The sequence below is a fragment of the Tabrizicola sp. genome, from assembly GCF_030373185.1.
Taxonomy (GTDB): Bacteria; Pseudomonadota; Alphaproteobacteria; order Rhodobacterales; family Rhodobacteraceae; genus Tabrizicola.
In genome coordinates this window covers 57672-169854 of the sequence record NZ_JAUCZH010000006.1, presented here as the reverse complement: position 1 = coordinate 169854, position 112183 = coordinate 57672, and the positions used below count along the sequence as shown (strand labels likewise).

Sequence of the window (112183 nt, the reverse complement as noted above, 5' to 3'; positions counted from 1 at the left end):
ACAAGCTTCGACAAGGAACTCGGCTCTGAAGTCGACAAGGGCCAGTTCGGCAACGCCACGATGAACAACACCCTGATCCAGACGGGTCAGATCGAATACACCGTTGCCCTGGCCCAGCGTTTTGCGGCCGAGGTTCCGGACACGATCAACTTTGCCTTCAACAGTGCCGAGCTGTCCGATGAGGCGCGGTCGATCCTTCAAAAGCAGGCGACCTTCATTCGCCAGTTCCCCGAAGTGCGGTTCCGTGTCTTCGGGCATACCGACCTTGTGGGTTCGGCCGGATACAACCAACGGCTTGGCTTGCGCCGCGCACAGGCGGCGGTGGCTTATCTTACCTCGCTTGGCGTCAGCAAGTCGCGGCTGGAAGCTGTCGTTTCCTATGGCAAGACCCGTCCGATCATCCAGACCAGCGCTCCGGAAATGCGCAACCGCCGCACGGTGACCGAGGTTTCGGGCTTCGTGTCGTCGCATCCGCTGGTGCTGAACGGCAAGTACGCCGAGGTGATCTGGCGCGAATACGTCACAAGCGCGACCCGCGCCCACAGCGGCACGGTAGCCGATGGCGGCGAGTGAGGCCTGACTAATTCGACTTCGGAAAGGCCGGGCCATCTGCCCGGCCTCTTCGTTTCCAGTATAGTGATAATCCCAGAATCAGGCATTTTTAGCCCAATTATCGCCACCATTCTTGACCAGTGTCCCCTATGTCGGCGATGGTTGGAGTCTGCACTTCCACAAGGGTTGTCCGTGGCATTGATCTTGCCACATACCCTTGGCAGTTCAGATACTTACGCACCGCACTGAAAGGACGCGACGCGAGATGACGAGCAAAGCAACAGTACAGAGTGACCCCGCGCCAATCTTGGCCTGCACAATCTCACGCGATGTGCAGCGATTCGATCTTCTGATCGACGATATGGAGCAGGAACTGGGCGAAGCCTGGGGCGACCTCAACTTTGAGGATGCGCTGGTGTTTCTCAAGCAGCCGGACAGTTCGGGCATGCAGTTTGTCGCCATTGCCGTGGACAGCGAGGACGAGAGCGAACTGTCGAAGATGAACGACGTGATCAAGGCGGCGAAGGCCAAGAAGATCAAGGTTCTTCTGATCGCCAATCAGGTCAGCCCGTCGGTCCTGCACCAGATGCTGAAACTCGGGGCCGATGATTTTGTCCCCTACCCGCTGCCGGAAGGCGCGCTGCACGAGTCGATCGAGCGGCTGCGCAAGCCAAGCCCGGTCATGCCGGAAGGCTATGACCCGGTTACCGGCATGTTCTCGGCTGTGACGCGCCCCAAAGGCGACCGCAACGGCGTGATCCTGCCAGTGCATGGCATGGCCGGGGGGGTTGGTGCCACGACCTTCGCGGCAAACCTTGGCTGGGAACTGTGCAATATTCCCGACAGCGAGGGAACCCGCGTCTGCATCATCGATCTGGACCTTCAGTTCGGGACGATCGCCACCTATCTTGACCTGCCGCGCAAGGAAGCGGTGCTGGAAGTACTGAGCGACACGGCGGGCCTGGACAGCGACAGCCTGATGAAGTCGATGCTGACCTTCAACGACAAGCTGTACGTCCTGACCGCGCCCGCTGACATGCTGCCGCTGGAAATGCTGACCCCTGAAGATGTGGGTCGGATTCTGGACATGGCGCAGGCAAATTTCGACTTTGTGATTGTTGACATGCCGTCAACAGTTGTGGCCTGGACAGAGGCAGTCCTGACCCGCGCCCATGTCTATTTTGCCCTTCTGGAGCTTGATCTGCGGTCTGCCCAGAACATCCTGCGCTTCATCCGCGCTCTCAAGGCCGAGGCTTTGCCGCATGACAAGGTGCGCTATGTCCTGAACCGGGCGCCCAAGTTCACCGATCTTTCGGCCAAGGCGCGCGTCAAGCGGATGGCGGAAAGCCTTGATATCCAGATCGAGGTTCAATTGCCCGATGGCGGCGAACAGGTGACGCAGGCCAATGACCACGGCCTGCCGATTTCCGAGAACGCCGCAAAGAATCCGCTTCGCAAGGAACTGCAAAAGCTTGCCAAGTCACTGTATGATTTGAATAAATCTGTCGAAGTCGCCAAGTCGTGACGAAGTAGGGGGCTGATCCGTGTTTACTCGTTTCAACAAGACCACGCCGACCGGACGCGCCGGTGCCGCTGTAGCCGCAGATCCGGCCTTGGTGGAAAAGCCGGGCCTTACGGCACGGATGGCTGCCCCGATCTCGCAAAAGACCGCCGCCGAGGCCATGGCGGCGGACCGCGACAAGAAGCGCAAGGAACGCCTGACCGAACTCAAGGTCGAGATCCATAAACGGCTGCTGGAAGACCTGAACCTGTCCGCGCTGGAATCAGCCACCGAACAGAACCTGCGTCAGGAAATCTCGTCGCTTGCCTCGGAAGCGCTGGACGAGATGTCGGTCGCCCTGAACAAGGAAGACCGCCTTGCACTGACGCAAGAGCTTTATGACGAGGTGATGGGCCTTGGCCCGCTGGAGCCGCTGCTCAAGGATGACACGATCAACGATATCCTCGTAAACGGCCCGCGCCGCATCTTTGTGGAACGCGCCGGCAAGCTGGAACTTTCCGACGTGACCTTCCGCGATGAACGCCACCTGTTGCGGATCATCGACAAGATCGTGTCCGCCGTGGGCCGCCGGGTCGATGAATCGAACCCCTATTGCGACGCCCGCTTGCAGGATGGCAGCCGTTTCAACTGCATGATCCCGCCGATCGCGGTGGACGGGTCGCTGGTTTCCATCCGGAAATTCAAGAAAGACAAGCTGCGGATCGACGATCTGGTCAAGTTCGGCGCCTTCACCGATGAAATGGCGGCCTATCTGCAAGCGGCAGTGTCCTGCCGTCTGAACATCATCGTTTCGGGCGGCACGGGTTCGGGCAAGACGACAACGCTCAACGCGCTGTCCTCTTTCATCGACAACCATGAGCGTGTGCTGACGATCGAGGATACGGCGGAACTTCAGCTTCAGCAGGTCCACGTCGGCCGGATGGAGAGCCGCCCGGCCAACGTCGAGGGCAAGGGTGCCGTCACCCAGCGCGACTGCCTGCGGAACGCGCTTCGTATGCGGCCTGACCGCATCATCGTGGGGGAAACCCGGGGTGAAGAAGTGATCGACATGCTTCAGGCGATGAACACCGGCCACGACGGCTCGATGACCACGATCCACGCCAACAACCCGCGGGACGCCATCAGCCGTCTGGAAAACATGGTCGCCATGGCCGGGATCGAGATGCCGCTGAAGGCGGTACGCAGCCAGATCGCCTCGGCCGTCAACCTTCTGGTGCAGGCCAGCCGCCTTCAGGACGGCACCCGCCGCATGACTTCGATCACCGAGATCACCGGCATGGAAGGCGAGGTCATCTCGATGCAGGAAGTCTTCCGCTTTGAACGCCTTGGGATCGAGCCTTCGGGCCGGATCATCGGCCGCTTCAACGCCACCGGTATCCGGTCTTCCTTCTCGGACCGGTTCCGCCAGTGGGGCTATGATCTGCCGGCCTCGATCTACGAACCGACCATCTGAGGCACGCACATGCAGATCAGCGCAGCACCCCTTATCTATTTCCTGATATTCGTTGCCGTCGTGGTGATCGTCGAAGGGATTTACCTGACGGTTTTCGGCAAGTCGATCAGCCTGAACAATCGGCTCAGCCGTCGTCTGACGCTGCTGGAAAAGAACGCCAACCGCGAACAGGTTCTGGAACAACTTCGCAAGGAGATGAACCAGCACCTGAATTCGAAGAACATCCCGCTGTATTCGGTCTTCGCGAAAAAGGCCCAGCGCGCGAATATCGCCTTTTCTCCACAGGCGCTGATCGGGATCATGGGGCTGGTTTCGGTTCTGGCCTTCCTGATGTTGACCGTCATGACCAGTGCAGAGGTTGGCATCCGCTTGATCCTGTCTGTCGCCATGGGGATCGGTGGGGTCTACTACTGGGTCAACCGCAAGGCCAAGAAGCGCATGTCGCTTCTGGAAGAACAACTGCCCGATTCCATCGAGTTGATGGTCCGCAGCCTGCGGGTAGGCCACCCGTTCTCGACCGCGATCGGGATTGTGGCCAAGGAAATTCCCGATCCACTGGGATCGGAGTTCGGTGTCATCGCTGACGAGGCTGCCTATGGCCGCGATGTGACAGAGTCGCTCAAGGCCTTTGCCGAACGGATGGACAGTCAGGATTTGCGGTTCCTTGCGGTTGCTGTGTCGATCCAGCAGCAGTCTGGCGGCAACCTGGCCGAAATTCTGGACGGCCTGTCCAAGGTTATCCGCGCGCGCTTCAAGCTGTTCCGCCGCGTCGCCGCCATCACCGCCGAGGCGAAATGGTCCGGCATGTTCCTGTCCGGCTTTCCGATTGCCGCGCTGATCATGATCAACGTGATCAAGCCGGACTATTATGACGGTGTCAGGGATACGCCTGCCTTCATCCCGGCGGCGCTGTTTGTCATCGTGTTCCTGATCATCAACATCATCTTCATGAAGGTGATGACCAACATCAAGGTTTGAACGGCCATGAACCCGCTTTCCGAACTGAACACCATGCTGACCGATGCGCTTGGCCCTCTTGGCCCGCTGATCGCGGTTGGCATGCTGGGGCTGCTGCTGATCCTGCTTGCCCTTCCGATCGTCATGAAGCGCCAGCGCGACCGTTTTCGCGAGTTGAAGGACACGTCCCAGCCTGCCGCCAACACCAATGACAAGAAGCGTGCGCTGCGCCGGAACGAACGGATGGACAAGCTTGAACGCTTTGCCCAGTTCCTTGAACCGCAAAAGAAGGACGAACTCTCTGCCGCGAAGCTGAAGATGCTTCGGGCGGGCTATACGTCGAAAAACGCCGTTCGCATGTTCCACGCGATGCAGTTTCTGCTTGGCATCGCTTTCCTGATCCTTGGTCTGATCTATGCCCTGATCAAGTCGGTCACCGGCGACCTGACCACCAATTCCATGCTGGTCTATTCGCTGCTGCCCTGTGCCATCGGCTACTACATTCCGCGCTACTGGGTCGACAAACGCCTTGAACAGCGCCAGACCGAAATCATCCAGGGCTTCCCTGACGCGCTTGACCTGATGCTGGTCTGCGTCGAGGCCGGCCAGTCGCTTGACCAGTCGCTGATCCGTGTCGGCAAGGAAAGCCGGGCTGGCTATCCGGCGCTGGCGGACGAATTCGACATGGTTGCCCAAGAGGTGAAGGCCGGCAAGGAACGGACAACGGTTCTGAAGGACATGGCGGAACGGGTTGGCGTCCCGGATGTGGCCTCGTTTGTGACCACGCTGGTGCAGTCGGCGACGTTCGGCACATCGGTTGCGGATGCCTTGCGTGTCTATTCCGCCGACATGCGCGACAAACGGGTCATGCGGGCCGAAGAAAAGGCAAACATGTTGCCTACAAAACTGACCCTTGGCACTATGCTGTTCACAGTTCCGCCACTTCTGGTCATTCTGATCGGTCCCTCTGTCTATGGCATCGCAACGATGCTGGGCAACATGCGGCCCGGGGGGTGATGGCGGCAGACAAGGGTTGACGTGCGTCTACATGGTCTTTCACTTTTGCTGCTTGTTGCACTTGGCGCCTGCACTCCGTCCGGCGGTGTATCGCGGAACGTCCCATATGGCGTAGACGCGCGCGGCGATGCGGTGGACGGGCTGATTGTCGGCCACCGGCTGATGGAAGCTGGCGAATACGAGCTGGCGCTGAAAGCCTATTACCGCGCGGCCGCGACCAACGGGGTGAACGTGGACACGCTTTCTGCGATCGGATCGGCAAATCTGGCGCTCGGCCGGATTGGTCAGGCTGAAAAGATCCTGCGTCGCGCGATTGAAGAAGACCCGACATTCGTGCCAGCCATCAACAATCTTGGTGTTGCGCTGATGGAAAGCGGCCAGTTGGGCGAAGCACGCGCCGTATTTCAGCAGGCTTTCGCCCAGGATAGTGGCCAAACAGACTCGATCCGCGAAAATCTGAAGCTCGCTATCGCCTCAACCGAGGCGGGCGTATATGATCCGATGGAAGAAAAAGGTGAGTTCCGCCTCGTGCGGCGTGAAAAGGGCAAATACGTCCTTCTTACGCAGCTTTGAGGGAAGGGCTCCGAGCAGTAGAAGATTGAGCAGTCGAAGATCGAGAAGTCGAAAATCGGGCAGTCTGGAAAAAAAGGACGCGAATATGCGCCACCCTGTTCTTGTTGCACTGTGCCTTGGAAGCACGGTCTTTCTGTCAGCCTGTCAGCAGAACTCTGACGAGCAGGTTCAGCGGGCTTTGAAAGACATCAACGTCATCGACGAATCAAACCTCAATGAGGTGATGCTGACCGTTGCGGACCCAAATGAGGCGGTCGCCTATTTCGCGAAGGCGTCACAACAGAACCCTGACCGCATCGACCTGATGCGGGGACTTGGCAAATCCCTGAGCCGCGCCCAGAAGCCGACCGAGGCCGCGCAAATCTGGCGCCGTGTGATCGAACACCCCGAAGCCACGTCGGAAGACAGGGTGATGCTGGCCGATACGCTGATCCGGTCGAACCAGTGGGCCGAGGCAAAGGCGGAACTGAACCAGATTCCCCCGACGCATGAATCTTTCGACCGCTACCGGCTTGAAGCGATGATCGCCGACTCGGACAAGAACTGGAAAAAGGCCGACAGCTTCTACGAGATCGCCGTCGGACTGACCACAAAACCAGCCGGGGTGCTGAACAACTGGGGCTTTTCCAAGCTGACCCGTGGCGAACACGCCGGGGCCGAGAAGCTGTTCGCCGAGGCACTGACCTACGATCCAGGCCTGTTCACGGCGAAAAACAACCTGGTTCTTGCCCGTGCCGCCCAGCGCAAATATGACCTGCCCGTGGTGCGGATGACACAGACCGAACGCGCCGAGTTGTTGTATTCCATGGCGCTGGCGGCGATCAAGCAAGGCGATGTGACGGTGGGCAAGGGTCTGTTGCAGCAAGCCATCGACACCCATCCGCAGTTTTTCGAAGCTGCCACCCGCAGCCTTGAAGCCATCGATGCGAATGTGACGCTGTGATGATCACCCCGACCGGCGCCCTGATTCTTATCGTTCCCGTCCTTCCCATCGCTGTCTGGGCCGCAGTCAGCGACATGAAGCGGATGAAGATCCCGAACAATGCCGTGCTGGCGCTGGCTGCCGTGTGGCCGCTTCTTGGCTGGCTGGCGGTGGCCACATGGGCCGCTTGGCTCTGGGGCTTTGCCTTGATGGCAATCGTTCTGGTTGCGGGCTACCTGTTGTATACTACCGGCACTTTCGGCGCGGGTGACGCGAAATATGCCGCTGCCATGGCGCCGATCTTTGTTGGCACAAACATTGGCCCGATCCTGCTGTTGATTGCTGCCTGCCTGATCGGCGCACTGATCACGCACCGGGTCATGCGGGCGATTCCGGCGATCCGGCGCATGACGCCGGACTGGCAAAGCTGGACCGAACGGCGTTATTTCCCGTTGGGATTTGCATTGTCGGGGATTGTGGTCTTCTATCTTGTTGCCGCCATCTGGCCGCAAGTCTGACACAAGTCGCATTTAAGCTCTAAATCAACGCAGTCTGCTGCCATTGTCCACGGAGCTGGTTGAATGAACGCTGAATCCCCGGTGTCGAACGTTACGCCACCACCCTCGCCCCGGTCGCTTGCCGACACGGGTCTTTCGACCATCATGATGCGGGACATCCTGCTGAAGTCCATGTTCCGGACCAATCAGGATCAGGTGTCTGTCCTGTCGAAGGTGGTCTGTCTGCCGGTGCCACTGGTCCAGGAACTTGTGGACCTTGCCCGGACGCAGAAACTGGTGACCGCGACCGGCACGATGCACGCCACCGCTGGCAACGAAATGGGCTATGAGCTGACGGATGCCGGCAAGGCGCGCGCGCTGGATGCGCTGTCGCAGTCGGAATATTACGGCGCGATGCCGGTGCCGCTGGACCAGTATTCGGTGCAGATCAAGCGCCAGTCGGTGCGCGACATCCGGCTGAACAAGGAACAGCTGATGTCCGGCATGGGCCATCTGATCCTGCCGCCCGACTTGATTGACAACCTTGGGCCTGCCGTCACCTCGGGCCGGTCGATCCTGCTTTACGGTCCGCCCGGCAACGGTAAATCCTCGATCAGCCACGGCATCCGCGCCGCTTTGGGCGACAAGGTCTATGTGCCACGGGCAATTGAATATTCAGGCCAGATCATCTCGGTCTATGACCCGATCGTGCATAGCGCCGCCGAGGCGAATGTCGATGACCCGAACTCGTTGCGCCGCACGTCGAACAAGTTCGACAACCGCTATGTCTATTGTGAGCGCCCCTCGGTGATCACCGGCGGTGAACTGTCGCTTGAGATGCTCGACCTGACCTACAACCCCACGGCCCGCACCTATCAGGCGCCGCTGCAACTGAAGGCCACCGGCGGCATCTTCATCATCGACGACCTTGGCCGTCAGGCCGAACCGCCGCAGAAGATCGTCAACCGCTGGATTGTGCCGCTGGAAGAAAGCCGCGATATCCTTGCGCTGCAATCGGGCGAAAAATTCACCGTGCCGTTTGACACGCTGGTGATCTTTTCCACCAACTTCCACCCGAACCAGATCTTCGATGGCGCGGCGTTGCGTCGTATCTTCTTCAAGATCAAGATCGACGGACCAAACCAGGAAAACTTCCTGAAGATCTTCGCCATGGTCGCCCGGAAGAAGAAGATGCCTCTGGACGAAACCGCCCTGATGCATCTGATGAAGGTCAAGTTCCCGACGATCGAGAATGTCTATGCGAACTACATGCCGGTCTTCCTGATCGACCAGATGATCTCGGTGTGCGATTTCGAGAACATCCCCTATCAGATGACACCAGAGCTGATCGACCGGGCCTGGAGCAACATGTTCGTACGTCAGGAAGAAATCGCCCACTGACGGGCCGGTCTGGCCAATCGCTGCGGAACAATCCGGCGAGGGACAACAGGGCGTCAGCTGAAAAGCGTGACGCCCTTTTCCGTGACAATCGCATCAAGTCGCTGATCTGTCGCATCGATCGGCACCTGAGCAACCTCTTGCGCCGAAAAGGCAAAGCCCACCGCCAGCACCGGCCCCGAGGCGCGCAAACCTTCCAGTGTGCGGTCATAAAAGCCTCCGCCATAGCCCAGCCGGTAGCCGCGCGCGTCAAACGCCAGAAGCGGCACGATCAGCACCTCCGGTTCCACCCAGACGCCTTCCTCCGGGATCAGCGCCTTGAACGCGCCTTCCACCATCTTTGCGCCGGGGGACCATTCGCGAAACCGCAGGGGTTGCGCCTTGCCGATGATCACAGGCACGCCCACCGGCCCCTGATGCGCGGCCATGGCGGGCAAGGGATCAATCTCGGTCCGCATCGGCATGTAGCCCGCAAGCACCCGCCCCCCCTGCCCCGCCAGGTAATCCGCGAGAATCTCTGCCGCCTGGCCCTGCCCCGCCGCAAAGGCGGCCTTGCGCGCGGCAAAGGCAGCCTCTCGTGCCATAGATTTGATATCGTTCATAAAAGCACCATCGCTGCCAGGCTCAGGAACACGAAGAACCCGACCACATCCGTCACCGTCGTGACAAATGTCCCCGAGGCGAGCGCCGGGTCCACTCCTGCCCGCTCCATCATCACCGGCACCAGGATGCCCGCCATTCCGGCCACCACCAGATTGACCACCATCGCCGCCGCGATCACCATTCCCAACGTCGGATCACCAAACCAGATCCAACTGACCAACCCCATTACCACCGCGAAGAACACCCCGTTCAACAGCCCTACAGCCGTCTCACGCCAGATCACCCGACCGACGTTGGCCCCGGTCAGATCACGAGTAGCCAAGGCCCTGACCGCAACGGTCAGCGACTGCGTCGCCGCATTACCGCCCATCGAGGCGACAATTGGCATCAGCACCGCAAGCGCTACCAGCCGGGCAATCGCATCCTCGAACTGTGCGATCACCATACTCGCCAGAATCGCCGTCAGCAGGTTCACGAACAGCCATGGCAACCGCTGCCGCGTCGTCTCGAGTACCCGGTCGGAAATCGAACTTTCGTCGCCCACACCGGCCAGACGCAGCATGTCCTCCTGGTGTTCCTCATCCAGCACGTTCATCGCGTCATCGATGGTGATCACGCCGACCAGGCGACCGCCCGCATCGACAACAGGGCAGGAAATCAGGTGGTACTGGTTGAACACATAGGCCACATCGGCCTCGGGCTCTGCCGCCTCGATGGTGCGGAAACTGTCCTCGGTGATGTCGCGCAAGGCCACGTCCCGGCGCGACGACAGCAAGCGACCCAGAGTGACATAGCCCTGAGGCTCCATCCGCGGATCAACCAGGATCACATGGTAGAACTGGTCCGGCAGATGGTCCGCAGCGCGCAGGAAATCGATCGCCTCACCCACGGTCCAGTGCTCTGGTGCGACCACCGTTTCGCGCTGCATCAAGCGGCCCGCGGAATATTCCGGGTATGCCATCGCCTGTTCCACGGCAAGGCGGTCCGCATCTTCCAGCGCGTTCAGGATCAGGCCCTGCTGCGGCGGGTCCAGGTCTTCAAGGATGTCGACCACATCGTCGGATTCAAGATCGCGCACCGCATGGGCCAAAACCTCGGGCGGCAGGCTTTCGATCACCTCTTCGCGGATCGCGTCCGAGATTTCAGACAGGATGTCCCCGTCGATCTCATGCGACCAAAGCGCCAGCAGCGCGCGCCGATCCGCCCCGCCGATCTGCTCCAAGAGGTCGGCGATGTCGGCGGCGTGCAGCGGTTCCAACAGCGCGTCGAGGCCTGAACGGTCCTCGGTCGAGACGGCGCGCAGCACCGCGTCAATACGGTCCTGATCCAGCGTTTCGTCTTCCGGGTCCGCCAGATGTTCCGCCATTCCGCCTCCAAACCGATTGCCGCGACCTTAGCGAAAGCTGTTTCAAGGAAACAGGGGCCAGAGGCAAATTTACCCCTGCCCCTAAAGGTCGTAGGTTACAGCGGCAAGAACAGGGACATGGTGATGGCCGATCTTCTTCTGGGGCAGGTGATCCGTTTTCAGGGTGACCCGTTTGCAAGCGACGATGCTGCGCAAACGATGGAACATGGCGCGGTGCTGGTGGATCAGGGGCGCATCGCCGCCTTGGGCGAGGCAGCGGATCTGCGCGCCCGCTTTCCCATGGCAACGGTGCATGACTATGGTCGGCGGCTGATCTCGGCGGGCTTCATCGATGCCCATGTGCATTACCCGCAGACCGCCATCATCGCCTCTTGGGGCAAGCGGCTTATCGATTGGCTGAACACCTACACCTTCCCAGAGGAAATGCGCTTTGCCGACCGCGCCTATGCCGATGACATCGCGGCGCGCTATCTTGATCTGGTTTTGGCGCGTGGCACGACCACGGTTTGCAGCTATGCCACGATCCACCCCGAAAGCGTGGACGCGATCTTTGCGGCGGCACAGACCCGGGGGATGCGGGTCTTTGCCGGAAAGACCTGCATGGACCGCAACGCCCCCGAAGGCCTGCGCGATACCGCGCAATCGGCCTATGACGACAGCAAGCGCCTTCTGGAACAGTGGCATGGGGTGGACCGACTGTCTTATGTGATCACACCCCGGTTTTCGCCAACCTCAACCCCCGAACAGCTTGCCGCCCTTGGCGCGCTTTGGCGTGAATACCCGAACTGTCTGATGCAGACCCATCTTTCCGAACAGCCGGACGAGATCGCCTGGGTCCGGGAACTTTTCCCCCAGTCGCGCGACTATCTGGATACCTATGAGGCGCAAGGGCTGTTGCGGGAAGGGGCTGTCTACGGCCACGCCATCCACCTGACCGACCGCGAACGGGCTCGGTTGGTGGAAGCCGGGGCAAGCCTTGTCCATTGCCCGACCTCGAACACCTTCATCGGCTCGGGCCTGTTCGACATGGGCCTTGCGCGGCAGTTGCGGGTGGGCCTTGCAACCGATACCGGGGGTGGATCCTCGTTTTCGATGCTGCGGACGATGGCTGCGGCTTATGAGGTGGCGCAATTGCGCGGCCAGTCGCTGCATCCGTCTCAGCTTTGGTGGCTGGCAACGCAGGGCTCTGCCCGGGCGCTGCGGTGCGAAGGTCGGATCGGCAATATCGCCGTGGGGATGGAGGCTGATCTGGTGGTGATCGACCTGGCCTCGACCCCTGCCATTGCACAGGCCGCGGCGCGGGCGAATGACCTGTGGCAGGCCATGTTCCCGACGATCATGATGGGCGATGACCGCGCGGTGTCAGCGGTCTGGCTGGGCGGCAAGCGCCATGAGCCCGAAACCTCCGGAGGCGGTACCTGACAGGATGATTCCTGGGCTGACCCCGCGCGCCTACTCCGCCAGTTCCCAGCCGTCAGGATAGAAATCGTGCTTCAGCGCGATGGATGTGGCGATGCGTTCGTAGTGCCAGATATCCTCGGCCGTCACCGGGATCGGCCCGATCGACGCGATCAGCGTCTCGCCGTCCTTGGCGCGCCGGGTGTTGAACCCCTCCAGCCGCAAGGCGCGTTCCAGCGCTGGCCAGCTTGCATCCAGTTCTTCGATGAAGAAGGCATAGTCGATCACCGCCGTCTTCGGCAGGCTGACGCCCTTCGACTGGCGGAAGGTGTCAAAGGTTTCGCGTCGCTGGGCTTCGAAGTTATGGTCCATCGGGGTCTCCTTGCCAGCCTTCTAACGCAAGGCCCGCGCGCCCGCTAGATCCGGGTGCGGCGGGCGGGAATTGCTTGCGTCTAGCGGGCCAGGGCCTGTGCGAGCCGGTTCTGCCGTTCGATCACGCGCGGCAGGTCCAGCGTTACCATCTGGCCGTCGCGCACCACCGGGCGCCCTTCGACGATCAGGTGTCGCACCCGGGTCGGACCGCACAGCACAAGTGCGGCGACCGGATCCCAACTGCCGGCCGCCTCGATCCCCGAGACATCCCAGATTGCCAGATCCGCGCGCTTGCCGGGTTCGAGCGACCCCAGATCATCACGCCCAAGCACCCGCGCGCCGCCAAGCGTCGCAATCTCCAGCGCTTCACGGGCGGACATGGCATCAGCTCCGTTGGACACCCGCTGCAAAAGCATGGCCATCCGCGCCTCACCAATCAGGTTTCCGGCATCATTGGAGGCCGATCCATCAACGCCAAGCCCCACCTTGACCCCTGCGTTACGCATGGCTCGGACCGGGGCAATGCCGGACCCGAGTCTACAATTCGAACATGGGCAATGGGCTACCCCCGTCAGACTGCGGGAGAAAAGTTCAATTTCAGAACTATCCAGCTTCACGCAATGTGCGTGCCAGACATCCGGGCCGGTCCAGCCAAGATCTTCGGCATATTGCCCCGGACGGCAGCCAAACTGGGCGAGGGAATAGGCGATATCCTCATCGTTCTCGGCCAGATGGGTGTGCAGCATCACGCCCTTGTCACGCGCCAGAAGGGCCGCGTCGCGCATCAGATCCCGGCTGACCGAAAAGGGCGAACAGGGGGCAAGGCCCACCCGAACCATCGCACCGGGCCCGGAGTCGTGGAACCGGTCAACCACGCGGATCATGTCGTCAAGAATGGCCGGTTCACGTTCCACCAACGCGTCGGGCGGCAGACCACCGGCACTTTCGCCAATGCTCATCGCACCACGGGTGGGGTGAAAGCGCAGGCCGACTTCCTGCGCGGCCGCAATGGTATCATCCAGCCGTGCGCCGTTGGGATAGAGGTAGAGATGGTCCGAGGTCAGCGTGCAGCCCGACAGCGCCAGTTCGGCCAGACCGACCTGCGCAGAGGTAAACATCTCATCAGGTCCAAAGCGCGACCAGATCGGGTAAAGCGTCTTCAGCCAGCCAAAAAGCAGAGCATCCTGCCCACCGGGTACGGCGCGGGTCAGGGTCTGGTACAGGTGGTGGTGGGTGTTCACGAGCCCGGGCGTCACCACGCAGCCCGTGGCATCAATCACTTCGGCCTTTGCTTCTGGCAGGCCGTGGCCCAATGCAAGAATCACCCCGTCGCGCAGGAAGATATCGGCCCCGGCAAGTTCTGCCCTTCCGGGGTTCATTGTGACCACGGCGGCGGCATTTCGGATCAGAATGTCAGACATGGTGCAGCCTTTGCGCACCCTTCGGTTTCATGGGGAAACCACTGCAATCCGTCAGAAGGGAGAAGGACACGGACAGCCGACCGCAGTCTATGCCTGCCCTTGCCCCACTGGCAAGAGGTGGGCGCGGGGTGGGAGACGCAAACCCGAAGTCCAGGCGTTTGAAGTGGGGAGTCTGCCCAGACCTCCCCGCAGGGTGTTTCCGAAAAGAGCGAACGAGACCGATAGTGGGGCTCAGCCGTTCAGAAGAGCCACCACTTCGGCATGCAATTCCTTGCTGGCGGCGGCGAGGATCCGGCCACCGTCATGGGCCGGGCGGCCCTGCCAGTCGGTCACGATGCCACCCGCGGCCTCGATCACCGCGATCGGGGCCTGGACGTCATAGGCCTGCAAGCCCGCCTCGATCACAAGGTCGATCTGACCGGCGGCGATCAACGCGTAGGCGTAGCAGTCGGTGCCATAGCGCACCAGCCTTGCCTTCGGCGCGACGCGGCGGAAGGCAGCGGATTCGTCGGGGGTGCCAACCTCGGGGAAGGTGGAGAAAAGGATCGACTGTGACAAAGGGCGCGGGCTGCGGACCGACAGGGTGCTTTCGCCCATCGGGCCATGCATCCGGGCATGGCCAAGCCCACCTTCGAACCGCTCGCCGATGTAGGGCTGGTCAATGATGCCGTAAAGCGGGCCTTCGGCATCGCGCACCGAAATCAGGACACCCCAGGTCGGCGTGCCAGACATGTATCCACGCGTGCCATCAATGGGGTCCAGCACCCAGGTCAGGCCTGACGTCCCTTCTTTGGGGCCGAATTCCTCGCCGAGGATCGCGTCATTCGGGCGGCGGCGCGCAAGGACAGCACGCATGCGTTCTTCCGACAGCCTGTCGGCTGCCGTCACGGGGTCAAAACGGTGGCTTTCCTTGGTATCAGCGGCCAGATCGCGGCTACGGAAGAACGACAGCGTTGCCACCCGCGCCACATCGGCCAGTTCATGCGCGGTGGCGACCAGTTCGGTCGCCAAGGCGTTGGAAACCCGCATGGCCATCCCTTCCCCGCAATCGCAGGCAAAGGCAGCCTGCCCTGCGGGCGCTAAAGGCTCGCAGGGCGAAGGTCAAGATCAGGCGGCTTCCGACAGAACCCGGGCCAGATCGAACAGGCGGCGGCGCTGCGCTTCGGGGATGGCATAGTAGGACCGGACGAGTTCCAGAGCCTCTTTGTCTGCCATCATGTCGCCCTGAGCCTGCGCCGCAGCGGCCTGACCGTCAGCAAGACCCTCAAAGAAGAACGAGACCGACACGCCCAGCGCATCCGCGACGTCCCAAAGACGCGAAGCGCTGACCCGGTTCATCCCGGTCTCATATTTCTGGATCTGCTGGAATTTGATACCCACCTTGTCGGCGAGCTGCTGCTGCGTCATGCCCACCATCCAGCGGCGATGGCGGATACGCTTGCCGACGTGTGCGTCTACGGGATGCTTCATTCTTCACTCCAACTACAGTATTCAGTCCCCTCATGGATATCCAAGCAAGTTTCGTGCCAGAACTGGAAAGTTCAGAAGTTATCCCGAGAAAAATCAACCTCGGGTCAAAACCTGTCCTTTTCGACAGGGTCAATTATACAGGTGAATAAGACACGGCGGGGTTGTTCGAGCCGACACCCTTTGCGAACCTTCCCCTTGCTGCGCTCGCCTTTTGCGCGAGTTCCATATTGCATTGCAAAATGCAAAAATAGCAAAAAATCTTCGCAAAGTGAAAAGATACAGTCCGGCAAATGGCGATAGACTGTGCAGCAAACCGAAAACAATATACGCAATGCACAAGCGGAAGGCAGGGCAAAATCATGCGCGCATGGCAAATCAATACCGTTGGAGGCCAGCCAGAGCTTGGCGTCCTGAATGACCCGATTCCCGCAGAAGGCGAGGCACTTGTGCGCGTCATGGCGGCGGGGCTGAACTTCGCCGACCTGCTGATGATCGAAGGGAAATATCAGGTCCGCCCCAAGCTGCCTTTCGTGCCGGGCATGGAATTCTCCGGCGTGATCGAGGCGCTGGGGCCGCATACGACCGGCCCCCGACCCGGCACGCGTGTGCTTGGGGTCTGCGGTGCCGGGGCGCTGGCCGAAAGGCTGTGCCTGCGGGCGGACCGGCTGTCACCTCTGCCTGACGCCATGGGCTTTGACGAAGCGGCGGGATTTCCGATTGCCTATGGCACCTCGCATCTGGCGCTGAGCTACAAGGCGCGCTTGCAGCCGGGAGAGACGCTGTTCGTTACCGGGGCAGCGGGTGGCGTCGGGTTGACGGCGGTGGAGATCGGCAAGCGGCTGGGGGCGACTGTCATCGCCTCGGCGCGGGGGGCGGACCGGCTGCGTGTGGCGCAGGCGGCGGGGGCGGATCATCTGATCGACAGCGAGGCCCCCGGACTGAAGGACGCGCTGCGATCGCTGGGTGGTGTCGATGTGGTTTATGATGCCGTAGGCGGCCCGGCCTTCGACGAAGCCTTGCGCGCGTGCAAGCCGGATGGCCGGCTCCTTGCGATCGGGTTTGCGTCGGGTCAGGTGCCGCAGGTTCCTGCAAACGTCCTTCTGGTGAAGAACCTGACTGTGTCGGGCTTCTGGTATGGCGGATATGAGACACACGCCCCTGCCCTTGTGGCAGCAAGCATGGCCGAATTGCTGCGTTGGCGGGCCGAAGGCGGGCTGCGGCCCCATATCGGCCAGACCTTGCCGTTCGAGGCCTTCCCCGAAGGACTCGACCTGCTGCGCTCTCGCCGCGCGACTGGCAAGGTGGTGATCCGGGTGGATCAGCAGCAGTAGGCGCAGCGCAACTCGGCCATCAGCATATCCATGGCCTCATCCTTCCGGCGGTCGGCGCGGTAGAGCGCCAGCTTCATCTCGCCCAGGGGCGGCAGTTGGTTTTCGGTGGCAATGACGCAGGTGCCATCGGGAATGCTGCCTGCCATCCGGGCGGTCACGGCAAGATCGGCGGCTACGGTTGCCTCGACAGCCTGCTCGCTTTCGCCACCGGTGGCCAGTTGCCACGGAATATTCGCCGCATCCAGCAAGGCCTGTGCGCGCGGGCGAAAGATGCAGGTATCCTTGAAGCCCAGCCGCAAGGGCCGCCGTTGCCAGGCGTTGCCATCCACCGCGCCAACCCAGACCAAAGGCCGAAGGCCCAGCACCTCGGCCCCAGGATCGGGGGTTTCCTCGGTCGTCAGAATCACATCAAAGCCGCCACGCTCGAACTCCTGTTTCATCAGCACGGTGAAGGAGGAGACCAAATTGATCCGCAGGCAGGGCCAGGCCTGCGCCATCCGCTTGAGAATTCCGGGGATCGCGGGGTAGACCACATCATGCGGCACCCCCAGACGGATCTCGCCTTCGCAAGCGGTAGCGGCAAAGCGCGAAAGCGCCTCATCGTTGAGCGCCAGCATCCGGCGGCCGTAGGAAAGAAGCTGTTCGCCTTCGGGTGACAGCGCCAGCTTGCGCGCGGCGCGCAGGAAAAGCTGCATCCCGAGCGAATCTTCCAGCCGCTTGATCTGCATCGAGACCGCCGACTGCGTCAGGTTCAGATAGCCCGCAGCCCGGGTGACCCCGCCGACATCGGCAACGGTGACGAAAGATCGCAAGGCGGCAAGGTCGAGATTACGAGGCATATCACAGATCCTGATGTTTGGCGTCACAATCATTCGTTTTCATCATGAAGCAAGATCGGGCAAAAGATCAAGCATCGTGATGCAAAAATTGAACAGCATCACATCCAGCAATGAAACGGAGGCCGCCATGTCCGCCAAAGCTCTTTCAATCCCGCTGATCCGCCTTCTGAGTCCCCGTCCCGTAGCGGGCTTGTGGCGCCTGATCGCACTGTCACGGTCGCGTCGGCATCTTGCCCGGCTGGACGACCATCTTTTGCGCGACATCGGGCTGAGCCGGGCCGAAGCAGAAGCCGAGGTGGCCCGCCCAGTCTGGGATGCCCCCCCGCACTGGCACCGCGACAATGTCTGAGGAAAACACTTCGCATTTCAGGCCATGAACGCTTGAAATCGCAGCCCATAATGCCGATATTCCACCCACGAGGTCGCGCCGGTTCCCCCGGCGTTGCCCTTAGGGACAACATCGGAGGCTTCTATGGCTCAATATGAAACGATCCGCAGCGTAGGCGTCGGCGCCCGCGCGCAGATCGACGAAGGGCTTCGCGCCCATATGAACAAGGTCTACGGGCTGATGTCCGTAGCAATGCTGGTAACGGCCGGTGTGGCATGGTCTGTCGGTACGTCCGACGCGCTGATGTCGATCTTCCGTGACCCGATGACGATGCGCCCGAATATCCTGGGCTGGGTGGTGATGTTTGCCCCGCTGGCGATGGTTTTCGCCTTTGGTGCGATGATCAACAAGCTGTCGGCGGCTGGCGCGCAGCTGTTCTTCTATGCCTTCGCGGCGGTGATGGGCCTGTCGCTGGCCTGGATCTTCAAGGTCTTTACCGGCGTATCCATCGCCCAGACCTTCCTGATCACGGCCATCGCCTTTGCGGGCCTGTCGCTTTACGGCTATGTCACCAAGCGTGACCTGTCGGGGATGGGAACCTTCCTGATGATGGGCCTGATCGGCCTGATCGTCGCGATGATCGTGAACATCTTCCTCGGCTCGGGAATGCTGGCTTTCGCGATCTCTGTCATCGGTCTGCTGATCTTCGCCGGTCTGACGGCCTATGACACGCAGAAGATCAAGAACGACTACATCCAGCATGCGCAGGCGATGGATCAGGAATGGCTTGGCAAGGCTGCCATCATGGGCGCGCTGAACCTCTACCTCGACTTCATCAACATGTTCATGTTCCTGCTGCAATTCATGGGCAACCGCGAATAATCGCACCTGCCCAAAGCACCAGACGCAACCCGGCCAGAGCCTCTCTGGCCGGGTTTTTTCGTCGCAGAAGCGTGATCGGGAATGGTCCCGGTGCGGCTGTCGCCAGACGCAGTCTGCGCTATGCTGCGGTAAAGCCTGCAATGGGGGTTATCATGCCTGTCATCCTTTCCCGCCGGACGCTGATCGCCAGCGCCGCCGCCATGCTGGCCCTTCCGGCGCGCGCCGAGGTGCCTGCGATACATGTCGTCAAAGACCCCGACTGCGGGTGCTGCGGGGCCTGGGTGGCACATCTGACCGCCGAAGGTTTTGCCGCCACGATCGAGGAACGTGATATCGAAAGCCTTGCCGCCTACAAGTTGGAGATGGGGGTGCCGGCCAACCTTGCCTCGTGCCACACAGCCACCATCGCGGGCTATGTGATCGAGGGCCATGTCCCCGCCGCCGACATCCTCCGCCCGCTGGCAGAGCAACCGGATGCGATTGGCCTTTCGGTGCCGGGCATGCCCTACGGCTCCCCCGGCATGGGTCCAGAGGCCGAGCGTGAGGCGTATGACGTGGTGCTTTTGCACCGCGATGGCGGCAGTTCGGTCTTCACCAGCTACGCCGCAGCCACCTGACCGGGCCAGCCATGCGCCAGCGGCATCCGGCATGTTCGGATACCGTCAAGGCACCAGTCTGCACAAACAAACAAAACCGCGCCCGAATGGGGCGCGGTTTTTCAGTCTGACACAGGCGGCAGATCTTACTTGATCTTGCCTTCCTTGTATTCGACATGCTCCCGCTTGACGGGATCATACTTCTTGACGACCATCTTTTCGGTCATCGTGCGGGCGTTCTTCTTGGTGACGTAGAAGTGGCCGGTCCCCGCAGTGGAGTTCAGGCGGATCTTGATAGTGGCCGGCTTCGCCATGGTCGTTTCTCCTGCATCGGCAAACCCAAAGGTTCCCGGTGAAATCCTTGAAGCCCGCCTTTTATCGGCCTGCCCGGCAGAGTCAACCGCAAATGCGCGATATCATTTCCACATCTGGCCGCGCAACTCCCAAGGGGTGACCTTGCCATCGCCATCGGTATCGGCAGCGTCATACTGTGCCTTTTCCGCAGCCAGGAATTCGATCATCGTGACCTTGCCGTCCCCATCTGCATCCATTGCCGCAAATCGCGCGGCGTGCCGTTCCTGCATGGCGGCGGACCGTGCCGGGTTCATCCGGCGCATCATGTCCATCCGGCCACCGCCGATTTCCTCGGCTACAAGAACGCCATCTTGATCTGCATCCATGGCTACGAACATGACTTCGGCATGTGCGGCGGCTTCCTCGGCAGAAATCACGCCATCCTGATCAGCGTCCATCGCGGGCATGCCCATACCCATGCTGCCCATACCCATCCCCATTCCAGGGGGCATCATGCCTTGCCCCCAACCCGGGAAACCCCATCCAGGACCGGTTCCGGGACCACCCCCCCAGCCGGGACCGCCGCCATAGCCGGGTGCCATCATGCCCGGACCGCCTGACCACCAGCCATTGCCGGGACCATTGCCCCAGCCGTCCCACCACCCGCCTCCGGGCTGGCCCTGAGCGAAGGCGGTTGATCCCATCGCGGTCGTGATGAGGGAAATCATCAGCAATTTTCTCATGGTCACGACTCCTGTGAACAGACGAGCGGCCGCAGGTGAGCCGATCATGGCTGCATCATGATTGCGCGCGGATCTTGCGACATTGACCGGCGTCAATCGCAGGCGGCGGCGCCGGGGGGCGGCGCGGGGGCGACGGTGAATGACGCCGCAAAGTTCGTGAGAGGCCAAGGATGCGCGGAGGGCCTGTAAGCCGGATTTTGTCCAGGGCTTGCGCCCCTGGATGACCATTCCTCTGCCAACCGTGTTGCCACGGCGGTCAAGCTGCCAACCCGGGCCTCTCGGGCGTTGGCGTCCCTGCGGCGGTATCCCAAGCCTTGCGGCCCGGGACCAGCCCCGCGCGAGGCCCCTATTTGGCATTGCTCCGGGTGGGGCTTGCCGTGCCGGTCCTGTTGCCAGTCCCGCGGTGGGCTCTTACCCCACCGTTTCACCTTTACCCTTGCGAACAAGGGAAGTCTCTTCTCTGTGGCGCTTTCCCTGGGGTTGCCCCCGCCGGGGATTACCCGGCACCCTTGTCAACTGGAGTCCGGACTTTCCTCGGACGTTGCCGCCCGCGGCCATCCAGCCCTCCGCGCCGCGCCGGATTATGCCTGTGGCGTGATCACGTCAACTGGAAAGCGGCGGGCAAGGTCGGAGGCAAGAGCGCGGTCGGTTGCGTCAAGCGGGCCAGTGGCCCAAGGGCGGAAGCGCAGACGGAAGGCGGCAAGCAGCGTTTCCATCGGCAGATCGGGGTAGCCGAAGGCCACCAGATCGGCGGCAAGGTCACCCGGTTCCGCCGGTTCGGGCCAGACCGACAGCCCAGCCAAGGCAAGGCGGCGCCAGTCAAAGCGCGGGCCAGGATCGGCCTTGCGGTCAGGGGCCATGTCGCTGTGACCGATCACCGCGTGCGGCGGCAGCGACCAGCGCGACAGAATACCCCGCAACAGGGCTTCCAACGCCGCCATCTGTCGCGCGGAAAATGGCTGCGCCCCCGGGTTGGCAAGTTCGATCCCGATAGAGCGGGAGTTCACATCCCCCCGGCCACCCCAGACGCCCGCCCCCGCGTGCCAGGCGCGGAACTCTTCGGCAACCAGTGACAAGACCGTGCCATCGCAATCGATCAGATAATGTGCCGACACCTCGGCAACAGGATCACAAAGGCGCTCCAGCGCCTCGGCGCAGCTAGCCATTGCGGTGTAGTGCAGGACCACAAGTTCAGGCCGCTGCCCGCCCCGCCGTTCGCCGAAATTCGGGGACGGGTGCGTCAGCGTCACTGCAAGGCGGTGCGGAACGGACGCGGATCCCATGAACAGGCAAAGCCGTCGCCATCGGGGTCAACGCCCATCCGGTCACGTTCCGGCCCGCCCTTGGCAAGGAAATCCTGCTGCGCCTGATCCGGCGAGGCATATTTTCCGCAGGCGGCGTTCGGGTCACGGATCGACAAGCCGCCGCGTTTGTAAAGCTGCACGCCTGGCGCATGTTTGGTGGCCAGCGCGAACTCCACGATGTTCGGGCCGGTATCTCCGGGGCGCTGTGGCAGGTCTTTCGGCTGCACGATCACGTATTCGGCCCGGTTTTGCGCGATCCGCTGAGCATCGCTTTCAATCGATTCCCGCGAGGCCACGGCGTTGAAATCCTGCTCGTCCGAAATGCCTGCACTTCCCGCAACTTCCCCGGATTCTTCGCGGATACCGGCAGGTGCGCCGCCACGCGGGCGGCTAGAGCTGTCAGCCTGCGGCGGCAAAGGTGCAGGCTGGGCGAGCGGCGGCTGGGCAAGCGAAGGCTGGGCCGAGGCAAGCGGGCTTGCAACCGGGACTACACCTTCGGCGCGGTCAATCGCGGCAGCGGCAGCCGCAGGATCGAAGCTTGCCGAGGGCGGCGATATCACCACCGGGCCGCCCGTCACGGCTGGCGCGGGGCGCGCGCCGCGGATGTAGCTGTTATAGTCCTGAAATCCGACACCTGCGCCGCCGGTATCCTGGGCGGCTGGCGTGCAGGCGACCAAGGCAAGTGCAGCAAGAGCCGCACAACTGGCGGAGCCGAAGGAAAAACGGGTCATTGCTGCCTCAACAGGATTGTTTTCCGCCCATTACCACCATTTTTCGGCTTTGGCCACAAACCCCGCGCGACTCTCCAAAACATGCGCGTGATTGAGCAAAGAGGCCTCTTCCCATGGCCGCCCGATCAGTTGCAGACCCAGCGGCAGACCCTGTGCATCCAGCCCCACCGGGACCGCAATTCCGGGCAGGCCGGCAAGATTGACCGTCACGGTGAACACGTCATTCAGATACATCTGGATCGGGTCCGCCTCGGACATTTCGCCCAGACCAAAGGCGGCTGACGGCGTGGCGGGCGTGAGAATCGCGTCCACGCCATCGGCAAACACCGTTTCAAAGTCGCGCTTGATCAGGGCGCGGACCTTGCGGGCGCGGTTGTAATAGGCGTCATAGAAACCCGCGCTGAGGACATAGGTGCCAACCATGATCCGGCGCTGGACTTCGGGCCCGAAGCCTTCGGCGCGGGTCTTTTCATACATCTCGGTGATGCCATCGCCCGCGGACAGCTTCGCCCGATGCCCGTAGCGCACCCCGTCATAGCGGGCGAGGTTTGACGACGCCTCGGCCGGGGCGATGACGTAATAGGCTGGCAGAGCGTATCTGGTATGCGGCAGGCTGATGTCGCGGACCTCGGCGCCGGCGTCCTTCAGCATCTCGATGCCTTTTTGCCAAAGCGCCTCAATCTCGGCAGGCATGCCGTCCATGCGGTATTCGCGCGGGATGCCGATCACCTGCCCCCGGATATCGCCGGTCAGCGCGGCTTCGAAATCCGGCACCGGAATATCGGCGCTGGTGGAATCCTTCGCATCATGCCCGGACATCGCCTGAAGCATGATCGCCGCATCGCGGACCGTCTTGGTCATCGGTCCGGCCTGATCCAGCGACGAGGCAAAGGCGACCACGCCCCAGCGGCTGACCCGGCCATAGGTCGGCTTGATGCCCACAATCCCGGTAAAGGCCGCAGGCTGGCGGATCGATCCGCCGGTATCGGTGCCAGTCGCCGCAAGGCACAGGTCCGCCGCAACAGCCGAGGCCGACCCCCCGGAAGACCCGCCGGGCGTCAACTGGACGTTTGACCCCTGCCGCCGCCAAGGGTTCACCGCATTGCCGTAGCATGAGGTTTCGTTCGACGAGCCCATGGCAAACTCATCCATGTTCAACTTGCCCAGCATCACCGCACCCGCATCGAACAGCTTGGAGGTGACGGTCGATTCATACTCGGGCTTGAAGCCTTTCAGGATGTTCGACGCGGCCTGCGACGGCACGCTCCTGGTGCAGAACAGATCCTTGATCCCCAGGGGAATCCCGCACATCGCCGGGGCGTTGCCCGAGCCGATCCGCGCATCAGCCGCCCGCGCCTGTTCCAGCGCTAGTTCCGGGGTCTTGTGAACAAAGGCGTTCAACGCATCGCCCGCGTCAATCGCCGTCAGGCAGGACATGGTCAGATCGACGGCCGAAATCTCGCCCTTGCGCAAGGCGTCTCGGGCTGCGGCGATGGTCCACTGGTTCGCACTCATTCCACCACCTTCGGCACTGCAAAGAAGCCTTCCCGCGCATCGGGAGCGTTCTTCAGGATCTGCGCCTGGATATCGCCATCCGTCACCACATCCGCGCGCCGCTTCAGCCGCATCGGTGTGACCGACGTCATCGGTTCGACGCCGGATACGTCAACCTCGTTCAGCTGTTCCATGAAACCAAGGATGCCGGACAGCTTTCCGGCCAGCGCCGGAAGATCGGCTTCCTCGACCCGTATCCGGGCCAGCTTTGCCACCTTTCGGGCGGTGTCGATGTCAATGGCCATGGCGCTCTCCTTCGCGGGATCGAACAGCCGTTTAGCGCCCCTCCCGTTACTCCGCAAGCGCGGGGGGGCGGTCGCTTGGGCGATCTGTGGAGCGATCTGCGGAGAGTCGGGCAAGGGCCGACAGAAGAAGCGCAGCCGAAGTGGCGTTGATCAGGTGCCAGATCCCATGCGTGCCGAAGGGCCAGACGCCGCAAAGCGCAGGATCGAGAAACCGGAACGGCAGACCCGCCGCAAGCACGGCCGCAGACAGCGCGATACGGCTGGCGGTTGCGGGATCGCGCGCACGCAGCGCCAGCGCCGCGCCGAAGAGAACCAGCATCAGGATGAAGAACATATCCGCCGCCACCCCGAAAGCCTGCCGCAGCGCGCCGCTTTGGGACACCTGAAACACCAAGGCAACGGCGCAGAAGGCCCCGACACCGGCGGCCAAGGCTCCGACACCGACAAGGCGGCGCAATATCAGCACGCCAAGCAGAACAAGATAGATCAGGTTCGCCGCGATATCGGCCCAGACAGTCAATACCACCGAGAAGCCGTGCTGAGACGCCGACGCAATGCCCACCAGCGCCAAAGCGGCCGCCGCACGACGATCATCCCCCTCTGGCCCGCGGACGAATGCAAAGATCCCAACACCAAGAAAGGCAAGCCCTGTCAATGTGTTGAACGGCTCCGCCCCAAACCCGGGAGCAAGCCTTTCACAATAGCCATCAACCGCTTGCATCCATTGCATGGTGAAGTGTTACCTCCTTCCGCTACAGTATCGCGGTCAACGAAGGAGAACATCCATGAAAATCATCTGGCTTGGCCATTCCGGCTTTCGCATCGAAATCGAGAACGCCGTCCTGCTGGTGGACCCCTGGCTGACCGGAAACCCCCTGTTCCCCGCCGCGCGCGAGGATGAGGCAGTTTCCGGCGCAACCCATATCCTTCTGACCCACGCGCATGGCGACCATGCCGCTGACGCCGCTCGACTGGCCAGGAAACTGGGGATCAAGGTGCATTGCATCCATGAACTTGCCACATGGATCGCTGCCGAGGGCCTGGCTGAAACAGTGGGCTTCGGCAAGGGCGGCACGCTGACCCTGAGCGGCGCGAAAGTGACAATGGTCAACGCCGCCCATTCCGCCAGTATCGACTTTGCCGGCAAGGGCCTCATGCCGGGCGGCTCGGCTGCGGGGTTCATGATCGCGGGCGAGGGCCACACGATCTATGTTTCAGGCGATACCGACATAATGGCCGACATGGGCTGGATGGCCGAATACCACCAGCCCGATATCGGTATCCTGTCCTGCGGCGGGCATTACACCATGGACATGGACCGCGCCGCCTGGGCCGCGCGGAAATGGTTCAACTTCCGCTGGGTGATCCCCTGCCACTACAAGACCTTCCCGATCCTTGCGCAGGACGCCTCGGCGCTGCGGGCCGGATTGCCGCCGGGGGTGGAAGTGATCGAGCATGACGTGCTGGACCCGATCCTGATCTAGCGGCGCTCGGCGAAGAAGGCCTTCAGCATTGCCTCGGCTTCGGTTGCGGCAATGCCGTCATAAACCTGCGGCACATGGTGGCATTGCGGGTGGCTGAAGACCCGCGCGCCCACCGAGACCCCGCCCGACTTCGGATCGGCCGCGCCGTAGTAAAGCCGGTCGATCCGTGCTGCGCTGATGGCGGCGGCGCACATCGGGCAAGGCTCCAGCGTGACGTAAAGGTCATGGCCCGTCAGCCGTTCCGACCCTGCCGCCGCACAGGCCGCGCGGATCGCCAGCATCTCGGCATGGGCCGTGGGGTCAGCCAGTTCCCGCGTCCGGTTGCCAGCCCGCGCCACCACCTGACCGCCGCGCACGATGACCGCCCCGACCGGCACTTCGCCGCGCAAGGCCGCGTCCCGCGCCTCGTCCAGGGCGGCCTGCATGAAAGACCGGAACCCTTCGCGTTGCTCTTTCATCTGTCCTCAAATATCCTCGGGGGTCCGGGGGTGGAAAACCCCCGGGGCTGGCCACCCCGTGCCGAAGGATGAAGTCCATGGCCGGAAAAGAAAAGCCCAAAGCCCCCCGAAAGCCCCCCGCCGGGCCTGAGAAGACGACCGAGGGCGAACGCATCGCCAAGGTGCTGTCGCGCGCCGGCATCGCCTCGCGGCGCGAGGCGGAACGGCTGATCGAGCTTGGTGAGGTCAGTGTGAACGGCAAGGTCATCACCTCGCCCGCGCTGAACGTGACGGCGGCCGACAAGATCACCGTGCGCGGCGAACCCGTGGGCGCGCCTGAACCCGCCCGCCTCTGGCTTTACTACAAGCCCGAAGGTCTGGTCACCTCGGCCTCGGACGAAAAGGGCCGCGACACGGTCTTTGACCACCTGCCCGAGGACATGCCCCGCGTGATGTCGGTGGGCCGGCTTGACCTCAACTCGGAAGGGCTCTTGCTGCTGACCAATGACGGCGCGTTGAAACGGCGGCTGGAACTGCCGTCAACCGGCTGGCTGCGCAAGTATCGGGTGCGGGTGAAGGGCAACCCGACCGAGCCCGAGATCGAACCCCTGCGCAAGGGCATCACCATCGACGGCGAACGCTTCCAGCCGATGGAGGTCAAGATCGACCGCCACCAAGGCGCGAATGCCTGGCTGACCGTGGGCCTGCGCGAGGGCCGCAACCGCGAGATCCGCCGGGCGATGGACCATATCGGCGTGACGGTGAACCGATTGATTCGCGTGTCCTATGGCCCCTTCCGGCTGAATGAACTTGAGCCGGGCCAGGTCGAGGAGGTGCGGCCCAAGGTCTTGCGCGAACAGTTGGGGATGACGGGCGAGACCGAGGTCGAGACGCCGCGTCCGACAAGATCCGGCCCGCGCGGCGACGCGCGCCCGGGCGCCAAACTTGCCCCCAGGCAAACCGGCTCCAAGCCGGCCGCCCAGAAGCCCGCCGCCCAGAAGCCTGCCCCCAGGAAGGCCGGCAAGCCTGAAGCCGATGCCACGGCACGGCCGCCCAAGCGCCCGCTGAAGCCCGGTGCCGGACTGAAAACCCTGTCGGACAGCTGGCAGAAGGCAACGGCGCGCCCGAAACGCGACGCGGCAGATCCTTCCCGTCCCTCGACAACACCGCGCGGCGGTGCGGGCAGGTCCCGCCCCCCTGCCCCGCGCAAGGGCTGAGCCGCCTTCCGCGAAAGGGGAAGTTTGCCGCCTATTCCCCCTCCTCGCCGCTGGCATGGATGGGGGGCATCGGCTAAGGTTGGCGTCGTGAATGGTTGCAAGGGGGCGGGAATGTCGGGAACCGGACTGCGGACCCTGTCGTTTGTGCTGCTGGTGGCACTTGTTGCATATGTGGCCTGGTCCGGGGGAACGTGATGGCCGAACGGTTTGGCGGCAAATACTCTCCGACGGGCAACCGCCCGGCAGAGACGCCCGCAGCCGTCGCCCCGCCGCGTCCGGCGGGGTTGTGGCGGTGCAACGTGCTGTTCCTGTCGGCCTTCCTGTTCCTGTTTCCCGCCTTTGGCGACGGCCCACGTGACATGCTCCTGGGTTTTGCCGCCGGGGGGCTTCTGGTGCTGTCTTCCTGGGCAACGCGCGAGGGGTTGAAGGCCGAAGCCGCCTATGACGCCCGCAAGCTGGCCCGCCGCCCGGCCTTTCCGCGCAAGATCGCCGGGGCAGTCCTGACCGGTGCTTCGCTGGCCGTGGGGGGCGTGATAGCCGATCTCGGGCTGGTCTATCCCGCGCTTTTCGCACTGGTCGGGGCGGCTCTGCATTTGATGTCCTTCGGGCTTGATCCTCTGGCGGACAAGGGGATGGCGGGGGTCGATGCCTTCCAGACCGGGCGTGTTGCCAAGGCGGTGGAGGAAGGCGAAGCCCATCTGACCGCGATGAAGGATGCAATCCTGCGCGCTGGCGACCGCAAGCTGGAGGCCCGGGTGGACCGCTTTGCCAATGCCGCGCGCACCCTGTTTCGCACGATCGAGGGCGATCCGGGCGATCTGACCGCCGCGCGCAAGTATATGTCCGTCTACCTGATGGGCGCGCGTGACGCGACGATGAAGTTCGCCGACCATTACGCCCAAAGCCGCGACGCCGCCGCACGAACCGACTATGAGGCGCTGCTGACCGATCTGGAAACCACCTTTGCCAGAAAGACCACCGCCTTCCTGTCAAACAACCGCAGCGATCTGGATGTCGAAATTGCCGTGCTGCGTGACCGTCTCAAGCTTGATCATTGACGTTTTCCAAAGGGGATTGCCCATGTCCACGACCGTCCAAGCCGAAGCCGAAGCCTTCCTGACCGAAGTCGAGAAGGTGACCGCCGTGATCCTGCCCGAACCCATGGCCGAGATCGTGCCGCTGGACGCAGCCCCCGCCCCGCAGGCCGAAGCGATCCGCCAGCGGATGTCCGAGGTGGACCTGTCGAATACCCAGTCGATCATCGCCTTCGGGTCGGCCGCGCAGGCGGAATTGCAGGTGATCAGTCAGGCCATGTTGCAGGACGTGAAGAACAAGGATGTGGGGCCGGCAGGCGACAGCTTGCGCAAGATCGTCACCACGATCCGTGGCTTCGCGGTCGATGAACTTGACCTGCGCCGCGAGGCAAGCTGGTGGGAAAAACTTCTCGGCCGGGCCGCGCCCTTCGCCGAATTCGTGGCGCAATATGAAGACGTTCAGGGCCAGATCGACAAGATCACCTCCGAGCTTCTGTCGCATGAACACACCCTGCTCAAGGACATCAAAAGCCTTGATATCCTTTATGAAAAGACGCTCGACTTCTACAATGAGCTTGGCCTTTACATCGCTGCGGGCGAGGCGAAGCTGGCCGATGTGGACGCGACCGTGATCCCCGCCAAGGAAGCCGAAGTCGCCGCCGCGCCCGAAGCCGATCAGGTGATCCGGGCGCAGGAATTGCGCGACATCCGCGCTGCCCGCGATGATCTGGAACGCCGGGTGCATGATCTGAAACTGACCCGGCAGGTCACGATGCAGTCGCTTCCGTCGATCCGGCTGGTACAGGAAAATGACAAGTCGCTGGTGACCAAGATCAACTCCACCCTCGTCAACACGGTGCCGCTGTGGGAAACGCAATTGGCGCAGGCGGTCACCATCCAGCGCTCGAAGGAGGCGGCCGATGCGGTGCGTGACGCGAATGATCTGACGAACGAACTTCTGAAGGCCAATGCCGAGAACCTGCAACAGGCCAACCGGGTGGTGCGCGAGGAAATGGAGCGCGGCGTCTTCGACATCGATACGGTGAAGAACGCCAACGCGACGCTGATCGCCTCGATCAACGAAAGCCTTGCGATTGCCGACGAAGGCAAGGCCCGCCGGGCGGCGGCCGAGGTGGAACTGGTCAAGATGGAGGCAGAGTTGCGCGATACGCTTGCCTCGGCCCGCGCGCGCCAAACCAATCCCGCTTGAAGACCAGCGGACCAGAAAACAAGGACGCAGCAGACCGGCATGGCCCGACACAGGACACTCAGGACGTTTCTGGCAGGAATCGCCTGCCTTGCCTTGACGGCCTGCACGATTCCGGGCGGCCCACCCGCGGGACCGGCAATCCCCACGGCCCCCGCCCCAGCGGTGCCGACTGAAAAAAGCGCCACGGCGGCTGCCTATTACGCTCAGGTGCAGAAGGCCCTGCTGGCCCAAGGCCTTTTACGGACCGACAGTGGGGCCAATATCCCCTTCACCGACCGGATGCTGGCCGACAGCTTCCTGCGCATTGCGCTGTTTGATGAATACCGCCGGAGCAGCAGCGGCTTTGTCCGCGAGGAAACCGAAAGCCGCCTGCGCCGCTGGGAAGTCTCGGTCCGCGTCGGCCTGCGATTTGGGGCCAGCGTGCCGCCAGACCGTCAGACCACGGACCGGGCGCGGGTGGCAAGCTATCTTGCCCGGTTGTCGCAAGTGACCGGTCACCCGATCGCCATCGACGAAACGGCGCCGAACTTCCTGATCCACATCGTATCCGAAGACGAACGTGAAGCTCTTGGTCCGAAGGTCCGGGCCGCAATTCCCAGCCTTGGGCCAAACGATGTGGCCGGTATCACCAACATGCCGCGCAGCACCTATTGCCTTGTCTACGCCTTGTCCGAAGGCAACTCGGGTGCCTATACCCGTGCCTTCGCTGTCATCCGTGCCGAACACCCCGATCTTTTACGCCTGTCCTGCATGCATGAGGAAATCGCCCAGGCGCTGGGTCTGCCGAATGACAGCCCGCGCGCGCGCCCCTCGATCTTCAACGACGATGAGGAATTTGCCCTGCTGACCGACAAGGACGAGCTGATGCTGCGCATGCTTTACAGCCGCGAGCTGCGCCCCGGGATGACCCTGTCGGAAGCGCGGCCCATCGTCTATTCCCTTGCGCGTCGCCTGATGGGCGGCGACAGTTGATTGCAGCCCCACGGAGGTAGCCATGGTCTTCGATTTCCTCAAAGGCGAATTCATCGACGTCATCAGCTGGCTGGATGATACCCGCGACACGATGGTCTGGCGCTTTGACCGGCATGGCCAGGCGATCAAGATGGGGGCCAAGCTGACCGTGCGGGAAGGTCAGGCGGCGGTCTTCATCCATGAGGGCCAGCTGGCTGACGTCTTCGGCCCCGGTCTTTACATGCTTGAGACCAACAACATGCCGATCATGACCACGCTTCAGCACTGGGATCACGGCTTCCAGTCGCCGTTCAAGTCAGAGGTCTATTTCGTCAACACTACCCGGTTCAACGACCAGAAATGGGGCACCAAGAACCCGATCATGGCGCGGGATCCGGAATTTGGCCCGGTACGGCTGCGGGCGTTCGGCACCTATTCGATGCGGGTCAGCGATCCGGGCAAGTTCATTCAGGAAGTCGTGGGCACCGATGGTGAGTTCACCGCCGACGAGATCAGCTTCCAGATCCGCAACGTGATCGTCCAGCAGGTCAGTCAGGTGCTGGCAAAGTCGGGAATCCCGGTCCTCGACATGGCCGCGAACACTGCCGATCTGGGCAAGATCATTGCCAACGCCATCACACCGCAAGTGGCGGAATACGGACTGTTGATCCCGGAATTCTACATTGAAAACATCAGCCTGCCCGAAGAGGTGGAAAAGGCGATGGACAAGCGCACCTCGATCGGGGTGGCGGGCGACCTTCAGAAATACATGCAGTACAACGCGGCCGAAGCGATGGGCCAGCCGGGCTCCGCAATGGGCGCGGCCATGGGGGCCGGGATGGGCGCCGGCATGGGAATGGGCATGGCGCAGAACATGGGGCCGTGGGGGGCCAGCCCGGCCGCACCTCCGCCGCCGCCGGCCCCGCCGCCCGTGCCTGCCGCGAAGCTCTGGCATCTGGCCGAGAACGGCGCGACCTCTGGACCCTTCGCCGAGGCGGATCTGGCCGGCCTTGCCGCCGCCGGACGGCTGTCGCGCGCTTCGATGGTCTGGACCCCGGGGCAGGACGGCTGGAAAATGGCGGCCGAGACCGACCTTGTCCGCCTGCTTGACAGCCTGCCCCCGCCACCGCCGAAACCCTGACACCCGTCATGGCCGCACAGGAACACCGCTGGCCCTGCGCGCAATGCGGGGCGCAACTGCGCTATGCGCCGGGCCAGACCAGCCTGACCTGCGACCATTGCGGCCATGTCCAGGCCATCCCGCGCGAGACCCCGTCATCGCGCGCCAAGGCCTTGCAAGAGCTTGATCTGGTGCGCGGATTGCGCGACCAGCTTCCGGTTTCGGACATGGAGGAAAGCCGCACCACCTCATGCCCCGGTTGCGGCGCGACGGTCGAGATCACCGGCGCCACCCATGCCACCGAATGTCCGTTCTGCGCGACGCCCGTGGTGCTGGACACCGGCACCCGGCGCCACATCAAGCCGCAGGCGCTGGTGCCTTTCGCGCTGACCGAAGCCGAGGCACGCAAGGCGATGATCGCCTGGATGGGAAGCCTGTGGTTCGCGCCCGGCACCCTTTTGGAATATGCCCGCAAGGGGCGGGCGATGAACGGGATCTATGTGCCGTTCTGGACCTTCGACGCCGATACCGCCAGCCGCTATTCCGGCGAGCGGGGCGAGTATTACTATGAGACCCGCACCGTGACTGTCCGGGTCAACGGCAAGACGGAACAGCGTCAGGAACAGGTCCGGCACACGCGCTGGTACCCGGCCTCGGGTCGGGTGGCGCGGGTGTTTGACGATGTGCTGGTCATGGCATCGACCAGCCTGCCCGCCCGGCTGGGCAATGAGCTGACCCCGTGGGATCTGGGCGCCCTTGTTCCCTACAGCCCTGATTTTCTTGCCGGTTTTCAGGCGGAAGGCTATACCGTGCCGCTGTCTGACGGCCATGCCACGGCCCGCGACCGGATGGCCGATGTGATCCGCAGCGACGTGCGCCGCAGCATCGGGGGCGATGAACAGCGCATCCATTCCGTCGACACGCGCTGGTCGGATGAAACCTTCAAGCACATCCTGTTGCCGGTCTGGATGGCCGCCTACAAGTATAACGGCAAGAGTTACCGCTTTCTGGTTAACGGCCAGACCGGAGAGGTGCAGGGCGAACGTCCGTGGTCGGTCTGGAAGATCGCCTTTGCGGTGATTGTCGTTGCAGCACTTGCACTTGCAGCCGTCTATCTGGCCGACCCGGATGCACTTGGCCTGCCGCCACCCGACTGGCTGGACGGGCGCTAATCGCCCTTGCGGTTCAAAAGCAGAGCCCAGGCGGCGTAGGCTCCGGCGGCAAGGAACAGCACCCCCCACATCGGCGAGCCGATCCAGAAAAGCTCGGCCAGCCCCCAGCCGGTGGGCAGCAGCACCGTCACCCAGCGCACCCAGGGTCTTGCAAAGAACGGGTCGTCCGGATCAAGAAGTTTCATCCCAGCTTCCCCAATTCTGTGGCATGATGGATCATGGCAGGGAGGACGACATGCCAAAGATTGTCAAGGATTTCCAAGGACAAACCGTCATCACCACCTTCGAGACCACGCCGGCGATGGCCTTTGATCTGATCGAAGCGCTGGAAGTGGCCTACCGCGACTGCATCCGGCTGCAACCGGGATTCATTGCGGCCGGGCTGCACATGAATGACGCCCGAACGCGGGTCTGCAACTATTCCCAGTGGCGCGCGCGCGAAGATTATCAGGCAATGCTGCGGACGCCCGAAATGCGGGAAAGAAACCGCAAGATCAACGAGCTGTGCAAAGGGTTCGAGCCGGTGATGTATGAGGTGACGGGGGTGTTTTGAACACCCTTGCGGCAGTCTTTTAACTTCAACGGGTTAGGCGGATTCCAAGGGCCTTCTTTCTATCTTGCCCGCGTCTTCCTTCCGTCTCTACGCACGGGGAGATCGTGGTAAGTTAATCATCTGGGGCGAATCGGGCGCGTTTTGCATGAGAGGACTTTGCAGATCTTCCTGCGTCACGATAGCTTGCGCGCATGTTGAAGACACTCTTCTCTGGACAGGGCGCCGAAGCCCTTGCCTGGATCGCCGTGATGACGGCGGCGCTGGTCGCCGTCTTTTTGCTGCTTCGCATCCTGCGACCTCAAACAAGGGGATCCGACGAGACCTGGATCCTGGTTGACGGGTCCAATGTCATGCACTGGCAAGACAATATGGCGCGGCTTCAACCAGTCCGTGAGACTGTCGCGTTTCTGAAGTCGCTTGGTTATGTACCCGGCGTTGTTTTCGATGCCAATGCGGGCTGGAAACTGGAAGGCCGCTATCTGCATGACGGCGATTTCGCGAGACGATTGGATCTGGGGACACGGCAAGTAATGGTCGTGCCCAAGGGGACACAAGCCGATCCCTTTCTGCTTACGACGGCGCGAGAGTTTGGCGCGCGGATCGTGACCAATGACCGTTTCCGCGACTGGGCCGAGGCACATCCCGAAGTGAAGGAACCGGGGTTCCTGATCCGTGGCGGCTATCGCAACACTGGCGAGTTCTGGCTGGCCGAGGTTGCGCCATTAGCTACCGCCAGGGCGGCCAGCTAGCGTCCCCGCCCCCTGCTTCGCTTCCCACCCCTCTGCCCCGCCCGTCCCGCCGTGGACCGGCCAGCCATCTTCACCGCCTCTTCAACCGCCTCCTCGATCACCTCTTGCCGGGCGAAGGGGTCGTCGGCCACCGCAAGCTCCACCGCTTCCAGCCGCTTCACCTCATCGCGCAGGCGGGCGGCTTCCTCGAATTCGAGGTTTTCGGCGGCCTTGCGCATGGCCAGCCGCAGCGCGTCCAGATGCGCGGCGAGGTTCGAGCCGACCATGGGCTTGTCAATCTTCGTCGTGATCCGTGCCTGATCGGTGTCACCTTCCCAGAGGCCAAAGAGAACATCCTCGACGTTCTTCTTGACGGTCTCCGGGGTGATGCCATGTTTCAGGTTGTAGGCAACCTGCTTTTCGCGGCGCCGGTTGGTTTCCCCGATGGCGCGTTCCATGCTGCCGGTCATCCGGTCGGCATACATGATCACCCTGCCTTCCGAGTTGCGGGCGGCGCGACCGATGGTCTGGATAAGGCTGGTTTCAGACCGCAGGAAGCCTTCCTTGTCAGCGTCCAGGATCGCCACAAGACCACATTCGGGAATATCCAGACCTTCGCGCAGAAGGTTGATGCCGACCAGCACGTCAAATGCCCCCAGCCGCAAATCCCGCAGGATTTCAATGCGTTCGATCGTGTCGATGTCGCTGTGCATGTAGCGCACGCGGATGCCCTGTTCGTGCAGGTAATCAGTCAGATCCTCGGCCATGCGCTTGGTCAGGACCGTGGCAAGGGTGCGCAGGCCACGGGCGGCGACCTTGCGGATCTCGTCCAGGAGGTCGTCGACCTGCATTTCCACCGGCCGGATTTCGACCTGCGGGTCGATCAGGCCGGTGGGGCGGATGACCTGTTCAGTGAAGACGCCGCCGGTCTGTTCCATCTCCCAAGCCGCGGGGGTGGCGGAGACGAAGACGGATTGCGGGCGCATCGCGTCCCATTCTTCAAACTTCAGGGGCCGGTTGTCCATGCAGCTGGGCAGGCGGAACCCGTGTTCAGCCAGCGTCAGCTTGCGGCGGAAGTCACCCTTGAACATGCCGCCGATCTGGGGGACCGAGACATGGGATTCGTCGGCGAAGACGATGGCGTTATCGGGGATGAATTCGAACAGCGTCGGCGGCGGTTCGCCCGGCGCGCGGCCTGTCAGATAGCGCGAGTAGTTTTCAATCCCGGCGCAGGCGCCGGTGGCTTCAAGCATTTCAAGATCAAAGTTGGTGCGCTGTTCAAGGCGTTGGGCTTCCAGCAGTTTCCCTTCGCCGGTGAGCTGTTTCAGGCGGTGGAAAAGCTCTTCCTTGATGCCCTTGGTCGCCTGCGCCAGCGTGGGGCGCGGGGTGACGTAGTGGCTGTTGGCGTAAAGCCGGATCTGCTTGAAATTGTCGGTCTTGGCACCGGTCAGAGGGTCGAATTCGGTGATCGATTCCAGTTCCTCGCCAAAGAAGGAAAAGCGCCACGCGCGGTCTTCAAGGTGGGCGGGCCAGACCTCCAGGCTGTCGCCCCGCACCCGGAAGGCACCCCGCTGGAACGAGGCCTCCAGCCGTTTGTATTGCTGGGCGACCAGTTCAGCGATCACCCGGCGCTGGTCATACATCTGGCCGACCACAAGGTCTTGCGTCATGGCCGAATAGGTTTCCACCGACCCGATGCCGTAGATGCAGGAGACCGAGGCCACGATGATCACGTCGTCACGTTCCAGAAGCGCCCGGGTGGCCGAGTGGCGCATCCGGTCGATCTGTTCGTTGATCTGGGATTCCTTCTCGATATAGGTATCGGTCCGCGCCACATAGGCCTCGGGCTGGTAGTAGTCATAGTAGCTGACGAAGTATTCCACTGCGTTATCAGGGAAGAAGCCCTTGAATTCCCCATACAATTGCGCGGCAAGCGTCTTGTTCGGTGCAAGGATGATGGCCGGGCGCTGGGTCTGTTCGATCACCTTGGCCATGGTGAAGGTCTTGCCGGTTCCGGTCGCGCCCAAAAGCACCTGATTGCGTTCGCCTGCCAACACCCCCGCCGTCAGTTCGGCAATCGCGGTCGGCTGGTCGCCTGCGGGCTGAAACGGGGTTGAAAGGGTGAAGCGGCGCCCGCCCTCCAGCTTGGGCCGGGTCAGCACGTCGGGGCGTTCAGCGATGGCGTTGGAATTGTTGTGCGGCATGGCGCGGACTGCTTCCAGACTGGGGAAAGGCTTGGGCGTCGCGGCGGGCGACTCGCGGCCTGCTAGATTTGATCCGTTTTTGTTCCAATTCAAGCGCAGATCCTTCGGATGGCACGCCAAGGGGGGTGAAACCGTTGCCGACAGGCGGTGAAGCGGCTAAGGCTCGCGCCCAAGAGGTGCAAGATGGCTGACAAGATCGACACGCGGGCCGTGGGGCTGGATGTGGGGCTGGCGTTCATCCGCTGGCTGACCGGGGCGGAAAACCTGCATTACGGGCTTTGGACCGGGCTTGAGGTGACGGCAGGCAACCTGAGGACGGCGCAGGATGCCTATACGGTCAAGCTGTTCGGCTACCTGCCGGAAGGGCCACTGCGGATACTGGACATCGGTGGCGGCGCGGGCGAGACGGCGAAGAAACTCCTCGCGCTGGGCCACAAGGTCGAGATCGTGGTACCATCGGCGTTTCTGGCGGCGCGCTGCCGGGAAAATGCGCCGGGTGCGGTGGTTCATGAATGCACCTTTGAAGACTTTGCCGGAGCCGGGCCGTTTGATCTGTGTCTGTTTTCCGAAAGTTTTCAGTATATTCCCTTTGCCGAAAGCCTGCCGAAATGCGCCCGCCTGCTGGCCCCCGGGGGGCAGGTGCTGATTGCCGACTGCTTTCGCAGCGCCGCTTACCGCAGCCGGTCTGCCCACGGACCCCAGCCGGGGGGCGGACACCCGCTGGCAGCGTTCCGTGCCGCGCTGGCGGAGTCTGACTTCACGGTCGCGGCCGAGGAAGAGATTACCGACGCCGTGGCCCCCTCGATCGATCTGGAGCAGGGTTTGTTCAACGTGATCGGTCACGGCCTGACCCGGGTCAGTGACGCGATCCATGAAAGCAAACCTGCGGCCCATTGGGCCTTGTCAAAGCTGGTGGCGCTGTTCCTGTCGCGCAAGCGCCGGCGCAACCTGATGCAGCGCCTGACAGAAACCACGCGCTCGGCCGAAGTGTTCCGGAAGTTCAACCACTACTTGATCTTGCGGCTGGTGCAGAAGGGCTGACGATGGCGAACCGGGTTGCGGAAGACAGCCGCAGATTTCATTCTTGGGTGTTTTTTAATCTCTTCATTCATCTTATGGTTGCATTTTGCTGGCGCTTCGGGCAGCTTGGTCGGGCAAGCAGCAACTGAAGCTGTCGGCTGGTCTTACCCCACCCCACCCACACCCCAAGATCAGCCGACAGTCTTTTGCGACTGAAGGTCGTGCTTGCGCTTTACCGAAACCTTATCGATAACGTCCCAAACGCCGGGAGTTTTGCGATGCGTGCTCGTATCTATCAGCCAGCCAGAACCGCCATGCAGTCGGGGACCGCCAAGACCCAGCAATGGGTGCTGGAATTTGCACCGGCCTCTGAACGCGAGGTTGACCCGCTGATGGGCTGGACGTCTTCCTCGGACACTCAGGCGCAGGTTCGCTTGCGCTTTGACAGCCGGGAGGCGGCGCTGGCCTACGCGGCGGAAAAGGGCATCGAGGCGGACGTGCAAGACCCGAAACCGCGCCGTGCGATTATCCGGCCACGCGGTTATGGCGAAAACTTCGCAACCGACCGCAGGGGTGTCTGGACCCACTGACATGGCGTTCCTGATCACCGAAGAACACCCGTTGACCCCCGACCTGGAGCTTTTGTTCCAGCGCCACACGGCAGACATGCACGCCGACACCCCGCCGGAATCGATTCACATGATGGACAAGGGCGCGTTGGCGGCCCCCGGTATCCGGTTCTTCGTGCTGCGCGAAGACGGTGCGGCCCTGGCGATGGGGGCGTTCAAGCGGATTGACGCGGGTCACGCCGAAATCAAGTCGATGCATGTGCTGGTCGAGGCACGGGGGCGCGGGCTTTCCAAGGCGATGCTGGACCATCTGCTGGCCGAGGCCCGGGCGGACGGGTTTGCAAGGCTGAGCCTGGAGACCGGCGTGCAGCCCACCTTTGTCGCCGCCCGCGCCCTGTATGCGCGGGCCGGCTTCGTGGACTGCCCGCCGTTCGAGGGGTATTGGGACGACCCGAATTCGGTCTTCATGACAAAGATACTTGCCTGACCTTTGGCCTTGCCGCAAAAGAGGCATCGCGCGGGCCCGTAGCTCAACTGGATAGAGCAAGGACCTTCTAAGTCCGAGGTTGAGGGTTCGATTCCTTCCGGGCCCGCCACTTTCCCGAAAGTGCCGCCGTCCTCATGGGCATCGAGCCCATTCGGACGGCGTTGCCACGGCCAGCCTTGCCGTCAGGTCTTCGCTGACGGCGCGCCGCCTTCGAAGCGGTTGCCGTGGCGATAGTCGCAAGGTGCCTCTTGCATCTGAAGGTGCAACCCGGTGCCGGTGAAGGGATGCGCGCGGGCGAGGTCTTCATCAAACTCGATGCCAAGGCCGGGGGCGTCGGGCGGGATGATGTAGCCGTCTTCCCATTTGATCGAGTTCTTGATCAGCTTCAGGTGGAAGGCACCGCCGGTTTCGATCGTCTCAGCGATCAGAAGGTTCGGGATCGAGGCGGCGAAGTGAACGTTGGCCGCCCATTCGACGGGACCGGCGTAAAGATGCGGGGCCATCTGGGCGTTGAAGATCTCGGCCATGGCCGCGATCTTCTTGGCCTCCCAGATGCCGCCCACCCGGCCCAGCGCCGGTTGCAGGATCTTGACGCCGCCGGCGCGGAGAAGGGTGCCGAATTCGGCCTTGGTCGTCATGCGTTCGCCAGTGGCGAGGGGGACGCGGACGGATTTGGCGACCTCGGCAAACTCCAGGAAGTTGTCTGGCGGGATCGGTTCTTCGTACCAGAGCGGGTTGTAGGGTTCCAACTCGCGGCCCATGCGGATGGCGCCGGGGGTGGAGAACTGGCCATGGGTGCCGAAGAGAAGGTCGACCCGGTCGCCCACCGCTTCGCGGATCGCCTTGCAGAAGGCGACGCTGCGGGTGATGTCGGACATGGCGGGTTCGTGGCCGCCGCGAATGGTATAGGGGCCGGCGGGGTCAAACTTCACCGCGGTGAAGCCCGCGTTCATGAAGCGGACGGCTGCGGCGGCGGCAGCGTCGGGATCAACCCAGAATTCGGCCGATTCCTGTCCCGGCGCCGGGTAGAGGTAAGTGTAGCTGCGGATCCGCTCGTTGATCTTGCCGCCCAGAAGCGCCCAGACCGGGCGGTTGCGGGCCTTGCCGAGGATGTCCCAGCACGCAATCTCCAGCCCGGAAAATGCGCCCATCACGGTGGGATCAGGCCGCTGGGTGAAGCCGGAGGAGTAGGCGCGGCGGAACATCAGTTCGATGTTTTCGGGGTTTTCGCCGAGCATGTGGCGTTCGAACACGTCTTCGATGACAGCCTGCATGGCCTTGGGGCCAACGGTGGAGGCGTAGCATTCGCCGTAGCCGACGATCCCGGTATCGGTGGTCAGCTTGGGGAAGATCCAGTAGCGGCCGCCCCAACCCGGAAAGGGCGGCGCGACGATGAAGATTTCGAGGTGCTTCAGTTTCATGGCGTGGTCTTTCCGGCTGTCGGTGCGGCGGGGGTTTCACACCCCCGCACCCCCGTGGGATATTTGCGCAGAGAGGAAGTTAGGGACAAAATGGGCGGCATGCATCCCTCATTGCGACCGAACTGGTCGCAGTCGGTGTCCGAGGACATGAAGGGCAATGCAGGCAAGCATCAGGGTTGCAGCAAGAAGGAAGGGCGCGCCGGGGGCGAAGACAGGCGCGGTCGGGCCGGTGAAGGTGGCGAAGGTCGTGGTCATGATCAAGGGCGCGGTGATCATGGCGATGGCGTTCAAGCTGGCGAAGACGCCTTGCAGCTCGCCCTGGGCATTGGCGGGCGTCGCACGGGAGGCGATGGCCTGCAAGGCAGGCGTGACAACGCCGCCAAGGGCCGTGACCGGGGTCAGCATCAGCGCCAGAACGGGGGAGACGACGAGGCCGAGGCCGACAAGGGTGACCACGTTGACCCACATCCCGTAATGCGCGGCGCGGTGCTCGCCAAAGCGGCGGATCAGGGGGCCGACCAGCATTGCCTGACCAACGGCGAAGGAGACCCCGTAGATCGCAAGCGAGACGCCAACCATCGTGCTGTCCCAGCCAAAGCGGGCCTGACCGAAATAGGCCCAGACGGTTGGGTAGACGTTCATCGCGATACCGAGGATGAGGTAGGTGGCAAGGATCAGGCGCAGGCCCGGCAGGCGGTCAAGCGCACGCAGCGCCCCAAGGGGGTTGGCGCGGGCAAGGGCGAAAGGGCGGCGGGTGGCGTCGGTCACGGTTTCGGGCAGGACGAAATAGCCAAACGCCATGTTTGCCAGCGCAAGCGCCCCGGCCGCGTAGAAGGGTGCGCGGGAATCGATTGCTCCCAATAGCCCGCCGATCAGCGGGCCAAGGACGAAGCCGACCCCAAAGCCCGCTCCGATGAGCCCGAAGCGCCGGCCGCGTTCGTTTGGGGGTGTGAAGTCGGCGATATAGGCCCCCGCCGTGGCAAAGGTTGCCGCCGTGATCCCCGCGACCAGGCGTGCGGCAAGGAGAAGCCAGATCGAACCGGCCAGCGCCATGACCAGATAATCCGCCGCCATCACGGCCAGCGACAAAAGCAGCACCGGCCTGCGACCAAAGCGGTCGGACAGCGCGCCGATGACCGGGCCGAACAGAAACTGCATGACCGCAAAGGCGGCGGCGAGGACGCCACCCCAGAGCGCGGCCTCGGAAAGGGGGCGGCCTGTCACCTCTTGGATCAGATCGGGCATGACCGGAAAGATCAGGCCGATGCCGATGGCATCCAGCGTGACAGTCGTCAGGATGAAGGTGAGGGCAAGGCGGCTGTTTGCCGGGCCGATGTTCGAAACTGTCAACCTTTGGCCTCATGTGGTGATCCATGGCGGATCTTGTGCAGAATTTCTGCAAGTCGGGCCGCAAGCTGATCTGGCATCGACAGGAAGGGCGAGTGGCTCGCCTCAAGGGATGTCATCGCTTCTGGCGGCAGGGCCTGGGCCATCCGGGCCTGATACTCGGGCGGGATGGCGCGGTCCTGCTGGCAGACGATGTAGTGCCGCGGGAGGGACTGCGCGGCCTTGGGCCAAAGCGGGGTTTCCTGCGGGGTCACCGGTTGCGGGCAAAGCTGGGCGGTGGCGGCGGCAGCGACCTCGGGCAGGCAGTCGTGGTAGAAGACTGCCGCGGCAAGTGCCGGATCGACGGTAAAGCTGATCCGGTCCTGCCCCATGCGGATCGCGGGAAGCAGGGGTTGCGACGGCCCGGCGCGGCGCATGTCGGCAAGGCTTTGGCCGGAGGCGGGCAGATAGGCGCAAAGGTAGATCAGGCCGGCAAAGCGGCTGGGGGCTGCCTCGGCTGCGGCGGTGATGGCGTAGCCGCCGGCAGAATGGCCGACAAGGACGGTGCCGGGGCTGGCGGCGGCAAGGATCGCGCGGGCGTAGTCGCCCAGCGTGGTGGGGCTGCCGTCACGGCCGGGCAGGTCGATCGCGGTGGCGCTGACGCCAAGCCGGGAGAGCGCGGGGATCACCGCGTCCCAGCACCAGGCCCCGTGGCAGGATCCGTGGATGAGGAGAAGGTCAGACATGGGTGTTCTCAATCATGGGCTATCCGGGTCAGGAAGGCGCAGAGGGCATCCGCGAAGGGCCGGGGATGTGTCAGCATGGCCAGATGGCTGGCACCGGGCAGAAGGTGGAAATCCGACCCGGCAACCAGATCTGCGGTTTCGCGCTGCATGTCGGGCGGGGTCTTGCGGTCATCGCCGCCCGCAAGGATCAGGGTCGGCAAGGTCAGCATGGCGGTGGTCTGGTAAAAATCGGTATTGGCGACAGCTGCGGCGAGGCCCAGCCAACCCTCGGTCCGGGTGCGGGCCAGCATCTGTTGCACCTGACTGGCGGCGGGCAGGCTGCGCCAGCGGGGGCCAAGGAGGGTTGCAGCCTCGGCGTCAAGGTCCGCACCTTGGGCAGTCAGCGCGGCGATGCGGCGTTGCCAGAGGTCGGGGTTGCCGAAACGCGTGGCCGATCCGGTCAGCACCATCGCGCGGACCAGATCAAGGCGCTTGACCGCCAGGCCCTGGGCGACAAGACCGCCTTCGCCTGCGCCAAGGATCACGGCGTCTTTCAGGGCGAAATGCTGCATCAGCCGTTCAGTGTCGCGGATCAGCGCGCCCATGCTGTAAGGCGGGGCCGGGGTGTCAGACTGGCCGTGGCCGCGCAGGTCAAGGCGCAAGAGGCGGTGGCGGGAAAGCCGGGGCAGGATCGCGTCCCACAAGTGCAGGTCAAGGCCAAGGCCGTGGATCAACACCACCGGCGGGGCGGTTGCAGGCCCGCTCAGCTCGGCGTTCAGGCGCAGATCGTCCAGCCAGACCAGCATCAGGCGCACCGGGAAAGGGCGGTGGCAAAGGTGGCGGGGTCGACGTTGCCACCTGTTGCAACGGCGATCACGGTGTCGGGCAGATCGGGTGCGAAAAGGGCGGCGGCCAGGGCCACCGCTCCGCCGGGTTCCAGCACGATCCGCAGATGGGTGAAGGCCAGCGCCATGGCTTGCAATGCCTGATCGTCGGTGACGACAAGGCCGGGGCCGGCAAGGCGTTGCAGGATGGGAAAGGTCAACTCGCCGGGCGTGGGCGTCAGGATTGCATCGCAGACAGACCCGGTGGCGGCAGGGTTCTTCAGGCGGGTTCCGGCGGCAAGGGAACGGGCCATGTCGTCAAATCCTGCGGGTTCGGCGGTATGGACGGTCAAGCCGGGGGCATAGGCCTTTAGCGCCAGTGCGATGCCGGATGCAAGCCCGCCGCCGCCGCAGCAGACAAGAACCGGGGCATCGGTCACCCCTGCCACGTTCGCCTGCGCGGCAAGTTCAAGGCCGACGGTCCCCTGCCCCGCGATGACCTGCGGGTCGTCATAGGGCCTGATCAGCGTCAGGCCCCGGGCTTCGGCAAGGGTGGCACCGATGGCGTCGCGGTTTTCGGTCTCGCGGTCGTAAAGCACCACCTCGGCCCCATAGGCCCGGGTATTGGCAACCTTTACCGCTGGCGCATCCGACGGCATCAGGATCACGCAGGGCGATCCGTGGCGAGCGGCGGCCAGGGCCACGCCTTGCGCGTGGTTGCCAGAGGAATAGGCGATCACGCCGCGCGCCCTTGCCTGCGGGTCAAGCGCAGACACGGCAGACCAGCCGCCCCGCGCCTTGAAGCTGCCGGTCAGTTGCAGACACTCGGCCTTCACCAGCACCCGGCGCCCGGCCACCCGGTCCAAGAGCGGCGCGTGCAGCAAGGGCGTTTGCCGGACGTGGCCGGACAGGCGTTGGGCTGCGGCGGTGATACTGGCGATGTCGGTCATTGCAGCGCCTTCAGGAAGCTGTGGATCAGCGCCACGGCTTCGGGTTCGTCAAGAAACGGGATGTGGGCGCGGTCCGGCACTTCGGCAAACGCCATGTCAGGACGGCGGACGCGCATCTTCGCGGTGGTCTCTGGCGTCAGCAGGTCCGAGTTCGCCCCCCGGATCAGCGCCAATGGCAGTCCAGCCAGCGCGTCGAAAAGGGGCCACAGGTCCACCGGGGGGCCTTCGAAGGCGGCAAGGAACGCCTCGCGCAGGGCGGGGTCATAGCGGGTGCGCAGGCCGTCAGGGGTTTCGACGGCCAGCTTGCGCGCTTCGTCCAGCCAGCGGGAGGCGGGAACATTGGCAAAGCCGGGGGTTCTGGCCAGCCGTTCGGCAAAGCCTTCGTAGGTTTTGCCCGCAGGATTGCGCCCGACATAATCGAAGATACGCTCCAGACCCTCGCGCCCGATTTCCGGGCCAACATCGTTCAGGCACAGGCCCAGCACCCTTCCCCGCGCTACAGCCCCCAGCACCATCCCGATCAGCCCCCCGCGTGAGGTGCCAAGGATGGCGGCCTGTTCCACCCCCAGATGGTCAAGCAACGCCAGCACGTCCTTGGCTTCCTGTTCGATGGTATAGGTCGCGGCCCCGGTCCAGTCACTTGCCCCCCTGCCCCGGTAGTCCATGCGGATCAGGCGCAGGGGCGGCAGGTGCGGGACCAGATAATCAAAGTCGGCCATGCTGCGGGTCAGGCCGGCCAGACACAGAAGCGGCAGGCCTGTGCCTTGGTCACGATAGGCGATGCGGCAGCCGTCAGGGGCGGTGAAGTGCTGGGCGTCGGCTGGCAGACTGTCAGGTGGCAGGGCGTCGGGCATGGCAAAGCTTCCTTTGCCCGCACCGTGGCATGCGGCAGGGGCGCAGGAAAGGGGGCAGCGCGGCACTTTGCCCGACGGGCGCGGTCAGGCGGTGCTTGTGGCCCTCGCCCCGCCGCACTAAACCTGACCGCGCAGGCGAAGGGGACGGGGCGCATGGCCGATACGACCACGATGGCTGAAGAACGGCCAAAGTCGAAACAGGTTGGCGCGCTGCGCGGGCTGGCACCTTTCATGCGGCCCTACATCGGGCTGGTGATCCTTGCGCTGATGGCGCTGGTCCTGACCGCCTCGGTCAGCCTGATCCTGCCCTTGGCGGTGCGCCGGGTGGTGGATGGCTTCAACACCGGCGATGCGGCACTTCTGGACCAGTATTTTGCCGCCGCCCTGATCATTGCGGCGCTGCTCGCGCTGGGGACGGGGCTGCGCTATTACCTTGTCACCCGGCTGGGCGAACGGGTGGTGGCCGATATCCGCCGTGCGTTGTTTGACCGGGTTCTGGGCATGTCGCCCGCCTTTTTCGAGCGGATCATGACCGGCGAAGTCCTGAGCCGGATCACCACCGACACCACGCTGATCCTGTCGGTCATCGGGTCTTCGGTGTCGATCGCGCTGCGCAATCTGCTGATGCTGGTGGGCGGGCTGATCCTTTTGTTCCTGACCTCGACCAAACTGACCGGGCTGGTCCTCTTGATCGTGCCGGCCATCGTGGTGCCGATCATTGTGCTGGGGCGACGGTTGCGGCGGCTGTCGCGGGAAAATCAGGACTGGATCGCCTCGTCCTCCGGGTCCGCCTCGGAAGCGCTGAGTTCGGTTCAGACGGTGCAGGCCTTTACCCATGAACGTGCCACGCAGGCGGCCTTTGCCGATGTGACGGAAAAGAGTTTCGTCTCTGCCAAGACCCGGATCAGGACGCGGGCGGTGATGACGGTGATCGTGATCTTCCTGACCTTTGCCGGGATCGTCGGCGTTCTGTGGGTCGGCGCGCGGGATGTGCGGGCCGAGGTGATGACGGTGGGCGAGCTGATCCAGTTCGTGATCTACGCGGTGATGGTCGCGGGCGCGGTGGGGGCGCTTTCGGAAATCTGGGGCGAATTGCAGCGCGCTGCGGGGGCGACCGAGCGGCTGGTGGAATTGCTGCACACGGAAGACGCCGTGCAAGACCCAGCCCGCCCGGTGGCCCTGCCCCGGCCCGTGCGCGGCGAGATCGCGTTTGAAGGCGTGACCTTCCGCTACCCGGCACGGCCGGAAACCAGTGCGCTGAACGGTGTGTCACTGAACGTGGCCCCGGGCGAGACGGTAGCGCTGGTCGGGCCTTCTGGGGCGGGCAAGACCACGATCCTGCAACTCTTGATGCGGTTCTATGACCCGCAATCGGGCCGGATCACGCTGGACGGGATCAATCTTGCCAGCATGGCGCGCAGCGATTTTCGCGCCGCGATTGCCATGGTGCCGCAAGACCCGGTGATCTTTGCCGCTTCAGCGCGGGAAAACATCCGCTTTGGCAGGCCCGACGCCACGGACGCCGAGGTCGAGGCGGCCGCGCGGGCGGCGGCGGCGCATGATTTCCTGACGGCGCTGCCACAGGGCTACGACAGCTATCTGGGCGAACGCGGGGTCATGCTGTCGGGCGGGCAGAAACAGCGGGTCGCGATTGCCCGCGCCATTCTGCGCGACGCGCCGATCCTTTTGCTGGACGAGGCAACCAGCGCCCTTGACGCCGAAAGCGAACAGGCGGTGCAGGCGGCGGTGGAACGGTTGTCACAAGGGCGCACGACGCTGGTGGTGGCGCACCGTCTGGCCACGGTGAAGCGCGCCGACCGGATTGTCGTCTTCGATCAGGGCCAGATCGCGGCCATCGGCACGCATGAGGCGCTGGTGGCCGAAGGTGGGCTTTACGCCCGGCTGGCGCGGTTGCAGTTCACCGATGGGGCCATCTGACCCGGCACTGACGTTGCGTTCCCGTTTGCGACGGTCCGGACAAACCGACTTCACAAACGCCGAACCACCCTCCATCCTGCCCTGAAGTCTGCGGCCACAGCAGGCACCATAGGGGAGGATCGGATGTACAAGTTCGCGACACTTGCGGATATCAAGGCCATCGAGTCAAAGGCGGCGTGGGCCGATCGTGGCGAAGCCCGGTCGATGCACGAATACCTGAGCCGCGCGAAAGCGGCGCATGGCGGCCGCCCGGCGATCAGCTATCAGATCCTGTCCGGCCCGACGTCAAAGTCGGTCACGCTGACATGGGCCGAACTTCATGCCGAAGTGACGCGGACTGCCAACTTGTTCCGGTCGCTTGGCATTGGGCAAAAGGACGTGGTGGCCTTCATCATGCCCAACGCGCCTGAAACGGCGATCACGCTGCTGGGCGGCACGGTGGCCGGAATCGTGAACCCGATCAACCCGCTGCTGGAGGCCGAACAGATCAGCGCCATCCTGCGCGAGACGAAGGCAAAGGTCGTGGTCACGCTGAAGGCCTTCCCCAAGACCGACCTGCCCCAGAAAGTCAGCGAAGCGGTGCAGTTTGCCCCCGACGTGAGGACCGTGCTGGAGGTGGACCTTGTGCCGTATCTCTCGGGCTTGAAGAAGGTCATCGTGCCGTGGATCCGGCCGAAGAACCCGGTGCAGCACACCGCCAACGTCAAGGATTTCCGGGCCGAGATCGCGCGGATGCCCGCCGACAGGCTGGCTTTCGAAGATGTACTGGATGACCGGGTGACGGCCTATTTCCACACCGGCGGCACCACCGGCATGCCCAAGGTCGCGCAGCACAAGTTTTCCGGCATGGCCTACAATGGCTGGCTTGGCGCGAGCCTTCTGTTCAAGCCGACCGATGTGGTGATCTGCCCCTTGCCGCTGTTTCACGTCTTTGCCTGCTATCCGATCCTGATGTCGATGATCGGATCGGGCGCGCATGTCGTCTTTCCCACCCCGCAGGGCTATCGGGGCGAAGGGGTGTTCGACAACTTCTGGAAGCTGATCGAACGCTGGAAGGTGACCTACATGATCACCGTCCCCACCGCGCTGGCGGCCCTGATGCAGCGACCGGTCAATGCCGATATCTCCAGCCTGAAGAACGCTTTTTCCGGGTCATCCCCCTTGCCGATAGAGCTTTACAACCGGTTCAAGAGGGAAACCGGGATCGACATCGTCGAAGGTTACGGGCTGACCGAGGCCACCTGTCTTGTGTCGATCAACCCCCCCGAAGGGATCAAGAAGATCGGGTCGGTCGGACTGCCCTTCCCCTATACCCATGTCCGTATCCTGACCAGTCAGGGGGCCATCGGGTTTCGCGAATGCGCGGTGGATGAGGTGGGCGAAATCTGCATTTCCAACCCCGGGGTTTACGAGGGCTCGACCTATACCGAGGCCGACAAGAACCGCGAACTCTTCGCCGAGGGCCGTTTTCTGCGCACCGGTGACCTTGGGCGCATTGATGCGGACGGGTATCTTTACATCACCGGACGCGCCAAGGATCTGATCATCCGCGGCGGCCACAACATTGACCCCGCGATCATCGAAGAAGCGCTGATGGGGCATGAAGCGGTGGCCTTTGTCGGGGCCATCGGCCAACCCGATGCCCATGCGGGCGAGTTGCCGATCGCCTATGTCGAACTGGTGAAAGGCTCGGCCACCTCGGTTGATGATCTGATGGCCTATGCCAACCAGCATATCCACGAACGCGCCGCCCTGCCGAAGTATATCGAGGTGCTGCCGGAACTGCCGAAAACCGCGGTGGGCAAGGTTTTCAAGCCCGATCTGCGGCGCATGGCAATCACCCGAACCTATGATGCCGCGCTGGCCGAGGCAGGGGTTCCGGCCCGGGTCACCGCTGTCATCGAAGACAAGAAACGCGGCCTTGTCGCCCGGCTGGAAAAGGCCGCCCCGGTAGATGATGCGGCGGTCGCCAGCATTCTGGGCCAGTTCAACACGCCTTGGGAATGGGCGGCATGACCGGGACTTTGGCGCGGATTTCTGGCAGCTGACAGGAAGTTTCATTTGCCTGAATCGCCTGCCGGGGCGAAAACCGTCTGAGAGAAGGTTATTCGGGACAGTGAATATGATCCGGCAGATTGGGATGGTGGCTGCTCTGGTGGTGGCGTCGGCCGGACTGGCGGCGGCGCAAGAGTCGGAGCGGTTGTTTGCCTACAAGCATTGGGAAGTGGAGATTGTCGGCTGGGATGACGGTTCCGTCGGCTGCGTCGCCCAGGTTTCCTCCCCGGGCGAAAGCTTCTCGATCTGGACCTTTCCGGATGGAGCGGTGCAGTTGCAGTTCTATTCGACGGCCTGGGAGTTCGGCGAGGGCGATACTGCCGACCTTGAAGTGCAGATCGACCGCCGCGCACCATGGAACCTGAACAACGCCGAGCTTTACCGCAACTCCGTGCTGTTCAACCTGCCAGACGACAAGGCCGGGGTCGATTTCATCGTCGAGGTTGCGCGGGGGAACCGGCTTTATCTGCGGTCGGTGGATGGGTCTGACGTCCAGAATTATTCGCTTGCGGGGTCGCGCGCATCCATCGACGCGCTGATCGAATGTGGCAATGTGATTGGCCGGATGAACCCTGGCAATCCGTTCAAATGACCGGTCAAAGCTGATCGGTGTCCATCCAGATGGTCACCGGCCCATCATTCGTCAGGCTGACCGCCATATCCGCGCCGAAGCGACCGGTGGCGACCGGCATGCCTTCGGCGGCAAGGCATTGGCTGAAGTGCAGATACAGCCTTTCGCCCAGATCGGGGGCCGCGGCGGTGGAAAATCCGGGGCGGTTGCCGCGCAGATCAGCCGCAAGGGTGAACTGGCTGACGACCAATGCGCCGCCACCAATGTCACGCACCGAAAGGTTCATCTTGCCCTGATCGTCCTTGAAAATCCGCAGCTTGGCGATCTTTGCTGCCAGCTTTGCAGCCGTCACCTCGGTATCGCCCGCCATGGCGCAGACAAGGATCAGGAAGCCCTTCCCGGTCTCGCCGATCAGTTCATCGTCAACGCGCACTTCGGCGCGGGTGACACGCTGAAGGACGGCTCTCACAATTCGTCGGCCCAAGGCGGATTGGCGCCGGCGCGGCTTACGGTCACCGCCGCAGCCCGGGTGCCAAGGCTGAGTGCTGCATCCAGCGTGGCGTCAGACAGCGCCGCGACCCCGGCCTTGGTCAGCGCACCGGCGTCATGCAGGGCGGCAAGCACGCCCGCGTTGAAGGTATCGCCAGCGCCAACGGTATCGGCCACGGTGACAGGGGTTGCGGCGACGAAACGATCCTGGGTTGCCATGACCGCCCGCGCACCGGCCGCCCCTTCCGTGATGAACACAACCTTTGGCCCCTTGGCCAGAATGCCGCGCGCCAGGGTGGTCAGGTCACCCGGACCTTCCAGCCAGCGCAGGTCTTCATCCGACAGCTTCACGATATCGGCCCGCGCGATCATCCGTTCGATCCGGGCGCGATATTCGGGCTCTTTCCCGGCGATGAAACCGGGGCGGATGTTGGGGTCGATCATCGTGACCCGCGCAGCAGATTCCCGGGCCTGAAGTGCTTCATAGGTGCTGGCGGCAGGGTCGTTCACCAGACTGATGCCACCGAAGAACAGGGTGTCGATGCTGGCCGGAAGCTCGGGCAGATCGGCGGTGGACAGCATCCGCCCCGCCGTCCCCTCATCATAAAAGGCATAGGTGGCCTGACCGTTCACCAATTTGACAAAAGCCACTGTGGTCGGCCGGTCGGAACGGGCAAGGTAGCGGGTATCCACCTTGGACGCGGTCAGGGTGTCGGCCAGAATTTCCCCCAGCATGTCGTCGGAAACACCTGAGAAAAAGGCAGACGGCGCGCCGAGCCGACCCAAAGCGATGGCTGTGTTGAACACCGCCCCGCCCGCATAGGGGGCAAAGCAGGCCTCACCCTCGGTCGAGGTGCGCGGCAGCATGTCGATCAGCGCTTCGCCACAACTGAGAATCATCGGTTCCTCCCCCGGATGCCTGTGCGAGCATAGCGCATTTGCCCATGTTAGCGCAAACAGTTGGGCGCTTCAGCCTGCAGCGAACCCTGCCAGATTGGCGCGCACCCGGTCCAGCGGGGTTTTGCCGCTGGTGTCGGGCTTGAACGTCTGGCCGGTGATCGCGTCAAAAGCCTGAATATAGACCTGCGCGGTCTTCTCGATCATATCTTGCGGGATTTCGGGGATGGGATCCTTGTATGGATCACACCGCGCCACGACCCAGGACCGGATCACGTCCTTGTCAAAACTGGGCGGCCGGGAGCCATCACGCAAGGCCGCCTCATAGCCATCGGCAATCCAGTAGCGGCTGGAATCCGGGGTGTGAATCTCATCGGCCAGCAGGATGGTGCCATCTGCATCGGTGCCGAATTCGTATTTCGTATCAACAAGGATCAAACCGCGTTCGGCTGCCATCTTCTGGCCCCGGGCAAAGAGAGCAAGGGCCTTTTGACTGACCTCATCCCATTGCGACTTCGTTAACAGGCCGGTTTGCACGATCTCGTCGGCGGTCAGGGGTTCATCATGGCCGCCGTCGAAAGCCTTGGATGTGGGCGTGATGATTGGCGCTGGCAGGGCCTGATTGTCGCGCAACCCGTCGGGCAGGTGGTGGCCATACATCTGGCGCGCGCCGGTCTTGTATTGGGTCAGGATCGAGGTCGAGGTGGTGCCAGCAAGGTAGCCGCGCACCACGATTTCAACCGGAAGGATCGTGACGCGCTTGCAATGCACGACATTCGGGTCGGGGTAGCCAAGGACATGATTGGCGGCGATATCGCCTGTGTTGTCAAACCAGTAGCGGGCAAGCTGGGTCAGCACTTGCCCCTTCCAAGGGATCACCGCAAGGATCTGGTCAAAGGCTGAAATCCGGTCGGACGAGATCAGAAGCCTGGTGCCGTCGGGCAGGTCATAACAGTCGCGCACCTTGCCGAAATAGGGGTTCGGGAGTTCAGGAATCCGGGCCTCGGGCAGGCTGCGGGTAAGGTCGATCTTCGGCATGGGCTGGCCCCCCGTTTCGGTGCCTGCTTCTTGGCCTTCCGGCGGTCCGAGTCAAGCCGGGCAGTCAAGTGAACCGCGCATTTCGCCGCTGTCGCCCGTTAACGTTGTCTCCCGCAGCTTGCAGCCCGTGACGCGGGGGATCAGTTCGATCATCGTGGCGCGGATGTCCTGATGTTCCCCCCGGCGGGCGTAGCCAAGGCGGATCACCTCCACCCGCTCACCCTTCTGGAAAACCGTGTAATCGCGGCCACTTATGGTGACATCGGTGCGGGTCGCCCCCATGAACTCCGGCGCTGGGGAAGCGCCACAGGCGGCGAGGAGGAGGAGGGGGATGAGGGTTTTCATGACGTGAGGGTGGCAGAGGTTGGTTAACGGGGGGTTAAGCGTCTGGCAGGCGTGTTCCTTCCGTCTTCTTTCCGTCCCTACGCACGGGGAGATCAGTTTGCGTCAACGACTGGGGCCGGACGAAGACCCGACGATGCGCTGAAAGGGCATATGCACGCCCGGCTGATCAGGGGTGATCCGGGGGCCGAAACGATTGCACATTACCCACGGCGGGAAAGGGGGGGCTTCGGTGAGGGTGTGTAGGGTAGGTGAAACCCACCGTTGAGCGGGTGGGGCGCAGGGTGAGGTGGGTTGGTGTCTACCCTACGCTGGCGAAGCTTGTTTGGAGTCAATCCACCTCATCAAAGCGAACAAGGCTCCTTACGATTTCGAAGGAATTCAATATTTCCTCTTGAAATGATGTCCGCTCAGTTTTATCTGAAAGATGAAACCCGTAAGCGACAAAATCGCTTGCGGATTGAATTAAGTCACCCTTTCTTGAAAAATATGTTCCGGCAATTCTCTTGTGTCCGGAGATAAGGGGCTCTTCCTCAATTTGATCAGGGCTTAAGATATCAAGCTGAGTGTGAGCTTGCAAAGAAACGTTCAAGTCATAACATAGTTCAATGTACTCGCTTCCTGAGAAGCCTTGCTCAAGAAAATAGAGAATCTCTTCCTCGGAACCATGCCAAGTTCTAAGTACCACAGTGCGTAGCGCAGCGCCCCGTGCTTGAATTTTCGGGTCAAACCTAGCACTGATCCATTTATGTTTTGTGAATATTTGGCGGTTCCAAGAATAACCAGCCCGCCCAATGCTCTCAGCAAAATCACCGATACTACTATAGACGGCAAGAAAAAGCTTGAGGCGCTTCTCTCTGCTCAAATCTTCCGGAAGTTTTGTCGCGTGCAGGACCGGAAAGGGGGTCGCATCGTTCGAGTTTCGCTCAAAAACATCACGGAGGCGGAACAAAAGATTCTTTCGATACTCAAGCGCGCGGTCGGGGCGAAAAATGCACGCCGCAACTGAAGAACGCTTCAGATCAGTACTTTCCGTTTCATCAAGGTATACCAGTTTCATGCCTGAAGAAGACCTACGATTTGATTGCCTTCAGTCAGAACATTCACCCATCCATCTTCAGCGCCGCAATGAACGCCTCCTGCGGGATCTCCACTTTCCCGAACTGGCGCATCTTCTTTTTACCGGCCTTCTGCTTTTCCAAAAGCTTCTTCTTCCGCGTCGCGTCGCCGCCGTAGCATTTGGCGGTCACGTCCTTGCGCATGGCCGACAGGGTTTCACGGGCGATCACGCGGCCGCCGATGGCTGCCTGAATCGGGATCTTGAACATGTGGCGCGGGATCAGATCCTTGAGCTTTTCAACCATGGAACGGCCCCGCGCCTCGGCGCGGTCGCGATGGACCATCATCGACAGCGCATCCACGGGTTCGTCGTTCACCAGAATCGACATCTTGACCAGATGGTCTTCGCGGTATTCGGAAATCTGGTAATCGAAGCTGGCATAGCCCTTGGTCACCGATTTCAGCCGGTCGTAGAAGTCGAACACCACTTCGGCGAGCGGCAGGTCATATTCCACCATCGCGCGTTGGCCGGCGTAGGTAAGGTTTGACTGGATGCCGCGGCGGTCCTGGCAAAGTTTCAGGATGTCGCCGAGGTATTCGTCGGGGACCATGATGGTCGCCTTGATCCGCGGTTCCTCGATGTGGTCGATATAGGTCAGGTCAGGCATGTCGGCGGGGTTGTGCAGATCGCGCACTTCGCCGTCCTTCATGTATAGCTTGAAGACCACGGACGGCGCGGTGGTGATCAGGTCAAGGTTGTATTCGCGTTCCAGACGGTCGCGGATGACCTCAAGGTGCAGAAGGCCAAGGAAGCCCATGCGGAAGCCAAAGCCCAAGGCCGCGCTGGTTTCCATCTCGTAGGTGAAGCTTGCGTCGTTCAGCGCCAGTTTCTCGATCGCGTCGCGGAGGGTTTCGAAATCATTCGCGTCGACTGGGAAAAGGCCGCAGAACACCACCGGAACCGAGGGTTTGAAGCCCGGCAGCGCGGTTTCGCAAGGTTTGCGTTCATGGGTGATGGTGTCGCCGACCTTCGTGTCGCGGACCTGCTTGATGCTTGCGGTGAAGACGCCGATTTCGCCGGGGCCAAGTTCGTCAATGTCGACCATCTGCGGCTTCAGGACGGCGAGTTTGTCAATGCCGTAGACGGCACCGGTCTGCATCATCTTGATGCGCTCACCCTTCTTCACCACGCCGTCGATGATGCGGATCATCACGACAACGCCGAGGTAGGCGTCATACCAGCTGTCGACCAGCATGGCCTTGAGGGGCGCGTTGCGGTCACCCTTCGGGGCGGGAAGGCGGGTGACGATCGCCTCAAGCACGTCGGGGATGCCAAGGCCGGTTTTCGCGGAAATCGGGATGGCGTTCGAGGCGTCGATGCCGATCACGTCTTCGATGTTGGCCTTCACCCGGTCAGGTTCGGCGGCGGGCAGGTCGATCTTGTTCAGAACCGGCACGATGTCATGGCCCGCGTCGATGGCCTGATAGACGTTGGCCAGCGTCTGCGCCTCGACCCCCTGGCTTGCGTCAACCACCAGAAGCGAGCCTTCGACGGCCCGCATGGACCGCGAGACCTCATAGGCAAAGTCGACGTGGCCGGGGGTGTCGATCAGGTTCAGGATGTAGGTCTTGCCATCCTTGGCGGGATATTCGATCCGCACCGTGTTGGCCTTGATCGTGATGCCACGTTCCCGCTCGATATCCATCGAGTCCAGCATCTGCGCCTTCATGTCGCGCGCAGCTACCGTGCCGGTCAACTGAATGAGCCGGTCAGCAAGGGTGGATTTGCCGTGGTCGATGTGAGCCACGATGGAGAAATTGCGGATGAGATCAAGATCGGTCATGGCGCGCATATAGCCTGTCGGAAGGGTGCCGGAAAGGGCCTTGGCGAAGGCGGAACGCAGGGCGTTTTCAAGGCGGTCGATCTGTCGGAATACCTGTGGGATTGCGACTTTGCCCACTGTGGAAAAAAAGGAAAGGTAGGCCGGGCCACGAGGGGGGGCCATGGGTTGCGGGGTCGCACAGCTCACGTTTCCGCGAGCTTCGGGCATGGGCTTGCGCCGCGAAGATCCAGCCTACCGTATCTGGTGGTTCGCGCCACTTGAGGCAGCAAAATCCGCGATTTGCGGGGCTTTGTTGGCAAACCCCTGCTCAGGCTTGAAAAAATCGCTTGGAATTGGCATGATCCCTGGCAGAAAAATGATCGGCGCGGGGTGTTGCCCTTGGCTTCCCCCGGCCCGGCAATGAGGCAGATGATGATGAAACCTATCGCACTGGCGGCGGCTTTGGCCGTTCTTCTTCCCGCATCCCTTGCCACCGCAGGACCGATCCAGCGTGCCTGCATGGCCTCGGACCGGGCGGCGGGCAACAGGGCGCTGTGCGGCTGCATCCAGCAGGCGGCAGATGCGACGCTGACCGGTTCCGACCAGCGCCGCGCGGCGAAGTTCTTCAAGGATCCTGAGGCCGCGCATGCGACATGGGTGTCTCAGAGCAAGTCCGATGATGCCTTCTGGGATCGTTACAAGAGCTTTGGCGCCACGGCCGAGGCGTATTGCGCAGGTTGAAGCCCGTTTCGGCGAACGCTTCCGATCGCGGATCAGCGAACAGTTGCCGCCTGTAACCCGACTTGCGCGGATGACACGCCGTCCGAGGCCTTCTGGTCCCCAGCGCTGTCCTCCGCGCACCGATCAGCACCACGGACAAGCGAAAAGGCCCCGCCTTCCTTGCGAAGGCGAGGCCTTTTTCGGTGGACCGCGAAAGATCAGGCGGCGGCCTGAGCCTTGGCGATTTCTTTCTTGATCTTCAGGGCTGCCGTCGACAGCTCATCATCCTTCGCCTTGGCGAGGAAAGCGTCAAGGCCGCCACGATGGTCGACCGAGCGCAGCGCTGCGGCCGAAACGCGCAGCTTGAACGACTGGCCCAGCACGTCCGAGATCAGCGTGACGTCATTCAGGTTCGGAAGGAACCGGCGACGGGATTTGTTGTTGGCATGGCTGACCGTATTGCCCGACATCGGGCCTTTGCCGGAGAGTTCGCAGACGCGCGACATTGCGGTGTTCCTTCGATTCGTCAAAAACGGAAAGGCGGGGAATCCCCGACCTTCGAATGAGATTGGGGGCGTTTAAGGTGAAAGCAGGAAGAGGTCAAGCAGGAAGGGACAGCCTTGGCGCGGCTTTCGGGCTAATCGCCCGCGCCATCGCCAAGCGCCTCGGCCCGGCTCAGGGCGGCTTCGGCCTCGGCAAGCCTGCCCCGGTTGAGGCAAGCCTCGGCGCGGTGGTGCCAATAGTGCAGCGAGCGCGCGCGGAGGCGACGGTGCAGCCCGATCACATCCCCGGCCCGCAGTGGCGCGTTCTGGCCCAACACCTGAAGCTGGCGGAACCCGCCGGCATCGCGCAGGGCCGCCGTGGCCGGATGGCCGCCAAAGGCGCAGCGGGCGAGGGCCATGCCTGGCAAGACGGTGGCGATCCGTTCGGCATTCAGCCGGTCCAGCCTGCGGGACGGATCAAACAGCACGACCCCGTTGAGATCGGGCTTGGCAAAGGTGGCAAGGTCGCCCAGCACGGCATCGAAGCGCCGGGCTTCGGGATAGCGGCGTTCTTCGGGAATGATGCGGCTGTCCAGTGTGAACTGGGGCGAGATGACCAGCGCCTGATCAAGCGCCAGTGCCGCCGAAAAGCGCAGCGCGGCGTAGCCACCCATCGAATAACCCACGGCCCGGGCGGTATCGAACCGCAGGCGCAGCGCGGCAAGGGCCGATTCAAGTGCGGCTGTTTCGGCGTTGAGATACCAGTCGTTCCAGCGCGTCTGGATGTGCAGATGCGCAAGGCCAGCCGCCAAGGCCCGTTGACCCGGCCCCTGATCCGAAAACTGCCCCGGGTCGGCAACCCGTTGGCGAAAGGTGACATAAAGCGTCTTGGCCGCGCTGTTTGGCAGCCAAAGCCGGGCATCCAGCAGATCACCCTCGAACACCGGTTCTGCGACAGGAACCGGGGTCAAGCCTGCCGCCCGAGAAGGTGCAGCATCTCGGCCGCGGCGACATCGGCGGTGATCTCGCCCTTGGCCACCCGGTCGCCGTAGCCTGCCATCAGGCCCTTCTGCGGTTCGCGGTTCAGGGCCGCCAGCAGGCCCTGCCGCACCTCTTCTTCGAACCAGTGGCGGGCTTGCGTCGCGCGGATGCGGGTCCAGTGGCTGTTGGCCTTGCGCCAGTTGGCAAGCGTCTGCATCTCTTGCCAAGCCTGTGCCAACCCCTCATCCGCCCCCCCCTTGTCGGCCAGCGCCGAGACGGCAAGCGCCTTGGGAAAACCCGGCGGATCCTGCGGGCGGCGGCGCAGAAGTTGCAGCGCGCCCGCATAGTCCGCCATGGTCCGCAGCGCCGCAGGCTTCAGATCACCATCGGCCTTGTTCACAAGGATCAGGTCGGCCATCTCCATGATGCCGCGTTTCACACCTTGCAATTCATCCCCGCCAGCGGGCGCAAGGAGGAGGAGGAACAGGTCGGAAAGCTCGGCCACCACGGTTTCGGATTGGCCCACCCCCACGGTTTCGATCAGCACCACGTCAAAACCTGCCGCTTCGCACAGGGCCACCGCCTCACGCGTGCGGCGGGCGACGCCGCCAAGCTGGGTCTGGCTCGGCGAGGGGCGTATGAAGGCACGGGGATCGCGCGACAGGCGTTCCATCCGGGTCTTGTCGCCAAGGATCGACCCGCCGGACCGGGCCGAAGACGGATCCACCGCAAGAACCGCAACCTTCAGGCCCTGCCCGGTCAGCATCAGGCCGAAGGTTTCAATGAAGGTGGATTTGCCGACGCCGGGGGTGCCGGACAGCCCGATGCGCAAGGCCTCTGGCCCGGGGCGCAGGGTTGCCAGCAGGGCAAGCGCCTCGGCCCGGTGGTCGGGGCGTGCGCTTTCGACCAGCGTGATGGCGCGAGCCAGCGCGCGGCGGTCGCCATGGCGGATCAGTCGAGCGCGGTCTGCGATGTCCATCGGGCCTCCCTTGCCGCCTTTCTGCCGGATGCGGGCGAGCTTGGCGAGAGGCCCCGAATTTTTTGATGCCATTTTGTGAAGGCGCAGGTGCGGGGCCGGGGTCTGGCCTTGCCGCCGCGGCCGGGCCATAAGCAGGGGATGGACGCGCTGCCCGTCACCTCTGTTCTGCCTGCGCTTGGCGCTGCACTGGCCGCGCGCGGAGTGGCGGTGTTGCAGGCCCCCCCCGGCGCAGGCAAGACGACGCTTGTGCCTTTGGACCTGCTGGAGCGCGGGGTGGCGGCGGGGCGTATCCTGATGCTTGAACCCCGACGTCTTGCCGCCCGCGCTGCCGCCGAACGCATGGCCGAGACCTTGGGCGAACAGGTCGGCCAGAGGGTCGGCTACCGGATCAGGGGCGAAGCGAAGGTCTCTGCTGCCACCCGGATCGAGGTGGTGACCGAAGGCATCCTGACGCGGATGATCCAGTCGGACGCGGAACTGTCCGGCGTGGGGCTGGTGATCTTTGACGAATTTCACGAACGCAGCCTGAATGCCGATCTGGGGCTTGCGCTTTGCCTTGAGGTGCGGGGCGCGCTTCGGCCGGACCTGCACCTTCTGGTCATGTCGGCCACGCTGGATGCAGCCCCCGTGGCGGCCTTGATGGGGGATGCACCGGTCATCACCTCGGAAGGGCAGGCTTTTCCGGTGGAAACCCGCTGGCTGCCCCGCCCCCCCGGCGCAAGACTGCGGCTGGAGGCTGTGGTGGCAGGCGCGGTTCGGCAGGCGGTGGCGGAAACCGAGGGCGGCATTCTGGTCTTCCTGCCGGGCGAAGGCGAGATCCGGCGGGTCGAGGCGATGTTGCGCGATCTGCCGGGCTCTGTGCTGCGCCCCTTGTTCGGCGCGATGGATTTTGCCGCCCAGCGCGCGGCCTTGGCCCCGGTGGCGGGGCGTAAGGTGGTGCTGGCGACATCCATCGCGGAAACTTCGCTGACCTTGCCGGATATCCGGGTGGTGATCGATGCGGGCCGCGCGCGGCGGGCGCGGTTTGACGCGAATTCGGGCATGTCACGGCTGGTGACGGAACGGGTGACCAAGGCCGAGGCCGATCAGCGCCGGGGCCGGGCCGGGCGGGTGGCCAAAGGGATATGCTACCGGCTTTGGACCAAGGGCGAGGAAGGCGGGCTGGCCCCCTTCCCCCCCGCCGAGATCGAGGTGGCCGATCTTGCCGGGCTGGCGCTGGAACTGGCGCTTTGGGGCGGGGCTGACCTGCCCTTCCTGACGCCGCCGCCGCCCGGCCCGATGGCCGAAGCCCGGGCCTTGCTGCACGGGCTTGGGGCGCTGAACGACAATGGCCACATCACCCCCCATGGCCGCAGGCTGGCCGCCCTGCCGCTGCATCCGCGCCTTGGGCATATGCTGGCGGTGGCCGGGCCAGAGGCGGCTACGCTGGCAGCCCTTCTGGCCGAGCGCGACCCGTTGCGCGGCGCGCCGCCGGACCTTGCACGCCGAATGGAGGCGGTAAAGCGCCCGCCTCCCGAGGCGCATCGCCCGACCATCGAGCGGATCAAGGATGAGGCGCGGCGCCTTGCGGCCTTGATCGGAACCGGGAGAGCCGAGACAGGCAGCGGCCTTTCGCTGGCCGAAATGGCGGCGCTGGCCTATCCCGACCGGATCGGGTTGCGGCGGAAGGGCGAGGCTCCGCGCTGGGTCTTGTCGGGCGGCAAGGGGGCGGCAATGGCGGCGGGGCTGCCCTTGTCTGGCGCGCGGCTGATCGTGGCGACGGACCTTGACGGCGACACGCGCGAGGCCACGGTGCGGCAGGCGGTGGCGATCTCCGAGGTCGAACTGCGCGGGCTTTACGCCGACCGCATCGGCTGGGAGGAAGTGTGCAGCTGGTCGCGGCGTGATGGCAAGGTGCTGGCGCGGCGGCAGGAACGCTTTGGCGCACTGGTGCTGGACGACCGGGCATGGGACGCTCCGCCCGAAGCGGTGGCCCGCGCCGCCCTGGAGGGGATCCGCCAGCTTGGCCTGCCATGGACCCCGGCCGCCCGCCGCCTGCGCGCCCGCGTCCGGCTGGGACGCGGTGACGGCTGGCCGGAGGTCGAGGATGCCGATCTGCTGGCAACCGCCGAAGACTGGCTTTTGCCCTATCTGGCGGGTCTCAAGACCGAGGCCGATCTGCGGAGCTTCGATCTGGTTCCGGCGCTGCAAGGCCTTCTGGGCTGGGACCGGCTTTCAGAACTCGACCGGCTGGTGCCAGCCAGTTTCGAAACCCCGCTGGGCCGCAAGATCGCCATTGATTATGACGGCGAGGTGCCGGCAATCGAGGTGCGACTGCAAGAGATGTTCGGGGTCACGGTGCATCCGGTCGTGGGTGCGGCGCGGATGCCGCTGCGGATCACCCTTTTGTCACCCGCCCGCGCGCCGGTTCAGGTGACAACCGACCTGCCCCGGTTCTGGGCCACGTCCTACGCTGATGTCAGGAAAGACATGCGCGGCGCCTATCCGCGCCACCCATGGCCCGAAGACCCGACCGAAGCCGAACCCACCCTGCGGGCTAAGCCGCGCGGGACATGAGGGGGGCGCAAGAGTTTTCGAAAACTTTTGCAGGTTCCTGCGAAGGAATCTGAGCCCCGCGATCCGATCTTTCAATCCTGCAACAGCAGTTGACCTCCACCCCCCTTTCGCCCGCCCCGCAGCGGGCATATGACGGCGCTAACATATCAGGGGCAGACCATGCGGGACGACAGGCAGGCGCGGCGGGCGCGGTGGGCGGTGGCGGCCATGTTCATGGCGAACGGCTTTGTCATGGGGGCATGGGCGCCGCAGATCCCGCTTCTGATGCCGCGCCATCAGGTGACGGAATCCGTCCTTGGCCTCTTGATCCTTGTGCTGGGGCTTGGCGCTGTCACCGCGATGCTGTTCGCCGGGCGGCTGATCAGCCTTTATGGCGGCCGCAAGGTGCTTTCGGTCTTTTCGTTAGCGCTGATCCCGGTACTGCCGATGGTGGTCTTTTCGCCGAACCTTTGGGTGCTGGCGGTGTTCATGGCGGTCTTTGGCGCAATGGCTGGCTGCATGGACGTGGCGATGAATGCCCAGGCGGTCGAGATCGAGCGCCGGCTTGACCGGGCGATCATGTCGTCGTCGCACGGGTTCTGGAGCCTTGGCGGCTTTATCGGCGGGTCGGCGGGCAGCTTTGTCATCGCCTATTGGGGGTCCGAGGTGCAATCGCTGGCCACGGCGGCGGTGGTTGCTGTGCTGGTGACCGCAGCAATGCCGTTCCTGTTGCCGGGCGAACCTGCGGCACGGCCCGTGGCGGCAGTTGGCGCGGAGGGCAGCGGGGCCAAGGGACCGCGCCTTTTTCCACGTGATTTCCATGTCTGGCTTTTGGGGTTCCTTGCGTTGTTTGCCATGGTGCCAGAGGGGGCCGTGCTGGATTGGGCGGCGATCTATCTGCAAAAGGAACTCGGGTCGGATGTCTTTGTCTCGGGCCTTGGCTTTGCGTTCTTTGCCGGGGCGATGGCGGTCATGCGCTTTGCCGGCGACAGCGTGCGCAACCGGTTTGGCGCGGTTCGGACTTTGCGGTTTTCAGGTCTGCTTGGGGCTGCCGGCATGATGGGGGGCGCTTTGGCGCCCTATGACTGGGTGGCGATTGCCAGCTTCTTTGTCGCCGGACTTGGGGTGGCGAATATGGTGCCGATCCTGTTTTCGGCGGCGGGCAATCACCCGCGCCTGCCGTCGGCGGTGGCGATCTCGATTGTCACCATGGTGGGCTATTGCGGGATTCTGGTCGCCCCGTCCTCGATCGGGTTTCTGGCCGAAGCGGTGGGCTTCCGGCCGACCTATGCCGGGCTTTCGGTGCTGTTGGTGATCGTGTCGCTGCTGGCGACCCGTGCGGCCGACGCCGACGAGTTGCGCCGCCTGCCTCGCAGCGAGGCCTTGCCGGCCTGACCAACGGCCAGCAAGGCAGAGGGCCGGGCGGGCGGGAGGCTTATGCCCGCCTCATGGTGCGCCCATGTAATCGCGCTTGCCAAGGTCCACGCCGCTGTGGCGCAGGATGTCGTAGGCGGTGGTCACGTGGAAGAAGAACTGCGGCAGCGCGTAGAACGACAGGAATTCCTCACCTGAGAGGGTCAGGTCATGACCCCCGGCCTTGAAGGTGATCTGGCGATCCGGCGCATGGGCGAAATCTTCGGGCTGGAAACTGGCCATGTAGCCGCGAGCCGCGGCGATGCGGTCTTGCAGTTCGGCAAAGGTGGTCTCGGTGTCGGGAAAGCCCTTCGGATCCTGTCCTGCCAGCCGCGCGCTGCCACGGGCGGCGAAGTCGCAGGCCAGTTGCACCTGTTTCACCAGTGGGAACATGTCGGGAAACAGGCGGGCGGCCAGAATGACCTCGGGCTTGATCTTCCTTGCTTCGCAATGTGCCTCGGCGCGGGCCAGAATGGTGGCGAGGGCGGACAGGAAGCGGTCGAAGACGGCGACGGAACGGCGGTGCATGATGGCTCTCCTTATTGCGGCAACGGTGGCGCTGCACCGGGGATGGAGTCAAGCACAGCCAAGCAGGAGGTTCGGGCGACCCCCTTTGCCCGGTCCATTTGTGGCCCCACCATTGCCCCGTTCACTGGCCGAGGCACCAACGCATGATCGCCTTTTGCGCGTGCAGACGGTTTTCAGCCTCATCGAAGATCACCGAATGCGGGCCGTCCATGACCGCCGAGGTCGCCTCGTCATTGCGGTGGGCGGGCAGGCAATGCATGAACAATGCATCAGGCTTGGCGCGGGTCATCAACTGTTCGTTCACCTGATAGGGACGCAACTGATTGTGGCGGCGTTCCTTGGCGGATTCGGGGTCATGCATCGACACCCAGGTGTCGGTGACCACCAGATCAGCGCCTTCGACCGCAGTGAACGGGTCACGCTGAATGGTAACCTTTGACCCCTTTTCGCGGGCGAAATGGATGAACTTTTCTTCCGGGTCCAGTGTTTCTGGCCCCGTAAAGGTGAAATCGAAGCCAAATTGACCGGCAGCGTGCAGGAAGCTGGCCGCCACGTTGTTGCCGTCGCCGCACCAGACCACCTTCTTGCCCGCGATCGGGCCGCGATGTTCTTCATAGGTCATGATGTCCGCCATGATCTGGCAGGGATGGGTGCGGTTGGTCAGGCCGTTGATCACCGGCACCGTGGCGTGTTCGGCCATCTCCAGCAGCGTCGCCTCTTCAAAGGTGCGGATCATGATCAGATCGACATAGCGCGACAGGACGCGCGCGGTGTCGGCGATGGTCTCGCCATGGCCAAGCTGCATTTCCTTGCCGGACAGGACCATCGTTTCGCCGCCCATCTGCCGGACGCCGACATCAAAGCTGACACGGGTGCGGGTCGATGGCTTTTCGAAGATCAACGCGACCATATGGCCTTTCAGCGGCTGGTCATCATCGGGCGAGCCCTTGGGGCGGCCGTTGCGGGCGGTCTTCATCGCCTGAGCCGAGTCGATCATCGCGCGAAGGGCGGCGGGGTCGGTTTTGTGGATATCGAGAAAATGGTTCATCTGGTTTCGCTTCTTGCACCGGTCGAACCGGGGGTTTCACACCCCCGGACCCCCGTGGAGTATTTGAAAAAAGAGCAGGCCCGGGGTCAGGCGGCAGAGGCTCTGAGCGCGGTGGCGGCCTGATCAAGGCGGCCAAGGGCTTCGGCGATGTCTTCGTCGGAAATGTTCAGCGCCGGCAAAAGGCGCAGGACATTGTCAGCGGCGGCGACGGTCAGGATGCCGGCGGCATAGCCGACCTTCACCAGATCCGCCGGGGCAGGTTTGCATTTCAGGCCCAGCATCAGGCCCTCGCCGCGCACGCTGTCAAACACGTCGGCGTGGCGGGCGACAAGGCTTTCAAGGCCCTGGCGGAACAAGGCTCCCTTGCGGGCAACCTCGGCCAGGAAGGCGGGGTCGGAGACGATTTCGGTCACTTTTGCGCCCACCGCGCAGCCAAGCGGGTTGCCGCCGTAGGTGGATCCGTGGCTGCCCGCCGTCATACCGGACGCGGCGCGTTCAGTGGCCAGGATCGCGCCCAACGGAAAGCCGCCGCCGATGCCTTTTGCGACCATCATGATGTCGGGCGAGACGCCCGCCCATTCATGCGCGAAGAGACGGCCGGTCCGGCCCATGCCACATTGCACCTCATCGAAGATGAGCAGGGTGCCGGTGCTGTCGCACAGATCGCGCAGGCCTTTCAGGCATTGGTCCGGCACCACCCGGATGCCGCCTTCACCTTGAATCGGTTCGATCATCACGGCGCAGGTCCGGGTCGTGATCGCTGCGCGGATCGCGTCATGATCGGCCCATTTGAGGTGTCTGAAGCCGGGCATGAGCGGGCCGAAGCCCTTGACCATCTTTTCAGATCCCGCCGCCGCGATGGCGCCGGTAGAGCGGCCATGGAACGCGCCTTCGAAGGTGATGATCTCTGTCCGTTCCGGCTGACCAGCCTCATAATGGAACTTGCGGGCCATCTTGATCGCAAGCTCGGCCGTTTCAGTGCCGGAGTTGGTGAAGAAGACCGTATCGGCGAAGGTGCGGTCGACCAGCATGTCGGCAAGCCGCTGTTGTTCGGGGATCGTGTAGACGTTCGACACATGCCACAGCTTCGCCGCCTGTTCGGTCAGCGCCTGCACCAAAGCGGGATGGGCATGGCCAAGCGCGTTCACCGCGATGCCCGAACCAAGGTCAAGATATCGCTGCCCATCCTCTGCCAGAAGCCAGCTGCCTTCGCCTTTGACAAAGGAAAGCGGTGCGCGATTGTAGGTTGGCAGAACGGATGGGATCATGATCGGTCCTCGGGTGAAGGCCCGTTGGTGCCAAAGGCAGGGGGCCAAGTCAACGATGCGGAGGGGGACAGGACAGGGAAATGCAGGCCAAACGGCCCCGGAGGCCTTAGCGGCGTCGGATCGGGGCAGCGGAAAGGGCGACGTGGATTTGCATGGGGCCGTCATGACTGGGGCGGGCGCAATTGGCAAGCCCCTTTCCCGGGACTTTGCGATGCCGGGTAGGTGACGAGGGTATCAGCCCGGCCCGATGGGCGGCGCTGACCGGACGTGCCATGCCGAAAATCGCCGATGGTCCGGCGTCACCGGCAAACATTGCTCGATCCCGGTTGACGTCGCGTTGACATTTTTCTGAAATTCGTTCTGTGCTTCAAGCTGGGTTCCGCACCCGAACCGGAACAGTTGGCAAAGACGTGAAGCGACGGTGTTCCCGGTCCTCGCTGCCCGCGACGGAGGCAAGGATGGCGACCTACAGACTTGGCTTCCTTGGCTTTGGCCAGATCAGCGTGCAGGCGTTGTCGGGGCAGACCGGCACCCTGACGTCCGCGGATGCAGTCATGGGACTTGGGCCGGCTGGCACGCGGCTGCGAATGAAAAAAGCCCCGGCCGATCTGACCAGCCTTGTCATCGAGGAAGAGGACACCGCAGAAACTGGCGTGCTGTCCGGTGAGCCGCGCAGGACCGTGGGCACGGGCAGCCGGTTTGGAACCCCCGGAGAACGGGTCGATCTGGCATGGCGGGCGACGCTCAGGACCAACACGGTTCCCGCCAGCGAGGCCGAGGTGCTTGGGCTGCGGGTCGGGGGTCATGTTGTCGGGCTGGTCACAAGCGCGGCGCTGGACCCGGGAGTGCAGTATAGCGTTTTGCGCTCTGCTCCGCTGGACCGCACGGTGCCATTGCGCCGATTTGCCGCCATTGAAATGGCAAGACAGGACACGGCAACGCCAGACCAACGCCCTTGGGAGCCGATCTTCTGTCTGACGTTCGGGACCATGATCGACACCCCGGACGGGCCAAGACTGGTCGAGCAGCTGGCACCCGGTGATCTGGTCAGCACGCTGGACAACGGATCCCAGCCGCTGCGCTGGATCGGGGACCGGCATGTCGCACCCGCCGAGTTGAACAAGCATGAGGCCCTGCGCCCCATCGAGATATCCGCCGGTATGATCGGCAACCACCGTCCGTTGATCGTCGCGCCGCGGCACCGGATCCTGTTGAACGACTGGCGCGCCCAAGTCTATTTCGGTGAGGACAATGTTCTGGTTCCGGCGCGCGCACTGGTCAACAGCAGCACAATCCGGCAAATCCAGCCGGAACACGGGGTGACCTATGTGCATCTGCTGTTTGACCGGCATGAAGTGATTGTCTCGGAAGGGGCGCTGTCGGAGAGTTTTCATCCCGGAGGCGGCGGTCTGGGCAAGCTGGATCCCAAGCATCGTGAAGAGATCGCGTCCCTGTTCCCCGGCGGGGCGCTGGAGCGCCGGCGATCGGCCTTTCCGATTGTGCGGATGGCAGAGGCCCGGGCCTTGCAACTTCCGGGCTGACAACCGGGCGCGAACCGGGGCGGAAACAGCCCGCGGATGCTGTCCTTGTCGGAGCGGCTGACGGGGTCTTGCGGGGATGATGCCGCACACCCTTGCGGCCCCCAGCCCTGCCCGGATACAATGGGGTGTAATCAAGACAGGCGGAGAGCAAGATGTCCTGGACGGACGAGCGGGTCGAGACGCTCAAGCGCATGTGGGGCGAGGGCCAGTCGGCCAGCCAGATCGCCAAGGAACTGGGCGGGGTGACGCGCAATGCCGTGATCGGCAAGGTGCATCGACTGGGCCTGTCGAACCGCGTCGGCGGCAAGGAGGAAGAAGAGGAGGCCACCGCGGCACCTGCCCCGGTCGCCGCAGCACGGCCCGAGCCAGCGCCCCGGCCGGAACCTGCCGCTCCGCGCGCCGAGCCGCCGCGCCCGGCGGCACCAGCCGCCGCCCCGGTGTCGAACGTGACGCCGCTGCCGGTGCGCAAGGCGATCATCCCCGCGGGCCAGCCGCTGCCTCCGCAACCCAGCCTGAACGAGATCAGCCCCGAAGCCCTTGCCAGTGTCCGCGAAGTGGAAAAGCGTGCCAAGCGGCTGACGCTTATGGAACTGACCGAACGCACCTGCAAATGGCCGATCGGCGACCCGGCGACGGATGACTTCTGGTTCTGCGGTCTGCCCAGCCTTCCCGGCAAGCCCTATTGCGAAGCCCATGTGGGCGTGGCCTTCCAGCCGATGAGCGCCCGACGCGACCGTCGTCGTTAAGTCTGATTGGGATAAGAACAGGGTGCGCGGTCGACATCGGCCGCGCATTTTGCGTTGTTTGCGCTCAGTTTCGCCATATTTCCGGTGATTGTAGCATTTCAGGCAACGTAGCCTTGAAGCAACACGGAGCGGGTGGAGTGTCAGTTTCAATGGAAAGCATGGGTGTGGCGCGCGGACGGGTGCTGATTGCGGTCCTGTTCACGGTCACGATCTTTACCAGCGCTCTGCTCCTGTTCTTTGTGCAGCCGCTTTACACCCGAATGATCCTGCCACAGATCGGCGGGGCCGCGGCGGTCTGGACCACCGCGATGCTGTTTTTCCAGACCGTGTTGATTGGCGGCTATCTTTATGCCCATCTGCTCACCCGGCGCCTTTCTGTCGGGATGCAGATTTCGGTTCATATCGGACTGTTGCTGCTTGCGCTGACGGCGCTGCCGCTGGCGGTGCCGGACACCTGGCGCTATGACGCGAGCGCGCCGGTCGTGACCCAGACCCTGTGGCTTTACGCGCTGGGGGTCGGCCTGCCCTTTGCGGTGCTGTCGGCCAACGCGCCGCTGATCCAGTCATGGTATCGGACAAGTGGCGGCCCCAGCGCCAACGATCCCTATTTCCTTTATGCCGCAAGCAACCTTGGGTCACTGATCGCGCTCTTGGCCTTTCCCTTGATCGCCGAGCCCTTGTTCGGGGTCGCGGCCATCTCGATCGGCTGGTCGGTGGGGTTTGTCGTGCTGGGACCGATGCTGTTGCTGTCGGGGCTGGCCGCGCGGGGGGGAGCAGTCGAAGCGACAGCACCCCAGGCGCAGGTGTCCGGTGCGCCGGGCGTGGCGGTGCAGACCTTGCGTCCGATCACCCTTGGCTGGTGGGCGTTGCTGGCGTTTCTGCCGTCCTCTCTGATGCTAAGTGTGACGTCCAAGATCAGCACCGATCTTGGGTCGTTCCCGCTGGTCTGGGTGGTGCCTCTGGCCCTGTATCTGTTGACATTCGTGCTGGTCTTTTCGGCCCGCTCGCCTTTGACGGCTGGCCGGTTGCGGGCGATCGCACCGGCAGCATTGGCGGTCTTGATCTTCTATTGCCTGAAGCCGTCCGCCTCGCTTGCCGGATTTGCCGCGCTGCTTCTGGCGTTTCTGGTGATCAGCCTTCTGGCCCACAGGCTGCTGTTCGATGCCCGGCCCGATGCCCGCCACCTGACCGTGTTCTACCTGACCATGTCGGTCGGCGGGGCGATCGGGGGGGTTTTCAATTCGATCATCGCCCCGCTTGCCTTTGACCGGCTGACCGAGCTTCCACTGACCGTTGCCGTGATTGCACTTCTGCTGCTGACGCCGTCAGCTCGGAATGTGCCGCGCCACATCGCGCTTGGGCTGGTGATGGCCTTCGTGGCGGTCTTGCCGATGCTGCTGCCGGTTCCCGACCTTGCATTCGACTCCGCGACGATCAAGGTCGGGCTGACAGTCGGGCTTCTTACAGCATTCATCGTCTTTCTTGGCCGTCTGCGGCTGGCAGCCGTTACTGCCGTCGTGGCGGTGCTGGGCCTTTGGTCCACAACAGAGCGTGGCGATCTTCTGTTGCAGGACCGCAGCTTTTTCGGGGCGCATCTGGTGGTGGACCGCTCCGATTTCCGGGCCTACTCCAACGGTACAACCTTGCACGGCGCGCAGTTCCGCAACGAGGCGGGCGAACGGCCGACGCCGCTGCTTTACTATCATCCGAACGGGCCGATGGCGCAGATCGTTAACGGCACCCCCGGCAGCCGTGCGCAATCGGTGGGGATCGTCGGGCTGGGGATCGGCGCGCTGGCCTGCTATGCGCGCCCGGGACAGGATTGGCATTTCTACGAGATCGACCAGAAGGTCGTGGACATCGCGCAGGATCCTGACCTGTTCACCTTCATGTCGGACTGCGGCAAGGCGGCCAGCCTGCATCTTGGCGATGCACGGATCGTGCTCCAGGGCCAGACCGACCTGTCCTATGATATCCTTGTCATCGACGCCTACAGTTCGGACGCGATTCCGGTGCATCTCGCCACGGTCGAAGCCATCCAGCTTTACATCGCCCGCCTGAATGCGGACGGGCTTTTGGTCTTCCACATCTCGAACCGCTACTACGACCTGTCGCAACCTCTGGCCGCAGCGGCCAAGGCGCTTGGCCTTGTGGGCCGGGTTCAGGAGCGCGCGGGCGACGCGGTGACAGAGGCCGTCGGCGACATTCCGTCAACGGTGGTCGTGCTTGCATCGTCGAGCGCTGCCCTTGGCGACCTTGCCACCGATCCGCGCTGGCAGCCTTTGCCCGAACCGCGGATATCGCTTTGGACGGACGACCACGCCAACCTGTTGTCGGCCCTGCGCTGACCCGTGGGCGGGTCAATCCCCGCCCAGAATGTCTTCGAGGAGCTTCCGCGCCTCCTCCTCCAGCACCTGTTCGGCCCCGCGCCGGGCAGCATCGCCAAGGGTTTCGTCTTCGCCGGCAACCACCCCAAGCTCATCGCGCAGCCGGGCTTCAAGTTCGGCCTTGGCTGCGGCTTCGGCGGCCTTTGCCGCCTCGCGGGCGCGTTCTTCCACGGCCTTCGCTTCCAGTTCCATCTTTTCGCGGGCGATGCCTTCCAGATCAAGCCGGAAACGCGGTTCGGCCCATGGCCCGGTGATCAGCAGCGGCACCATGACCCCCCCGGTGCCATCCTCGGCCGACAGCGCGGTCGGGCGCAGGCGGTAGTCGAGGGTGCGGTTGCCAAGACCGACCTCACCCTCACCCGAGGCTGTCAGATAGGGGGCAACCAGCTTCAGATCGCGGTTTGACAGGGTACCGTCCGCGATGGTGAAGGTTCCGGCAAGACCGTCAAAGATGGTCTTCTGCCCCTCGCCCACAAAGCCGGGATCAAGGGTACGCAGCATTCCGGCGATATCGAGCCCGCGGAGTTCACCCTGCCCAAGTTCCAGCGCCCCTTCACCCCGCAATCCCTGCATGATCGCCGCGACCGAATTGCCGACGCCAAGGAATTGAAGTTCCAGATTGCCGGTCGAGACCAGACGGTCATAGCCCGCAAGGTCTGCCAAGAGCGATTGCATGTCGATGCCGGTAAAGCTCAGCTTGCCGCCAACCGACAGCCCACCCCGACCATTTACGACAAACTCGCCGCCGATCTGGCCGCCATAGCCCGCCATCTGGCGAATTTGCGTAACTGCACGGGCGCGGTCCAGCGTGAACAGGGCGCGCGTCTCGCCCAGTTTCAGGACGCCAAGATCAAGCGAGGGCGCGGCCAGTTCGATCTCGGCATCAACGGACCCAAGGGCTGAAACGTCGATCATCCCGTCGGGCCAGCCATCGGCCTGCATGCCGCCAGCCGCGCCGCCGCCCATATCGCCCTGCGGGCCGGTGCCAACCCGGATCGGCCCCGCCGTCAATTGCCCAAGGATCTTGGGACGCGCATCCCCGGGGCGCAGGTTCAGATCACCGGTCAGCCGGTTGCCATCAGCCTCGATCACCACGCCGCGCAAGATGGCGGCACCGTCGCCGTCAAGCGTCACCTGCCCTGACAGCGCCAAGCTGTCCTTGCCGAACCCGGCCGCCGGCTGGTCCAGCCCAGCGCCCAAGAGCGCGCCGAGCGCGGGCAGATCGGACAGGTCCGCCGCAAGCGTGCCTTCGGCGACCAATGGCGCAAAGCCGCCGCGACCGTCAAAGGCAAGCTTGCTTCCCCCGGTGGTCAGGTTGGCGGTCAGCGGCACCACCCGTCCGGCGGCGAAAGCAGAGTAGACACCGCCGGTCAGATCAAGCGTCACCAGGCTGCCACCGCTGCGGCCTGTAGCGGCAAGGGTGAACATGCCAGAGTAATCGGGGATCGACAGGCGTGCATCCACCGCCTCCAGCGCGATGACCCGGTCGGATTGGCGGTCATTGAAGCGGATGCTGCCATTGGTGATCTGGCCCGCGTCCAGCGTAAAGGCACTGGCGGCGGCAGGCACCGACCCCGTCGTAACCGATCCCGTCTCATCGGGCAGCAAGATCCAGTTTTCCCGCCCGTCTCCCGCGCGTTCAAGGTCGATCTGCGGCTGGTCTGCGGTCAGGCCAAGGATCTTGACCTCCCCCCCCAGAAGCGCGCCAAGGTTGATGTCGACGGTCAGGCTTTCGGCCCTGAACAGCGGCGCTTCGCTGGTGGCCCAATCGGCGTTGGCAATGCTGACCGGCCCGGTTGTCACCCCAAGGCTGGGCCAAAGACGCGGCCGCACATCTCCCTGAAGCGCAAGGGCGCGCCCGGTCATGCTTTCGAACTTTTCCGACACGGCTGCGGCCACACGGTCCGCCGGCACCATCGCCAGCAAACCAAGGCCCAGCAGAACAACCACTGCCAACCCGACCCCGAAACGGATGATCCAGCGCATGCAATCCTCCGGCAAATCATGGCGTTCGACCGAGTCTATGCCCCGGCCCCCTGCTTGCCAAGCAAGCCCGCCCCCTCCGGCATCAAATGGCCGAGAGGGGCTGGGTCTTCCCAGCAACCCGGAGGCCCTGTATAGGGCGGGAATGTCAGAAAATCCGCCGATCCTTCGCCCCGACCTTGCCCGCGCCCTTGTCCCTGACACGCGTCGGGCCAAATCCGACGGGTCGTTCCAGCCGACCATCGGCATGGTGTCGCTTGGCTGCCCGAAGGCCTTGGTCGACAGCGAACGCATCCTGACCCGGCTGCGGGCCGAAGGCTATGCAATCAGCCCAGACTACAAGGGCGCCGATGCGGTGATCGTGAACACCTGCGGTTTTCTGGACAGCGCCAAGGCCGAAAGCCTTGAGGCGATCGGCGAGGCGCTGGTCGAAAACGGTCGGGTGATCGTGACCGGCTGCCTTGGGGCGGAACCCGAATACATCACCGGCGCGCATCCAAAGGTGCTGGCCGTGACCGGACCGCATCAGTATGAGGCCGTGCTGGACGCGGTCCACGCTGCGGTGCCGCCCGCGCCCGACCCGTTCATCGACCTTCTGCCCGCGACGGGCGTTTCCCTGACCCCGCGCCACTACAGCTATCTGAAGATTTCCGAAGGCTGCAACCACGCCTGCAAGTTCTGCATCATCCCTGACATGCGCGGCAAGCTGGTCAGCCGCCCCGCCCATGCCGTGTTGCGTGAGGCGGAAAAGCTGGTCGAGGCCGGGGTGAAGGAACTGCTGGTGATCAGCCAGGATACCTCGGCCTATGGGGTGGACCGCAAGCACGACCTTTCCCCCTGGAAGGGCGGCGAGGTGCGCGCCCATCTCACCGACCTTGCGCGCGAGATGGGCAAGCTGGGGGCCTGGGTGCGGCTGCATTACGTCTACCCCTACCCGCATGTCCGTCAGTTGATCCCGCTGATGGCCGAGGGGTTGGTGCTGCCCTATCTCGACATCCCGTTCCAGCACGCCCACCCGGATGTTCTGCGACGTATGGCCCGCCCGGCGGCGGCGGCCAGGACGCTGGACGAAATCGCCGCATGGCGCGCGATTGCCCCGGATCTGACGCTGCGGTCGACCTTCATTGTCGGCTACCCCGGCGAGACCGAGGCGGAGTTTCAGACCCTGCTTGACTGGCTGGACGAGGCTCAGCTGGATCGGGTCGGCTGCTTCCAATACGAAAACGTCGCCGGGGCGCGGTCGAACGTGCTGCCAGACCATGTGGCGCCCGAGGTCAAGCAGGACCGCTTTGATCGCTTTATGGAAAAGGCCCAAGCGATTTCCGAAGCAAAACTGGCCGCAAAGGTTGGAAAAGTGCTGGAGGTGATCGTCGATGAGGTTGACGATGAAGGCGCCACCTGCCGCACCAAGGCCGATGCGCCGGAAATCGACGGCAACCTGTTCATCGACGAAGGCTTTGACGGGCTGGCGCCGGGGGATATCGTCAAGGTTACGGTGGACGAGGCGGGGGAATATGATCTCTGGGGCCGGTTGGCCTGACAACTTGGTCCGTCCAACCCTGCGGCAGCCTGCCCCCTGATCTGGTCCGTCCGGCGCACTATGTTCGGCAAATGGCCGAAGAAACCCGCGTTCTTTACAATGAAACCTGCCCGGTCTGCCGGTTCGAAATCGACGCCTACCGGCGGCGCGCGCTGGCGGATGGCTTGCCGATCCGGTTTGACACGCTGGACAGTGCAGCCGAATGGGGCCTGACCAACGATCAGGCGGCGCGGCAACTGCATGTCTGGCAGGATGGGCGCGTGCTTTCGGGGCTGGCGGCGTTTCGTGCGCTTTGGTTGGCGATGCCGCGCTGGCGTTGGCTTGCCAGCCTGACCGGCCTGCCGATCTTGCGACCGCTGAGCGAATGGGTCTATGCCCGAATTCTGGCGCCTTTGCTTTACCGCGCGCATTTGCGGCGCATGCATCGTCCCTGAGTTCATGCCCCATCAAGGGTAAGGCGCCGCATATGGCTGAAGGGGGGCTGTCGCCCCCCTTGCCTGACAGTGGGCCAAACCTTGACCCGTTGCCCTTTTCGCCCGGAAATCAGGCCCGCCGAGCCAGATTCACCAGCCAAAGGACTGCACCAAGCAGAATTGCGGCCTCAAGGATCGGGAAGACCGGGCCGATGGTTTCGGGCGCGACTTTTCCGGCCATCATCAACCAAAGGCCCACAAGCAGAAGGAATGCGCCAACCTGATGCAGCCAGAAGTGCAAGCGTGGAAGGAGCCCCTCATCCAGACCCGGGATCAGACGGTAGCCGATGCCGAAAAGCGTCATGAGCGTGAAACCCAGAAGGTTGATGTGAGCATGAACAGGCGCAAGCGTGTGGTCGCCGCTTGCCCCCATGTAGGCACCAAAGCTGATCCCGACGATCAGGTAGGCCGCACCGGTAGTCAGGAAATTCCGTGATAGATTCATTTCAGTGTCCCCCGGTAGTTGCAGGCTGGTTCGCCTAAGAATTAGGCTACCACAATTCCCGCTGCCCGAAAATAATCCATTCAGTCATTCAGATCTGGTCTTTCGGAGCCAAGACTCGTCGGAGCCAAGACTCGGGGGCAAGATCAGGATTGCGCTGGCGCCCCTCTGCGCAATGCCGCCAGCGCCGCACGGGTGCAGGTCACGACATGGGCAAAACGGTCACCGCCCAGATGCACGCCGCCATACCAGCGGGTCACCACGACGATGTGGTCGGTCAGGCCCTCACGCTCCAGCATCTTCAGGATCACGGCCCCGGCGCCAGCCTCGCCGTCATCGCCCTTCAGCGGGCCGCCGTCGGACAGAACCGCCGCCCAGCTATGATGCGTCGCCTTGGCAAACTTGCGCCGGGTGCGGAGGGTCTTGAGAAATTCGTCGATCTCCGCACGGGTCCGCACTGGCCCGGTGGCGGCGGCATAGCGGGAACCCCGATCGCGCAGCAGGTCTTCAAGGATGATCATGCGGAAAGTTTCGCACAGCCCGGGCAGTTGCGCAGCCCCTGACTGGACGGAAATATCTGGAAAAAAGGCGCCCGACCGGGGAAATGGTCAGGCGCCCTAGTCAGACGCGATGCCAGGGGGAAGGAACCGGGACACCGCGCAGGGAAAAACTCAAGCGACCAGCGCTTCGATACCCACCTTGTTCGGGCAGAACTCCGGCATTGTCCGCGCCGGACCTGACCGCATCAGCCATGCCTCGCAATCCGCCTTGCGCCGACAGGCGGCGCAACGAATGATGAGGTCTTCCAACTCTTCGCGCTGAAGCCAGCCCTCGACCACGGCGCGTGGCAGGTTGACCCCGCTGATCCGCGCCATGCCACGGGTCAGCCACCAGGCTTTTGGTGCTTCTGGATATCCGATCATTGCCAGACCCTCTTGGCTATCATCAGCCCATGTTGAGCCTTGGCGAATATCCTTGCCTTGACGCAGATCAACCGCCCTGCAGCCGTCGCACTGTCGCGGCCACCTGCGCCTTGCGCTGCGCGTTTGGCGGGTGGCTGCCAAGGAAGCGGTCGCCGGGGTCGGGCAGGCGGTCAAAGAAACCCGCGCCAAGGATCGGATCATACCCCGCGATCAGCGCGATCTCGGCCCCCAGGGCATCGGCTTCCAGTTCGAACTCACGCGAGTAGCTGCGCGCCGCGACCTGGGCGCCAAGGTTCTGGGCGGCGCGGATCTGGTCGGGGGACAGCCCGTTGGCCTCGGCGATCACTCCGGCCAGAACGGCACCGGTCATCGCCTGATCCTGCCGCCGGGGGATATGGCCCGCGATGTGGTGCGCTGCCTCGTGGCCAAGCACGAAGGCCAGTTCATCCGCGTTGCGGGCGTCGCGAATCAGCGCAAGGGTAAAGCCGACCACCGGTCGGCCTTGACCGTCAATCGTCTGGAAGGCGTTCGGCGGCTGACCGGGGCGGTCATCGACCACGATCCGGAAATCGCAGTTCCTCGCGATTCCACGGGTGCGGCACGTCTGTTCAGCCACCGGTTCCACGGTGGCGACGACCTGAAGAAAGGTCAGGGCGGCAGCCCGGGCCGTCTGGGCCACCGATGACGGGGCGGGGGGCGCTGGGGCCGGAGGGGCCGAAATCGGGGCCACGCAACCGCCAAGCGACAGGATCAGGGCGGCCAACAGGGCAAAGCGCATGGGAATCCTCGGACCCGGGGCGTCAAGGGTAGCAAATCCCGGGGCCGGGGAAAGGGTGGTTCACGCAGGTGTCATGGCTTTGATCAAGATTGCCTTGCCGTTGCCATCCGGTGTCATGGCAGCTAGGATTTCCACATGTTCACCATCGAGCACGAATTCGACGCCACCGTGATCACCCTTGTCGACGAGGGGGAGGATCTGCCCTTGGTCGAAGACGTGGTGATCACCGCTTTCGAAGATTGCGTGACGATAGATCAGGTCGACCCCCGCAGCGAAGAAGTGCTGCGGATCACCCTGTCCCTGGGCCAGTTGCGTGATCTGGCGGCGGCGCTTAACCTGCCCGAAGGCAGCTATCGGCTGGAACGCAACCCGGACTGATCGGGCGGCCCCTCTCCCCTTCTGGCCATTCGCACCGAAGCTGCCTAATCTGCCCGCAAGGGGAGAGCGCATTCATGACAACCGCCTTTTATTCCGACGAACGCTGCTTTTGGCATGGCGGCGGCAATTATGCCTTCACCCTGCCGGTCGGCGGGCTTGTGCAACCGATGCCAGCCGGTCTGCCGGAAAACCCGGAAACCAAGCGGCGGCTGCGCAATCTGATCGAAGTGACGGGCCTGTCGCGCCACCTTGCGATGCGCGGGGCCGAAGCTGCGACCGACGCGGAACTTGCCCGCGTCCACCCCGAAAGCTACCTGGCCAGTTTCAAGGCCATGTCGGATGCCGGGGGCGGTGAATTGGGCCTGCGCACCCCTTTTGGCCGGGGTGGCTATGAAATTGCGGCCCTGTCCGCAGGACTCGCCACAGCGGCGCTGCGGGCGGTGCTGACGGGCGACGTGCAGAACGCCTACGCCCTGTCGCGCCCACCCGGCCACCATTGCCTGCCGGATTTCCCGAACGGCTTTTGTCTTTTGAACAACATCGGCGTGGCAGTTCGTGCGGCTCAGGCCGAGGGGCTTGTGCGCCGGGTGGCCGTGATCGACTGGGACGTCCACCACGGCAACGGGACCGAGGCGGTATTCTGGGAAGACCCCGAGGTTCTGACCATCAGCCTGCATCAGGACCGCAACTACCCGATGGACACCGGCGGGCTTGACGCCATGGGTGGCGGCGCGGGTCTTGCTGCGAACCTCAACCTGCCCCTGCCGCCCGGCACCGGCCATGCGGGCTATCTTTACGCAATGGACCGCGTTGTGCTGCCCGCGTTGGAGCGGTTCCGCCCCGAGGTGATCATCGTCGCCTGCGGCTTTGATGCCGCAGCGGTGGACCCGCTGGGCCGGATGCTGGCAACCGCGGAAACATTCCGGGCGCTGACCGCCCGGGTGATGGATGCTGCCGACCGGCTTTGCGACGGGCGGCTGGTTTTGGTGCATGAGGGCGGCTATTCCGAAGTTTATGTGCCGTTTTGCGGCCATGCCGTGCTGGAACAGCTTTCTGCCGCGCCAGTCAGCGCCCCGGATCCCTTGGCCGATACGCTGGCGAAACGTCAGCCGGATGCGCGGTTTGATGCGTTTGTCGCTGGCTGGATTGACGATGCGGCGGGCAGGCTTGGGCTGTGACGCCGGGCGCTGGAAACCCGACAGCCGCCCGGCTAGGGTAGCGGCGCAACATGCCGGAGTGACCGATGCCCGCCCGCAACCAAGCCGCGCTTGATTTCCTTTTGTCCCGCCGATCCCGCCCGGCAAAGCTGTTCACTCATCCGGTGCCGGACCGCGACCAGTTGGCCGAGATCCTGACCGCAGCCCTGCGCGTGCCGGATCATGGCAAGCTGGAACCGTGGCGGCTGGTCGTGGCGCAAGGCGATGCCTTTGCCCGGCTGGCCGATCTGGCCGAGGCGCGGGCGCATGCGCTGGGGGGTGACGCCGAAAAGGTGGCCAAGGGACGCGGGCAATATGATGCGGGCAAGCTGGCCGTCGTGGTGATCTCGTCTCCGAAACCCGCGCCCAAAGTGCCAGAGGTCGAACAGCGCCTGTCCGCGGGTGCGCTGTGCCTTGGCATCGTGAACGCGGCCGAGGCGGCGGGCTGGGGTGCCTGCTGGCTGACCGGCTGGCCCGCGCATGACCCAGAATTCGCCGCTCAGGCCTTTGGCTGCGGCCCCGGTGAGACGGTGGCGGGCATTGTCCATATCGCCACCCCGCCCGCCGATGCCCCCGACCGCCCGCGCCCCGACCATCTGCGCCTGACCACATGGCTTGACGCATGATCTTCACCGCCTTCCTGCGGGCGCTGGCGCAACTGGGCGACCGCCGCTTTCGCCGCGTGGTAGGGGTTGGCGTTCTATTGGCGCTGGCGCTTTTGGTTGCGGTTTATGCGCTGTTTCTGCAAGCGGTCTGGTGGATCACGCCCGACAGCGTAGACGTGCCGTTTGTCGGCGTGGTCACGGGGCTGGAAACGCTGCTGGGCTGGGCCTCGCTTTTCCTCATGCTGGGGCTGTCGGTATTCCTGATGGTTCCCGTGGCGTCCGCCTTTACCGGCTTCTTCCTTGAAGACGTGGCCGAGGCGGTCGAGACGCGGCACTACCCCCACCTGCCCCCGGCCCGCGCCCTGCCGATGGTCGAGGCGCTGCGCCAGTCGGTCAATTTCATCGGGGTGGTGGTGGTGGTGAATGTGGTGGCGCTGTTTCTGTATCCAATGGTCGGACCGGCGACGCCACTGGTGTTCTGGTCGGTGAACGGGTTCCTGCTGGGGCGTGAATATTTCACCCTGGTCGCCCTGCGCCGCCTGCCTTTGCCCGAGGTGAAGGCAATGCGCAGCCGCAACCGCTGGAGGCTTTGGCTGGCGGGGACGCTGATGGCGGCGCCATTGTCGCTGCCGATCATCAACCTTGTTGTCCCGGTGCTGGGGGTGGCGACCTTCACCCACCTGTTCCACCGGCTTGCCGCCTCTGGCCGCTGAAAACCGGGCGATCAGTTCCGTGGTCCGACCCGCGATTTCGCCTTATGGCCCCATCCTGCCGAACCAGTCCAGATCCCGCAGCGTGATCCAGCCTGACAGGATCACGCCGCAGATCACTGCCCAGATCGGCGTTGCGATCAGGGTGGTCAGCTTGGCTTTCCTGCCCACGATCTCATCGGCCGGGGCGCCGGGCGGGGTGCCGGGCTCCACATGGCCGGTGTCGGATTGTGACCGGGTGCGGACCTGAAGCACGACGAAGAAGGTCATGAACCAGGTCACGGCATACATCACGAAGGCTGCGGTGATTGTCATGCCTGTTCAAGCTCCACCAGACAGCCGTTGAAGTCCTTGGGGTGCAGGAACAGGACCGGCTTGCCATGCGCGCCGATCTTCGGCTCACCCGACCCCAGAACCCGTGCGCCGGTGGCTTTCAGATGGTCGCGCGCGGCAAGGATGTCATCGACCTCATAGCAGATGTGGTGGATGCCGCCCGAAGGGTTCTTTTCCAGAAAGCCAAGGATGGGGGAGTTTTCGCCCAAGGGATGCAAGAGTTCGATCTTGGTATTGGGCAGTTCGATGAAGATCACCGTGACGCCATGGTCCGGTTCGGGCTGCGGTGCGCCGACCTTGGCACCAAGGGCGCCCCGGTATTGCGCGGCGGCGGCCTCAAGGTCTGGCACGGCGATGGCGACATGGTTCAAACGGCCGATCATCGGTTGGGCTCCCTGCTGGCTGTGCTGGCAGGTTTATGGGCGCGCGGCGCGGGCGGCGCAAGCGTCAGGCGGTCGCAGCCGGGTTTGGCAGCCGGGTTTACCGCCTGTTTACCTAGCGTGGTGCAGGCTGACCGCAGGCAATCAGGGAGATGACGATGCCCTTTCCCCCCAACTCTCCGCTGGTGACAGCGGGCCAATCGACGCCAGACGTTCTGCCCTTTCGCGGGATCACCCTGCTTGTGGTCGAAGACAGTCGCTTTACCTGTGATGCGCTGCGTCTGATCTGCCAGCGCGCGGGCGGGCGGTTACGCCGGGCGGAAACCATCACTTCGGCCCGGGCGCATCTGGCCTGCTATCGGCCGGATGTGGTGATCGTTGACCTTGGTCTGCCCGATGGCCGGGGTGAGACGCTGATTGCCGAGGTGGCCGCAAGGGGCCTGCCGGTTCTGGCCATAAGCGGTGATCCCGATGGCCGCGCCCCGGCCTTTGCGGCGGGTGCGGCGGGGTTCATCGACAAGCCACTTGGCAGCATTGCCGACTTTCACCAATTGATTCTTGGGCTTTTGGGAACGCAGACGGCGGAACCCCTGCCCGAAACAGTGCCTGCCGCCGACCCGCTGGCCTTGCGGGATGATCTTCTGCGCGCGGCGGCACTTGTGGCCGCGCGCGGGGCCGACATTGCCTATGCAGCGGGCTTCGTACGCAGCCTTGCCCGCGCGGCAGGGGATCAGGGGCTGGAACGGACCGCCTTGCAGGCAATGACCGGGACCGGGCGGCAAGCGCTTGGCCTGATGCTGGCCGACCGCCTTGCCGCATTGGGTGAGATGGCGTGACCGGCCCGCTGGATTCACCCGTCAGATGGCGACCGGCAAGGCCGAAAAAAACAACCGGGACGGTGAGTGTCTGTCCTGTGTGGCGCAAGGGGCCTTACCGGCTGACGTGCGATGCCTCGGGAAAGCCTGCGGAGGGCTTTCCATCAAGGGCCGGTGCATCCATCGCCACCCGAAAGCCGATGTGACCGGTGCTGCTGTCGGGCGTGTTCTGGGTGCGCGAGTGAACGAAGTATCGCTCACAGTAAGACGCATGGCACAGGTGCGACCCGCCCCGCATGACCTTCCGGTCACCGGTTTCCGGGCCGGTAGGGTTGGCAAGGGGCGGCAGCCTTGGCGCAGGCAAGGGGCCGAACCAGTCTGCCACCCATTCCCAGACATTGCCGGTCATGTTGAACAGCCCATATCCGTTGGGCGGAAAGCTGCGCGCGGGGGCGGCACCGGCATGGCCATCCTCGGCCGTGTTCCGATGCGGGAAATCCCCCTGCCAGACGTTGTGGCGGTGTTCGCCCCCCGGCACCAGCGCGTTGCCCCACGGAAATTTCATCCCCTTCAGCCCGCCTCGGGCGGCATGTTCCCATTCCGCTTCGCCGGGCAGTCGGGTGCCGGTGAACCGGGCGAAAGCGGCGGCGTCATGCCATGATACATGCACAACCGGGTGATCCATTCGCCCCTCGATGGTGCTGCCGGATCCTTCGGGATGCGCCCAGTCCGCACCAAACACCTGCCGCCACCACGGCGTATGGGGCGCATGTCTGGGATGTGCCGCAGGGTCGGCCAAAAATACTGCAAAGACGAAGGACCAGCCTTCCCGCTCGGCCGTTGTCTTGTAGCCGCTCTCCGTCACAAAACGCGCAAAAAGACGATTGGTGACGGTTGTCTCGGACAGCTCGAACCGGTCCAGCCGGACCCTGCGGCGCGGACTGTCAAGATCGACGGCATATCGCGACCTTGCCGCCCCCATTTCCAGAAACCCGCCCGGGATCTGGCGCATCCCGGCCATGACCTCGGACCGGAGCGTTTCCGAGGCCGCAGCGTGTGGCAGGGAAACGGCCCCCTGGCCCTTGGCACCCGGCGTTGCCGGCAGGCAGCCGCAGCCGCCCGCGCCAGCCTCCGGGTGCGGATCAGTCTTCCGGATCATCGCCATCCGCCGCTGTCAGCGGCACCAGATTTTCCGGCGCGGTGATGTCAAAGCCATCCCCAGCAGCAACCGCGGCCAGCCGGTCGCGAAGCCCGGCAAAGGCCGGATGCGCGGTGCCAAGATCGCGCAGTTGCCAGAAGTCCTCCTCGACGTCGAACAATTGCCAGCTGTCGTCCGCATAGCGGATGATCCGGTAGCGCCCGCGCCGCATCGAGACATTCTTGCCGTAATAGGACGCAACCTCCCGCTCCGGGTCGCGTAGCCCCGTCATCATCGGCCGGAGCGACCGGCCGTGCCGGCGTTCGGAGCCGGCGAGCCCCGCGAAATCAAGCACGGTCGGCCCAAGATCAACCAGCGCCACCGGATCGGCGACCACGCGGCCCACCGGATCGGCGGGGTCGAAGATCACGAAAGGCACCCGCAACGACTGTTCCCACATCGTCGTCTTGCGATAGAGATTGCGGTTGCCAAGGTGGAAGCCGTGGTCCGCAACCAGGATGATCACGGTATTGCCCGCATGAGGCGAGGCCGCCAGCACATCAAGCACCCTGCCAAGGTGATGATCGCCGTGGCTGTAGGCGGAAAAGTAGTTCCGCACCGTCTTTTGCCAGAAATCCTCGGACCTGAGTTCAGTGCGCTCGGGATGGTGGACGGTCGAAAAGGCATTGTCGGTGAGATAGCCGGTCCAGTCGGGCGGCTTTCGCAGGTTCTGCGCGTCATACATCTCCTTGAAGCGCGCCGGGGTGATGTGCGGCACATGCGGGCTGAAAAAACCGACCTCGCGATAAAAGGGCTGGGGACCGGAGTAGCTTTCCAGAAAGGCTATGGCCGAGTCCGCCACCTGATGATCATAGTATTGGGCATCATCCGGCCCGTCCGGTGTGCCAAGGCCCTTGCGGAAGCCGCCATAGGCCCGTGCGCGCCGGCGCAACTCTTCCGGCAAGCCCATGTCATCCGAAAAGAGCTTGCGCCCGTCCGAGTAAAGCGCCGCATGGGGCGCGCGGGGCAGGGGCTTGTAGCGGTGATGCACCTTACCGCCGGACGAACAGAAATAGCCCGCCTCTTTCAGGTGGTGGCTCCACACCGCCTCGGGCGTGACCCTTTCGAAGACGAAGGTACTGTTGTCCACGATGCCCAGCTCGTTCGGCATCATCGTCGTCATCATGCTGGCGCGCGACGGCCCGCAGATCGGGGCTTGGGCATAGGCCGCGTGAAAGGCGGTCGAGACCGCGCAAAGCCGGTCAATGTTGGGCGTCTGCAACGGTTCGTTGAAGACGGTCTTGTAGGGCCAGGGCGCGACGGCATCGTCGAAGCTGACCAGAAGAATGTTCTTTCTTTCCATCGCCCTGTCTTCCGGTTCCGGCCGGTTGCACCGGTGCTTCAGGCTAGCGGCAGCGGCCGGCAATGACCACGGGCAATTTCTGCTCCGTCACGCGATGGCCTCTCGCAGCATGGGGTCATCCACGGCACGCACCAGCCGCGTCAGATCGGAAAGCCGTTCGCGTTGCCGCCCCGCAGGATCAAAGTTCCCCGGCGACAGCCAGACGGCATAGGCCTCTTGCAGGGCCGGCCATTCACGGTCGATCACCGAAAACCACGCCGAGTCGCGATTGCGGCCCTTGACCACCAGATGATTGCGGAAGATGCCCTCAAAGCTGAACCCCAGCCGCTGTGCCGCCCGGCGCGACGGCAGATTGAGCGCGTTGCACTTCCATTCATAGCGCCGGTATCCGGCATCGAAGGCCCAGCGCATCATCAGGAACATCGCCTCGGACGCGGCAATCCCGCGCTGCATGGCGGGCGAGATGCAGATATGCCCCACCTCGATCGACCCCGCGTCGGGCGCGATCCGCAGATAGCTGGCTATCCCGCCGCACTTGCCGCTGGCCATGTCCCGCAGCACGAAAAAGCGCGGGTCTTGGCCCGTCTCCCGTTCGCGCGCCCAGCGGTGATAGGCCGAAGCCGAGGCGAAGGGGCCATAGGGCATGTAGTCCCAAAGCGCGTCATGGCCCTGAAAGGCTGCATGCAGGTCAAAGGCATGGGCCTCGGCCTCCAGCGGCTCCAGCCGGACATGCCGGCCCATCATGGCCTTCTGATCGGGGCGCGGCGGGGGCGTCCAGTCGGGAACCGGGTCTCCAAGTCTGGCGTCGGTCATCGGCCTTTCCCTCTTGCCCAATGCGGTGAAGCTAGGCTGCCTTGGGTGCCGCCCGCAAGCCCGTCAGAAATGGAAGTCTTCGGGATAGCTGTGGAAACCGTCAAAATCCGCCTTGCCAAGAACTACCCCAGCCGCACGAAGAGCGGCGTAACCCATTGTCAGATGGAAGAAAAAGTTCGGCAGGCCGTAAAGGAACAGGAAATCCATCCCGGTCTGCTCCAGTTCGGCAAAGCCCGCGCGGTGGCGGATGATCCGGCTTTCCGCCCCGTCGAAATCTGCTGGGGCCATTGCCCCCAGCATCGCCCGGGCCACGGCAAGCCGGGGGCCAAGCGCCTGGGGCAGGTCCGGCACCTCGCGGCCCGCAAGCGGGCAGGTGATGCGCAAGGCAAAACCCGCCGCCGTGGCAAACTGCTGGCCCGCCGGAAAAGTATCGGCCAGCTGCGCGGTCAAGGCCTCCGGCCCCGCCTTCTCCACCATCCCGGACACGCGTCCGAGGTAGTGGCGAAAGACGGGGACCGAGGCGTGATACATCAGGCGTCCTTCGGCACGACGCGCAACCGCAATTCGCGCAGTTGTTCGTTCGTGGGATCGGACGGCGCATTCATCAGCATGTCCTCGGCGCGCTGGTTCATCGGGAACATGATGACCTCGCGGATGTTCGGCTCATCTGCCAGAAGCATCACGATCCGGTCGATCCCCGCCGCACAGCCTCCGTGGGGCGGCGCGCCATACTTGAACGCCTTCACCATCCCGCCAAAGCGCTTGTCGACCTCGGAGTTCGGATAGCCGGCCAATTCGAAGGCCTTGTACATGATCTCCGGCTTGTGGTTCCGGATGCCGCCCGAGATCAGCTCATACCCGTTGCAGGCCAGGTCATACTGGTAGGCATAGACGTTGAGCGGGTCACCGTTCAACGCCTCAAGGCCCCCCTGCGGCATCGAGAAGGGGTTGTGGCTGAAGTCGATCTTCCCGTCGTCGGTTTTTTCGTACATCGGGAAATCGACGATCCAGGCGAACTTGAAGCAGTCCTTCTCGGTCAGCCCCAATTCCTCGCCGATCACGTTGCGCGCCCGCCCCGCGATGGCCTCGAACGTCTCGGGCTTGCCGCCAAGGAAGAAGGCTGCATCGCCCTTTTCAAGGCCAAGCTGCACCCGGATCGCCTCGGTCCGCTCCGGCCCGATGTTCTTGGCCAACGGGCCTGCGGCTTCCATGCCCGACCCATCCTCGGCCTCGCGCCAGAAGATATAGCCCATCCCCGGTAGCCCCTGCTGTTGCGCAAAAGCATTCATCCGGTCACAGAACTTGCGCCCCACGGGTTCGCCCGACGGACCTTTGGGCGCGGGAATGGCGCGGACCTCGTTGCCGTCCTGCTCCAGCAGTTTGGCGAAGATTGCGAAGCCACTGCCCCGGAAATGATCAGACACGTCCTGCATCCGGATCGGGTTGCGCAGGTCGGGCTTGTCAGAGCCGTACCATTTCAGCGCATCACGATAGGCGATGCGGGTCCAGTCGGAATAGACCTTCTTGCCCGGCGCGAATTCCTCGAAAATCCCCTGCACCACCGGCTGGACGGCAGCAAAGACATTGTCCTGCTCGACGAAACTCATTTCGATATCAAGCTGGTAGAAGTCTGTGGGCGACCGGTCGGCACGCGGGTCTTCATCGCGGAAACAGGGGGCAATCTGGAAATAGCGGTCGAACCCCGCCACCATGATCAGCTGCTTGAACTGCTGCGGCGCCTGCGGCAGGGCATAGAACTTGCCGGGGTGCAGTCGCGACGGCACCAGAAAATCCCGCGCGCCTTCGGGGCTGGAGGCGGTGATGATCGGCGTCTGGAACTCGGTGAAACCCTGATCCCACATGCGCTGGCGCATCGACCGCACCACGTTTGACCGCAGCATCATGTTACGGTGCAATTTCTCGCGGCGCAGGTCGAGGAAGCGGTAGGTCAGGCGGGTTTCCTCGGGATAATCCACCTCGCCGAACACGGGCATCGGCAATTCATCCGCCGCGCCCAGCACCGTCAGGCCGGTGGCATAAACCTCGATCGCGCCGGTCGGGAGCTTGGGGTTCACAAGGCTTGCATCCCGCGCCTTCACCCGGCCATCGATCCGCACCACCCATTCGGCGCGCACCTTCTCGATCTCGGCAAAGGCGGCGCTGTCGCCATCGGCAATCACCTGCGTGATCCCGTAATGGTCGCGCAGGTCAATGAACAGCACGCCGCCATGGTCGCGCACCCGGTGGACCCAGCCCGACAGCCGCACCTCCTGGCCCACATGGGCTGTGTTCAGGTCTGCGCAAGTATGGCTGCGGTAGGCGTGCATTTCAGTTCCCCTTCCGAGGGCTTTTCAGATGATCGCGCCGATACACCTTGCCCCGGCCCCCAAGTCAAGCCCGCCCCACATTCATCTGTCTCTAAATATCCCCGCCGGAGGCTTCCGCGGCCGGCAGGGGAAGCCTCCGGCGGGGATATTTCAAAGACAGATGAAATCCGCCGGGATCAGCCCCCGCAGCGCATTGCCGACCCATAGCCGCATTCTGGGCAGGTCTTCGGCCAGCAGCACCTCCTCGGGGCAACCCATCTCGGCCCGCAACACCCCCGGCAAGAGACCCGAGGCAAGGGGCGGCGTCCGCATCCCCTGCCCCCGGTCGAAGAAAACGGTGGTGATGCTGCCATCGCAGACCTCGCCGCGCTCGTTGAGGAAGACCACCTCGTCAAGGCCTTCCGGCAGCGTGGCGCGCGCCCGGTCATATGCCTCGCGCCGGGTGGATTTGACGCGCAGCCACGGGTCGCAGGAGGACAGACGCGCCTCGGCCAACCCGACGCGCCACACCGGCTTGACCGGGGGCAGCGGCGCCACCTCCCAAGCCACCGCGCCAGCGCCGTCCAGTGTCAGGCGCAATCTTGCCGGATGGTCCGGGGTCGGGGGGGCAACTTTGGGGCAGGTCCAGCCAAGAAGGGCCGCGCTTTGCCGCAGCCGCGCCAGATGCAGCGACCAACGCGGCGCGGCGCGGCCATCCCAGAGCAGAGTCTCGATCAGCTTCAGGCCCGGCTCACGGCCGCATTCACGAAGCGCGCTTTCCACAACGCCTCCTCCCATTCCCCAGCGGCGGTAGAACCATGCGTCAGGCCTCCGCCCACGTTCATCACGATATCCGCGCCCGTGACTGAAAGCGTGCGGATCGCCACGTTGAAATCTGCGGTTCCGTCGGGGGCCATCCAGCCCACCGCGCCGCAATAGACCCCGCGCGCCATCGGTTCCACCGCGCGGATGATTTCCATCGCGCGAATTTTCGGCGCGCCGGTGACGGACCCGCAGGGAAAGAGTGCTGCCATCAGGGCGGGCAGGCTTGGCGCTTGGTCCAGCACACCTTCAACGGTTGAGGTCATCTGGTGGACGGTCGAATATTTCTCCATCGCGAACAGGGCTGGCACCTTCACGCTGCCAACCTTCGCGATTCGGCTGATGTCATTGCGCAGCAGGTCCACGATCATCAGGTTTTCCGCCCTGTCCTTGACCGATGCCTGTAACCCGGCCGCAATCGCCACATCCCGCTCCGGGTCCGGGTCGCGCGGGGCGGTGCCTTTCATCGGGCGGGCCACGATCCTGCCGCCAGCTTCCAGCCGGAAGAACAGTTCGGGCGAGCGCGATACCACCACCGGCCCGGTGCCGAAATCGACAAAGGCCCCATGCCCGACAACGCCGGTCCGCCGAAAGGCCCCATAAAGGCCCAGAGCAGTGCCGCTGGCCAGCCGCGCGGACATTGGAAAGGTCAGGTTCACCTGATAGCAGTCACCAGCTGCGATCCAGTCGAAGACCTTCCTTGCCGCGTTGCCATAGGCCCTGCGACCGACCAGAGGTTCGGGCGCGGTCATCGTGGTCGCGCGCGCTTCTCTGGCCGCTTGTGCAAGGATTGGCCCAGCGGGGAGCGGCCCGTCAAAGACGCCCAGCGCCAGAAGCGGCCCCGGCCGTTTGCGCGGCATCAGATGCCCCAGTTTCGGTTCCAGCGCATAGCCCGCCTCATAGGCGATGTAGCCGGCAATCCAGGCCCCCTTCCCCCGAGCTGCTTCGGCCCTTTCAAGGGCGGGGCGCAAGTCGCCGGGCCGCCACGCGGCAATCACCGCGCGGGGTGCGGCGAACAGCGCCGGTTCGCCGGCCGGACCATGTTCCAGAAGGATCACCGCAAGCCCCCGTTGCCCCTGTGGCCCAGATAGGCCGATCCCGCCGACCACGCCAGTGCATTTCCGGCCCTGCCATCGCCCGCTTGCGACACGCGCCCGCTGCACTCGCGCCAGATCGCCGCGCCAGATTTTCGCGCCTCGAAACCCCGGCGGTTTGGCCCTTGCGCCCCCCCGGCTTCTGACTATAACCCGCACAATTTTGCGCGATAGATGGGGACCGACCATGCCGAAGCGGACAGATATCCACTCGATCATGATCATCGGCGCGGGGCCTATCGTCATCGGTCAGGCCTGCGAGTTTGACTATTCCGGCGCCCAGGCCTGCAAGGCTTTGCGTGAGGAAGGCTACCGCGTCATCCTGGTGAACTCCAACCCAGCGACGATCATGACTGATCCAGGCCTTGCGGATGCAACCTACATCGAGCCGATCACCCCCGAAGTTGTCGCCAAGATCATCGAAAAAGAACGCCCTGACGCGATCCTGCCCACGATGGGCGGGCAGACCGGCCTGAACACCGCGCTGGCGCTGGCTGACCTTGGTGTGTTGGATAAGTTCAAGGTTGAACTGATCGGGGCCAAGCGTGAAGCCATCGAAATGGCAGAAGATCGCAAGTTGTTCCGCGAAGCGATGGATCGGATCGGTCTGGAAAACCCCAAGGCCACCATCATCGCCGCGCCGAAACTGCCCTCGGGGAAGTATGACATCGCCGCCGGCGTGGCCGAGGCGATTGCCGCCATTCAATATGTCGGCCTGCCCGCCATCATCCGCCCGGCCTTCACGCTTGGCGGCACCGGGGGCGGCGTTGCCTACAATCGCGATGACTATGAGGCCATCGTCAAGAGCGGCCTTGAGGCTTCGCCCGTGGCGCAGGTGCTGGTGGACGAGTCCCTCCTCGGCTGGAAGGAATACGAGATGGAGGTGGTGCGCGACAAAGCGGATAACGCCATCATTGTCTGCTCGATTGAAAACGTCGACCCAATGGGAGTGCATACCGGCGACAGCATTACCGTCGCCCCGGCGCTCACCCTGACCGACAAGGAATACCAGATCATGCGCAACGGCAGCATCGCCGTCCTGCGCGAGATCGGGGTCGAAACCGGCGGCTCCAACGTGCAATGGGCGATCAACCCGGCAGATGGCCGCATGGTGGTGATCGAGATGAACCCCCGCGTGTCGCGGTCATCCGCGTTGGCGTCCAAGGCCACCGGTTTCCCGATTGCGAAAATCGCCGCGAAACTGGCCGTCGGCTATACGCTGGACGAGTTGGACAACGACATCACCAAGGTCACGCCCGCTTCGTTTGAGCCGTCCATTGACTATGTGGTAACGAAGATCCCGCGGTTCGCCTTCGAGAAATTCCCGGGGTCGGAACCGAACCTGACCACCGCGATGAAATCGGTGGGCGAGGCGATGGCCATTGGCCGCACCATCCACGAATCTCTACAGAAGGCGCTCGCCAGCCTTGAAACCGGTCTCACCGGGTTTGACGAGATTGCCATCCCCGGGGTCGCAAGTTCGGGTGCGGCGGACAAGGCGGCTGTCTCCAAGGCCCTCAGCCAGGCTACGCCAGACCGCCTGCGTGTCATCGCCCAAGCCATGCGGCACGGGCTGACCAACGACGAGATCAACCAGATCACCGCCTTCGATCCGTGGTTTCTTGACCGCATCCGCGAGATCATCGACACCGAGGCCCGCATTCGCAAGGATGGCCTGCCGGTCAATGCTGATGAGCTTCGCGCGCTGAAGATCATGGGCTTTACCGACGCCCGCCTTGCCAAACTCACCGGACGCGACGAAGCCCAGGTCCGCCGCGCCCGCCAGCGTCTTGGAGTCACCGCCGTTTTCAAGCGCATCGACACCTGCGCGGCAGAGTTCGAGGCCCAGACCCCCTACATGTATTCCACCTACGAGATGCCCGCGATGGGCGACGTGGAATGTGAATCCCGCCCCTCTGCGGCGAAGAAGGTCGTCATCCTTGGCGGAGGCCCCAACCGGATCGGCCAGGGGATCGAGTTCGACTATTGCTGCTGTCACGCCTGTTATGCGCTGACTGCGGCGGGCTTCGAGACCATCATGGTCAACTGCAACCCTGAGACCGTCTCCACCGACTATGACACTTCCGATCGCCTCTACTTCGAACCGCTGACCTTGGAACACGTCCTTGAAATCCTGCGGGTGGAACAGGAAAACGGCACGCTGCACGGCGTCATCGTGCAGTTTGGCGGCCAGACGCCGCTGAAACTCGCCAACGCGCTCCACGACGAAGGCATCCCGATCCTTGGCACCACACCCGACGCAATCGACCTTGCCGAAGACCGTGAGCGGTTTCAGGGCCTTCTGCACAAGCTTGGCCTGAAGCAGCCGGTGAACGGCACCGCCCGCAGCCGGGATGAGGCTTTCAAGGTCGCAGAAGATGTCGGCTATCCGCTGGTCATCCGTCCCTCCTTCGTCCTGGGCGGCCGCGCGATGGAGATCATCCGCGACGACGCCCAGCTTGAACGCTACATTCGCACCGCCGTGCAGGTGTCGGGTGACAGTCCGGTCCTGCTTGACAGCTACCTCTCTGGTGCGATCGAGGTTGACGTCGATGCACTCAGCGACGGAAAGAACGTGCATGTCGCTGGAATCATGGAACATATCGAAGAGGCCGGCGTTCACTCCGGCGATTCGGCTTGTTGCCTGCCGCCCCATTCGCTTTCCCCCGGGACCATCGAGGAACTGAAACGCCAGACTGTCCAGATGGCTGTCGCCCTCAACGTCGTGGGCCTGATGAACGTGCAATTCGCGATCAAGGACGGGGTGATCTTCGTGCTGGAGGTCAACCCCCGCGCCAGCCGCACCGTTCCCTTCGTCGCCAAGGCCACGGACTCTGCCATCGCCAGCATCGCCGCCCGCCTGATGGCCGGCGAACCCCTGTCCAACTTCCCGATGCGCGCGCCCTACCCCGCCGGTGTTGGCCCGGATACCGACCTGCCGTTGGCTGACCCCCATACCCTTGCCGATCCGATCACCCCATGGTTCAGCGTCAAGGAGGCGGTGCTGCCCTTCGCCCGCTTCCCCGGCGTCGACCCGGTGCTTGGCCCGGAAATGCGCTCCACCGGCGAAGTCATGGGCTGGGACCGCACCTTTGCGCTGGCCTTCCTGAAAGCGCAGATGGGAGCCGGCACGATCCTGCCAGAAACCGGCCGGGTGTTCCTGTCGGTCAAGGACATGGACAAGACCGAGGCGCTGGCCGCCGCCGCCCGTGACCTTGTGGCGATGGGCTTCGTGATCGTCGCCACCAAAGGCACCGCCGCCTGGCTTGCCGCGCAGAGTGTGCAGGCCGAAGCGGTGGCAAAGGTCTATGAGGGCCGCCCGAACATCGTCGATCGGCTGAAGAACAACGATATCGCGCTGGTGATGAACACGACCGAGGGGACGCAAGCAGTAAGCGACAGCCGCGACATCCGCCGTGTGGCCCTGATGGACAAGATCCCGTATTTCACCACGGCGGCGGCAAGTATCGCCGCAGTTGCGGCGATGAAGGCCCGGGGCGAGGGGTATGGGGTGCGGACGTTGCAGGGGTAAGCCAGGGCGCGTCCCCAGTCATTCCGCAATCCTCATTCCATATTCTTTCCAGCGACATAAAGCTGCCCAACAACCGACGTGGTTGCCGACAATTCAGAGTTGTGTAACCTGAATGGAAGAGAGCCAAATTGAAACTGCCAATTGTGTTGCTGCCCATATTTCTGCTGGGCTGCGTCGAGCCGATGGTTTCGGACTTCAACGGATCCAGCGTGAAAGTTGTCGAAGACTTCGGAGGTAGAAAGCCCACACCCGCAACGGTCGCAGAAGCACAGCGCATTTGCGGCAAGGTCGGAAAAACCTCGGAATACGCATCGACACGCGGTCTTCCGAATTATCAGACAGAATACCTTTTCCTCTGCCTGTAATCAAAACTGCATCGGCGGTGCGCAGGTACTATGCACCGTCGGTCAGGCGCGAATCCACAGTCTGTTGCCTTCCGTACGAAGCCCTCTACCGCGCCATCTCTTCCGTCCAGCCCCGCGTCTTGCCGGGGTTCATCAGCCCATGCGGGTCAGCCTCCATCTTGAAGTCGATCTGGGCGGTGTCGATCGCCTTCATCCCCCCATCCTCGATCGTGATCGCGTGGGGGTCGTAGATCGCACAGCCCTCGGCCTCGAGTTCGGCGATGATCTGATACATCCGGTCTCTTGACGTCCAGCGCACGATCGGCAGGGCGAAGAAATGCACCTGACCGCCCATGCGGGCGGTTTCGTGGTGCCAGTAGATTTCCTCGCCATAGCGGTCAAGCTGGCGCTGGCAGAAGGCCGGGTCGAGGGGGGGCGCGTAGGCGACTTGCAGGTAGGTCCAGACACCGGGTTCCACCTTCAGCGCCTGTAGCGTGGTGTGGTTCCAGCCACATTCCCAGACCGGGGGCAGGTTAGCCGCGTCCATCTCGGCGTCGGTCTTCACCAGCACCACCTTGCCACCGTGGGCTTCGGTCAGCGCCTGAAATGCCGCAAGGCTGCCGGGGGCGACCATGGCAAAGATGGCGTCCTTGTCGGGGGGGGAGATGCCGTCGAACTTCTTGTAAAACCGGGAAAAACGGCGTTCACAGATGGTGACGAGAAAGCTTTCGATGCCGGCCTCCTCGGCCTCGACCGCCACTTTCAGCGCGGTGTCATAGCCGTCAAACAGTGCCACGACCTGCCGATAATCAACCGTAGGGGTCAGGCCGTAATCCAGCGCGGTGATGATGCCGTTGGTGCCGTAGGCGTGCTGGACCTTGAGGATATCCTGCCCGTGAAGCTCGATCACGCGGGGTGTCTCCTCAACCGTCACAAGGCGGATGTAGGTGATGTTCGTGCCGTCGCGCAGCATGCCGTTCTTCAGCGACCCGATCCCGCCGGACCCGCCCGACACGAACCCCGCCATCGTTGCCAGCCGCTTGGTGGAGGGAAACATCGACAGCATCTGCCCGGTTTCGGCCACGGCTTGTTCAACACGTTCGATCCGCGCGCCAGCTTCGCAGACCACGCGGCCGGGGGTGATTTCCAGCACGCGGTCCAGCTTGGTCATCTCCATCACCACGCCGCCTTCCATTGGGACGCATTGGCCGTAGTTGCCGGTGCCACCGCCGCGCAGGGTCAGGGGGATGCGCAGGCGGGCGCAGGCAGAGGCGACGGAGATCACCTCGGCCTCGCTGCGGGGTTGCACGACGATCTGGCCGGACATGGCATCAAGCTGTTCCTTCAGGATCGGCGAATACCAGTAGTAGTCGCGCGATTTGGCGAGGACGTATTTCGGATCATCATTGACCGGAACCTCACCGATCATGGCGCGGAAGGCGGTGAGTGTTTCCATCGAAACGGTCATCTGATCACCTGTTTCAGGGTTGGGGTACGCCGCCACGGATCACCATGCGCGGCACGCCGGGTCGGGCAAGCGCGGCAAGGACATCGGGCGCGGGCAGGACAAGGAAATCGGCCACCTCTCCCACCGCGACGGGCCGGTCGGCAAGACCAAGCGCACGGGCGGGGGTGGTGGTGATCGCGTCCACCCAACTGCCGGGGGCAAGGTGGGCGGAAAGGGCGGCAAGGCGGAGCGATTCCAGCGGGTCATGGACCCCCATCGGGTAGAAGGGATCGCGCACATTGTCGGTGCCGAACAGGACCGGGACGCCCGCCGCCCGCAGTTCCTGCGCCGGGGCAAGGCCGCGCAGCCGGGGGGTGCGGCCGGGGGCCATGTCTTGCAGGTAAAGGTTTGTCGTCGGCATCACCGTCAGCGCCACTCCGGCCCGGGCCATCGCGTCGATGGCGCGAGCGGCGTCGGGACGGATGGAAAGCGAGCAGGCGTGACCGCACAGCACCCGGTCACCCATGCCGCGGCGGGTGGCTTCCGCGATGATCAGGTCAAGGCCGGTGGCTTCAACCTCCAGCCCCTCATCGACGTGGAAATCGAGCATCAAGCCATGTTTTTCGGCAAGGTCGAAGACAAAGGGGATCCGGTTGGCAAGGTCCGGGTGGCGGTAGATGAACGCCCCCAGCACCTGCCCATCGCGCGCCACGCGGGCCGCGATGGCGGGGCCAAGGTCAGGGTCTCCCACCACGTCGATGGCCGACAGAGAGGCGCGGATCAGCGGCATGCGGGATGCCCAGTCCTGCGCCACCACTGATGCCACGTCCCATGCCAGCGGTGCGGCCGGGCCGTCCCAGTCGATATGGCTTCGAATGGCGCGGCAGCCTGCCTGCCAGGCTTCCTGCATTCCCGCCTCGATCCGCGACCGAAGGTCTTCCGCTGTCCAGTTCGCCTTGTCGCGCGCCATCGCGTCGATAGCGCCGAAAAGGCCGGGCGCCTCGGGGCGGCATCGGGAAATGGTGCCAGCCTTGTCAAGGTGGACATGGGGTTCCACGGGCAGGGGCAAGATGGTCCGTGAGGCCGGGCCGGGGCTTGGGTCGATGGCGGCGATCTTGCCGCCGGACAGGGTCATGCGGACCGGCTGGCCGTCAAGGTTGACATCTTCAAGGATCATCGCGCGTCGGGGTCCGGCTGGTGGTCAAGGTGATCAAGGGTCATCCGGTCCACCTCTTCCAACAGGGTCACGATCTGCTGGGCGGCGTGTTCGATGACCTGTCGGCCCTTGTCCACGGTGGCAAGGGAGGCATTGCCACAGGCACCGGCGGGGTGCATGTCCTGCGCCGCCCAAGCAAGCTTTCCCGCGGGCGTCAGGCCAAGGAGGCGGTTGTGCTGGGCCAGATCGGCGACCAGCGGGCGGAAATGGCGGGCATGGTCCATCTGCACCAGATCAGGGTGCAAAGCGCGCATGACAGAGGTTTCCATGTCGCCCGCATGGATACCGAAGCGTTCCTCGTCTGGCGTGAACAGACCCGGCGGCATCCCCATGGCAAACCAGTTCGCGCCCACGACCAGCATCTTGTGACGCAGCCGCAGATCGCGCGCGACGATGTCCATCGGGGCAATCTGGCCGCCGTGGGAGTTGAGGATCACCAGCTTGCGCACCCCCGCACGGGCGACGCTGTCGCCAATGTCGGACCACATCGCCATCAAGGTCGCGGCGGAAAAGGTCAGCGTGCCGGGATAGGCGCTGTGTTCATCGGATTTGCCGACAGGCAGGGTTGGCAGGATCAGCGCGGGCAGATCGGCCGGGATCAGCGGCACGGTCGCGGCGATGATCCCGTCAAGGATCGCCTGATCAACCGACAAGGGCAGGTGCGGCCCGTGCTGTTCCACCGCGCCAACCGGCAGAACGGCGATCAGCCGGTCGCGCGGCAGGGCTGCGAAATCTAGCGCGGTATACTGCGCCCAGAAGCGGTGCTGCATCGGCTTTCCCCCAAGTTCAGCCGAAGGTTGGCGCGGGCGGGGGGGAAGTCAAACGCTTTGGCCGGAAAACCGACGTCAGGATGGATGGCCTGCCGGTTTTGCGGGCAATCGTCAGGCATCCGTCCCCGCACCAGCCCCATTGCCACGCTCGGCACCATCGGCTTTGGCAAGGGCGTGGAAGGCATCATACTGTGACTTGAATACCTTGCCGCTGAGATGTTGCAGGAAGTGGGTCTGCTGCAAGCGGTCCATCACCGGGCCTTTCACCTCGGACAGGTGCAGGCGGATGTTGCGCGCGGCCAGTTCGTTGTGCAGCGCCTCCAGCGTTTCCAGCGCCGAATAGTCGATGGAGTTGACGGCCGAACACATCAGGATCACCTCTCGCAGGTCGGGGGACCGGGAGATGCGGTCAAGGATCATCGTCTCAAGGAAACGGGCGTTGGCGAAGTAAAGGCTTTCATCGATCCGCAGTGTCAGGACATGGGGATAGGTCTGCACCGCATGGCGGTGGATATTGCGGAAGTGTTCGGACCCCGGAACAAGACCAACTTCGGCCACATGCGGCTGGGCGGTGTTGAGAAGGTGGAGAAGGACCGAAAGTGCCACACCAACAGAAACCCCGGTCTCGATCCCAAGGCCAAGGGTGACAAGGATCGTGACAGCAACGGCGGCGAAGTCGCGGCGTGAATAGGCCCATGTGCGGCGCAGGATGCCAAGGTCCACAAGGCCAAGGACGGCGACGATGATGGTGGCGGCAAGCGTGGCTTGCGGCAGAAAATACAGAAGCGGCGTCAGTGCGATGGCGGCAAAGGCAAGGCCCACGGCGGTAAAGGCCCCTGCTGCCGGGGTTTCAGCCCCTGCGTCGGCGTTGACGACTGACCGCGCAAAACCCCCGGTGACCGGCAGACCGCCGGTAAAGGCTGCACCCATATTGGCGGCGCCAAGGCCCAACAGTTCCTGATCCGGGTCGATCCGCTGGCGCTTGCGCGCGGCAAGGGTCTGGGCAACCGACACGCTTTCGACAAAACCGATGATCGAGATCAGCGCAGCCGGGATCAAAAGCGCGGACACCAGCGACAAGGACAGGTCCGGCACGGTGAAGGGCGGCAGGCCTTGCGGCACTTCGCCCACGATACGCACGCCCTTGTCGGCCAGCCCCAGCCCCCAGACCAGCGCGGTGGTGGCGGCGACGGCAAAGACCGGGCCGGCCTTGGTCAGAATGTCGGCGGCGCGCTTGGGGGTGCCAAGCGCCAGAAGCGTAGGCTTCATGCCCTTGCGCACCCAGAACAGAAAGACCACGGCCCCTGCCCCGATGGCCAGCGTGGCAAGATTGGTGTCCGCGACATGCAACCAAAGCCCATGCAGGATTTCCGGCAAGGTTTCCCCCCCGCCCTGCACGCCCATGATGTGACGCACCTGCCCCGCAGCGATCAGGATGCCAGAGGCAGTGATGAACCCGGCAATCACCGGATGGCTGAGGAAATTTGCAAGAAACCCCAGCTTCAGCACCCCCATGGCAAACAGCATGCCACCAGACAAAAGCGCCAGCGTCAGTGCCGCCATCGCATAGCCCGCCGTTCCCGCCTCGGCCACCTGCCCCACGGCGGCGGCGGTCATCAGGGACACCACGGCCACCGGACCCACGGCCAGCACGCGGCTGGTGCCGAAGATCGCGTAAAGCACGATCGGCAGGATCGAGGCATAGATCCCCGCCTCGGGTGGCAAGCCCGCCAGAAGCGCATAGGCCAGGGACTGCGGCACCAACATGATGGTGACGATCAGCGCGGCCATCAGGTCGGCGCCAAGGGTGGCACGATTGTAGCGGCGGCCCCAGTCAAGCACCGGAAGCCGCTTCAGAAGCGGGGACATGGTCAAGCCTTGTATTCTACAGGATGCCTTTCGCTTCCTTGCGGTCAGTCATCGCTGACAGAACGTTGCGACAAGCGACCGCAAGAAAGCGTCAAGCCGTGGACTCAAAGACCGTTGACCGGCACCTTGAGGAAACGTTTGCCGGACTCGTCAGGTTCGGGAAGCGAGCCTGCGCGCATGTTTACCTGCAACGACGGGATGATGAGTTTCGGCATGTCGAGTTGCGCGTCGCGTTCGGTGCGGAACTTGATGAACTCGTCACGGGTCTTGCCGCTACCCACATGGATGTTGTGGGCTTTTTCTTCAGCCACAGTGGTTTCCCATTTGATGTCGCGGCCGTTCGGGCCGTAGTCGTGGCACATGAACAGGCGCATTTCGTCGGGCAGCGCCAGCACCTTCTGGATGCTGTCATAAAGCTGCCCGGCCTCCCCGCCCGGGAAATCGGCCCGGGCTGACCCGCCATCGGGCATGAACAGCGTATCGCCCACGAAGGCCGCGTCGCCCATCACATGGGTCATGCAGGCGGGCGTATGGCCGGGGGTGTGCATTGCCACACAGTCCATCGTGCCGACGGTATAGGTGTCACCGTCATCAAACAGCCGGTCGAACTGAGAACCGTCGCGCTGAAACTCGGTGCCTTCATTGAAGATCTTGCCGAAGGTGTCCTGCACAACGGTGATGTTGCGCCCGATCCCGATCTTGCCGCCCAACTCGCGCTGGATATAGGGCGCAGCGGACAGATGGTCGGCGTGGACATGGGTTTCGATCAGCCATTCCAGCTTCAGCCCATGCTCTTTCACATAGGTGATCATCGCATCGGCGTGGTCATAAGTGATCCGCCCGGCGGCATAGTCGATGTCCATCACGCTGTCGACGATGGCGCAGGCGTCAGAACCCGGATCCTTCACCACATAGCTGATGGTGTTGGTGGCGGGGTCGAAGAAGCCCTTCACTTCGGGCTTGATGGACAAGTTGGTCTTGATGGTCATGACAACCTCCTCAAGTGGCAGGTTTCGGGCGGGGAGGCAGGCTTCGGGCCTGGACCACACGCGCGATCAGCAGGCCGCCGATCAAGGCGGCCACGAACAGGAACGGCTCGATCCGGCCGGTGCCAAGCGCGGGCAGCGCACCGCCCGGGCAGAACCCGGCAATCCCCCAGCCGATGCCGAAGACGCCAGAGCCAAGCACAAGGCGGCGGTCGATCACCCGCGTATCGGGAAGCTGGAACCGGTTCTCCAGCACCGGGGCCGGGCGGCCAAAGACCAGCCGGTAGCCCGGAATGGTCACGGCAAGCGCGCCGCCCATCACGAAGGCAAGGCTTGGATCCCAGGTTCCATCCCAGATCTGGGCAAGATCGAAGAAGTTTAGCACCTTGGCGGGGTTCATCATGCCAGAGATGGCAATTCCGACGCCAAAGATCAGGCCGATGACAAGTGCAGACAGAATGCGCATCTCAGGCCCCCAACAGATGACGGGTGACAAATACGGTGGCAAAGGACGTGATCATGAAGCTGATCGTCGCCACGATGGACCGGCGCGAAAAGCGGGCATTGCCGCAAACACCATGCCCCGACGTGCAGCCGCCGCCGTAGCTGACGCCCACGCCCACAATCAGCCCGCCAAGAACCACCGCCAGATTGGAGATCGGAACCTCCATCGCGGGTGCGGTGCCGGTGGCCCACAGCAGGGCCAGTGGTCCCATCGCCATGCCGACCAGAAGCGCCGCCTTCAGGCGCCAGTCGGCCATGTCGTTCAAACGCATAAGCCCACCCAGGATGCCCGTAGCCCCCAGGATGCGCCCATGAAATGCCATCAACAGCACTGCGGCAATGCCGATCAGCGCGCCTCCCCCCAGCGATTGCAGGGGTGTGAATTCAGTTATCATTCCGTCCTCAGGTCTTGCAGGTCTTGATTCCAAAGATGCTGTAGGCCGGGCAATTGCCCATCGCCGCCGTGGCCAACATCACTACACCGACAGCCGCCGCCACCCAGAAAGTCCAGCCGGCGAACCAGCCCAGAAGGAAGGCCCCGGCAAGCAGCACCACGCCCACAAGCGCACGCAGGCCCCGGTCGATCGTTCCCATATTCTTGGTCATGTCGTTCTCCTTTCGAGAATCATCGCTGTCGCGACCTTGCCACAAGTGGCGCGGGTTCCTCGGTGACTAGGTCACAGAGCGCGCCAGACGCTCCAATCCGCCCCGATCAAGGATGCGGATCACGCCGCGCGCCTGTTCAACCCATCCCCGGCGCTGGAATTCACCCAGCGTGCGCGAGATCACCTCTCGCGCGGTGCCAAGTTCCACCGCCAGAACCTGATGCGTCGCCTGCACCACACCATCCTGTGCCAGATCCAACAAACGGGCCGCCAGTCTTACATCGACCCGCTGGAATACGATATCATCAATCAGGCTGAAAAGATCCGCAATCCGGCGTGAATAGGCGCGGAAAATGAAGCTGCGGAAGATATCGGACCGGCCAGCCAGTTCGTCAAACAACTTGCGCGGGATCACGACCGCCTCGACCTCGGTCTCGGTCAGGCCCTCGGCGGAATAGTCTTCGTCGGCCAGCATGCAGGCGGTTGTCAGCACGCAGCTTTCGCCCGCGTTCACCCGGTAGAGAAACACCTCGCGCCCGGTTTCGGACCGTTGCTGCACCCGCACCGTGCCGGACAGCAGCAAAAGCAGGTTGTCGGCATGCTGCCCCGGCTCGAACACCCGCGCCCCGGCGGGCAATTGCACGACCTTGCTGCCAGCGACAAGCCTTTGCGCCACCTCGGCAGGCAAGGACTTCAGCCCCGCAAAACGGTCGATCCAATCCATATCCGCACCCCCGGACCGCCAGCAACCTCGGCACGCCCATCATGACGGTTTGTCGCCCCGCCTGCCAGCCCCGGCGATGCCGCAGCGCAGGCACACCCGGCGGCGGCGCTGCCTTTGGGGCAATTCCGCAGTTGCCAGCCCTTACGATCCTTGCTGCTGGCTTAGCTGCGGGAGGATGTCAGCCGATCCATCACCTCGGCGACCGGCAATATCTCCAGGCCTGCGGCCATCGCGCGCTCGATCACCGCTTCCAGGCGGGACGGGGGGCAGCTGAAGGCATGGCCCGTGTTGTCCACCCCATGTGCCAGCAGGATCGCCCAAGCTCCGTCGCGCGCGGCAGCCGCTATGCCTGCACCGATATCTGTCTCGGCGGCAAAGATGTTGTCGATCGGCAAGATGCGGAGCTGTCCTGCATCCGCGCCGTTGCTGTTCAGCCCGGGCATCACGCTGCGCGAAGCCAGAAAGCGCCGGTTGCACAGCCATTTTGCGGCAACAGAAATCTCGCCGTAGGGATAGGCAAAGCTGCGCGCCATGAAGTCCTGACCGACGGCCTGCTTCAGGAAGGCATCGTTCAGCGCGATTTCCCTGCGCATCTGGTTCGGGCTCAGGGTCAGTGTGCTGACATGGTGAAAAAGGTGCGACCCGATCTCGTGTCCGGCGGCGATGATGTCGGCGATATCGTCTTGTCGATACTGCTCTCGGTTCTCGAAGACCTTTCCGCAAAGATCGCCGCTCAGATAGTAGGAGGCCCGAAGTCCGTGCCGGCTCAGGATGGGTCCGCCTTCTGTCCAGGCCGACAGGGGGATATCATCGAAGCTGAGGCTCAGAAAACCGCGCCCGGGCGGCACCGGAACCCGGCGAAATGCCATCCGTGTGGCGGCCGCAAAGGACAGACGGCCGGCAAGGGAAGACCTACGCATTGCAGCACCCATGGTCAGACCGGCCGGGAACACCGGCAGCCCCCTGAAGGGTCGCGCAAGGTTGCCCCGGCCGTCCGGCCCGGAGCCTTGGCTCAGGATCGGTAGAGTTCAAGGATCTTCCCCCCAAGCAGTTGCGAACACACGCCGGCATGCAGCGATGCCCGCATTAGCGCCCGGGTCCGGCGGGCTGGCCAAGGCACCGAAAGACCGGCCCACCCGGTCAGCACTGTCACCTTGGCCGCGGCCTTCGCGAACAGGATTGCCCGCCCGAGGCCTTGGTCGGGGGCATTGATCCGACCATGCGTCTGCCCGGCCCGGAAGTTCCGGCGCAGAAGAAACGAAAGCCGTTCCCGCTCTGGCGGCACGTCCTCATGGGCGATGGCTGCGGGCGCATAGCCGATGGCACCGCCGCTGCGCACCAGACCACGAAAATAGGCATCGTCCTCGCCACCTGTCCGCCCATAGGCAAGGTCAAAACGGCGGTCGCGCAAGTGCGGGCTGTTCAGGCGCAGGATGACATTGCCAGTGTAGCCGGTAAGGATCCGGCCGTCAGGCTGAACGACCGGCACGACATCATGAAAGTTCGCATTGCGCATCCAGCCGGGTGCATCCGGCCCATAGTTGGCGATCACCGGCCCCAGCACCGCATCCGCACCCGAGGTGGTGATCTGCTCCAGAAGCGCCCTTGCCCAGTCGGGAGAAGCCACTTCATCATCATCGATCATGGCAAGGAAATCAGCGCCAAGTTCCACTGCCTTTTCCAGCAGCGCATTTCGCGCGATCGAGATGTTGCGCGCAGGCGCATGCACATAATGCAACGGCATCGTATGGGCATCCCGGGCCGTTTCCGCCAGCGGCAAGGCCGACGGCTGATCATCGTTGTCGGCAATGATTGTGCAGCAGTTGCCCTGAAGAGCGAGCGTCTGCGCGGCGAGGCTATTCAGCGTACGGGCGAGTATCGGCCGCCGGAAGGTGCAGGCCCCGAATGCTACCAGCGGCACCCCGGATGTCGAGCCATGAATGACCGTATCACGCATGACCACCCCCCCGGGATCTGGCTTCATGGGGCAGGCCCAGCCGGCCAATATCTGCCTGCCGAGCAAGATGATAAGCGCATTTCGGCTCATTTGCGCCATAATTGCAGGGCAAATTCAAGGAAAGACTTGCCCACCCGTTAACCGGATGGTCAGGTTCTTGACTGAAACTGATCCTGGTGACGGACCCGGGATGGCCGGACAAGATCGAGAGTGGGCAATGAAGCTGACTTCCTTTGTTACTGGAATGCTTGGATCGGCAGGCCTGTGCGGCGTGGCTACCCTGGCGATTGGCGGGACCTGGATGCAGGCGCTGGTGATGGGTGTCGTTACCCTTGTGGTTGCACAGGTTCTCTACATCGCGTTGCTGCTGGTTCTGGCGCGGACGCCGGGTGAAGGGCAGCGGACCACCTGGCCGGAAGCCGGCGCTCAGGCCCTTCTTGTCAGCCAACCCGATCTTGGCAAAAGCGCGGTGAAGCGGTCCTCTGGCCGGGAAGGCTGACCAGCGCCCCCCAAACCCTGCAGAGGCCATGTCGAACCTTGAAGGGTCAGACATGGCGTTGCGCCTCAGATCTATCGGGGGATTGCAGCGGTGATTGTGAGGGTTGCTTGTCACAGTTCGCAGCCGGGTCAACGAAGCGGGCATTCTTGCGCTGTTGCCCGAAATTTTCGATCATCCTGCGCACAAAGCGGATATAGGCACCCGGCCCCTTCCTGGTGATCTTGCGCAGAACTGCCGCCGGGTTCGGCTTTACCATCGACCGGGTATCCATGCACACGACATGCTTGCCAGACATCCTTGCGATGACCTCTGCCTCCCAGGCGTTGCTTTCGATGAACAACCCGGCCTCCGCTGTCCGATAGAAAGCCCCCTTGAAGCTTCCGCCACCGCCGCTCGCCTTGCGTTCGGCATTTGAACTGGCCGGATGCATCACAAGGTGGTCATAGCTGACATTGTGGCGCTGCAACCATGCCTCGGTCGCGGCTCGGTGGCGTTCAAGCCGACCGGTTACCAGCCAGCCAACGCGCGTGGTTGGCAGGAACAGCGGTTCAACGGTTTCCAGGAATCGTGCATATTTGCTGCCTTCGTCGTCTTCTTCTTCCGTGCAGTCGCGGCAGAGGACGCCGTCGATATCTACACACCATGTTCCGATGGCACCGTGATGCATGACGTTCCAGGCAAAGAAATGCCGAAGCGTTGGCACCTTCCGGCTATAATAGTCCACCAAGGGCGCGCCCACCGGCGTTGCGTAGACCACCGCAAAGGAAATCCGGTGCGGCAAGGCACGCCGGCCCAATTCCGTGCGGATTTCCCGCAATTGCGCGCCGGTTCCCACGCTGTCGTCAACGATCAGCACGTTCAATGGGGCATCGTCGGCATCACTGGTCCGGCTGCGGACCTTGCGATGACCCGAGGCCATGAAACGCCCCTCGTAAAGGCCTTGCAGGTCGGTGATCGGCAAGTTGAGGTGCAGCGCAATCATGCTGGCCGGCACCAGACCACTGCGTGGGATGGCCACGATCAAATCCAGATCCCGCGGCAAGCGTGGCAAGAGCCGGACTACATCTGCCTCCATGTCGCCAAAACTGTTGAATTCCAAGGCACGCCTCCTGTTATGCGTGATGAAAACTCAGACGCGCCGCCGCGCGCCACCATGCCGCTGAAGCTGCGGCAGTTCGCGGGATGCCCGCAGCCCGTAAACCAGAGATGCCAGCACCATAAGCGTCAATGCATTGAATTCGAAAAAGACCGGCACCTCGACCATGGACAGAACCAGCACGAAGGCAACAGCCATGAAGCAGAACAGCGCCGGCGCCCCACCGGCGTGCATCACCCAACGCGTGCAAAGCAGGAATGCCGGCAACAACAGCATCAGGTGCAGGAACACGCCGATCAGGCCGATGTCCACCGCGTTGGACAGATAGAGATTGTGGAAGTTGAAGCCGGATTTCGAGGCAATGTAGAAATCGGCCCAGAGTTGTTCGGCCAATGAGTTTCCTTCCACCCAGAAGGCCCGATAGCCGGTGCCAAGCAGCGGCGCATGGCCAATTTCGCCGATGGCGGCGGCCCACAGATCTGTCCGTCCTGTCAGTGACGGATCCTTGCCGGTCACCTCCACCACAAACTGAAGGATCGCATCGCCGAAATAAAGCGCCACCAGCAACATGGCCAACGCCGCGCCGCAAAACTTAAGCAGCCCGGCAGTCCTGCGGGCTGGCGGAAGCGAATGCGTACGAAGCATCACCAGTGCCGCAGCCAGCACGAAGACAGAAGCAATGACAGCACCCGCCGATTCAGCCATCATGATCTGCGGCAATCCCAGAAGCGCACCGAACAGCCCGGCAAGACGCCACAGAAGGGGCTGAATCCGATCGGCAAGCAGGGCGAAAGAACAAAGAACCAGCGCGACCATGGTGAATGCGTAGTAGTTCTTGCTTTCGAAGATGCCGATCCAGATCCCATCCTCCCGGACATTGCCGATCAGGAGGCTTGCCAGGCCAGCAACCAGAAGCGCCAGGAAGAGCACCCGCAAGAAGACAAGCGGCGACAGGCGGCTTGCCAGCGTCACCGCGATGACGAAGGTTATTACAAGCTGGGTGCCATGCCGAAGGGAAAGGTCGGGATGGTCGGACCACAGCATGCTCAGGGCGCACCACAAGGGCAGCAGGTACAGCCACCAGTAATCGCGCAACTCATCCCGGGACCGATCCGGCCGCCGAGCCAAGAGCACCAGCCCGGCGATCAGAAAGACCAGCACACCGTTCCGCCCCAGATAAGAGGCAAAGACCAGTGACGTCAGAATCAGCACGCTCAGCACCGTGTTCGGGCATACGGTAATGCCACCTGCCGCGCCGGCAAAGCCTTTCCGATGAAGGACCGCCCCGCTCAAGTCAGTTTCCCGCAAGCCTGCAAAGCACCGAGCCGTCAAACCGGCAGGCTTCGCCAAGACCTGTGAACGCGACCCAGTCGATTTCCATCTGCTTTGGCTGGTCAGGATGTACGAATGGACCCATCCAGTCGTTCAGGGTCTCGGTCCCCCAGATGCTCAGATAGATCTTTTGCGGCCGTTCCGGCAGGATCGCGTCCTCGACAGTGTGGATCAGCTCGCCATCGACATACCAGCTCAGCCGCCCGGGTTCCCAGACAAAGGAATAGGTGTGGAATTCCTCGTTGGCCGGACGCGGCATGGGGTGGACGGCCCCATGATGCGGCTTGCCGTCCACATATGTGTTGACTGTCACCTCTCGAGGATTGGCCGTGAGGATTTCGAAGTCGATCTCGTCGTGGCGTTCGTCGTGGACAGGTCCGATGTAGGTGAAGAAGGCCGCGTTGAGACCGCTGCCATCGTTGGTCTTGATCCGCGCCTCATAGGTGCCGTAGCCAAAGCGCTGTTGCGACTGGATTTCACCGCAGCGGTAAACATGCGTCGGTGTCGGATCCTCCAGAAAGCGTAGCGCAAGCTGTCCCGGCATGTGCTGTACGGCGGTGCTTGACCATTGGCAATTTTGATGGGCGCCATTGCTCCAGCCATCGGAGACGTACCACTTCTCCAGATCAAACTCGTTGAAATCATCAAGGAATGACTCCCCAAGCGGCTCGGCCTGCGTGCTGCCGGTTGCGCCCAGTGCAAGCAGCATGGCGCAAGCGGCAATTCTGGCCCGGCATGCCAGACCATTGCGATTCAAGGCACCATGCACGTCAGTTCTCCTTCTCGCCCTGAGCATCATAATATCCTTCAAATGGGTCGGTTTGGCTGTATTTGGCCAAAGCGCTCATGTCAGCCTTGTTCAGGGCAATGCCTATCAGCTTTTCGTAAAGGACATGGTCCACCGACAGGATGTCCCGCAGTGTTTCCCGAGAGACCTTGCCCCATTCAAGGACCATGACCAGACCGTCCAGCACCGGAACAAGCGCGCGTGCGTCCGATACCGGGGCCAGCGGGGCAAGGTCGATGATCGTCAGCGAATAGCGTCGACGCGCTTCGGTGATCAGGTTGCGGAACTCTGGCGAACCGACCTGATCCCCGGCAGAGGAATCATTCGCGGAGAATGTGGACGGCAGGAAGTGCAGGCCGGTGTTCACTTCACGGCGAAGCGAAGCCTCCCAATCCGCCCGCCCCATCAGCACTTCGCGCAAGCCGACCCCCATCGACTGACGCAACCTTCGGCTTAGCGAAGATGTCCGGACATCCGCATCCACCAACAGCACCGACCGCCCTGCCAGCGCAGCAAGAGCCGCGAGGTTTTCCGCTGTTGTCGTCTTGCCTTCGCCCGGCCTGATCGAAACCACGCCAAGCACATAGCCCGTCTGACCTTTTGTCGAGCTTTCGAGGGTGACCCGGATATTTCGCAACGTCTCGGTGAATTGGGACCGGGGATGCCTCAGGGCCGCGAAATCATGCTTGAACCCCTTGCGCAATTCACCAGCAGTCGCCGCCTTCTTTCCGGCGATCTCGGGAACGGTTGCCCCTTCGATCTCGTCCGGTGCCAAGAGCGGCATATAGCCGAGGAAGGGCAACCCGCTGGCCTCCTGCAGATCCTCCCGGGTGCGGATGAACCTGTGGATCCGCTCGCGCCACAGCGCCAGCCCGCCACCGGCAGCCGCCCCAAGCAACAGCATGAACCCAAGGGCCAGCGACTTGCGCGGCGATATGGGATCTTCCGGAATGTCTGCAAAGGACAGCACCCGCACATTTGTGACCGGAAATGTCTGGGTCTGTTCAAGATCCTTCAGGCGAAGCAGGTAGGTCTCGTTCAGCGCATCGAAAATCTCGGCCTGCCGTTCCAAAGCGCGCAGTTCGACACGCGAGGTGGCAAGGTCCAGATTTTCGGCCGAGATCTCGGAAATGCTGTTGCGCAGGATGCTGATCTCGGATTCCAGTGCGCGGACAGCGTTTGCGGTTGTCTCGTAAAGCCGCTGCATCTCGCGTTGCAGCGCCCGCCCCTCGGCCTCGATCCGTTCGCGCAGCTGGACGACTTCAGAATGATCCGGGCCGTAGCGCAGTTCGACCTCATCAAGCCGCTGCTGCAAGACCATGAGACGCTCTTGCCCGGCAGAAAACTCGGCATCGGGAACGCGGGCTCCGGCGGCGCCCGACTCGATGAAGCGCAGCGGATCAAGCTGGCGAAGCTCGTCATAGATGCTGCTCAGCGCCCGCGTCCGCGCCAGTTGGACAGTCGCGTCGGCGATGTCGGCGTTAAGCTGCGCGATCATCTGCACGGTGATCGGTTCACCGGCGATGGTCTCCAGCCCGCTGCGCGCGCGGAACTCCTCAGCCCGCAAGGCGGCTTGGGTGGAATTCTCCTGGATCACGAACAGGCGGTTCTGGAGCCAGTCCAGCACCCGTGCCGAAGCCTCCACATTGCCGATCAGCTGGTCAGAGACGAAAGCCTCACCATAGGCATTCACGACTGCGGCCACCAGTTCCGGGTCGCTTGAGGTATAGCGCAACAGAAATACCGAACTGCGCCCTTCGCGGCGGACATCAATGTTTTCGCGAAGGTTCTCAGCCGCTGCGATGCGCTGTTTCATCGCGGCCGCTTCAGGGTCGGCCTCAGCTTCGCTGCCAGAACCGCCGGACAGAACCGCCCCCGCCAGTCCGCGCAGAAACTGCACCGCTCCGCCGGGCAAGGATCTGGGGGGGGCGACAAAAGCTTCACGTTCATGCAGGTCGAGTTTGTTGACGACGGCCAGCGCAAGGGTCTGCGACTGCAAGACCCGAAGCGCGCTTTCAAGCATGACCTCGTTCTGGGTCACGGTGGCAGGGCGGTTGAATCCGTTGGACACACCGGCAACGTCCTCGCCGATCATTACCTCGGTCGAGGCCATGTAGACCCGCGGCGCGGTCAGCACATGCAACACGCCCAGGGCCAGCCCGACAAGAGCAGCAGCGCCCACCAGATACTTCTGGCGCCGGACCGCAGAGAGGATTGCGGCAATGTCGATCTGAGGCCCGCTGCGCATCGGCCCCATCTCTGCGACCGGCCCGCTGGCTGGCGCCGGGATCATTCCCGGGTCGCTGTCGTTGAACCGCACAAGCATCCGCTTCACTCTCATTCTCCCGTCATCGCCCGCGGCCGCTGGCGGGCTTCGGACTTTCTGCCAGGGCCGCGCAGGCCAAGACGTAACAATTGGCCCCAGAATCCGACTGACCACGCCATTTGCATGACCGCCGCCGGAAGACCACAAAATGCAAATGCGAGTTTGCGCCCGCGCACCGCCGTCAGCAACCCGGCCAGCAGGCAGATCAGCAGCCAGGCCGCGAACGGCAGCGCCAGAAGCGGCATTGTTGGTGCCAGTGCTGCCAGCAAGGCAAGCGGCGCAAGGCTGATCAGGATGAAATGGCGCTTGCTCAGGCTGCCAGGATGTTTCCATGCCGTCGCAAGGCGCCCGGCACCGAATCGATAATACTGCCGAGCAAGCCCGCGCAGGGTATCGCGCGGGTAATAGTCCATCCGGGTTTCTGCCGTAAGCCAGATGCGGAATCCGGCCCCGACAAGTCGCTGGTCAAGCTCGGCATCCTCATTATGGCTGAAGTCTTCATCATAGCCGCCAACGGCACGGAACGCCGCGACCCGCATCAGTGCATGGTGGCCGTGTTCGACAAACCGGCCTTCACCCTTGCCACGATGAGCCGACCCACCGTTGCCGAACAGGGAATTCTGCGCTGCCGCGATGTTGCGCTGCAACACCCCTTGCCCGGTTGCATGCATCCGCACGACAACACTGTCGGCCCCGGTGCGCTGCGCCTCGGCAAGAAGTGCGTCGCAATAATCCACAGGATAGCCGGCATGGGCGTCAACGCGGATGATCCAGTCCACCCGGTCAGCATAATGATCAACTGCCAGATTGATGGCGGCGGATTGCAATCGGCGCGGGTTGTGCAACAGCACAAGTCCCGGGGTCCGTTCCGCCTCGGCCTGCACGATGTCCACCGTCCCGTCGGTTGACCCGCCATCCACCACAACGATATGCGCACCAAGCCGTCCAGCCCCGCCCTCCATCGCGCGGATGACTGACACGATGTGCCGGGCCTCGTTCAGCGTCGGAATGATGATGACGATCCGGCCCGGCGGCGCCTCGCCCCCGGTGCCGAGGCCCGATGTCATGTCTGTCTGGAACGTTGTTGGCTTGATGGTCATCCGACAATCTCCACGGGGTCAAGCTGTGGTACCGGGGCAGCTTCTCGCTCGGTGCCGGTGCGTCCTGCCAGAAGATCGACCAGCCGGATGCAGTCTTGCCGCGTGGTCCGCCACTCGGCCATGTCGAGTTCGGCAATCCTTGCGCGAATGGCCACAAGCCGGTTTTCGTCCACGCTTTCAAGCACGGCGGCAACGGCCTCTGGGCCCAGCGCAGGCAGCACAAGACCAAGGCCCCGCCGGGACAGATAGCGGCCGGTTTCAGTTCCCTCCAACGCTAGCGGAATCGCGCCGTTAGCACAGCTTTCATAAAGCCGGTTGGGCAGCAGCCACTCGGAATTTGCGCCCGCTTCAAACCTGTCGACCAGCCATGCGATGTCGATCCCGCCATATATCTCTGGCAGGTCATCCGGATAGCGATAGGCACCATGGAATTCGATATGCGGGTTGTCGCGCAGGATCTGATGAAAATCTGGCAAGACATCAAGCGCTGGCCGCCCCCGCAGCACCAGCCGAACCCTGCCGTTTGCATCGCGGCACAACGCATCAAGACACCGCAGGGATTCGGCGCAGCGAAGAATGCCGAACCAGCCAATCACGATCGGCCCACCGCCCTGCCGTGGCGGACGGACCGGCAACAGGGCCAGATCAGCCGCTGCCGGATCCCAGACCTTGTTCTCGATCAGGACCGGAGGTGCCTCGATCTGGCGATAGCGGCGGAAATGTTCTTCGTCGAACCGCATCGACGAGATCAACACCCGATCCACATTGCGGCACAGCCGCCGTTCCACAAGCCGCATCAATGACGCGATCATGCCCGGCCCAACCAGCAGGCGATGAATGTCCAGAGCTTCATAGAACAATCGCGGCGGTCGTTGCCGGCTGACGCGCTTGCGGATCCGGTGTGCCAGCGGCAGCATTTCAAGGTTGCGCGCAACGATGACATCCGGCGCACCGCGGCGCGCCACCGACCCCGCCCGCAGCATCAGGCGCAGCGCGCTTAGCGCCCGATGCAGAAAGCGGCCGCTGTAAGTCTGGCCAAGGACCGTCGCCTCGCGTGACAAAGGTGCGGTCCCGCGCCGAAAACCGGCGACCTCGACCACGGCCCCACCGGCCTCCAGCATGCTCACCCGGCGCCATGTGGCGGAATCGTCAAGATCATGCGTCAGATACAGGATCCGTGTCATGCCTCCTCCTGACAGGATCGCGCGGGCTGAACGACGGGGATGGCCTGCGCTTCCGCTTCCGCTGACCCGGGAGGTCGGACATCTGCTGCTGTCGGGGCAGGGTAGACGACCTTGGCCGATCCGAAGCGCGGCACCAGACCCAGCGCGAACTCTCCAGCGCGGTCGATGGCGATGATGTCAAGGTCATGCTTGCAGGCCAATCGCGCCAGTCGCATCCAGGTTTCTGCCGCCGAAGCCGCCCAACCACGTTCGTTGACCGCTGGCACTTCGAAGACCTCAAAGCCGGAATACTCGGTCGGCACCACCTGCCCGCGCTGACACAGGACAAGGTTCATCGTTGCCCTGACATCCCCCGAACTGTCCCGCCGTCGAAGCTGGCGCTGCACCCGCTCTTTCACGCTTCTCATCAGAGAAAGGACGTTCCTCGGGTTTCTGAGCAACCTGCCCGCCGCCGCCAGCCAATCCCCAGCCTTCAGTGCCTCCATCGTGCGCACATGTGAAAGCTCCCGCGCCTGCAACTTCATCCGCCGGGTGATCGCCCGGATCAGGTCTTCCCGTTCCGGCGGCTGATCGCGCAAGACCGCCGCCTGTGCCGCAATCATCCGCTCAAGGCTGGCCACCCCAAGCCGATGCGACGTGGAAAGGGGATGGCGCCGATAAAGGTAAAGCGCATCCGGGATCAACATGAACCGGGCGCCACCCAGCAGAAGCCGCAGATAGAGGTCGCAGTCCTCGTCGATGCGCAGGTTCTCGTTGTAGCGGGTCTGCCCCAGCGCACCGCGGCGGATCAGCGGCTTGAGATACCCAAGCGACAGGTTTTCGGCACCAAGCAGGCGGCCCGATATCAGCGCCACCGCATCAAATTCCTGCGGGGCTTTCAGCGCCAGTTGCCGCAGCAGCGTTCCCTGACTTTCCAGAGGGTCATCACCGAAGAACACAAGATCATCGGCCACAAGATCCGCGCCAAGCACCATAGCCGATTGCAACAGGCGGGCCAGCCTCTCTGGGTGGATGATATCGTCTGAATCGACGATTGCGACCCAATCTCCCGTCGCAATTTCAAGCGCGCGATTGCGCGCACCGGCCGGCCCCGACGGCGCCGGAGCTTCGATCAGCCGGATACGCGGATCGAGCGCCATCTCTTCGTACACGATCCTGCGGCTGGCATCGCTTGACCCGTCGTCACTGACGATCAGTTCAAGATTGTCGTGGGTCTGGTCCAGCACGGACCGAAGCGCCTGCCTGATATGCCGCTCGCCGTTGAAATTGGCCATGATCACTGAAATGCGCTGTTGCGCGGCCGAAAGGCCCTGTTCGTTGTCAGTCACCGGCAGCCCCCCTTGAAAAGGCCTGTCTCAGTTCGGCAATCTGTTGTCTGGACATGCTCAGCACGATGCCAAGATAGACCGACGCCCCCACAACCATCTGAGTCGCCAGCACCACCGTTGGTCGCAATGCCGGCAGAAGCCACGGCAGCGCAACGATGGCACCGCACATCACCCCTGTCGCCAGAAGCGGCAGCATCAGCGCTTCCAGATACTGTCGCAAAGGCATCTGGATCAGCCTTCGTGCGATCAGAAAGCAGGCTGGCAACATGGCGGCATTCACCACCACAAGGCTTGTCATGACGGCTTCCAGCCCACTGCTGACGAACAGCAGGATCGCCGAAACCACAAGAATCTGGCGCAGCAGATCGACCACGAACCACATATCCGCACGCCCCAGACCAATCGCCAGCGACGAGGACGGCACAAAAAGCCCCCCCATCAATCCGATGATCGCAAACGCCTTGACCGCCGGCATGGCTGGATCCCAATGGCTGCCGAAGATCATCGGAACGGCGCTGTCGGCCAGGGCATAAAGACCGCCGAAAAGCGGAAAGACGGCCAGTGTGGTGGCACGTATCGCGTTGCTGTAGGCCCCGATCTGCTTGCCCGGTTCGTTCTGGATAGAGGCAAAAAACACATTGGTGACAGGCAGGATAGCCCCGGCGGTCACCCCGCTCAACAGGTCGAAAAGCCGTCTGCCTAGAAAGTAGAGACCCAGGACCGCCGGTCCTGCCAGAAACCCCAGCAGCAACCGGTCAAGGTTAAGGAAGTACAGTGCATTGTTGCCCGACGCAAAAAGGCCGAACCGCAAAAGATCGCGCAGCGCACTGATCCGCAGCCCGAACCCCGGCCACCAGCGCGCAGCCCACGCAAGGATGATCAGCGACACCACGGATGTGACCATCGGTGCCATCGCCAAAGCCCAGAGCCCGTAGCCGTTAAGCGCCATGGCAACACAGATCACGCCGCCCACGCTGTTGCCGATCGCGGT

Annotated in this window: 112 protein-coding genes, 1 tRNA gene and 1 other RNA gene (2 of these 114 only partly in view); 45 read left to right on the top strand and 69 right to left on the bottom strand. The window is 63.4% G+C overall.

Features of this window, described 5'->3' with window-relative positions:
* The 9 genes from QUV21_RS13190 to QUV21_RS13150 form a co-directional block, all read left to right on the top strand.
* Window positions 1–573: the 3' portion of an OmpA family protein gene (locus QUV21_RS13190; protein WP_300855569.1), read on the top strand. 75 nt of this gene lie to the left of the window's left edge; only the last 573 of its 648 coding nucleotides appear in the window; its start codon lies off the left edge, out of view; it ends in the stop codon at window positions 571–573.
* 244 nt (window positions 574–817) lie between these two features.
* The gene (locus QUV21_RS13185) at window positions 818–2077 is read left to right on the top strand and encodes an AAA family ATPase (protein WP_300855568.1); all 1260 of its coding nucleotides are present in this window, start codon (window positions 818–820) and stop codon (window positions 2075–2077) included.
* 19 nt (window positions 2078–2096) lie between these two features.
* Window positions 2097–3527, top strand: a complete 1431-nt coding sequence (locus tag QUV21_RS13180) for a CpaF family protein (RefSeq protein WP_300855567.1) — start codon at window positions 2097–2099, stop codon at window positions 3525–3527.
* 9 nt (window positions 3528–3536) lie between these two features.
* Window positions 3537–4505, top strand: a complete 969-nt coding sequence (locus tag QUV21_RS13175) for a type II secretion system F family protein (RefSeq protein WP_300855566.1) — start codon at window positions 3537–3539, stop codon at window positions 4503–4505.
* Window positions 4506–4511: 6 nt separating this feature from the next.
* The gene (locus QUV21_RS13170; RefSeq protein ID WP_300855565.1) at window positions 4512–5501 is read left to right on the top strand and encodes a type II secretion system F family protein; all 990 of its coding nucleotides are present in this window, start codon (window positions 4512–4514) and stop codon (window positions 5499–5501) included.
* A 21-nt stretch (window positions 5502–5522) separates the two neighbouring features.
* Complete coding sequence (locus QUV21_RS13165) at window positions 5523–6074, top strand: tetratricopeptide repeat protein (protein WP_300855564.1); 552 nt, start codon at window positions 5523–5525, stop codon at window positions 6072–6074.
* An 85-nt stretch (window positions 6075–6159) separates the two neighbouring features.
* Window positions 6160–7017 (top strand): tetratricopeptide repeat protein, encoded by an 858-nt coding sequence (locus tag QUV21_RS13160; protein ID WP_300855563.1) that lies wholly within the window; start codon window positions 6160–6162, stop codon window positions 7015–7017.
* A complete protein-coding gene (locus QUV21_RS13155) occupies window positions 7017–7514 on the top strand; it encodes a prepilin peptidase (RefSeq protein WP_300855562.1) in 498 nt (165 codons plus the stop codon). The genes QUV21_RS13160 and QUV21_RS13155 overlap by 1 nt, the downstream gene beginning before the upstream one ends.
* Before the next feature lie 63 nt (window positions 7515–7577).
* The gene (locus tag QUV21_RS13150) at window positions 7578–8894 is read left to right on the top strand and encodes an ATPase (protein ID WP_300855560.1); all 1317 of its coding nucleotides are present in this window, start codon (window positions 7578–7580) and stop codon (window positions 8892–8894) included.
* A gap of 53 nt (window positions 8895–8947) precedes the next feature.
* Here QUV21_RS13150 and QUV21_RS13145 read toward each other — a convergent pair whose 3' ends face one another.
* Complete coding sequence (locus QUV21_RS13145) at window positions 8948–9493, bottom strand: 5-formyltetrahydrofolate cyclo-ligase (RefSeq protein ID WP_300855559.1); 546 nt, start codon at window positions 9491–9493, stop codon at window positions 8948–8950.
* Entirely contained in the window at window positions 9490–10860 is a 1371-nt protein-coding gene (mgtE, locus tag QUV21_RS13140) for a magnesium transporter (protein WP_300855558.1), read from the bottom strand. The genes QUV21_RS13145 and mgtE overlap by 4 nt, the downstream gene beginning before the upstream one ends.
* 123 nt (window positions 10861–10983) lie before the next feature.
* On the opposite strand from mgtE, the gene guaD reads away from it, so the two are divergent.
* On the top strand, window positions 10984–12282 hold the full coding sequence (guaD, locus tag QUV21_RS13135; protein WP_300855557.1) for a guanine deaminase: 1299 nt from the start codon (window positions 10984–10986) through the stop codon (window positions 12280–12282).
* A 30-nt stretch (window positions 12283–12312) separates the two neighbouring features.
* On the opposite strand, the gene QUV21_RS13130 is transcribed toward guaD, so the two are convergent.
* From QUV21_RS13130 to QUV21_RS13115, 4 genes are all read right to left on the bottom strand, one after another.
* Window positions 12313–12630 (bottom strand): ribonuclease E inhibitor RraB, encoded by a 318-nt coding sequence (locus QUV21_RS13130; RefSeq protein WP_300855555.1) that lies wholly within the window; start codon window positions 12628–12630, stop codon window positions 12313–12315.
* An 80-nt stretch (window positions 12631–12710) separates the two neighbouring features.
* Window positions 12711–14051, bottom strand: coding sequence for an 8-oxoguanine deaminase (locus QUV21_RS13125; protein ID WP_300855554.1), 1341 nt, complete (start codon window positions 14049–14051; stop codon window positions 12711–12713).
* A gap of 231 nt (window positions 14052–14282) precedes the next feature.
* Window positions 14283–15086, bottom strand: a complete 804-nt coding sequence (locus QUV21_RS13120) for an inositol monophosphatase family protein (protein ID WP_300855552.1) — start codon at window positions 15084–15086, stop codon at window positions 14283–14285.
* Window positions 15087–15158: 72 nt separating this feature from the next.
* Window positions 15159–15521 (bottom strand): helix-turn-helix transcriptional regulator, encoded by a 363-nt coding sequence (locus tag QUV21_RS13115; RefSeq protein ID WP_300855551.1) that lies wholly within the window; start codon window positions 15519–15521, stop codon window positions 15159–15161.
* A 359-nt stretch (window positions 15522–15880) separates the two neighbouring features.
* Between QUV21_RS13115 and QUV21_RS13110 the strand changes: the two genes are divergently transcribed.
* On the top strand, window positions 15881–16852 hold the full coding sequence (locus tag QUV21_RS13110) for an NADPH:quinone oxidoreductase family protein (protein ID WP_300855550.1): 972 nt from the start codon (window positions 15881–15883) through the stop codon (window positions 16850–16852).
* Here QUV21_RS13110 and QUV21_RS13105 read toward each other — a convergent pair.
* The gene (locus QUV21_RS13105) at window positions 16840–17691 is read right to left on the bottom strand and encodes a LysR family transcriptional regulator (protein ID WP_300855549.1); all 852 of its coding nucleotides are present in this window, start codon (window positions 17689–17691) and stop codon (window positions 16840–16842) included. The two genes, QUV21_RS13110 and QUV21_RS13105, sit on opposite strands and share 13 nt — an antisense overlap.
* A gap of 127 nt (window positions 17692–17818) precedes the next feature.
* On the opposite strand from QUV21_RS13105, the gene QUV21_RS13100 reads away from it, so the two are divergent.
* The 3 genes from QUV21_RS13100 (at window position 17819) to QUV21_RS13090 (ending at window position 19518) form a co-directional block, all read left to right on the top strand.
* A complete protein-coding gene (locus QUV21_RS13100) occupies window positions 17819–18040 on the top strand; it encodes a DUF1127 domain-containing protein (protein WP_300855548.1) in 222 nt (73 codons plus the stop codon).
* A gap of 123 nt (window positions 18041–18163) precedes the next feature.
* Window positions 18164–18901 carry a Bax inhibitor-1/YccA family protein gene (locus QUV21_RS13095; RefSeq protein WP_300855547.1) on the top strand — a complete coding sequence of 246 codons (738 nt, stop codon included), beginning with the start codon at window positions 18164–18166 and terminating at the stop codon, window positions 18899–18901.
* 152 nt (window positions 18902–19053) lie between these two features.
* Window positions 19054–19518, top strand: coding sequence for a DUF411 domain-containing protein (locus tag QUV21_RS13090; protein ID WP_300855545.1), 465 nt, complete (start codon window positions 19054–19056; stop codon window positions 19516–19518).
* Window positions 19519–19643: 125 nt separating this feature from the next.
* On the opposite strand, the gene rpmG is transcribed toward QUV21_RS13090, so the two are convergent.
* The 8 genes from rpmG to QUV21_RS13050 all read right to left on the bottom strand — a co-directional run bounded on the left by rpmG (window position 19644) and on the right by QUV21_RS13050 (window position 25023).
* Entirely contained in the window at window positions 19644–19811 is a 168-nt protein-coding gene (gene rpmG / locus QUV21_RS13085) for a 50S ribosomal protein L33 (protein WP_008027883.1), read from the bottom strand.
* A 102-nt stretch (window positions 19812–19913) separates the two neighbouring features.
* Window positions 19914–20534, bottom strand: a complete 621-nt coding sequence (locus QUV21_RS13080) for a hypothetical protein (protein ID WP_300855542.1) — start codon at window positions 20532–20534, stop codon at window positions 19914–19916.
* A 170-nt stretch (window positions 20535–20704) separates the two neighbouring features.
* Window positions 20705–21104, bottom strand: an RNA gene (gene rnpB, locus QUV21_RS13075) — RNase P RNA component class A.
* 11 nt (window positions 21105–21115) lie between these two features.
* Complete coding sequence (locus QUV21_RS13070; protein ID WP_300855541.1) at window positions 21116–21817, bottom strand: N-acetylmuramoyl-L-alanine amidase; 702 nt, start codon at window positions 21815–21817, stop codon at window positions 21116–21118.
* On the bottom strand, window positions 21781–22569 hold the full coding sequence (locus QUV21_RS13065) for a hypothetical protein (RefSeq protein ID WP_300855539.1): 789 nt from the start codon (window positions 22567–22569) through the stop codon (window positions 21781–21783). The genes QUV21_RS13070 and QUV21_RS13065 overlap by 37 nt, the downstream gene beginning before the upstream one ends.
* A 30-nt stretch (window positions 22570–22599) precedes the next feature.
* The gene (gatA, locus tag QUV21_RS13060; protein ID WP_300855538.1) at window positions 22600–24084 is read right to left on the bottom strand and encodes an Asp-tRNA(Asn)/Glu-tRNA(Gln) amidotransferase subunit GatA; all 1485 of its coding nucleotides are present in this window, start codon (window positions 24082–24084) and stop codon (window positions 22600–22602) included.
* A complete protein-coding gene (gene gatC, locus QUV21_RS13055; RefSeq protein ID WP_300855537.1) occupies window positions 24081–24368 on the bottom strand; it encodes an Asp-tRNA(Asn)/Glu-tRNA(Gln) amidotransferase subunit GatC in 288 nt (95 codons plus the stop codon). The genes gatA and gatC overlap by 4 nt, the downstream gene beginning before the upstream one ends.
* A 46-nt stretch (window positions 24369–24414) precedes the next feature.
* The gene (locus QUV21_RS13050) at window positions 24415–25023 is read right to left on the bottom strand and encodes a hypothetical protein (RefSeq protein WP_300855536.1); all 609 of its coding nucleotides are present in this window, start codon (window positions 25021–25023) and stop codon (window positions 24415–24417) included.
* Window positions 25024–25153: 130 nt separating this feature from the next.
* Between QUV21_RS13050 and QUV21_RS13045 the strand changes: the two genes are divergently transcribed.
* Window positions 25154–25852, top strand: a complete 699-nt coding sequence (locus QUV21_RS13045) for a metal-dependent hydrolase (protein WP_300855534.1) — start codon at window positions 25154–25156, stop codon at window positions 25850–25852.
* Here the strand turns inward: QUV21_RS13045 and QUV21_RS13040 are convergent.
* Window positions 25849–26310, bottom strand: coding sequence for a nucleoside deaminase (locus tag QUV21_RS13040; protein WP_300855531.1), 462 nt, complete (start codon window positions 26308–26310; stop codon window positions 25849–25851). The two genes, QUV21_RS13045 and QUV21_RS13040, sit on opposite strands and share 4 nt — an antisense overlap.
* Before the next feature lie 77 nt (window positions 26311–26387).
* Between QUV21_RS13040 and QUV21_RS13035 the strand changes: the two genes are divergently transcribed.
* The 6 genes from QUV21_RS13035 (at window position 26388) to QUV21_RS13010 (ending at window position 32993) form a co-directional block, all read left to right on the top strand.
* Window positions 26388–27506 (top strand): pseudouridine synthase, encoded by a 1119-nt coding sequence (locus QUV21_RS13035; RefSeq protein ID WP_300855529.1) that lies wholly within the window; start codon window positions 26388–26390, stop codon window positions 27504–27506.
* Window positions 27507–27700: 194 nt separating this feature from the next.
* Window positions 27701–28564, top strand: coding sequence for a 5-bromo-4-chloroindolyl phosphate hydrolysis family protein (locus QUV21_RS13030; protein WP_300855527.1), 864 nt, complete (start codon window positions 27701–27703; stop codon window positions 28562–28564).
* A gap of 22 nt (window positions 28565–28586) precedes the next feature.
* Window positions 28587–29750 (top strand): toxic anion resistance protein, encoded by a 1164-nt coding sequence (locus QUV21_RS13025; RefSeq protein ID WP_300855525.1) that lies wholly within the window; start codon window positions 28587–28589, stop codon window positions 29748–29750.
* 39 nt (window positions 29751–29789) lie between these two features.
* A complete protein-coding gene (locus QUV21_RS13020; protein ID WP_300855523.1) occupies window positions 29790–30722 on the top strand; it encodes a DUF2927 domain-containing protein in 933 nt (310 codons plus the stop codon).
* Between the two features lie 22 nt (window positions 30723–30744).
* Complete coding sequence (locus tag QUV21_RS13015; RefSeq protein ID WP_300855521.1) at window positions 30745–31842, top strand: SPFH domain-containing protein; 1098 nt, start codon at window positions 30745–30747, stop codon at window positions 31840–31842.
* 8 nt (window positions 31843–31850) lie between these two features.
* Window positions 31851–32993 (top strand): primosomal protein N' (replication factor Y) - superfamily II helicase, encoded by a 1143-nt coding sequence (locus QUV21_RS13010; RefSeq protein ID WP_300855519.1) that lies wholly within the window; start codon window positions 31851–31853, stop codon window positions 32991–32993.
* On the opposite strand, the gene QUV21_RS13005 is transcribed toward QUV21_RS13010, so the two are convergent.
* Window positions 32990–33178 (bottom strand): hypothetical protein, encoded by a 189-nt coding sequence (locus QUV21_RS13005; RefSeq protein WP_300855517.1) that lies wholly within the window; start codon window positions 33176–33178, stop codon window positions 32990–32992. The two genes, QUV21_RS13010 and QUV21_RS13005, sit on opposite strands and share 4 nt — an antisense overlap.
* Window positions 33179–33228: 50 nt before the next feature.
* Between QUV21_RS13005 and QUV21_RS13000 the strand changes: the two genes are divergently transcribed.
* Both QUV21_RS13000 and QUV21_RS12995 read left to right on the top strand, forming a co-directional pair.
* Complete coding sequence (locus QUV21_RS13000) at window positions 33229–33546, top strand: antibiotic biosynthesis monooxygenase family protein (protein WP_300855515.1); 318 nt, start codon at window positions 33229–33231, stop codon at window positions 33544–33546.
* Between the two features lie 191 nt (window positions 33547–33737).
* Window positions 33738–34295 carry a hypothetical protein gene (locus tag QUV21_RS12995; protein ID WP_300855513.1) on the top strand — a complete coding sequence of 186 codons (558 nt, stop codon included), beginning with the start codon at window positions 33738–33740 and terminating at the stop codon, window positions 34293–34295.
* On the opposite strand, the gene uvrB is transcribed toward QUV21_RS12995, so the two are convergent.
* Window positions 34292–36478, bottom strand: coding sequence for an excinuclease ABC subunit UvrB (uvrB, locus tag QUV21_RS12990; protein WP_300855511.1), 2187 nt, complete (start codon window positions 36476–36478; stop codon window positions 34292–34294). The two genes, QUV21_RS12995 and uvrB, sit on opposite strands and share 4 nt — an antisense overlap.
* A gap of 183 nt (window positions 36479–36661) precedes the next feature.
* On the opposite strand from uvrB, the gene QUV21_RS12985 reads away from it, so the two are divergent.
* From QUV21_RS12985 to QUV21_RS12970, 4 genes are all read left to right on the top strand, one after another.
* The gene (locus tag QUV21_RS12985; RefSeq protein ID WP_300855509.1) at window positions 36662–37519 is read left to right on the top strand and encodes a methyltransferase domain-containing protein; all 858 of its coding nucleotides are present in this window, start codon (window positions 36662–36664) and stop codon (window positions 37517–37519) included.
* A gap of 257 nt (window positions 37520–37776) precedes the next feature.
* Complete coding sequence (locus QUV21_RS12980) at window positions 37777–38088, top strand: ETC complex I subunit (RefSeq protein ID WP_300855507.1); 312 nt, start codon at window positions 37777–37779, stop codon at window positions 38086–38088.
* Window position 38089: 1 nt separating this feature from the next.
* Window positions 38090–38554: a GNAT family N-acetyltransferase gene (locus QUV21_RS12975; RefSeq protein WP_300855505.1), complete on the top strand. Its 465-nt coding sequence runs from the start codon at window positions 38090–38092 to the stop codon at window positions 38552–38554.
* Window positions 38555–38586: 32 nt separating this feature from the next.
* Window positions 38587–38663, top strand: a tRNA-Arg gene (locus QUV21_RS12970).
* A 73-nt stretch (window positions 38664–38736) separates the two neighbouring features.
* Here the strand turns inward: QUV21_RS12970 and QUV21_RS12965 are convergent.
* The 6 genes from QUV21_RS12965 to QUV21_RS12940 all read right to left on the bottom strand — a co-directional run bounded on the left by QUV21_RS12965 (window position 38737) and on the right by QUV21_RS12940 (window position 44654).
* Window positions 38737–39975, bottom strand: a complete 1239-nt coding sequence (locus QUV21_RS12965) for a mandelate racemase/muconate lactonizing enzyme family protein (protein WP_300855503.1) — start codon at window positions 39973–39975, stop codon at window positions 38737–38739.
* A 108-nt stretch (window positions 39976–40083) separates the two neighbouring features.
* A complete protein-coding gene (locus QUV21_RS12960) occupies window positions 40084–41325 on the bottom strand; it encodes a TCR/Tet family MFS transporter (protein WP_300855501.1) in 1242 nt (413 codons plus the stop codon).
* Window positions 41322–42047 carry an alpha/beta fold hydrolase gene (locus QUV21_RS12955; RefSeq protein ID WP_300855499.1) on the bottom strand — a complete coding sequence of 242 codons (726 nt, stop codon included), beginning with the start codon at window positions 42045–42047 and terminating at the stop codon, window positions 41322–41324. The genes QUV21_RS12960 and QUV21_RS12955 overlap by 4 nt, the downstream gene beginning before the upstream one ends.
* Window positions 42048–42055: 8 nt before the next feature.
* Window positions 42056–42832: an alpha/beta fold hydrolase gene (locus tag QUV21_RS12950; protein WP_300855497.1), complete on the bottom strand. Its 777-nt coding sequence runs from the start codon at window positions 42830–42832 to the stop codon at window positions 42056–42058.
* Window positions 42832–43800 (bottom strand): threonine/serine dehydratase, encoded by a 969-nt coding sequence (locus QUV21_RS12945; RefSeq protein ID WP_300855495.1) that lies wholly within the window; start codon window positions 43798–43800, stop codon window positions 42832–42834. Before QUV21_RS12945 ends, QUV21_RS12950 begins: the two co-directional genes overlap by 1 nt.
* Window positions 43797–44654, bottom strand: a complete 858-nt coding sequence (locus QUV21_RS12940) for an alpha/beta hydrolase (RefSeq protein ID WP_300855493.1) — start codon at window positions 44652–44654, stop codon at window positions 43797–43799. The genes QUV21_RS12945 and QUV21_RS12940 overlap by 4 nt, the downstream gene beginning before the upstream one ends.
* A gap of 153 nt (window positions 44655–44807) precedes the next feature.
* Here QUV21_RS12940 and QUV21_RS12935 point away from each other — a divergent pair, with 153 nt between their 5' ends.
* From QUV21_RS12935 to QUV21_RS12925, 3 genes are all read left to right on the top strand, one after another.
* On the top strand, window positions 44808–46592 hold the full coding sequence (locus tag QUV21_RS12935) for an ABC transporter transmembrane domain-containing protein (RefSeq protein ID WP_300855491.1): 1785 nt from the start codon (window positions 44808–44810) through the stop codon (window positions 46590–46592).
* 123 nt (window positions 46593–46715) lie between these two features.
* The gene (locus QUV21_RS12930; RefSeq protein ID WP_300855489.1) at window positions 46716–48608 is read left to right on the top strand and encodes an acyl-CoA synthetase; all 1893 of its coding nucleotides are present in this window, start codon (window positions 46716–46718) and stop codon (window positions 48606–48608) included.
* Between the two features lie 106 nt (window positions 48609–48714).
* Complete coding sequence (locus tag QUV21_RS12925; RefSeq protein WP_300855487.1) at window positions 48715–49239, top strand: hypothetical protein; 525 nt, start codon at window positions 48715–48717, stop codon at window positions 49237–49239.
* 4 nt (window positions 49240–49243) lie between these two features.
* On the opposite strand, the gene dtd is transcribed toward QUV21_RS12925, so the two are convergent.
* The 6 genes from dtd to lepA form a co-directional block, all read right to left on the bottom strand.
* Window positions 49244–49687 carry a D-aminoacyl-tRNA deacylase gene (gene dtd / locus QUV21_RS12920; RefSeq protein ID WP_300855485.1) on the bottom strand — a complete coding sequence of 148 codons (444 nt, stop codon included), beginning with the start codon at window positions 49685–49687 and terminating at the stop codon, window positions 49244–49246.
* Window positions 49684–50607 carry a carbohydrate kinase gene (locus QUV21_RS12915; protein ID WP_300855483.1) on the bottom strand — a complete coding sequence of 308 codons (924 nt, stop codon included), beginning with the start codon at window positions 50605–50607 and terminating at the stop codon, window positions 49684–49686. Before QUV21_RS12915 ends, dtd begins: the two co-directional genes overlap by 4 nt.
* Window positions 50608–50676: 69 nt before the next feature.
* Window positions 50677–51642, bottom strand: a complete 966-nt coding sequence (locus QUV21_RS12910) for a phosphoribosylaminoimidazolesuccinocarboxamide synthase (protein WP_300855481.1) — start codon at window positions 51640–51642, stop codon at window positions 50677–50679.
* A gap of 51 nt (window positions 51643–51693) precedes the next feature.
* Complete coding sequence (locus tag QUV21_RS12905; protein WP_300855479.1) at window positions 51694–51987, bottom strand: hypothetical protein; 294 nt, start codon at window positions 51985–51987, stop codon at window positions 51694–51696.
* Between the two features lie 328 nt (window positions 51988–52315).
* A complete protein-coding gene (locus QUV21_RS12900; RefSeq protein WP_300855477.1) occupies window positions 52316–53044 on the bottom strand; it encodes a hypothetical protein in 729 nt (242 codons plus the stop codon).
* Between the two features lie 43 nt (window positions 53045–53087).
* Window positions 53088–54887, bottom strand: a complete 1800-nt coding sequence (gene lepA, locus QUV21_RS12895) for a translation elongation factor 4 (RefSeq protein ID WP_300855475.1) — start codon at window positions 54885–54887, stop codon at window positions 53088–53090.
* A 411-nt stretch (window positions 54888–55298) separates the two neighbouring features.
* Between lepA and QUV21_RS12890 the strand changes: the two genes are divergently transcribed.
* On the top strand, window positions 55299–55607 hold the full coding sequence (locus QUV21_RS12890; RefSeq protein WP_300855474.1) for a hypothetical protein: 309 nt from the start codon (window positions 55299–55301) through the stop codon (window positions 55605–55607).
* 197 nt (window positions 55608–55804) lie between these two features.
* Here QUV21_RS12890 and rpmB read toward each other — a convergent pair whose 3' ends face one another.
* From rpmB to meaB, 3 genes are all read right to left on the bottom strand, one after another.
* Entirely contained in the window at window positions 55805–56092 is a 288-nt protein-coding gene (gene rpmB, locus QUV21_RS12885) for a 50S ribosomal protein L28 (protein WP_300855473.1), read from the bottom strand.
* A 131-nt stretch (window positions 56093–56223) separates the two neighbouring features.
* Complete coding sequence (locus tag QUV21_RS12880; protein WP_300855471.1) at window positions 56224–57039, bottom strand: alpha/beta hydrolase; 816 nt, start codon at window positions 57037–57039, stop codon at window positions 56224–56226.
* Window positions 57036–58028 carry a methylmalonyl Co-A mutase-associated GTPase MeaB gene (gene meaB / locus QUV21_RS12875; RefSeq protein WP_300855469.1) on the bottom strand — a complete coding sequence of 331 codons (993 nt, stop codon included), beginning with the start codon at window positions 58026–58028 and terminating at the stop codon, window positions 57036–57038. Before meaB ends, QUV21_RS12880 begins: the two co-directional genes overlap by 4 nt.
* Window positions 58029–58166: 138 nt before the next feature.
* Between meaB and hrpB the strand changes: the two genes are divergently transcribed.
* Together hrpB and QUV21_RS12865 are read left to right on the top strand one after the other, a co-directional pair.
* On the top strand, window positions 58167–60584 hold the full coding sequence (gene hrpB / locus QUV21_RS12870) for an ATP-dependent helicase HrpB (RefSeq protein ID WP_300855467.1): 2418 nt from the start codon (window positions 58167–58169) through the stop codon (window positions 60582–60584).
* A 159-nt stretch (window positions 60585–60743) separates the two neighbouring features.
* Window positions 60744–61958: an MFS transporter gene (locus tag QUV21_RS12865; RefSeq protein ID WP_300855465.1), complete on the top strand. Its 1215-nt coding sequence runs from the start codon at window positions 60744–60746 to the stop codon at window positions 61956–61958.
* Between the two features lie 51 nt (window positions 61959–62009).
* Here the strand turns inward: QUV21_RS12865 and QUV21_RS12860 are convergent, their stop codons facing one another.
* From QUV21_RS12860 to QUV21_RS12850, 3 genes are all read right to left on the bottom strand, one after another.
* Window positions 62010–62504, bottom strand: coding sequence for a DUF1993 family protein (locus QUV21_RS12860; protein WP_300855463.1), 495 nt, complete (start codon window positions 62502–62504; stop codon window positions 62010–62012).
* Between the two features lie 121 nt (window positions 62505–62625).
* Window positions 62626–63552 carry an ornithine carbamoyltransferase gene (gene argF, locus QUV21_RS12855; protein WP_300855461.1) on the bottom strand — a complete coding sequence of 309 codons (927 nt, stop codon included), beginning with the start codon at window positions 63550–63552 and terminating at the stop codon, window positions 62626–62628.
* 86 nt (window positions 63553–63638) lie between these two features.
* On the bottom strand, window positions 63639–64820 hold the full coding sequence (locus QUV21_RS12850; RefSeq protein WP_300855459.1) for an aspartate aminotransferase family protein: 1182 nt from the start codon (window positions 64818–64820) through the stop codon (window positions 63639–63641).
* A 458-nt stretch (window positions 64821–65278) separates the two neighbouring features.
* On the opposite strand from QUV21_RS12850, the gene QUV21_RS12845 reads away from it, so the two are divergent.
* From QUV21_RS12845 to QUV21_RS12835, 3 genes are all read left to right on the top strand, one after another.
* Complete coding sequence (locus tag QUV21_RS12845; RefSeq protein ID WP_300855457.1) at window positions 65279–66361, top strand: Hint domain-containing protein; 1083 nt, start codon at window positions 65279–65281, stop codon at window positions 66359–66361.
* Window positions 66362–66513: 152 nt separating this feature from the next.
* Entirely contained in the window at window positions 66514–67107 is a 594-nt protein-coding gene (locus tag QUV21_RS12840; RefSeq protein WP_300855455.1) for a GcrA family cell cycle regulator, read from the top strand.
* A gap of 137 nt (window positions 67108–67244) precedes the next feature.
* Window positions 67245–69455, top strand: coding sequence for a spermidine synthase (locus tag QUV21_RS12835; protein ID WP_300855453.1), 2211 nt, complete (start codon window positions 67245–67247; stop codon window positions 69453–69455).
* Between the two features lie 12 nt (window positions 69456–69467).
* Here QUV21_RS12835 and QUV21_RS12830 read toward each other — a convergent pair whose 3' ends face one another.
* A complete protein-coding gene (locus QUV21_RS12830) occupies window positions 69468–71480 on the bottom strand; it encodes an AsmA family protein (RefSeq protein WP_300855451.1) in 2013 nt (670 codons plus the stop codon).
* A 142-nt stretch (window positions 71481–71622) separates the two neighbouring features.
* On the opposite strand from QUV21_RS12830, the gene rimO reads away from it, so the two are divergent.
* Together rimO and QUV21_RS12820 are read left to right on the top strand one after the other, a co-directional pair.
* Window positions 71623–73017, top strand: coding sequence for a 30S ribosomal protein S12 methylthiotransferase RimO (rimO, locus tag QUV21_RS12825; protein ID WP_300855449.1), 1395 nt, complete (start codon window positions 71623–71625; stop codon window positions 73015–73017).
* A 71-nt stretch (window positions 73018–73088) separates the two neighbouring features.
* Window positions 73089–73451 (top strand): thiol-disulfide oxidoreductase DCC family protein, encoded by a 363-nt coding sequence (locus QUV21_RS12820; RefSeq protein WP_300855447.1) that lies wholly within the window; start codon window positions 73089–73091, stop codon window positions 73449–73451.
* A gap of 109 nt (window positions 73452–73560) precedes the next feature.
* On the opposite strand, the gene QUV21_RS12815 is transcribed toward QUV21_RS12820, so the two are convergent.
* From QUV21_RS12815 to QUV21_RS12800, 4 genes are all read right to left on the bottom strand, one after another.
* Window positions 73561–73935, bottom strand: a complete 375-nt coding sequence (locus QUV21_RS12815; protein WP_300855445.1) for a hypothetical protein — start codon at window positions 73933–73935, stop codon at window positions 73561–73563.
* Between the two features lie 143 nt (window positions 73936–74078).
* Window positions 74079–74453, bottom strand: coding sequence for a YigZ family protein (locus QUV21_RS12810; RefSeq protein ID WP_300855443.1), 375 nt, complete (start codon window positions 74451–74453; stop codon window positions 74079–74081).
* A 150-nt stretch (window positions 74454–74603) separates the two neighbouring features.
* On the bottom strand, window positions 74604–74855 hold the full coding sequence (locus QUV21_RS12805; RefSeq protein WP_300855441.1) for a DUF6455 family protein: 252 nt from the start codon (window positions 74853–74855) through the stop codon (window positions 74604–74606).
* Window positions 74856–74922: 67 nt separating this feature from the next.
* Window positions 74923–75633: a M48 family metallopeptidase gene (locus tag QUV21_RS12800; RefSeq protein WP_300855439.1), complete on the bottom strand. Its 711-nt coding sequence runs from the start codon at window positions 75631–75633 to the stop codon at window positions 74923–74925.
* A 135-nt stretch (window positions 75634–75768) separates the two neighbouring features.
* Between QUV21_RS12800 and QUV21_RS12795 the strand changes: the two genes are divergently transcribed.
* The 4 genes from QUV21_RS12795 (at window position 75769) to QUV21_RS12780 (ending at window position 78525) form a co-directional block, all read left to right on the top strand.
* Complete coding sequence (locus QUV21_RS12795) at window positions 75769–76011, top strand: hypothetical protein (protein ID WP_300855437.1); 243 nt, start codon at window positions 75769–75771, stop codon at window positions 76009–76011.
* A gap of 74 nt (window positions 76012–76085) precedes the next feature.
* A complete protein-coding gene (locus tag QUV21_RS12790; protein WP_300855435.1) occupies window positions 76086–77189 on the top strand; it encodes a class II histone deacetylase in 1104 nt (367 codons plus the stop codon).
* A gap of 65 nt (window positions 77190–77254) precedes the next feature.
* Window positions 77255–77833 carry a nitroreductase gene (locus tag QUV21_RS12785; RefSeq protein ID WP_300855433.1) on the top strand — a complete coding sequence of 193 codons (579 nt, stop codon included), beginning with the start codon at window positions 77255–77257 and terminating at the stop codon, window positions 77831–77833.
* Window positions 77833–78525, top strand: a complete 693-nt coding sequence (locus QUV21_RS12780) for an EI24 domain-containing protein (RefSeq protein ID WP_300855632.1) — start codon at window positions 77833–77835, stop codon at window positions 78523–78525. Before QUV21_RS12785 ends, QUV21_RS12780 begins: the two co-directional genes overlap by 1 nt.
* A gap of 42 nt (window positions 78526–78567) precedes the next feature.
* Here QUV21_RS12780 and QUV21_RS12775 read toward each other — a convergent pair whose 3' ends face one another.
* The gene (locus tag QUV21_RS12775; protein WP_300855431.1) at window positions 78568–78837 is read right to left on the bottom strand and encodes a DUF1467 family protein; all 270 of its coding nucleotides are present in this window, start codon (window positions 78835–78837) and stop codon (window positions 78568–78570) included.
* Window positions 78834–79238 (bottom strand): methylmalonyl-CoA epimerase, encoded by a 405-nt coding sequence (gene mce / locus QUV21_RS12770; RefSeq protein WP_300855429.1) that lies wholly within the window; start codon window positions 79236–79238, stop codon window positions 78834–78836. The genes QUV21_RS12775 and mce overlap by 4 nt, the downstream gene beginning before the upstream one ends.
* A gap of 155 nt (window positions 79239–79393) precedes the next feature.
* Here mce and QUV21_RS12765 point away from each other — a divergent pair, with 155 nt between their 5' ends.
* Window positions 79394–80071 (top strand): response regulator, encoded by a 678-nt coding sequence (locus tag QUV21_RS12765; protein ID WP_300855427.1) that lies wholly within the window; start codon window positions 79394–79396, stop codon window positions 80069–80071.
* Window positions 80072–80165: 94 nt separating this feature from the next.
* Here QUV21_RS12765 and QUV21_RS12760 read toward each other — a convergent pair whose 3' ends face one another.
* The 7 genes from QUV21_RS12760 to QUV21_RS12730 all read right to left on the bottom strand — a co-directional run bounded on the left by QUV21_RS12760 (window position 80166) and on the right by QUV21_RS12730 (window position 87550).
* A complete protein-coding gene (locus QUV21_RS12760) occupies window positions 80166–81209 on the bottom strand; it encodes a formylglycine-generating enzyme family protein (RefSeq protein ID WP_300855425.1) in 1044 nt (347 codons plus the stop codon).
* Window positions 81193–82551, bottom strand: a complete 1359-nt coding sequence (locus tag QUV21_RS12755; RefSeq protein ID WP_300855423.1) for a sulfatase-like hydrolase/transferase — start codon at window positions 82549–82551, stop codon at window positions 81193–81195. Before QUV21_RS12755 ends, QUV21_RS12760 begins: the two co-directional genes overlap by 17 nt.
* Window positions 82552–82638: 87 nt before the next feature.
* Window positions 82639–83364 (bottom strand): GNAT family protein, encoded by a 726-nt coding sequence (locus QUV21_RS12750; protein ID WP_300855421.1) that lies wholly within the window; start codon window positions 83362–83364, stop codon window positions 82639–82641.
* A gap of 63 nt (window positions 83365–83427) precedes the next feature.
* Window positions 83428–83895, bottom strand: a complete 468-nt coding sequence (locus QUV21_RS12745; protein WP_300855419.1) for a DUF1993 family protein — start codon at window positions 83893–83895, stop codon at window positions 83428–83430.
* Window positions 83895–85691 (bottom strand): aspartate--tRNA ligase, encoded by a 1797-nt coding sequence (aspS, locus tag QUV21_RS12740; protein WP_300855417.1) that lies wholly within the window; start codon window positions 85689–85691, stop codon window positions 83895–83897. The genes QUV21_RS12745 and aspS overlap by 1 nt, the downstream gene beginning before the upstream one ends.
* 150 nt (window positions 85692–85841) lie before the next feature.
* On the bottom strand, window positions 85842–86468 hold the full coding sequence (locus QUV21_RS12735; protein ID WP_300855415.1) for an aminotransferase class IV family protein: 627 nt from the start codon (window positions 86466–86468) through the stop codon (window positions 85842–85844).
* Window positions 86411–87550, bottom strand: coding sequence for an aminodeoxychorismate synthase component I (locus QUV21_RS12730; protein WP_300855413.1), 1140 nt, complete (start codon window positions 87548–87550; stop codon window positions 86411–86413). Before QUV21_RS12730 ends, QUV21_RS12735 begins: the two co-directional genes overlap by 58 nt.
* Window positions 87551–87773: 223 nt before the next feature.
* Between QUV21_RS12730 and carB the strand changes: the two genes are divergently transcribed.
* Complete coding sequence (gene carB, locus QUV21_RS12725) at window positions 87774–91118, top strand: carbamoyl-phosphate synthase large subunit (protein WP_300855411.1); 3345 nt, start codon at window positions 87774–87776, stop codon at window positions 91116–91118.
* A 450-nt stretch (window positions 91119–91568) separates the two neighbouring features.
* Here carB and QUV21_RS12720 read toward each other — a convergent pair whose 3' ends face one another.
* The 11 genes from QUV21_RS12720 to QUV21_RS12670 form a co-directional block, all read right to left on the bottom strand.
* Window positions 91569–92930 (bottom strand): FAD-binding oxidoreductase, encoded by a 1362-nt coding sequence (locus tag QUV21_RS12720; protein WP_300855409.1) that lies wholly within the window; start codon window positions 92928–92930, stop codon window positions 91569–91571.
* Window positions 92931–92943: 13 nt separating this feature from the next.
* A complete protein-coding gene (locus tag QUV21_RS12715; RefSeq protein ID WP_300855407.1) occupies window positions 92944–94086 on the bottom strand; it encodes an amidohydrolase family protein in 1143 nt (380 codons plus the stop codon).
* The gene (locus QUV21_RS12710) at window positions 94083–94895 is read right to left on the bottom strand and encodes a creatininase family protein (protein WP_300855406.1); all 813 of its coding nucleotides are present in this window, start codon (window positions 94893–94895) and stop codon (window positions 94083–94085) included. Before QUV21_RS12710 ends, QUV21_RS12715 begins: the two co-directional genes overlap by 4 nt.
* A 111-nt stretch (window positions 94896–95006) precedes the next feature.
* Window positions 95007–96764 (bottom strand): SulP family inorganic anion transporter, encoded by a 1758-nt coding sequence (gene sulP, locus QUV21_RS12705; protein ID WP_300855404.1) that lies wholly within the window; start codon window positions 96762–96764, stop codon window positions 95007–95009.
* 104 nt (window positions 96765–96868) lie between these two features.
* On the bottom strand, window positions 96869–97753 hold the full coding sequence (locus tag QUV21_RS12700) for an MBL fold metallo-hydrolase (protein WP_300855402.1): 885 nt from the start codon (window positions 97751–97753) through the stop codon (window positions 96869–96871).
* 10 nt (window positions 97754–97763) lie between these two features.
* On the bottom strand, window positions 97764–98216 hold the full coding sequence (locus tag QUV21_RS12695) for a DUF6691 family protein (protein WP_300855400.1): 453 nt from the start codon (window positions 98214–98216) through the stop codon (window positions 97764–97766).
* Window position 98217: 1 nt separating this feature from the next.
* Entirely contained in the window at window positions 98218–98649 is a 432-nt protein-coding gene (locus tag QUV21_RS12690; RefSeq protein WP_300855398.1) for a YeeE/YedE thiosulfate transporter family protein, read from the bottom strand.
* Window positions 98650–98656: 7 nt separating this feature from the next.
* A complete protein-coding gene (locus QUV21_RS12685; RefSeq protein WP_300855396.1) occupies window positions 98657–98860 on the bottom strand; it encodes a DUF2892 domain-containing protein in 204 nt (67 codons plus the stop codon).
* Window positions 98861–98926: 66 nt separating this feature from the next.
* Window positions 98927–99583 carry a Crp/Fnr family transcriptional regulator gene (locus QUV21_RS12680; RefSeq protein ID WP_300855394.1) on the bottom strand — a complete coding sequence of 219 codons (657 nt, stop codon included), beginning with the start codon at window positions 99581–99583 and terminating at the stop codon, window positions 98927–98929.
* 161 nt (window positions 99584–99744) lie between these two features.
* A complete protein-coding gene (locus QUV21_RS12675; RefSeq protein WP_300855392.1) occupies window positions 99745–100503 on the bottom strand; it encodes a polysaccharide deacetylase family protein in 759 nt (252 codons plus the stop codon).
* 92 nt (window positions 100504–100595) lie between these two features.
* Window positions 100596–101540: a glycosyltransferase gene (locus tag QUV21_RS12670; RefSeq protein WP_300855390.1), complete on the bottom strand. Its 945-nt coding sequence runs from the start codon at window positions 101538–101540 to the stop codon at window positions 100596–100598.
* Window positions 101541–101757: 217 nt separating this feature from the next.
* On the opposite strand from QUV21_RS12670, the gene QUV21_RS12665 reads away from it, so the two are divergent.
* The gene (locus tag QUV21_RS12665; protein WP_300855388.1) at window positions 101758–102039 is read left to right on the top strand and encodes a hypothetical protein; all 282 of its coding nucleotides are present in this window, start codon (window positions 101758–101760) and stop codon (window positions 102037–102039) included.
* 46 nt (window positions 102040–102085) lie between these two features.
* On the opposite strand, the gene QUV21_RS12660 is transcribed toward QUV21_RS12665, so the two are convergent.
* The 8 genes from QUV21_RS12660 to QUV21_RS12625 all read right to left on the bottom strand — a co-directional run.
* A complete protein-coding gene (locus QUV21_RS12660) occupies window positions 102086–103138 on the bottom strand; it encodes a phosphoribosyltransferase family protein (RefSeq protein ID WP_300855386.1) in 1053 nt (350 codons plus the stop codon).
* Window positions 103139–103168: 30 nt separating this feature from the next.
* A complete protein-coding gene (locus tag QUV21_RS12655; RefSeq protein WP_300855384.1) occupies window positions 103169–104428 on the bottom strand; it encodes an O-antigen ligase family protein in 1260 nt (419 codons plus the stop codon).
* A gap of 1 nt (window position 104429) precedes the next feature.
* Window positions 104430–105176 (bottom strand): family 16 glycosylhydrolase, encoded by a 747-nt coding sequence (locus tag QUV21_RS12650; protein ID WP_300855382.1) that lies wholly within the window; start codon window positions 105174–105176, stop codon window positions 104430–104432.
* Window positions 105177–105237: 61 nt separating this feature from the next.
* Complete coding sequence (locus tag QUV21_RS12645; RefSeq protein WP_300855631.1) at window positions 105238–107580, bottom strand: GNVR domain-containing protein; 2343 nt, start codon at window positions 107578–107580, stop codon at window positions 105238–105240.
* Window positions 107581–107591: 11 nt separating this feature from the next.
* Window positions 107592–108680: a glycosyltransferase family 2 protein gene (locus tag QUV21_RS12640; protein ID WP_300855380.1), complete on the bottom strand. Its 1089-nt coding sequence runs from the start codon at window positions 108678–108680 to the stop codon at window positions 107592–107594.
* Window positions 108677–109864: a glycosyl transferase gene (locus tag QUV21_RS12635; RefSeq protein ID WP_300855378.1), complete on the bottom strand. Its 1188-nt coding sequence runs from the start codon at window positions 109862–109864 to the stop codon at window positions 108677–108679. The genes QUV21_RS12640 and QUV21_RS12635 overlap by 4 nt, the downstream gene beginning before the upstream one ends.
* Window positions 109861–111192: a glycosyltransferase family 2 protein gene (locus QUV21_RS12630; protein WP_300855376.1), complete on the bottom strand. Its 1332-nt coding sequence runs from the start codon at window positions 111190–111192 to the stop codon at window positions 109861–109863. Before QUV21_RS12630 ends, QUV21_RS12635 begins: the two co-directional genes overlap by 4 nt.
* Window positions 111185–112183 carry the 3' portion of a lipopolysaccharide biosynthesis protein gene (locus tag QUV21_RS12625; protein WP_300855374.1) on the bottom strand. The gene runs 513 nt beyond the window's last position, so 999 of the gene's 1512 nt are visible here — the last part of the coding sequence; its start codon lies off the right edge, out of view; its stop codon occupies window positions 111185–111187. Before QUV21_RS12625 ends, QUV21_RS12630 begins: the two co-directional genes overlap by 8 nt.

Bases quoted from the DNA above. Each gene is read 5' to 3' on its own strand.
- QUV21_RS12985 (WP_300855509.1), top strand. From the start codon at position 36,662: ATGGCTGACAAGATCGACACGCGGGCCGTGGGGCTGGATGTGGGGCTG.
- QUV21_RS13080 (WP_300855542.1), bottom strand. From the start codon at position 20,534: ATGAGAAAATTGCTGATGATTTCCCTCATCACGACCGCGATGGGATCA.
- QUV21_RS12890 (WP_300855474.1), top strand. From the start codon at position 55,299: ATGATGAAACCTATCGCACTGGCGGCGGCTTTGGCCGTTCTTCTTCCC.
- QUV21_RS13035 (WP_300855529.1), top strand. From the start codon at position 26,388: ATGGCCGGAAAAGAAAAGCCCAAAGCCCCCCGAAAGCCCCCCGCCGGG.
- uvrB (WP_300855511.1), bottom strand. From the start codon at position 36,478: ATGCCGCACAACAATTCCAACGCCATCGCTGAACGCCCCGACGTGCTG.
- QUV21_RS12925 (WP_300855487.1), top strand. From the start codon at position 48,715: ATGATCCGGCAGATTGGGATGGTGGCTGCTCTGGTGGTGGCGTCGGCC.
- QUV21_RS13045 (WP_300855534.1), top strand. From the start codon at position 25,154: ATGAAAATCATCTGGCTTGGCCATTCCGGCTTTCGCATCGAAATCGAG.
- QUV21_RS12670 (WP_300855390.1), bottom strand. From the start codon at position 101,540: ATGCGTGATACGGTCATTCATGGCTCGACATCCGGGGTGCCGCTGGTA.
- QUV21_RS12695 (WP_300855400.1), bottom strand. From the start codon at position 98,216: ATGCGCATTCTGTCTGCACTTGTCATCGGCCTGATCTTTGGCGTCGGA.
- QUV21_RS12840 (WP_300855455.1), top strand. From the start codon at position 66,514: ATGTCCTGGACGGACGAGCGGGTCGAGACGCTCAAGCGCATGTGGGGC.
- QUV21_RS12820 (WP_300855447.1), top strand. From the start codon at position 73,089: ATGGCCGAAGAAACCCGCGTTCTTTACAATGAAACCTGCCCGGTCTGC.
- QUV21_RS12785 (WP_300855433.1), top strand. From the start codon at position 77,255: ATGCCCGCCCGCAACCAAGCCGCGCTTGATTTCCTTTTGTCCCGCCGA.
- QUV21_RS13185 (WP_300855568.1), top strand. From the start codon at position 818: ATGACGAGCAAAGCAACAGTACAGAGTGACCCCGCGCCAATCTTGGCC.
- gatC (WP_300855537.1), bottom strand. From the start codon at position 24,368: ATGGCCATTGACATCGACACCGCCCGAAAGGTGGCAAAGCTGGCCCGG.
- QUV21_RS12775 (WP_300855431.1), bottom strand. From the start codon at position 78,837: ATGACAATCACCGCAGCCTTCGTGATGTATGCCGTGACCTGGTTCATG.
- QUV21_RS13040 (WP_300855531.1), bottom strand. From the start codon at position 26,310: ATGAAAGAGCAACGCGAAGGGTTCCGGTCTTTCATGCAGGCCGCCCTG.
- QUV21_RS13090 (WP_300855545.1), top strand. From the start codon at position 19,054: ATGCCTGTCATCCTTTCCCGCCGGACGCTGATCGCCAGCGCCGCCGCC.
- QUV21_RS12965 (WP_300855503.1), bottom strand. From the start codon at position 39,975: ATGAAACTGAAGCACCTCGAAATCTTCATCGTCGCGCCGCCCTTTCCG.
- QUV21_RS13150 (WP_300855560.1), top strand. From the start codon at position 7,578: ATGAACGCTGAATCCCCGGTGTCGAACGTTACGCCACCACCCTCGCCC.
- QUV21_RS12975 (WP_300855505.1), top strand. From the start codon at position 38,090: ATGGCGTTCCTGATCACCGAAGAACACCCGTTGACCCCCGACCTGGAG.
- QUV21_RS12755 (WP_300855423.1), bottom strand. From the start codon at position 82,551: ATGGAAAGAAAGAACATTCTTCTGGTCAGCTTCGACGATGCCGTCGCG.
- QUV21_RS12810 (WP_300855443.1), bottom strand. From the start codon at position 74,453: ATGATCATCCTTGAAGACCTGCTGCGCGATCGGGGTTCCCGCTATGCC.
- QUV21_RS12865 (WP_300855465.1), top strand. From the start codon at position 60,744: ATGCGGGACGACAGGCAGGCGCGGCGGGCGCGGTGGGCGGTGGCGGCC.
- QUV21_RS13170 (WP_300855565.1), top strand. From the start codon at position 4,512: ATGAACCCGCTTTCCGAACTGAACACCATGCTGACCGATGCGCTTGGC.
- QUV21_RS12850 (WP_300855459.1), bottom strand. From the start codon at position 64,820: ATGATCCCATCCGTTCTGCCAACCTACAATCGCGCACCGCTTTCCTTT.
- QUV21_RS13160 (WP_300855563.1), top strand. From the start codon at position 6,160: ATGCGCCACCCTGTTCTTGTTGCACTGTGCCTTGGAAGCACGGTCTTT.
- QUV21_RS12690 (WP_300855398.1), bottom strand. From the start codon at position 98,649: ATGATAACTGAATTCACACCCCTGCAATCGCTGGGGGGAGGCGCGCTG.
- QUV21_RS12680 (WP_300855394.1), bottom strand. From the start codon at position 99,583: ATGGATTGGATCGACCGTTTTGCGGGGCTGAAGTCCTTGCCTGCCGAG.
- QUV21_RS12640 (WP_300855380.1), bottom strand. From the start codon at position 108,680: ATGACCATCAAGCCAACAACGTTCCAGACAGACATGACATCGGGCCTC.
- mce (WP_300855429.1), bottom strand. From the start codon at position 79,238: ATGATCGGCCGTTTGAACCATGTCGCCATCGCCGTGCCAGACCTTGAG.
- QUV21_RS13100 (WP_300855548.1), top strand. From the start codon at position 17,819: ATGTCCGCCAAAGCTCTTTCAATCCCGCTGATCCGCCTTCTGAGTCCC.
- QUV21_RS12720 (WP_300855409.1), bottom strand. From the start codon at position 92,930: ATGACCGTTTCGATGGAAACACTCACCGCCTTCCGCGCCATGATCGGT.
- QUV21_RS13020 (WP_300855523.1), top strand. From the start codon at position 29,790: ATGGCCCGACACAGGACACTCAGGACGTTTCTGGCAGGAATCGCCTGC.
- QUV21_RS12645 (WP_300855631.1), bottom strand. From the start codon at position 107,580: ATGCTTGTGCGGTTCAACGACAGCGACCCGGGAATGATCCCGGCGCCA.
- QUV21_RS13125 (WP_300855554.1), bottom strand. From the start codon at position 14,051: ATGTCTGACATTCTGATCCGAAATGCCGCCGCCGTGGTCACAATGAAC.
- QUV21_RS12900 (WP_300855477.1), bottom strand. From the start codon at position 53,044: ATGAAACTGGTATACCTTGATGAAACGGAAAGTACTGATCTGAAGCGT.
- QUV21_RS13110 (WP_300855550.1), top strand. From the start codon at position 15,881: ATGCGCGCATGGCAAATCAATACCGTTGGAGGCCAGCCAGAGCTTGGC.
- gatA (WP_300855538.1), bottom strand. From the start codon at position 24,084: ATGAGTGCGAACCAGTGGACCATCGCCGCAGCCCGAGACGCCTTGCGC.
- QUV21_RS12860 (WP_300855463.1), bottom strand. From the start codon at position 62,504: ATGCACCGCCGTTCCGTCGCCGTCTTCGACCGCTTCCTGTCCGCCCTC.
- QUV21_RS13010 (WP_300855519.1), top strand. From the start codon at position 31,851: ATGGCCGCACAGGAACACCGCTGGCCCTGCGCGCAATGCGGGGCGCAA.
- QUV21_RS12800 (WP_300855439.1), bottom strand. From the start codon at position 75,633: ATGCGCTTTGCCCTGTTGGCCGCCCTGATCCTGTCGCTTGGCGGTTGC.
- argF (WP_300855461.1), bottom strand. From the start codon at position 63,552: ATGAACCATTTTCTCGATATCCACAAAACCGACCCCGCCGCCCTTCGC.
- QUV21_RS12750 (WP_300855421.1), bottom strand. From the start codon at position 83,364: ATGACCGACGCCAGACTTGGAGACCCGGTTCCCGACTGGACGCCCCCG.
- QUV21_RS12905 (WP_300855479.1), bottom strand. From the start codon at position 51,987: ATGAAAACCCTCATCCCCCTCCTCCTCCTCGCCGCCTGTGGCGCTTCC.
- QUV21_RS12995 (WP_300855513.1), top strand. From the start codon at position 33,738: ATGTTGAAGACACTCTTCTCTGGACAGGGCGCCGAAGCCCTTGCCTGG.
- hrpB (WP_300855467.1), top strand. From the start codon at position 58,167: ATGGACGCGCTGCCCGTCACCTCTGTTCTGCCTGCGCTTGGCGCTGCA.
- QUV21_RS12635 (WP_300855378.1), bottom strand. From the start codon at position 109,864: ATGACACGGATCCTGTATCTGACGCATGATCTTGACGATTCCGCCACA.
- QUV21_RS12815 (WP_300855445.1), bottom strand. From the start codon at position 73,935: ATGAATCTATCACGGAATTTCCTGACTACCGGTGCGGCCTACCTGATC.
- lepA (WP_300855475.1), bottom strand. From the start codon at position 54,887: ATGACCGATCTTGATCTCATCCGCAATTTCTCCATCGTGGCTCACATC.
- guaD (WP_300855557.1), top strand. From the start codon at position 10,984: ATGGCCGATCTTCTTCTGGGGCAGGTGATCCGTTTTCAGGGTGACCCG.
- QUV21_RS12760 (WP_300855425.1), bottom strand. From the start codon at position 81,209: ATGATCCGGAAGACTGATCCGCACCCGGAGGCTGGCGCGGGCGGCTGC.
- QUV21_RS13105 (WP_300855549.1), bottom strand. From the start codon at position 17,691: ATGCCTCGTAATCTCGACCTTGCCGCCTTGCGATCTTTCGTCACCGTT.
- QUV21_RS13130 (WP_300855555.1), bottom strand. From the start codon at position 12,630: ATGGACCATAACTTCGAAGCCCAGCGACGCGAAACCTTTGACACCTTC.
- aspS (WP_300855417.1), bottom strand. From the start codon at position 85,691: ATGCACGCCTACCGCAGCCATACTTGCGCAGACCTGAACACAGCCCAT.
- meaB (WP_300855469.1), bottom strand. From the start codon at position 58,028: ATGGACATCGCAGACCGCGCTCGACTGATCCGCCATGGCGACCGCCGC.
- QUV21_RS13175 (WP_300855566.1), top strand. From the start codon at position 3,537: ATGCAGATCAGCGCAGCACCCCTTATCTATTTCCTGATATTCGTTGCC.
- QUV21_RS13095 (WP_300855547.1), top strand. From the start codon at position 18,164: ATGGCTCAATATGAAACGATCCGCAGCGTAGGCGTCGGCGCCCGCGCG.
- QUV21_RS12700 (WP_300855402.1), bottom strand. From the start codon at position 97,753: ATGACCATCAAGACCAACTTGTCCATCAAGCCCGAAGTGAAGGGCTTC.
- mgtE (WP_300855558.1), bottom strand. From the start codon at position 10,860: ATGGCGGAACATCTGGCGGACCCGGAAGACGAAACGCTGGATCAGGAC.
- rimO (WP_300855449.1), top strand. From the start codon at position 71,623: ATGTCAGAAAATCCGCCGATCCTTCGCCCCGACCTTGCCCGCGCCCTT.
- QUV21_RS12980 (WP_300855507.1), top strand. From the start codon at position 37,777: ATGCGTGCTCGTATCTATCAGCCAGCCAGAACCGCCATGCAGTCGGGG.
- QUV21_RS13155 (WP_300855562.1), top strand. From the start codon at position 7,017: ATGATCACCCCGACCGGCGCCCTGATTCTTATCGTTCCCGTCCTTCCC.
- QUV21_RS12665 (WP_300855388.1), top strand. From the start codon at position 101,758: ATGAAGCTGACTTCCTTTGTTACTGGAATGCTTGGATCGGCAGGCCTG.
- QUV21_RS13120 (WP_300855552.1), bottom strand. From the start codon at position 15,086: ATGGCCATGCGGGTTTCCAACGCCTTGGCGACCGAACTGGTCGCCACC.
- QUV21_RS13000 (WP_300855515.1), top strand. From the start codon at position 33,229: ATGCCAAAGATTGTCAAGGATTTCCAAGGACAAACCGTCATCACCACC.
- QUV21_RS13115 (WP_300855551.1), bottom strand. From the start codon at position 15,521: ATGAAGCATCCCGTAGACGCACACGTCGGCAAGCGTATCCGCCATCGC.
- QUV21_RS12735 (WP_300855415.1), bottom strand. From the start codon at position 86,468: ATGGGAGGAGGCGTTGTGGAAAGCGCGCTTCGTGAATGCGGCCGTGAG.
- QUV21_RS12790 (WP_300855435.1), top strand. From the start codon at position 76,086: ATGACAACCGCCTTTTATTCCGACGAACGCTGCTTTTGGCATGGCGGC.
- QUV21_RS13015 (WP_300855521.1), top strand. From the start codon at position 30,745: ATGGTCTTCGATTTCCTCAAAGGCGAATTCATCGACGTCATCAGCTGG.
- QUV21_RS12675 (WP_300855392.1), bottom strand. From the start codon at position 100,503: ATGCGTAGGTCTTCCCTTGCCGGCCGTCTGTCCTTTGCGGCCGCCACA.
- QUV21_RS12955 (WP_300855499.1), bottom strand. From the start codon at position 42,047: ATGTCTGACCTTCTCCTCATCCACGGATCCTGCCACGGGGCCTGGTGC.
- QUV21_RS12845 (WP_300855457.1), top strand. From the start codon at position 65,279: ATGGCGACCTACAGACTTGGCTTCCTTGGCTTTGGCCAGATCAGCGTG.
- QUV21_RS12765 (WP_300855427.1), top strand. From the start codon at position 79,394: ATGCCCTTTCCCCCCAACTCTCCGCTGGTGACAGCGGGCCAATCGACG.
- QUV21_RS12945 (WP_300855495.1), bottom strand. From the start codon at position 43,800: ATGACCGACATCGCCAGTATCACCGCCGCAGCCCAACGCCTGTCCGGC.
- QUV21_RS13025 (WP_300855525.1), top strand. From the start codon at position 28,587: ATGTCCACGACCGTCCAAGCCGAAGCCGAAGCCTTCCTGACCGAAGTC.
- QUV21_RS12930 (WP_300855489.1), top strand. From the start codon at position 46,716: ATGTACAAGTTCGCGACACTTGCGGATATCAAGGCCATCGAGTCAAAG.
- rpmG (WP_008027883.1), bottom strand. From the start codon at position 19,811: ATGGCGAAGCCGGCCACTATCAAGATCCGCCTGAACTCCACTGCGGGG.
- QUV21_RS12715 (WP_300855407.1), bottom strand. From the start codon at position 94,086: ATGATCCTTGAAGATGTCAACCTTGACGGCCAGCCGGTCCGCATGACC.
- QUV21_RS12795 (WP_300855437.1), top strand. From the start codon at position 75,769: ATGTTCACCATCGAGCACGAATTCGACGCCACCGTGATCACCCTTGTC.
- QUV21_RS12935 (WP_300855491.1), top strand. From the start codon at position 44,808: ATGGCCGATACGACCACGATGGCTGAAGAACGGCCAAAGTCGAAACAG.
- QUV21_RS12745 (WP_300855419.1), bottom strand. From the start codon at position 83,895: ATGTATCACGCCTCGGTCCCCGTCTTTCGCCACTACCTCGGACGCGTG.
- carB (WP_300855411.1), top strand. From the start codon at position 87,774: ATGCCGAAGCGGACAGATATCCACTCGATCATGATCATCGGCGCGGGG.
- QUV21_RS12685 (WP_300855396.1), bottom strand. From the start codon at position 98,860: ATGACCAAGAATATGGGAACGATCGACCGGGGCCTGCGTGCGCTTGTG.
- QUV21_RS12950 (WP_300855497.1), bottom strand. From the start codon at position 42,832: ATGCTGGTCTGGCTGGACGATCTGCGCCTGAACGCCGAGCTGAGCGGG.
- QUV21_RS12915 (WP_300855483.1), bottom strand. From the start codon at position 50,607: ATGATTCTCAGTTGTGGCGAAGCGCTGATCGACATGCTGCCGCGCACC.
- QUV21_RS13005 (WP_300855517.1), bottom strand. From the start codon at position 33,178: ATGAAACTTCTTGATCCGGACGACCCGTTCTTTGCAAGACCCTGGGTG.
- QUV21_RS13030 (WP_300855527.1), top strand. From the start codon at position 27,701: ATGGCCGAACGGTTTGGCGGCAAATACTCTCCGACGGGCAACCGCCCG.
- QUV21_RS13070 (WP_300855541.1), bottom strand. From the start codon at position 21,817: ATGGGATCCGCGTCCGTTCCGCACCGCCTTGCAGTGACGCTGACGCAC.
- rpmB (WP_300855473.1), bottom strand. From the start codon at position 56,092: ATGTCGCGCGTCTGCGAACTCTCCGGCAAAGGCCCGATGTCGGGCAAT.
- QUV21_RS12805 (WP_300855441.1), bottom strand. From the start codon at position 74,855: ATGATCGGATATCCAGAAGCACCAAAAGCCTGGTGGCTGACCCGTGGC.
- QUV21_RS12940 (WP_300855493.1), bottom strand. From the start codon at position 44,654: ATGCCCGACGCCCTGCCACCTGACAGTCTGCCAGCCGACGCCCAGCAC.
- QUV21_RS13145 (WP_300855559.1), bottom strand. From the start codon at position 9,493: ATGAACGATATCAAATCTATGGCACGAGAGGCTGCCTTTGCCGCGCGC.
- QUV21_RS12710 (WP_300855406.1), bottom strand. From the start codon at position 94,895: ATGCAGCACCGCTTCTGGGCGCAGTATACCGCGCTAGATTTCGCAGCC.
- QUV21_RS13065 (WP_300855539.1), bottom strand. From the start codon at position 22,569: ATGACCCGTTTTTCCTTCGGCTCCGCCAGTTGTGCGGCTCTTGCTGCA.
- QUV21_RS12830 (WP_300855451.1), bottom strand. From the start codon at position 71,480: ATGCGCTGGATCATCCGTTTCGGGGTCGGGTTGGCAGTGGTTGTTCTG.
- sulP (WP_300855404.1), bottom strand. From the start codon at position 96,764: ATGTCCCCGCTTCTGAAGCGGCTTCCGGTGCTTGACTGGGGCCGCCGC.
- QUV21_RS12650 (WP_300855382.1), bottom strand. From the start codon at position 105,176: ATGCTGCTTGCACTGGGCGCAACCGGCAGCACGCAGGCCGAGCCGCTT.
- QUV21_RS12910 (WP_300855481.1), bottom strand. From the start codon at position 51,642: ATGCCGAAGATCGACCTTACCCGCAGCCTGCCCGAGGCCCGGATTCCT.